The 114,784-nt window shown below is 40.0% G+C and carries 120 protein-coding genes and 1 tRNA gene (2 of these 121 only partly in view); 56 read left to right on the top strand and 65 right to left on the bottom strand.

All coding sequences use genetic code 11. The features are described from left to right. The 20 genes from VB715_RS00275 to nifB form a co-directional block, all read right to left on the bottom strand. A protein-coding gene (locus VB715_RS00275; RefSeq protein WP_323299198.1) for a FeoB small GTPase domain-containing protein crosses the window boundary here: on the bottom strand, positions 1-455 show its 5' portion. Its footprint begins 172 nt before the window's first position; the window shows 455 of its 627 coding nt (coding positions 1-455); its start codon is at positions 453-455; the stop codon falls past the left edge of the window. A gap of 428 nt (positions 456-883) precedes the next feature. Beyond that, complete coding sequence (locus VB715_RS00280) at positions 884-1,249, bottom strand: hypothetical protein (RefSeq protein WP_323299199.1); 366 nt, start codon at positions 1,247-1,249, stop codon at positions 884-886. 141 nt (positions 1,250-1,390) lie between these two features. Then, entirely contained in the window at positions 1,391-1,765 is a 375-nt protein-coding gene (locus VB715_RS00285; protein ID WP_416336895.1) for a 2Fe-2S iron-sulfur cluster-binding protein, read from the bottom strand. A gap of 98 nt (positions 1,766-1,863) precedes the next feature. Beyond that, entirely contained in the window at positions 1,864-2,223 is a 360-nt protein-coding gene (locus VB715_RS00290) for an iron-sulfur cluster assembly accessory protein (RefSeq protein WP_323299200.1), read from the bottom strand. Between the two features lie 87 nt (positions 2,224-2,310). Further along, a complete protein-coding gene (locus VB715_RS00295) occupies positions 2,311-3,135 on the bottom strand; it encodes a HesA/MoeB/ThiF family protein (protein WP_323299201.1) in 825 nt (274 codons plus the stop codon). A gap of 5 nt (positions 3,136-3,140) precedes the next feature. Next, entirely contained in the window at positions 3,141-3,488 is a 348-nt protein-coding gene (gene nifW, locus VB715_RS00300; RefSeq protein ID WP_323299202.1) for a nitrogenase-stabilizing/protective protein NifW, read from the bottom strand. After that, positions 3,485-3,721 carry a CCE_0567 family metalloprotein gene (locus VB715_RS00305; RefSeq protein WP_323299203.1) on the bottom strand — a complete coding sequence of 79 codons (237 nt, stop codon included), beginning with the start codon at positions 3,719-3,721 and terminating at the stop codon, positions 3,485-3,487. Before VB715_RS00305 ends, nifW begins: the two co-directional genes overlap by 4 nt. Positions 3,722-3,745: 24 nt before the next feature. After that, positions 3,746-4,222 (bottom strand): NifX-associated nitrogen fixation protein, encoded by a 477-nt coding sequence (locus VB715_RS00310; RefSeq protein WP_323299204.1) that lies wholly within the window; start codon positions 4,220-4,222, stop codon positions 3,746-3,748. A gap of 94 nt (positions 4,223-4,316) precedes the next feature. Then, positions 4,317-4,718, bottom strand: a complete 402-nt coding sequence (nifX, locus tag VB715_RS00315; RefSeq protein ID WP_323299205.1) for a nitrogen fixation protein NifX — start codon at positions 4,716-4,718, stop codon at positions 4,317-4,319. Positions 4,719-4,778: 60 nt separating this feature from the next. Then, on the bottom strand, positions 4,779-6,143 hold the full coding sequence (nifN, locus tag VB715_RS00320) for a nitrogenase iron-molybdenum cofactor biosynthesis protein NifN (RefSeq protein WP_323299206.1): 1,365 nt from the start codon (positions 6,141-6,143) through the stop codon (positions 4,779-4,781). A gap of 54 nt (positions 6,144-6,197) precedes the next feature. Further along, a complete protein-coding gene (nifE, locus tag VB715_RS00325) occupies positions 6,198-7,610 on the bottom strand; it encodes a nitrogenase iron-molybdenum cofactor biosynthesis protein NifE (protein ID WP_323299207.1) in 1,413 nt (470 codons plus the stop codon). A 112-nt stretch (positions 7,611-7,722) separates the two neighbouring features. Further along, on the bottom strand, positions 7,723-8,025 hold the full coding sequence (locus tag VB715_RS00330) for a Mo-dependent nitrogenase C-terminal domain-containing protein (RefSeq protein WP_323299208.1): 303 nt from the start codon (positions 8,023-8,025) through the stop codon (positions 7,723-7,725). Between the two features lie 195 nt (positions 8,026-8,220). Beyond that, positions 8,221-9,756 (bottom strand): nitrogenase molybdenum-iron protein subunit beta, encoded by a 1,536-nt coding sequence (gene nifK, locus VB715_RS00335; protein ID WP_323299209.1) that lies wholly within the window; start codon positions 9,754-9,756, stop codon positions 8,221-8,223. A gap of 108 nt (positions 9,757-9,864) precedes the next feature. Next, positions 9,865-11,295 (bottom strand): nitrogenase molybdenum-iron protein alpha chain, encoded by a 1,431-nt coding sequence (gene nifD / locus VB715_RS00340; protein ID WP_323299210.1) that lies wholly within the window; start codon positions 11,293-11,295, stop codon positions 9,865-9,867. A gap of 257 nt (positions 11,296-11,552) precedes the next feature. Further along, positions 11,553-12,443 (bottom strand): nitrogenase iron protein, encoded by an 891-nt coding sequence (nifH, locus tag VB715_RS00345; RefSeq protein ID WP_323290391.1) that lies wholly within the window; start codon positions 12,441-12,443, stop codon positions 11,553-11,555. Positions 12,444-12,743: 300 nt separating this feature from the next. Further along, positions 12,744-13,622: a Fe-S cluster assembly protein NifU gene (gene nifU, locus VB715_RS00350; RefSeq protein ID WP_323299211.1), complete on the bottom strand. Its 879-nt coding sequence runs from the start codon at positions 13,620-13,622 to the stop codon at positions 12,744-12,746. 53 nt (positions 13,623-13,675) lie between these two features. Then, positions 13,676-14,878: a cysteine desulfurase NifS gene (gene nifS / locus VB715_RS00355; RefSeq protein WP_323299212.1), complete on the bottom strand. Its 1,203-nt coding sequence runs from the start codon at positions 14,876-14,878 to the stop codon at positions 13,676-13,678. Positions 14,879-14,950: 72 nt separating this feature from the next. After that, complete coding sequence (locus VB715_RS00360) at positions 14,951-15,313, bottom strand: 4Fe-4S binding protein (RefSeq protein WP_323299213.1); 363 nt, start codon at positions 15,311-15,313, stop codon at positions 14,951-14,953. 17 nt (positions 15,314-15,330) lie between these two features. Beyond that, positions 15,331-15,537: a hypothetical protein gene (locus tag VB715_RS00365; protein WP_323299214.1), complete on the bottom strand. Its 207-nt coding sequence runs from the start codon at positions 15,535-15,537 to the stop codon at positions 15,331-15,333. A 6-nt stretch (positions 15,538-15,543) separates the two neighbouring features. After that, positions 15,544-17,019 (bottom strand): nitrogenase cofactor biosynthesis protein NifB, encoded by a 1,476-nt coding sequence (gene nifB, locus VB715_RS00370; RefSeq protein WP_323299215.1) that lies wholly within the window; start codon positions 17,017-17,019, stop codon positions 15,544-15,546. A 958-nt stretch (positions 17,020-17,977) separates the two neighbouring features. On the opposite strand from nifB, the gene cysE reads away from it, so the two are divergent. From cysE to VB715_RS00410, 8 genes are all read left to right on the top strand, one after another. Continuing rightward, positions 17,978-18,688, top strand: a complete 711-nt coding sequence (gene cysE / locus VB715_RS00375; protein ID WP_323299216.1) for a serine O-acetyltransferase — start codon at positions 17,978-17,980, stop codon at positions 18,686-18,688. A gap of 16 nt (positions 18,689-18,704) precedes the next feature. Further along, a complete protein-coding gene (locus tag VB715_RS00380) occupies positions 18,705-18,983 on the top strand; it encodes an Asr1405/Asl0597 family protein (RefSeq protein WP_323299217.1) in 279 nt (92 codons plus the stop codon). 177 nt (positions 18,984-19,160) lie between these two features. Next, positions 19,161-19,373, top strand: a complete 213-nt coding sequence (locus tag VB715_RS00385) for a DUF2949 domain-containing protein (RefSeq protein WP_323290383.1) — start codon at positions 19,161-19,163, stop codon at positions 19,371-19,373. A gap of 27 nt (positions 19,374-19,400) precedes the next feature. Beyond that, positions 19,401-20,534 (top strand): homocitrate synthase, encoded by a 1,134-nt coding sequence (gene nifV, locus VB715_RS00390; RefSeq protein ID WP_323299218.1) that lies wholly within the window; start codon positions 19,401-19,403, stop codon positions 20,532-20,534. Next, positions 20,521-20,859, top strand: a complete 339-nt coding sequence (locus tag VB715_RS00395; protein ID WP_323299219.1) for a nitrogen fixation protein NifZ — start codon at positions 20,521-20,523, stop codon at positions 20,857-20,859. Before nifV ends, VB715_RS00395 begins: the two co-directional genes overlap by 14 nt. Positions 20,860-20,936: 77 nt before the next feature. Then, the gene (gene nifT, locus VB715_RS00400; RefSeq protein WP_323290380.1) at positions 20,937-21,140 is read left to right on the top strand and encodes a putative nitrogen fixation protein NifT; all 204 of its coding nucleotides are present in this window, start codon (positions 20,937-20,939) and stop codon (positions 21,138-21,140) included. A gap of 99 nt (positions 21,141-21,239) precedes the next feature. Beyond that, positions 21,240-21,842, top strand: coding sequence for a (2Fe-2S) ferredoxin domain-containing protein (locus tag VB715_RS00405; protein WP_323299220.1), 603 nt, complete (start codon positions 21,240-21,242; stop codon positions 21,840-21,842). Then, positions 21,835-22,263 carry an ArsC/Spx/MgsR family protein gene (locus VB715_RS00410; protein WP_323299221.1) on the top strand — a complete coding sequence of 143 codons (429 nt, stop codon included), beginning with the start codon at positions 21,835-21,837 and terminating at the stop codon, positions 22,261-22,263. Before VB715_RS00405 ends, VB715_RS00410 begins: the two co-directional genes overlap by 8 nt. A gap of 29 nt (positions 22,264-22,292) precedes the next feature. Here VB715_RS00410 and VB715_RS00415 read toward each other — a convergent pair whose 3' ends face one another. The 10 genes from VB715_RS00415 to VB715_RS00460 all read right to left on the bottom strand — a co-directional run bounded on the left by VB715_RS00415 (position 22,293) and on the right by VB715_RS00460 (position 28,479). Beyond that, positions 22,293-22,439, bottom strand: a complete 147-nt coding sequence (locus VB715_RS00415) for a hypothetical protein (protein WP_323299222.1) — start codon at positions 22,437-22,439, stop codon at positions 22,293-22,295. Next, positions 22,420-23,247 (bottom strand): diguanylate cyclase domain-containing protein, encoded by an 828-nt coding sequence (locus VB715_RS00420; RefSeq protein ID WP_323299223.1) that lies wholly within the window; start codon positions 23,245-23,247, stop codon positions 22,420-22,422. Before VB715_RS00420 ends, VB715_RS00415 begins: the two co-directional genes overlap by 20 nt. Before the next feature lie 14 nt (positions 23,248-23,261). Beyond that, positions 23,262-23,420, bottom strand: a complete 159-nt coding sequence (locus VB715_RS00425; protein WP_323299224.1) for a response regulator — start codon at positions 23,418-23,420, stop codon at positions 23,262-23,264. Between the two features lie 41 nt (positions 23,421-23,461). After that, positions 23,462-23,911: an ATP-binding protein gene (locus VB715_RS00430; RefSeq protein ID WP_323299225.1), complete on the bottom strand. Its 450-nt coding sequence runs from the start codon at positions 23,909-23,911 to the stop codon at positions 23,462-23,464. Beyond that, entirely contained in the window at positions 23,908-24,438 is a 531-nt protein-coding gene (locus tag VB715_RS00435) for a sensor histidine kinase (RefSeq protein WP_323299226.1), read from the bottom strand. The genes VB715_RS00430 and VB715_RS00435 overlap by 4 nt, the downstream gene beginning before the upstream one ends. Beyond that, on the bottom strand, positions 24,417-25,007 hold the full coding sequence (locus tag VB715_RS00440; protein ID WP_323299227.1) for a hypothetical protein: 591 nt from the start codon (positions 25,005-25,007) through the stop codon (positions 24,417-24,419). Before VB715_RS00440 ends, VB715_RS00435 begins: the two co-directional genes overlap by 22 nt. After that, complete coding sequence (locus tag VB715_RS00445) at positions 24,998-25,306, bottom strand: hypothetical protein (RefSeq protein ID WP_323299228.1); 309 nt, start codon at positions 25,304-25,306, stop codon at positions 24,998-25,000. The genes VB715_RS00440 and VB715_RS00445 overlap by 10 nt, the downstream gene beginning before the upstream one ends. 239 nt (positions 25,307-25,545) lie before the next feature. Continuing rightward, entirely contained in the window at positions 25,546-26,154 is a 609-nt protein-coding gene (rpsD, locus tag VB715_RS00450) for a 30S ribosomal protein S4 (RefSeq protein WP_323299229.1), read from the bottom strand. Positions 26,155-26,235: 81 nt separating this feature from the next. Further along, complete coding sequence (locus VB715_RS00455) at positions 26,236-26,415, bottom strand: hypothetical protein (RefSeq protein WP_323299230.1); 180 nt, start codon at positions 26,413-26,415, stop codon at positions 26,236-26,238. 87 nt (positions 26,416-26,502) lie between these two features. Further along, entirely contained in the window at positions 26,503-28,479 is a 1,977-nt protein-coding gene (locus tag VB715_RS00460; protein WP_323299231.1) for an amylo-alpha-1,6-glucosidase, read from the bottom strand. Positions 28,480-28,703: 224 nt separating this feature from the next. Between VB715_RS00460 and VB715_RS00465 the strand changes: the two genes are divergently transcribed. The 3 genes from VB715_RS00465 to VB715_RS00475 all read left to right on the top strand — a co-directional run bounded on the left by VB715_RS00465 (position 28,704) and on the right by VB715_RS00475 (position 32,328). Beyond that, positions 28,704-28,892, top strand: coding sequence for a 2-phospho-L-lactate guanylyltransferase (locus VB715_RS00465; protein WP_323299232.1), 189 nt, complete (start codon positions 28,704-28,706; stop codon positions 28,890-28,892). 303 nt (positions 28,893-29,195) lie between these two features. Further along, the gene (locus tag VB715_RS00470; protein WP_323299233.1) at positions 29,196-30,770 is read left to right on the top strand and encodes a pitrilysin family protein; all 1,575 of its coding nucleotides are present in this window, start codon (positions 29,196-29,198) and stop codon (positions 30,768-30,770) included. 100 nt (positions 30,771-30,870) lie between these two features. Then, positions 30,871-32,328, top strand: coding sequence for a pitrilysin family protein (locus VB715_RS00475; protein ID WP_323299722.1), 1,458 nt, complete (start codon positions 30,871-30,873; stop codon positions 32,326-32,328). A gap of 55 nt (positions 32,329-32,383) precedes the next feature. Here VB715_RS00475 and VB715_RS00480 read toward each other — a convergent pair whose 3' ends face one another. Next, positions 32,384-33,220 carry a DUF3598 family protein gene (locus tag VB715_RS00480; RefSeq protein WP_323299234.1) on the bottom strand — a complete coding sequence of 279 codons (837 nt, stop codon included), beginning with the start codon at positions 33,218-33,220 and terminating at the stop codon, positions 32,384-32,386. Positions 33,221-33,628: 408 nt separating this feature from the next. Here VB715_RS00480 and sufD point away from each other — a divergent pair, with 408 nt between their 5' ends. From sufD to VB715_RS00505, 5 genes are all read left to right on the top strand, one after another. Beyond that, positions 33,629-34,975: a Fe-S cluster assembly protein SufD gene (gene sufD / locus VB715_RS00485; protein ID WP_323299723.1), complete on the top strand. Its 1,347-nt coding sequence runs from the start codon at positions 33,629-33,631 to the stop codon at positions 34,973-34,975. A 58-nt stretch (positions 34,976-35,033) separates the two neighbouring features. Beyond that, positions 35,034-36,296: a SufS family cysteine desulfurase gene (locus tag VB715_RS00490; RefSeq protein ID WP_323299235.1), complete on the top strand. Its 1,263-nt coding sequence runs from the start codon at positions 35,034-35,036 to the stop codon at positions 36,294-36,296. Between the two features lie 96 nt (positions 36,297-36,392). Continuing rightward, complete coding sequence (locus VB715_RS00495; RefSeq protein ID WP_323299236.1) at positions 36,393-36,854, top strand: chemotaxis protein CheW; 462 nt, start codon at positions 36,393-36,395, stop codon at positions 36,852-36,854. 1 nt (position 36,855) lies between these two features. After that, a complete protein-coding gene (locus tag VB715_RS00500) occupies positions 36,856-38,073 on the top strand; it encodes a CheR family methyltransferase (RefSeq protein ID WP_323299237.1) in 1,218 nt (405 codons plus the stop codon). A gap of 28 nt (positions 38,074-38,101) precedes the next feature. Beyond that, positions 38,102-39,781 (top strand): methyl-accepting chemotaxis protein, encoded by a 1,680-nt coding sequence (locus tag VB715_RS00505; RefSeq protein ID WP_323299238.1) that lies wholly within the window; start codon positions 38,102-38,104, stop codon positions 39,779-39,781. Positions 39,782-39,882: 101 nt separating this feature from the next. Here VB715_RS00505 and VB715_RS00510 read toward each other — a convergent pair whose 3' ends face one another. Then, positions 39,883-40,233 (bottom strand): phage holin family protein, encoded by a 351-nt coding sequence (locus tag VB715_RS00510; RefSeq protein WP_323299239.1) that lies wholly within the window; start codon positions 40,231-40,233, stop codon positions 39,883-39,885. Between the two features lie 37 nt (positions 40,234-40,270). Then, complete coding sequence (locus VB715_RS00515; RefSeq protein ID WP_323299240.1) at positions 40,271-41,086, bottom strand: hypothetical protein; 816 nt, start codon at positions 41,084-41,086, stop codon at positions 40,271-40,273. A gap of 117 nt (positions 41,087-41,203) precedes the next feature. Here VB715_RS00515 and VB715_RS00520 point away from each other — a divergent pair, with 117 nt between their 5' ends. Then, positions 41,204-41,596 (top strand): hypothetical protein, encoded by a 393-nt coding sequence (locus VB715_RS00520; protein ID WP_323299241.1) that lies wholly within the window; start codon positions 41,204-41,206, stop codon positions 41,594-41,596. A 247-nt stretch (positions 41,597-41,843) separates the two neighbouring features. Beyond that, positions 41,844-43,016: a transaldolase gene (locus VB715_RS00525; RefSeq protein WP_323299242.1), complete on the top strand. Its 1,173-nt coding sequence runs from the start codon at positions 41,844-41,846 to the stop codon at positions 43,014-43,016. A gap of 54 nt (positions 43,017-43,070) precedes the next feature. Here VB715_RS00525 and VB715_RS00530 read toward each other — a convergent pair whose 3' ends face one another. Next, a complete protein-coding gene (locus VB715_RS00530) occupies positions 43,071-44,051 on the bottom strand; it encodes a succinate dehydrogenase/fumarate reductase iron-sulfur subunit (RefSeq protein ID WP_323299243.1) in 981 nt (326 codons plus the stop codon). A 640-nt stretch (positions 44,052-44,691) separates the two neighbouring features. On the opposite strand from VB715_RS00530, the gene VB715_RS00535 reads away from it, so the two are divergent. Both VB715_RS00535 and VB715_RS00540 read left to right on the top strand, forming a co-directional pair. Continuing rightward, a complete protein-coding gene (locus tag VB715_RS00535; protein WP_323299244.1) occupies positions 44,692-45,090 on the top strand; it encodes an AbrB family transcriptional regulator in 399 nt (132 codons plus the stop codon). A 269-nt stretch (positions 45,091-45,359) separates the two neighbouring features. Next, positions 45,360-46,214 (top strand): type II CAAX prenyl endopeptidase Rce1 family protein, encoded by an 855-nt coding sequence (locus tag VB715_RS00540; RefSeq protein WP_416336900.1) that lies wholly within the window; start codon positions 45,360-45,362, stop codon positions 46,212-46,214. On the opposite strand, the gene VB715_RS00545 is transcribed toward VB715_RS00540, so the two are convergent. Continuing rightward, positions 46,211-47,557, bottom strand: a complete 1,347-nt coding sequence (locus tag VB715_RS00545; RefSeq protein ID WP_323299246.1) for an ATP-binding protein — start codon at positions 47,555-47,557, stop codon at positions 46,211-46,213. The genes VB715_RS00540 and VB715_RS00545 overlap by 4 nt on opposite strands. 242 nt (positions 47,558-47,799) lie before the next feature. Between VB715_RS00545 and VB715_RS00550 the strand changes: the two genes are divergently transcribed. From VB715_RS00550 to VB715_RS00560, 3 genes are all read left to right on the top strand, one after another. Continuing rightward, positions 47,800-47,988, top strand: a complete 189-nt coding sequence (locus tag VB715_RS00550; RefSeq protein WP_323299247.1) for a hypothetical protein — start codon at positions 47,800-47,802, stop codon at positions 47,986-47,988. A gap of 79 nt (positions 47,989-48,067) precedes the next feature. Then, positions 48,068-48,631 (top strand): hypothetical protein, encoded by a 564-nt coding sequence (locus VB715_RS00555; RefSeq protein WP_323299248.1) that lies wholly within the window; start codon positions 48,068-48,070, stop codon positions 48,629-48,631. A gap of 42 nt (positions 48,632-48,673) precedes the next feature. Next, positions 48,674-49,075 (top strand): hypothetical protein, encoded by a 402-nt coding sequence (locus VB715_RS00560; RefSeq protein ID WP_323299249.1) that lies wholly within the window; start codon positions 48,674-48,676, stop codon positions 49,073-49,075. 483 nt (positions 49,076-49,558) lie between these two features. Here VB715_RS00560 and VB715_RS00565 read toward each other — a convergent pair whose 3' ends face one another. The 5 genes from VB715_RS00565 to VB715_RS00585 are packed head-to-tail and all read right to left on the bottom strand — an operon-like array spanning position 49,559 to position 52,435. Then, complete coding sequence (locus VB715_RS00565; RefSeq protein ID WP_323299250.1) at positions 49,559-50,245, bottom strand: lecithin retinol acyltransferase family protein; 687 nt, start codon at positions 50,243-50,245, stop codon at positions 49,559-49,561. Between the two features lie 11 nt (positions 50,246-50,256). Next, entirely contained in the window at positions 50,257-51,240 is a 984-nt protein-coding gene (locus tag VB715_RS00570) for a GntR family transcriptional regulator (protein WP_323299251.1), read from the bottom strand. Positions 51,241-51,282: 42 nt separating this feature from the next. Then, on the bottom strand, positions 51,283-51,966 hold the full coding sequence (locus VB715_RS00575; RefSeq protein ID WP_323299252.1) for a HEAT repeat domain-containing protein: 684 nt from the start codon (positions 51,964-51,966) through the stop codon (positions 51,283-51,285). Between the two features lie 2 nt (positions 51,967-51,968). Beyond that, the gene (locus VB715_RS00580; protein WP_323299253.1) at positions 51,969-52,262 is read right to left on the bottom strand and encodes a type II toxin-antitoxin system RelE/ParE family toxin; all 294 of its coding nucleotides are present in this window, start codon (positions 52,260-52,262) and stop codon (positions 51,969-51,971) included. Then, positions 52,247-52,435 (bottom strand): hypothetical protein, encoded by a 189-nt coding sequence (locus tag VB715_RS00585; protein WP_007311441.1) that lies wholly within the window; start codon positions 52,433-52,435, stop codon positions 52,247-52,249. The genes VB715_RS00580 and VB715_RS00585 overlap by 16 nt, the downstream gene beginning before the upstream one ends. A 197-nt stretch (positions 52,436-52,632) precedes the next feature. Between VB715_RS00585 and trpC the strand changes: the two genes are divergently transcribed. The 3 genes from trpC to VB715_RS00600 all read left to right on the top strand — a co-directional run bounded on the left by trpC (position 52,633) and on the right by VB715_RS00600 (position 55,298). After that, complete coding sequence (trpC, locus tag VB715_RS00590) at positions 52,633-53,514, top strand: indole-3-glycerol phosphate synthase TrpC (RefSeq protein ID WP_323299254.1); 882 nt, start codon at positions 52,633-52,635, stop codon at positions 53,512-53,514. 190 nt (positions 53,515-53,704) lie between these two features. Continuing rightward, a complete protein-coding gene (locus tag VB715_RS00595) occupies positions 53,705-53,992 on the top strand; it encodes a DUF5340 domain-containing protein (RefSeq protein ID WP_323299255.1) in 288 nt (95 codons plus the stop codon). A 154-nt stretch (positions 53,993-54,146) separates the two neighbouring features. After that, entirely contained in the window at positions 54,147-55,298 is a 1,152-nt protein-coding gene (locus VB715_RS00600) for an alanine--glyoxylate aminotransferase family protein (RefSeq protein WP_323299256.1), read from the top strand. Positions 55,299-55,340: 42 nt separating this feature from the next. Here VB715_RS00600 and VB715_RS00605 read toward each other — a convergent pair whose 3' ends face one another. Both VB715_RS00605 and VB715_RS00610 read right to left on the bottom strand, forming a co-directional pair. After that, positions 55,341-55,823 carry an MEKHLA domain-containing protein gene (locus VB715_RS00605; protein ID WP_323299257.1) on the bottom strand — a complete coding sequence of 161 codons (483 nt, stop codon included), beginning with the start codon at positions 55,821-55,823 and terminating at the stop codon, positions 55,341-55,343. A gap of 15 nt (positions 55,824-55,838) precedes the next feature. Continuing rightward, a complete protein-coding gene (locus tag VB715_RS00610) occupies positions 55,839-57,722 on the bottom strand; it encodes a phosphodiester glycosidase family protein (RefSeq protein WP_323299258.1) in 1,884 nt (627 codons plus the stop codon). A 425-nt stretch (positions 57,723-58,147) separates the two neighbouring features. Between VB715_RS00610 and gltB the strand changes: the two genes are divergently transcribed. The 6 genes from gltB to VB715_RS00640 all read left to right on the top strand — a co-directional run bounded on the left by gltB (position 58,148) and on the right by VB715_RS00640 (position 65,632). Next, positions 58,148-62,833, top strand: a complete 4,686-nt coding sequence (gene gltB, locus VB715_RS00615) for a glutamate synthase large subunit (RefSeq protein ID WP_416336896.1) — start codon at positions 58,148-58,150, stop codon at positions 62,831-62,833. A 493-nt stretch (positions 62,834-63,326) separates the two neighbouring features. Next, complete coding sequence (locus VB715_RS00620) at positions 63,327-64,079, top strand: hypothetical protein (RefSeq protein ID WP_323299260.1); 753 nt, start codon at positions 63,327-63,329, stop codon at positions 64,077-64,079. A gap of 214 nt (positions 64,080-64,293) precedes the next feature. Then, complete coding sequence (locus VB715_RS00625) at positions 64,294-64,731, top strand: hypothetical protein (protein WP_323299261.1); 438 nt, start codon at positions 64,294-64,296, stop codon at positions 64,729-64,731. 261 nt (positions 64,732-64,992) lie between these two features. Then, positions 64,993-65,184, top strand: coding sequence for a DUF6888 family protein (locus tag VB715_RS00630; protein ID WP_323299262.1), 192 nt, complete (start codon positions 64,993-64,995; stop codon positions 65,182-65,184). Further along, the gene (locus VB715_RS00635) at positions 65,165-65,368 is read left to right on the top strand and encodes a DUF6887 family protein (protein ID WP_323299263.1); all 204 of its coding nucleotides are present in this window, start codon (positions 65,165-65,167) and stop codon (positions 65,366-65,368) included. Before VB715_RS00630 ends, VB715_RS00635 begins: the two co-directional genes overlap by 20 nt. Positions 65,369-65,482: 114 nt before the next feature. Then, complete coding sequence (locus tag VB715_RS00640; protein ID WP_323299264.1) at positions 65,483-65,632, top strand: hypothetical protein; 150 nt, start codon at positions 65,483-65,485, stop codon at positions 65,630-65,632. Between the two features lie 176 nt (positions 65,633-65,808). Here VB715_RS00640 and VB715_RS00645 read toward each other — a convergent pair. After that, positions 65,809-65,882 (bottom strand) — tRNA-Pro (locus VB715_RS00645). Between the two features lie 83 nt (positions 65,883-65,965). Between VB715_RS00645 and lipA the strand changes: the two genes are divergently transcribed. Further along, complete coding sequence (gene lipA, locus VB715_RS00650; protein ID WP_323299265.1) at positions 65,966-66,838, top strand: lipoyl synthase; 873 nt, start codon at positions 65,966-65,968, stop codon at positions 66,836-66,838. A 110-nt stretch (positions 66,839-66,948) separates the two neighbouring features. Then, entirely contained in the window at positions 66,949-67,125 is a 177-nt protein-coding gene (locus VB715_RS00655) for a hypothetical protein (protein WP_323299266.1), read from the top strand. 39 nt (positions 67,126-67,164) lie between these two features. Here the strand turns inward: VB715_RS00655 and VB715_RS00660 are convergent, their stop codons facing one another. Further along, positions 67,165-68,151, bottom strand: a complete 987-nt coding sequence (locus VB715_RS00660) for a glycosyltransferase family 2 protein (RefSeq protein WP_323299724.1) — start codon at positions 68,149-68,151, stop codon at positions 67,165-67,167. A 103-nt stretch (positions 68,152-68,254) separates the two neighbouring features. Here VB715_RS00660 and purM point away from each other — a divergent pair, with 103 nt between their 5' ends. The 4 genes from purM (at position 68,255) to VB715_RS00680 (ending at position 75,515) form a co-directional block, all read left to right on the top strand. Then, the gene (gene purM, locus VB715_RS00665; RefSeq protein ID WP_323299267.1) at positions 68,255-69,301 is read left to right on the top strand and encodes a phosphoribosylformylglycinamidine cyclo-ligase; all 1,047 of its coding nucleotides are present in this window, start codon (positions 68,255-68,257) and stop codon (positions 69,299-69,301) included. 68 nt (positions 69,302-69,369) lie between these two features. Next, a complete protein-coding gene (locus VB715_RS00670; RefSeq protein ID WP_323299268.1) occupies positions 69,370-70,035 on the top strand; it encodes a response regulator transcription factor in 666 nt (221 codons plus the stop codon). Continuing rightward, a complete protein-coding gene (locus VB715_RS00675) occupies positions 70,032-71,375 on the top strand; it encodes a sensor histidine kinase (RefSeq protein WP_323299269.1) in 1,344 nt (447 codons plus the stop codon). Before VB715_RS00670 ends, VB715_RS00675 begins: the two co-directional genes overlap by 4 nt. Positions 71,376-71,675: 300 nt before the next feature. Then, positions 71,676-75,515, top strand: a complete 3,840-nt coding sequence (locus tag VB715_RS00680; protein WP_323299270.1) for a cadherin-like domain-containing protein — start codon at positions 71,676-71,678, stop codon at positions 75,513-75,515. A gap of 91 nt (positions 75,516-75,606) precedes the next feature. Here the strand turns inward: VB715_RS00680 and VB715_RS00685 are convergent, their stop codons facing one another. The 4 genes from VB715_RS00685 to VB715_RS00700 all read right to left on the bottom strand — a co-directional run bounded on the left by VB715_RS00685 (position 75,607) and on the right by VB715_RS00700 (position 78,160). Beyond that, entirely contained in the window at positions 75,607-76,446 is an 840-nt protein-coding gene (locus VB715_RS00685; RefSeq protein ID WP_323299271.1) for a DUF4388 domain-containing protein, read from the bottom strand. 59 nt (positions 76,447-76,505) lie between these two features. Continuing rightward, entirely contained in the window at positions 76,506-77,045 is a 540-nt protein-coding gene (locus tag VB715_RS00690) for a GTP-binding protein (RefSeq protein ID WP_323299272.1), read from the bottom strand. A 111-nt stretch (positions 77,046-77,156) separates the two neighbouring features. Further along, on the bottom strand, positions 77,157-77,528 hold the full coding sequence (locus tag VB715_RS00695; RefSeq protein ID WP_323299273.1) for a roadblock/LC7 domain-containing protein: 372 nt from the start codon (positions 77,526-77,528) through the stop codon (positions 77,157-77,159). A 68-nt stretch (positions 77,529-77,596) separates the two neighbouring features. After that, complete coding sequence (locus tag VB715_RS00700; RefSeq protein WP_323299274.1) at positions 77,597-78,160, bottom strand: protoglobin domain-containing protein; 564 nt, start codon at positions 78,158-78,160, stop codon at positions 77,597-77,599. A 564-nt stretch (positions 78,161-78,724) separates the two neighbouring features. Here VB715_RS00700 and VB715_RS00705 point away from each other — a divergent pair. Next, positions 78,725-79,315 (top strand): hypothetical protein, encoded by a 591-nt coding sequence (locus tag VB715_RS00705; protein ID WP_323299275.1) that lies wholly within the window; start codon positions 78,725-78,727, stop codon positions 79,313-79,315. Positions 79,316-79,320: 5 nt separating this feature from the next. On the opposite strand, the gene dacB is transcribed toward VB715_RS00705, so the two are convergent. Then, positions 79,321-80,826: a D-alanyl-D-alanine carboxypeptidase/D-alanyl-D-alanine-endopeptidase gene (gene dacB / locus VB715_RS00710; protein WP_323299276.1), complete on the bottom strand. Its 1,506-nt coding sequence runs from the start codon at positions 80,824-80,826 to the stop codon at positions 79,321-79,323. A gap of 154 nt (positions 80,827-80,980) precedes the next feature. Between dacB and gor the strand changes: the two genes are divergently transcribed. After that, the gene (gene gor, locus VB715_RS00715; RefSeq protein ID WP_323299277.1) at positions 80,981-82,333 is read left to right on the top strand and encodes a glutathione-disulfide reductase; all 1,353 of its coding nucleotides are present in this window, start codon (positions 80,981-80,983) and stop codon (positions 82,331-82,333) included. Here gor and VB715_RS00720 read toward each other — a convergent pair. Next, entirely contained in the window at positions 82,330-82,932 is a 603-nt protein-coding gene (locus VB715_RS00720) for an NUDIX hydrolase (RefSeq protein ID WP_323299278.1), read from the bottom strand. The genes gor and VB715_RS00720 overlap by 4 nt on opposite strands. Positions 82,933-83,152: 220 nt before the next feature. On the opposite strand from VB715_RS00720, the gene grpE reads away from it, so the two are divergent. Together grpE and dnaK are read left to right on the top strand one after the other, a co-directional pair. Further along, the gene (grpE, locus tag VB715_RS00725) at positions 83,153-83,872 is read left to right on the top strand and encodes a nucleotide exchange factor GrpE (protein ID WP_323299279.1); all 720 of its coding nucleotides are present in this window, start codon (positions 83,153-83,155) and stop codon (positions 83,870-83,872) included. A 141-nt stretch (positions 83,873-84,013) separates the two neighbouring features. After that, entirely contained in the window at positions 84,014-86,071 is a 2,058-nt protein-coding gene (gene dnaK / locus VB715_RS00730) for a molecular chaperone DnaK (RefSeq protein ID WP_323299280.1), read from the top strand. A gap of 195 nt (positions 86,072-86,266) precedes the next feature. On the opposite strand, the gene VB715_RS00735 is transcribed toward dnaK, so the two are convergent. Then, positions 86,267-87,337, bottom strand: a complete 1,071-nt coding sequence (locus VB715_RS00735; protein WP_323299281.1) for a potassium channel protein — start codon at positions 87,335-87,337, stop codon at positions 86,267-86,269. 413 nt (positions 87,338-87,750) lie between these two features. Between VB715_RS00735 and VB715_RS00740 the strand changes: the two genes are divergently transcribed. Beyond that, positions 87,751-88,182 carry a hypothetical protein gene (locus tag VB715_RS00740; protein WP_323299282.1) on the top strand — a complete coding sequence of 144 codons (432 nt, stop codon included), beginning with the start codon at positions 87,751-87,753 and terminating at the stop codon, positions 88,180-88,182. 103 nt (positions 88,183-88,285) lie between these two features. On the opposite strand, the gene VB715_RS00745 is transcribed toward VB715_RS00740, so the two are convergent. After that, positions 88,286-88,495 carry a glycogen debranching protein gene (locus tag VB715_RS00745; protein ID WP_323299283.1) on the bottom strand — a complete coding sequence of 70 codons (210 nt, stop codon included), beginning with the start codon at positions 88,493-88,495 and terminating at the stop codon, positions 88,286-88,288. 275 nt (positions 88,496-88,770) lie between these two features. Here VB715_RS00745 and VB715_RS00750 point away from each other — a divergent pair, with 275 nt between their 5' ends. After that, the gene (locus VB715_RS00750; RefSeq protein ID WP_323299725.1) at positions 88,771-89,754 is read left to right on the top strand and encodes a glycosyltransferase; all 984 of its coding nucleotides are present in this window, start codon (positions 88,771-88,773) and stop codon (positions 89,752-89,754) included. Between the two features lie 82 nt (positions 89,755-89,836). Here VB715_RS00750 and VB715_RS00755 read toward each other — a convergent pair whose 3' ends face one another. The 3 genes from VB715_RS00755 to queF all read right to left on the bottom strand — a co-directional run bounded on the left by VB715_RS00755 (position 89,837) and on the right by queF (position 92,402). Beyond that, positions 89,837-90,790, bottom strand: coding sequence for an RluA family pseudouridine synthase (locus tag VB715_RS00755; RefSeq protein ID WP_323299284.1), 954 nt, complete (start codon positions 90,788-90,790; stop codon positions 89,837-89,839). Positions 90,791-90,939: 149 nt separating this feature from the next. Next, positions 90,940-91,863 carry a WD40 repeat domain-containing protein gene (locus VB715_RS00760; protein WP_323299285.1) on the bottom strand — a complete coding sequence of 308 codons (924 nt, stop codon included), beginning with the start codon at positions 91,861-91,863 and terminating at the stop codon, positions 90,940-90,942. Positions 91,864-91,994: 131 nt separating this feature from the next. Then, a complete protein-coding gene (queF, locus tag VB715_RS00765) occupies positions 91,995-92,402 on the bottom strand; it encodes a preQ(1) synthase (RefSeq protein WP_323299286.1) in 408 nt (135 codons plus the stop codon). 260 nt (positions 92,403-92,662) lie between these two features. Here queF and VB715_RS00770 point away from each other — a divergent pair, with 260 nt between their 5' ends. Further along, positions 92,663-93,352, top strand: coding sequence for a hypothetical protein (locus VB715_RS00770; protein ID WP_323299287.1), 690 nt, complete (start codon positions 92,663-92,665; stop codon positions 93,350-93,352). A gap of 1 nt (position 93,353) precedes the next feature. On the opposite strand, the gene VB715_RS00775 is transcribed toward VB715_RS00770, so the two are convergent. Beyond that, entirely contained in the window at positions 93,354-94,679 is a 1,326-nt protein-coding gene (locus tag VB715_RS00775; protein ID WP_323299288.1) for a GAF domain-containing sensor histidine kinase, read from the bottom strand. Between the two features lie 235 nt (positions 94,680-94,914). Here VB715_RS00775 and VB715_RS00780 point away from each other — a divergent pair, with 235 nt between their 5' ends. Next, the gene (locus VB715_RS00780) at positions 94,915-95,229 is read left to right on the top strand and encodes a DUF3155 domain-containing protein (protein WP_323299289.1); all 315 of its coding nucleotides are present in this window, start codon (positions 94,915-94,917) and stop codon (positions 95,227-95,229) included. 69 nt (positions 95,230-95,298) lie between these two features. Here VB715_RS00780 and VB715_RS00785 read toward each other — a convergent pair whose 3' ends face one another. Both VB715_RS00785 and VB715_RS00790 read right to left on the bottom strand, forming a co-directional pair. Beyond that, entirely contained in the window at positions 95,299-95,832 is a 534-nt protein-coding gene (locus VB715_RS00785) for a cofactor assembly of complex C subunit B (protein WP_323299290.1), read from the bottom strand. A 50-nt stretch (positions 95,833-95,882) separates the two neighbouring features. Beyond that, a complete protein-coding gene (locus VB715_RS00790; RefSeq protein ID WP_323299291.1) occupies positions 95,883-96,551 on the bottom strand; it encodes a Fe2+-dependent dioxygenase in 669 nt (222 codons plus the stop codon). Between the two features lie 139 nt (positions 96,552-96,690). Between VB715_RS00790 and VB715_RS00795 the strand changes: the two genes are divergently transcribed. Together VB715_RS00795 and VB715_RS00800 are read left to right on the top strand one after the other, a co-directional pair. Further along, positions 96,691-96,861, top strand: coding sequence for a hypothetical protein (locus VB715_RS00795; RefSeq protein ID WP_323299292.1), 171 nt, complete (start codon positions 96,691-96,693; stop codon positions 96,859-96,861). A 60-nt stretch (positions 96,862-96,921) separates the two neighbouring features. Continuing rightward, positions 96,922-97,134: a hypothetical protein gene (locus VB715_RS00800; RefSeq protein WP_323299293.1), complete on the top strand. Its 213-nt coding sequence runs from the start codon at positions 96,922-96,924 to the stop codon at positions 97,132-97,134. A 94-nt stretch (positions 97,135-97,228) separates the two neighbouring features. Here VB715_RS00800 and VB715_RS00805 read toward each other — a convergent pair whose 3' ends face one another. Then, the gene (locus VB715_RS00805; protein WP_323299294.1) at positions 97,229-97,465 is read right to left on the bottom strand and encodes a hypothetical protein; all 237 of its coding nucleotides are present in this window, start codon (positions 97,463-97,465) and stop codon (positions 97,229-97,231) included. A 266-nt stretch (positions 97,466-97,731) separates the two neighbouring features. Next, on the bottom strand, positions 97,732-99,171 hold the full coding sequence (locus VB715_RS00810; protein ID WP_323299295.1) for a TM0106 family RecB-like putative nuclease: 1,440 nt from the start codon (positions 99,169-99,171) through the stop codon (positions 97,732-97,734). Between the two features lie 314 nt (positions 99,172-99,485). Here VB715_RS00810 and VB715_RS00815 point away from each other — a divergent pair, with 314 nt between their 5' ends. Continuing rightward, a complete protein-coding gene (locus tag VB715_RS00815; RefSeq protein WP_323299296.1) occupies positions 99,486-100,679 on the top strand; it encodes an aminotransferase class V-fold PLP-dependent enzyme in 1,194 nt (397 codons plus the stop codon). A 56-nt stretch (positions 100,680-100,735) separates the two neighbouring features. On the opposite strand, the gene VB715_RS00820 is transcribed toward VB715_RS00815, so the two are convergent. Continuing rightward, on the bottom strand, positions 100,736-101,251 hold the full coding sequence (locus VB715_RS00820; RefSeq protein WP_323299297.1) for a pentapeptide repeat-containing protein: 516 nt from the start codon (positions 101,249-101,251) through the stop codon (positions 100,736-100,738). Next, positions 101,251-102,738, bottom strand: coding sequence for an LCP family protein (locus VB715_RS00825; protein WP_323299298.1), 1,488 nt, complete (start codon positions 102,736-102,738; stop codon positions 101,251-101,253). Before VB715_RS00825 ends, VB715_RS00820 begins: the two co-directional genes overlap by 1 nt. Before the next feature lie 321 nt (positions 102,739-103,059). On the opposite strand from VB715_RS00825, the gene VB715_RS00830 reads away from it, so the two are divergent. Both VB715_RS00830 and VB715_RS00835 read left to right on the top strand, forming a co-directional pair. Continuing rightward, positions 103,060-104,133, top strand: coding sequence for an AI-2E family transporter (locus tag VB715_RS00830; protein WP_323299299.1), 1,074 nt, complete (start codon positions 103,060-103,062; stop codon positions 104,131-104,133). A 166-nt stretch (positions 104,134-104,299) separates the two neighbouring features. Then, positions 104,300-107,260, top strand: coding sequence for a calcium-translocating P-type ATPase, PMCA-type (locus VB715_RS00835; RefSeq protein ID WP_323299300.1), 2,961 nt, complete (start codon positions 104,300-104,302; stop codon positions 107,258-107,260). A gap of 51 nt (positions 107,261-107,311) precedes the next feature. Here the strand turns inward: VB715_RS00835 and VB715_RS00840 are convergent, their stop codons facing one another. From VB715_RS00840 to VB715_RS00850, 3 genes are all read right to left on the bottom strand, one after another. Further along, positions 107,312-107,599, bottom strand: coding sequence for a Nif11-like leader peptide family natural product precursor (locus VB715_RS00840; protein WP_323299301.1), 288 nt, complete (start codon positions 107,597-107,599; stop codon positions 107,312-107,314). 135 nt (positions 107,600-107,734) lie between these two features. After that, positions 107,735-108,655, bottom strand: a complete 921-nt coding sequence (locus VB715_RS00845) for a PhzF family phenazine biosynthesis protein (protein ID WP_323299302.1) — start codon at positions 108,653-108,655, stop codon at positions 107,735-107,737. Positions 108,656-108,657: 2 nt separating this feature from the next. Next, entirely contained in the window at positions 108,658-111,225 is a 2,568-nt protein-coding gene (locus VB715_RS00850; protein ID WP_323299303.1) for a M1 family metallopeptidase, read from the bottom strand. Positions 111,226-111,587: 362 nt separating this feature from the next. Here VB715_RS00850 and VB715_RS00855 point away from each other — a divergent pair, with 362 nt between their 5' ends. The 5 genes from VB715_RS00855 to clpB form a co-directional block, all read left to right on the top strand. Further along, on the top strand, positions 111,588-112,262 hold the full coding sequence (locus tag VB715_RS00855; protein WP_323299304.1) for a class I SAM-dependent methyltransferase: 675 nt from the start codon (positions 111,588-111,590) through the stop codon (positions 112,260-112,262). 5 nt (positions 112,263-112,267) lie between these two features. Further along, positions 112,268-113,329: a DUF3326 domain-containing protein gene (locus tag VB715_RS00860; RefSeq protein ID WP_323299305.1), complete on the top strand. Its 1,062-nt coding sequence runs from the start codon at positions 112,268-112,270 to the stop codon at positions 113,327-113,329. Beyond that, positions 113,322-113,915: a CPBP family intramembrane glutamic endopeptidase gene (locus tag VB715_RS00865; RefSeq protein WP_323299306.1), complete on the top strand. Its 594-nt coding sequence runs from the start codon at positions 113,322-113,324 to the stop codon at positions 113,913-113,915. Before VB715_RS00860 ends, VB715_RS00865 begins: the two co-directional genes overlap by 8 nt. An 18-nt stretch (positions 113,916-113,933) precedes the next feature. Continuing rightward, positions 113,934-114,380, top strand: a complete 447-nt coding sequence (locus VB715_RS00870; protein ID WP_323299307.1) for a DUF3531 family protein — start codon at positions 113,934-113,936, stop codon at positions 114,378-114,380. Positions 114,381-114,578: 198 nt separating this feature from the next. Beyond that, positions 114,579-114,784, top strand: the start of a protein-coding gene (gene clpB, locus VB715_RS00875) for an ATP-dependent chaperone ClpB (RefSeq protein WP_323299308.1). It continues 2,413 nt past the right edge of the window; the window shows 206 of its 2,619 coding nt (coding positions 1-206); its start codon is at positions 114,579-114,581; its stop codon lies off the right edge, out of view.

Below are 114,784 nucleotides of genomic sequence, written 5' to 3' on the forward strand. Positions count from 1 at the left end.
TTAACGGCTAATAAAATTGGGATTTGAGTTTCCATCAGTTGAAAGGTAAGGGTTAACATCCGATTGAGATTTTTAGCATCAATAACATGAATGGCTAAATCAAGATGATCTTGAAACAATAATTCCCTAGAAAACCTTTCTTCTTCTGTCATTGGCGTTAAGGAATACATTCCTGGTGTATCAATAATTGTGACTGGTTTTCCCGCAATTATTGTCTGACTTCGAGATACCTCTACTGTCGTTCCAGGATAGTTAGAAACTGTGGTATAAGTCCCTGTTAATACATTAAATAACAGGCTTTTTCCAACATTAGGAGAACCCACCAGCGCAAAGGTTGCTTGAGAGGAAATCATTGGGGATTCCTTTCTGAAATTTGGGGGCAAAAGTTTTTGCCAGGAACTATTTGATTGCGTGGTTGCACTTTGGCAAGTGTCAGGACATTTATTACACTTCATAGGTCAAGAAATTTACCTTAATATTATTGTATTTTTTTTTGTAGTTATAAACAGTAACTAGAGCTACATAATAAAAAAATATTTGATATTTTTAGCAAAAAAAATAAGCCTCATATTGGCTTATCATACTGGAGTATTTTTAACATCATCTAACTGGGTGATATAAATTTTAAGCATTATATAAGTTCAAGCTCCAATACAATTTTTAAGACAACTATCAATAATATAGCAAGTCTCGTCTCATACTTGTGAGGTACAGAGTTCTCTGGTTTTAGGCAACAGGCAACAGGGAATAAACTAGGGTGTACCTCATGAGTCCAAGAAACGCTATATTTAGAGAAAAGTCATTCAATAAAGAACCGAGTTCAGGATAAGAATGACTAATAATACTACGATAGTCTAGGACTAACTTTTCACAAACTACCACCTTAATTCTTACCGTTAAAGTTATAAGATAGATCGGAAAAGAGAGAAGCCTTAATACAATAGTGTTTAATTTTAGTGCATTTCTTGAGAAAAATCCCATGATGGCTAATACAATCTTCAATGGGAGAATTAGAAAATTGTAAAGCGACCTCATCAACCGGACAATTTTCATTGATTTTTGGACAAAATTTAGGCTTAAGACAGGACAGTTTCACCGTCTTATGATTCTTTTTAGATAACTCTATTTCTTGCCCAAAAAGAAACTCACTATAATCAGCCACATTATCCAACCCAAGGATATTAAGAAGAATTTCCCCCATCATCCAAAAAGTTGTTTTGAAGACAAATGTTTTCCACTTTAAATTCATCGGATACCTCAGCCCAATCTCTGGGATTATGTTGTACAATAAAAATCATAAAATCATGTCCTGACACACTTTAATTAGGGACAGGAAGTCGTAGCCATAGCCACGACTTCCCCAGCAGATGGATGAAGGTATTTGGGTAACTTAACCGAGATTGGCTTCTTGGTGGGTTTTAATTGTGCAATCAGAACGAGGATAAGCTACGCAAAGAAGTACCCATCCTTTCTCTATTTGTTCATCATCCAAAAAGCTTTGATCTTCTTGATCAACTTCTCCTTCTACCATTCTACCCAAGCAGCTAGAACAAGACCCTGCTCGACAAGAAGAGGGTAACTCATCAACCCCTTCGGGGTACTCAATTTCGTCGTCGTTAATGGCATCTTCAAACGCCTCAAGGATATACTGATCCTCTGGAACGTCTAAAGTAATATCCATTTCCGTAATCTCTTCTTTCTTTCCCGTCTCTTGATTTTTTCTTTTAATAACTTTCGTGAGACGAACTTTGTAGGTTGTAGTCATATAGTGTTCTCCGTAAGAGTAGGAATGTTTACCAGTGATTATTAATCATTAATGGCTTCAAAAAATGAAGTAAAATGATCAATTAATCAAAGCTTTTTTTAGCTACAGGGTGTAGCTTGACCGCCGCAATTTGCTGTAGAGAAAGATTTGCCGCAGCCACAAGTTTCAGTTGCATTAGGATTCGTAAAGGTGAATCCACTTTGCGTTAAACTGTCAACAAAATCGATGACAATCCCATCTAACAAAGACACACTGTTCGGGTCAACATAGATAGGCACATTATTTTGATCAAATCGTAAATCTTCTGCATTCGGTTGGCTGACCAAATTTAAGGCGTATTCGTGGCCATTACAGCCACCATCTTTAACACCAACACGAATACCCGTGATCTTGCTTGACTCTCCGGTAAAGAAAGTTTGAAGCCGAAAAGCCGCTTTTTCTGTAAGAGTGACAGTCATGGTTTTTTGGGGGTAGTGGGGGTTTTGGGGAGTGTGGGGAGGGGGAGGTGTGGGAGGTGTGGGGAGTTATAAAATTATGAACTCCTTCTACTGTCTACCTTCTACCTTCCGCTTTACCTGCCTGTTGCCTGTTGCCTGTTGCCTGTTTACATAATTAACTAACCGTTGTTGGGTAAAATTGCCACAAACGGAACAGTTAGGATCATGGTAGGGACGGCGTTTGGCGAAGGTTGCAGTTCCTAAGTCCATGGTCAAGAGTTGACCCGTTAAAGGTTCTCCTAGACCCGTCAACAGCTTAATGCCTTCCAAAGCAGCTAAACAGGCTAAACTGCCGGAAACTGCGCCTAAAACTCCAAATCCCCACCGATCCCAATCAGGTTTTTCCGGGAAAATGCAAGATAAACAAGGAGTTTCCCCAGGAATAATGGTGGTTAAGTACGCATCCATGCCACTCATGGCCGCTTCTACCATGGGAACCCCCCAACGAACACAAGCAGCATTCAGGAGATCCCGTTCTTTGAAGTCAAAGGCGCAGTCAAAAGCAATATCAGCCTGTTGTACTAAGGCATCTACATTTTCAGGGGTGACGAAATCATGAACCGCCTCAATTTCAATCTCAGGGTTGATGTTTAAGAGGGTTTCCTTGGCTTTAAAGACCCTAGGTTGACCGACCCAACTATTGGTCATCAAAATCTGACGGTTGAGGTCATCAAGACGTAAATCACCCCCACGAACCAGAATGATTTTACCAACTCCTGCCACGGCTAAGTATAGCGCAACAGTTCCACCGAGGCCACCTACCCCCGTCACGACAGCAGTAGAGTCCTTGAGGCGTTTTTGTCCTTCCTCACCAAAACCGGGAAGTTGTATTTGTCGGGAATAGCGTTCTAATTCAGTAGGGGTGAATTCCATGATAGTTACTTAGTTTCAGCTTCTTTGGCTAAATCTTCCAGTAAGACCACATTTTTTTTGCTGTCTTTGAAGACTTTAAATAGTTTGGTTTCTAGGGGACTAGAGGTTTTAAATAGTTCATAGGCTTCTTCAAAAGCTGCCTTATATTTCTCTAATCTTTCACTTTCACTGAGATCGGGGAAGGCTTCATCAACTGCTTTGATAAGCAAAGAGAACTGCTTAAGGATATGGAGGCGATTAACATTAACAAAAGTAGGGTCATAGCTAATACCAAAAAAGGTTAAAAAGTCTTCAGCATCTTTGAGTTTGGTAAACTCAGCTAAGGTTTTTGGAGTATCAGCATCAATGGTCATTTTAGGGTTTCCTCCCAGATGATAAGTTGTTTTTTCAGTTGATCAAGCTCACGAAAAATATCGTAAGTTCTTTGGGCTGTGTCTAGCAGGGTTTCGTAATCTGTGGGGAGTCCCTCTGCGAGATCATGTAAATCCATTTTCATTTGTCCGGCGGTTGAATTGAGTTTACGAACCTTCTTTTTTAGTTCAGCAACCGCTTCCGGTGTAGGTTGAATTTCAGTTGTTACTGTCATCTTTTTACCTCAATTAAGCTATTTTTAAAGTTTAGCTACTTCAGGGAATTTCTGAACTAATTCAATACCAGCCGTGACTAATTTTTCTCCTTGTTCTTTTAAGGCTTCTAAGGAATCAAAACCGAAGCGATGAGCGTCTCTGAGGGTGCGAGATGTTATTAATAAACGACCACCCCAAACTAAGGCCCAGCCAAACCCTTCATGATTTACGTCAACCACAACTTGACATAATTGTCCGGTTTCTTTTTCTACACAAGCAGCAACGCCTCGATAGAAACACATGATTCTTAATTTTGTGGTTGGATCAACATCGCCTTCTAGGGTAATTTCCCGTCTTTTTTTCTTAGGAATAACGAAGGGAGCAAGCACTAATTCATCTGTCCATAAGCGATACACTCCATAGTGATCGTAGGCGCGTATTTGCTGCACTAATTCTTTTAAGAAGATACTATCTGCAACTAAGATAGGGGTTGTTTCGGAATTACTGGTTGTTGTTGTCATAATAGCAATTACAGATAGAACATTTCAGTAGTCAATGAACAATTTGATATTTTTTTAAGTCAAATTGTTCATTGAATCGAGGGATTAAAAATGATTATTCATCATCTTCAAAATTGGTGGGGTTCGCTTCTTTTTGTAAGACTTTGCGTAACCAAGGAGGAGGATTTCCTTTTAAAGTTTTGACTAATTCTCCAAGAATTTCATCAATTTTATCTTCTTCAGAACGGGCTTTAATCGGGGTGACATTTTTGCGAATTAAACGGGCGGCAGCAGTACCACCGATGGCAGAAACATAGAGTAATGTGCAACCATTTAGGGCAGCTAATTTAGGCTCTAATTTATCTTCGTTACCATCTTCTTTTAAGTCTCCACCAAACTCTAAAGTATTGACAAAATTAAAGCCATCTGGTGAAACATCATAGAGATCAATTTTGCTGGCCCAACCAAAGTGGGCATTGATATGAACATTGTCACTGGTCGTAAATGCAACTTTCATGGTTTTCCTCTCAGATGAATAAAATGAAACAAGGGGAAACTTGTGTGATTTGAACCCGCTTTAATGAAGAGTAGCGGGACTATGTTTGGCTTCTTCTTCCATCAGAATATTGCCTACATCAAATAAAAATTGCATGGTGCCACGATACCCCACTAAACAGCGTTGTCCTAACCCCAATTGATCAAAAATGGGATAACCCATGCGATATAAAGGGGCTTGAAGACGCTTAGAAAGGGCTGTTCCGTGAGAATTCGTAATAATTAAATCCGAACCTGCGGCCAAATCTTCTAAATCTGCTAAGTCACCAATGGTCACATTATCAATCGGTAAACTCTCCAAAATCGGGGATTTTGTGGTGGTAACAGCCGCTTGAATTTTTGCCCCCATTTCCGTTAGTAACCAAGCCGTTTGATAGAGTAAATCTGGTTCTAACGCTAAGGAAACTTTTTTCCCCCCAAAATAAAAATGGGTGTCCAGAATTACATCCTGTAACTGACGGCGTTGACGTTGTAAATTGGCGGGAATATTAGGAACTAGGGGAAAATGATGATCGCAACGGGAGGTTAAAATTTGGGATAACCGCCATAGGAAAGCATCCACCGCATCTAAACCTGCTAAACGGGGGAATACCTCATATTTTGTGCCAAAACGTCCCTCTAAAATTTGGGCAGATTTCCGCATACTTTCCCCGATCGCCAGGGTTAAGCAAGACCGATTTAACTGCTTTAATTGAGTAATGGTGGTTCCCCCCGTCGTCACCGTATGAGGGTTGTCTTCTAAATGACCATCAAGGGAACGGGATAAGTCAGGAATCATCACAGGGGTTAACCCAAAAGCTTCTACAATAGACTTAAGTTCCTCTACATCCCCAGGAGACAGGTGAGAACTGCACAACACCGTGACTTGGGGTTTCATGGACACGGTAGGGGGTTCATCACTGGCAAAGGGGCCATAATCTGTGGCCACAATGCTTTCTATAGCGGCAGTATAACCATCTTGCAATGATCCCTTATAATCGGGAGTTGAGACGGAAATAATCGGTAAAGAAGCTAATTCTGGGTGCTTTTCCCGTACAATTTTGAGGATACGACCCATATCATCCCCTCTCGTCTCCGTTAACCCTGTGGTTAACAAGCCGATGACTTGGGGTTTATATTTGTCAACAATGGTTAAAATTGCTTGTTCAACGTGATCTTCTCCCCCTAAAATGGTGCTAACTTCTGTCATGGCAGTAGTTGACAGGGGGATAGACTCACGGAAATGGCGCACTAACACCACTTTAGCAAAGGCTGTGCAACCTTGCGCCCCATGAAACAGAGGCATCATTCCTTTTAACCCTAAAAACGCTAAGGCCGCGCCTAAAGGTTGACTCATTTTTAGGGGGTTAACTGATAGGGACTTTTGGGGATTTAAAACTGTGGTCATTTCCGTTACTCCTATTTACCTTTTGCATGAATGCCTTTTGCCTTTTGCCTTCCCTTACTCTGCTTCCAAATTCAACAAACTTTCATGTTCTTGTTGCCAAATTTCCCAAGGGGCCGCCTTCCGAACTTGTCGCCAAATGGGACTATGTACCGCTTCATCTAATTCCCTGGCCATCTCCACCATACCCACATATCCAGCATAAGGATGATGACGTTCTTGGTTAATATCTAAGAAAGGAATTCTCGCTTTGAGGGCTGTATATTGATTACGTCCCCCTGCTACTAATAAGTCTGCTTTGGTTTTTTCAATGACTCTTAGTAATTCTTCGGGACTACCTTTTTCTAGCATAATCCCATCTTCACCCAATAATTGTTTGATACGGGCTTTATCTTCTTCGGTGCTTTTTTTAGTGCTAGTCGCAACAACTTCCATGCCTAAATCTTGGGCAGCAGAAACAATTGACCAACTCTTAACACCCCCGGTATATAACACCATGCGCTTACCTTTTAAGCGTTCACGATAAGGGGCTAAAGCAACATCTAATTTAGCAGTTTCTTCGGCAATAATTTCTTCCACTCGTACCATTAAGGCCTCATCTCCAAAGAAGGCAGCAATATTACGAAGGCAACGATTCATATCACCAATACCATAAAAAGATTCCTCAATATAAGGAATGTTGTAGCGTTCTTTCATGGCAGTGGCCATATTAATTAGGGCCTTGGAGCAAATCATCACATTGAGTTTAGCACGATGGGCTGTACAAACTTCCTCATAACGAGCATCTCCGGTAATTTTTGCTAATACCCGAATCCCCGCTTTTTTAAATAAAGGAAGTACGCCCCACATTTCACCAGCAACGTTATATTCTCCGATTAAATTGATATCATAGGCAGTGATGTAAGGCGGTTCTTTTGTGCCAACAACGTGCTGTAATAAAGCTTCTCCTCCTAAACGGTTGCCGAGATTTTTACTGCCCACAAACCCAGGAGCATGTACAGGAATGACAGGAGTTTCATATTTATTAGTTGCTGCCTTACAAACTGCATCTAAATCATCCCCAATGAGGGCAGTGACACAGGTAGAATAGACAAAAATAGCAGCAGGATTATATTTTTTAATAATTTCTGCGATCGCCTTATAAAGCTTTTTTTCACCACCGAAAATAACATCATTTTCTGAGAGATCAGTCGTAAAACCCATTTTATAAACCATGGGGCCACTAGAAAGACTACCCCGACTATTCCAACTATTACCAGAACAGGCGATGGAACCATGAACCAAATGGGCCGCATCAGTAATAGGAACTAAGGCAATAGAAGCACCATCAAAGGCACACCCCCCTTGAGCAGAGCCAGGTTGAGCCTGTTGTGTACAAGATTTGTTCTTAGTCTGTCCCTCTTTATTATGATTATGTTCGCACCCTGGTTGCGTTAGCAATTCGTTGATCTTGCCTTTAGTTAATTTCATGACTGAATTCCCAATATTACCAGTGACAAAACAATTAACAATTGATAATTGATAATTGATAATTGATAATTAGATGATTGTCTGTTGCCTGTTCCCTGTTCCCTGTTCCCTTCTAACAAATATAATGAGTAACATCCTCATTGCAGATATCCGTTAAATAACTCAAAGCTTTCAGTCGTAGCATGACAAATTCATCATACAAAGGATTTAATTTACAAAGAGCAGGAACGTGAAATAAAGTCCGTCCCATGATGGTTATATCCCGTTCAAACGGACAACAACAAGGAATAACTTGACAGATGAGATGGGCAGCTTTTCGACTTGCAACTTCGAGATTATTGATCCAGTTTCTGAGGGGAAATAAGGGATCAATAAAGACTTTTGGTTTCGTTGAATAAGGAGTAGGATGTATCATAACCTTTCCTCATCTTTTCAAAAATAATGGCAGAGAGTGAGAGTTAAGAGTGAGGGGGTGAAGCAGTTAAAAGTAAGAAGTTAAAAGTAAAAAATATTACTTATTACTTGTGACTTATTACTTGCCGAAGAGGAGGGGAGAGGAGGGGGAGGAATAATCTCCCTGGTCTCCCTTTTCTTCCTTGTCTACCTTTGATTAACGAACTAAGTCAAAGGAAATATCGGTCTCCGAAGGGATATTGGTGTTACGGTCAATTTCTTCAAAGAGACTGTTAACAAGCCAATTGAGCAGGTTAATCGCGCCATTGTAACCAATGGTAGAATAACGGTGCATGTGATGGCGATCGAAGATAGGATAACCAATGCGGATTAAGGGGATTCCAGTATCACGCCAGAGGTATTTACCGTAGGAGTTGCCCACTAAGAAGTCAACAGGCTCGGTGAATAGTAAGGAACGTAAGTGCCATAAGTCTTTACCACCCCAAACAGTGGCTTTTTGACCATAAGGACTAGCAGCTAAGAAAGCTTCAGCTTCGGCAATAAATTCCTTAGTAGAGTTGTGAACCAAGACATGGACGGGTTCAACACCCATCTCTAACATGAATTGTAACATTCCCATGACTAAGTCAGGATCACCGTAGATAGCTGCGGTTTTACCATGTAACCAAGCATGACTATCAGTCATGGCATCAACAGCACGTCCCCGTTCTAAGATTAATTCAGGAGGAACAGGATTACCAGTGATTTCAGAAAGTTCGGTTAAGAACGCATCTGTGGCTTGAATACCCCAAGGACGATGGGTAGAAGTGGGTTGCTTCCATTCTTTCTCGATGTATTCCCGTGTTTTTTCGGTGGGATAGGTTTGAAGAGAGATGGTTTTTACTGCATTGATAGCATCAGCACCTTCTTCTAAGGTTGTACCACCTTGGTACATTTTGAATTCACCATCATTAGGAGAATCCAAATAGAGTTCATTGTCACCTAAGATGGTAGCATTAACGCCCATGGCACTAACTAAGTGCTTCAGTTCGCGTAAGTTACCGATATAGGTTTCAAACCCAGGGATGAAGTTAACTTTACCGTTGGTGGTAGCCGCTTTTTTGCCTTCGGTTAAGTTACCGAGGACAGCCTTCATCATGTTGTCATATCCAGTGATATGTGAACCAACGAAAGAAGGAGTATGAGCAAAGGGAACGGGGAAATCTTCGGGAACAGAACCCGCAGCTTTCGCGTTACCAATGAAGGAACCTAAGTCATCCCCAATAACTTCTGCCATACAAGTTGTACAAACAGCAATCATTTTGGGTTTGTAGAGATTGTAAGAGTTCTCTAAACCTTCGATCATGTTTTTCAGTCCACCGAAGACAGCAGCATCTTCAGTCATGGAAGAAGAAACACCACTAAAGGGTTCTTTGAAGTGACGGGTAAAGTGGGTACGGAAGTAAGCCACACAACCTTGTGATCCATGAACGAAGGGAAGGGTTCCTTCAAATCCAACGGCAGCTAAGATAGCACCTAAAGGTTGACAAGCTTTAGCAGGGTTGATGGTTAAAGCTTCACGAGCGAAGTTCTTTTCTCGGTAGTCCCAAGTTTTAGTCCACTCAGCAATTTCAGCTACTTTCTCGTCAGAAGCCATACCTTGCATGGCTTTCTTGTTTTCAAATAACTCTTGGTACTCTGGTTGGTGGAATAACTCAACGTGGTCTTGAATCTTATCAATGTTCTGAGACATTAGTGATACTCCGTTTTCTTCGGTCAAGGATAGTAATGCAATAGGAAAGAAAGATGGGGGAGGGGGGATAGGAGGAAACTCGTCACCTCGTCCCCTAATTCCCTTGTCTTATTTATTCCAAGGAGATTTGATTAATCCCCAAGTAGGATTATTGAGGGCTAAATCCATATCCCGTGCAAAGATAGCGAATCCGTCATAACCGTGGTAAGGACCAGAGTAATCCCAAGAGTGCATTTGACGGAAAGGTAGTCCCATTTTTTGGAAGACATACTTCTCTTTAACACCAGAAGCAACTAAGTCAGGCTTCAGTTCTTGAACGAATTTCTCGAACTCATAAGCGGTTACGTCATCATAGATGAGGGTAGCATCGCCTACATACTCGGTGGTACGTTTATAATCGTCACCGTGAGCAAATTCATAGCCAGTTCCGACCATTTCCATGCCTAAGTCTGTGAAAGCAGGAACGACGTGACGGGGACGTAATCCACCAACCATCATCATGACGGTTTTGCCTTCTAAACGAGGGCGGTATTTAGCTAAGACATCAGCAGTCTGCTTCTCGTACTTAGCAATAACTTGCTCTGCTTTTTCTTGGATGGTTTCATCAAAGAGTGCAGCAATGGCGCGTAAAGATTCAGCAATCTTGGTAGGACCAAAGAAGTTGTACTCAAACCAGGGAATACCGTACTTTTCTTCCATGTGACGACTGATGTAGTTCATGGAACGGTAACAGTGAATCAGGTTGAGTTTCACTTTAGGAGTTTGCATCATTTCGTTGATGGTTCCGTCTCCAGACCATTGAGCAACGACGCGCAAACCAATTTCTTCGAGAAGAATACGGCTAGACCAAGCATCTCCACCGATGTTGTAGTCACCAATGATGGCTACATCATAAGGAGTGGTTTCGATTTCTGGGGCATCATCACGGCTGAATACGTAGTCACGAACCGCATCATTAGCGATGTGGTGTCCTAAAGATTGGGAAACGCCACGGAACCCTTCACAACGGACGGGAACAACGGGTTTGCCAGTGATTTTTGCCGCTTTTTTGGCAACACCTTCGATGTCATCTCCAATTAATCCCACAGGACATTCAGACTGAATAGACAGTCCATTGTTGAGGGGGAATAAGGTTTCGATTTCTTCGGTGATTTTGAGGAGTTTTTTGTCTCCACCAAAAACGATGTCTTTTTCTTGGAAATCAGAGGTAAAGTTCATCGTACCAAAGGTATCAATCCCAGTGGTTCCGATATAGTAGTTACGACGACCAGACCAAGAGTAGTAACCGCAACCAACAGGCCCGTGGGAGATGTGGATCATGTCCTTAATAGGACCCCAAACAACCCCTTTAGAACCAGCGTAGGCACAACCACGAGCGGTCATGACACCAGCGGGGGATTTAACGTTGGATTTTACGCCACAATCATCTTTGCCTTCTTCGTAAACGTTGAGGTGCTTTTTACGTTTCTTGGCTAACTTCTCAGGGTAAGTATCCAGAACGTCTTGAATTAGCTGCTTTCTGTCTTCTACTTTCGACATAGTGTTCCTCTGTGATAGATTGGCGATTAGGATGGAACTTCGCCCTCGTCTGATTGACGAGTGGGGAGTGTGGATGAGGATGCAAGTTGCCTTGCGCTCACAGCATAATCACGAAAGGTAAGGGGTAAGGGGGTTAGTGAAGAACTCTCAAAGGTCGAATTAAGAATTAAGAATATTTAGTTCTGACTTCCGACTTCTGACTTCTTTAACTCCCCCATTTCCCAATTACATGGGCTTAATCAGATTAAGACCCTAGACTACTTAGAACCTCTGGTGAGTTGTTGTGCTGCCACATCAGCTTCCATAACTTTTTTGTACTCTTCTTCGGAACCAAGTAAACCGTAGTTGATCAACAGTTCTTCGAGTTCGTCGTTGTCAATGGGAGTGGGGATGGTGAGTTTGGTGTTGTTAACGATTTTGTCACCTAAATCACGGTATTCTTGAGCTTGAGGATGCTCAGGGGAGTATTGAATAACGGTTTGACGACGTAATTCAGCTTCTTGTACCTGTTTGGAACGGGGTACGAAGTGGATCATTTGGGTGTTTAAGCGTTCAGCTAACTCTTCGATCAATTCGATCTCTTTGTTAACGTTACGGCTGTTACAAATTAAACCACCTAAACGAACACCACCGGTGTGAGCATATTTTAAGATACCACGAGCGATGTTGTTGGCTGCATACATAGCCATCATTTCACCAGAGGTGACGATGTAGATTTCTTGTGCTTTTCCTTCACGGATAGGCATGGCGAAACCACCACAAACAACGTCTCCTAATACGTCATAGGATACGAAGTCTAGGTCTGTATAAGCACCTTCTTCTTCGAGGAAGTTGATGGAGGTGATAATACCACGACCAGCACAACCAACCCCAGGCTCAGGACCACCAGATTCTACACATTTGATGTCTTCAAATCCAGTTAGTAATACATCTTCGAGTTCGAGATCTTCAACTGAACCGCGTTCTGCCGCTAAATGTAATACAGTTACCTGAGCTTTACAGTTAAGGATCAAACGGGTAGAGTCAGCTTTAGGGTCACAACCAACGATCATGATGCGGTTGCCAGCTTGAGCCATTCCGGCTAAGGTGTTTTGCGATGTGGTGGATTTACCGATACCGCCTTTTCCGTAAAATGCAATTTGACGCATAGTTGATTCTCGCTTGTTAGACAGTAAGTGTGTACAATTTTGGAAGGGTTTTGTCCGTCTCTGACGTAAAGATGATTCGTTCATTAATGGTCTTGGGAATTACGTCCCGTCGAACCCTCGATCTCTACGTCAGGCGTGATCTTTCTTCCTAGCAGAAGCCTAAGTCTTGGTTAGGGACGGCTTCAGGGGTGGTGATGTTGATTAACTCAACATCTGGGGGAGAAACGACGCTTATGGTGGCGACCGCTCTCGACTTTTTTTGGTGATTAACATAGGCTTAGTTTGTTTGTTAGTATGGATTTACACAGCAATTACAGTAATCTCAGGGGAGATGCGATCGCGTAATCTGGCTTCGATCATCATCTTCAAAGTCGCGGTACTACTTGAACAGGAACCACAAGCTCCTTTTAGTATCACTTTGACTAAATCTCCTTCGACATCGAACAAGTCCACATCTCCGCCATCTTGTGCTAATGCGGGTCTTACTTCTTCTAGAACTTGTTGAATTAGATTGATTTTTTGTAGGTTAGTTAAGGGTTTTGGTGCAGATTTGGCTTTAACAACTTCCGTGGCAACCGCAACCGCAGTGGCTTTTTCTGTCACAATATCAGCGATCAAATCATCGATATCTGCTAAACAAGAACCACAACCGCCACCTGCTTTCACATAATTAGTAACTTGTTCAGCAGTGGTTAAATCATTCTCTAGAACAATGCGGCGAATTCTCGCATCACTAACCCCAAAGCAACGGCAGATTAAAGCTCCTTCATCATCTTCATGATTATCTAAAGGAATGCCTCTGTAATTAAAGATAGCAGCTTCTAAGGCTTCTTGTCCCATCACAGAACAGTGCATTTTTTCTTCGGGTAAACCCCCTAAGAATTCAGCAATTTGTTTATTAGTCAGACTCAAAGCTTCATCTAATGTTTTGCCTACGAGTAACTCAGTTAAAGCTGAGGAAGAAGCGATCGCAGAAGCACAACCAAAGGTTTGAAACCGAGCATCAAGAATGATTTGTGTGGCTTCATCAATTTTTAGGTGTAATCTGAGAGCATCACCACAAGCAATGCTGCCGACTTCTCCGGTTGTAATTGCCTGTCCTTCTCCTTTTTCCGTAATCGTACCTTGATTACGCGGATTATAGAAGAATTCCATTACTTTGTCTGTATATTCCCACATGATCAGTTACCAGATAGTTAGTTGACAGTTGATAGTTGATAGTTGATAGTTAACTACTTAGCTAACGCTGCTTTTTCTTGCTCCTGTAACCAACTCGCATCATCGCTGTTGAAAGGAGACATAGCACGGAGACGGGCAATCGTATCAGGTAAGACTTCAATAACGCGATCAATCTCGTCTTGGGTAGTGAAACGGGACAGACTAAAGCGAATAGAACCGTGAAGGACACTATAAGGCAGTCCCATTGCCCGCAGTACATGAGAGGGTTCCAAGGAACCAGAGGTACAAGCCGAACCAGAAGATGCACAGATGCCATACTGGTTCATGGAGAGTAAGATGGCTTCTCCTTCGATGTACTTAAAGCCAATATTCATCGTATTGGGCAATCTTTCGATAGGATTACCATTAACTACCGTATCAGGAATTAAGGTAAGGATAGTTTGTTCTAAATAATCCCGTAATTGCCGTTCCTGAGCGATATTAGGAAGATGAGCCTGGGCTAATTCAGCCGCTTTGCCTAATGCAACGATCCCCGCTACATTTTCCGTTCCTGCTCGACGGCCTCTTTCTTGGTGTCCCCCAACCATGGAAGGACGGAAACGGGTTCCTTTACGCACATATAACGCACCGATGCCTTTGGGAGCATGAATTTTATGACCAGATAAGGTCAGCATATCAATGCTGCTGTTACTCATATCGAGAGGAATTTTCCCGACGGCTTGCACTGCATCTACATGAAAGAGTGCGCCGTATTCCTTGGTCATTTGTCCCACTTGTTCAACGGGAAAGACTACACCTGTTTCATTATTAGCATACATGATTGAAACAAGGGCAGTGTTTCCAGTTAAAGAAGCTTGTACTTCATCGAGATCAAGTCTTCCTTGACTATCCACTGAAAGATAGGTAACGGTATATCCTTGTTTTTCTAAATTTTTACAGAGATTAAGCACCGCAGGGTGTTCAACTTCAGTCGTAATAATATGACGTTTATTAGGTTGGGCTGAAAGTGCGGCGCGAATGGCGGCATTATCTCCTTCTGTTCCACAACTGGTAAAGATGATTTCGGAAGCTTCTGCCCCTAATAAGGAGGCGACTTGCTCTCTACCTGTTTTAACCGCTTTTCCGACTTGTCCTCCAAAGCTGTGCATACTGGAGGGGTTTCCATAATAGAGAGTCAGGTAAGGCATCATTGCGCCTAGCACTTCTTCATCTATTTTGGTGGTGGCATTGTTATCTAAATATATACAATCTCTCATCACTTTGTACCAGGAGTTAGGAGCTTCGAGTCAGAAGTCAGAAGTCGGAAGTCAGAAGTTAAATTCGACTTATTAACTACTCACCGTCGTTAAGGTTAAAATTTCTTGGGAGTAAACATCAAACCACTGTTCCCAATAAGGGTTAGTTTGTTTTCCTTTAAGTCTGGCTACCAAGTTGTTATAGTGGTTAAACCAACTGTCCCAATAATCAGCAACTTGGTTTTTGAGTCCCCCAGTGACTTGATAGGTTGGTAAACAACCAGAGTTAGTCGGACAAACAGAGGCACACTGGGGGGTTCCATAGTAGCCTTGGCAATCATTACAGAGAGTAGGGTCAATGAGCAACACATTATTTTGTATTTTGATAGCACCTGTGGGACAAGCCTTGTGACAACGATGACAGGTGATACATTGATCAGTAATGGTATAACTCATGACACTACGCTCCGATGCTATGGGGTGAGATTGCTTAGGTTAGGAAGACAACTGTAGTCTTTGGAAAACCCTGTACAGGGGGGAATAGAATAGTCATCAACACAAGTGTTACAGTTACTTTCTGCCTTGGTATTCGATGAAACCGAGGGGTTGATGAGGGCGGTTTGATAACTGCCTTGGGGGGAAACTTGGGAACCTTTGGGACGATCAAGGGTATAAGTCATAACTTATTAGGCTCCTGCGTTTTGTTTCTGCATATACTGTTCATAGAAGTCGATAGCCACTTTATCGATGACATCGTAAGCTTCAAAGGGTTCGATTCCTGCCTTGCGGAGTTCTTCTTGAGGACAGTTGCCGATTTTAGCAGAGAGAACACCTTGACAATCAGCGATGGATTTAATGATGTTGTCTAGGGTTGCTTCTTCGCCGTAACCGCTTTGGCAATAATGATCGACTTTGCGGTGTGCCACAAATTTAACTTCTGTGCCGTCAACTTCAAAGATTTGGAATTCTTTGGCATGACCGAAGTGTTGGTTAACTAAGCGGTTGCCTTTGGTTGCGACTGCTACTAAGATTTTAGGAGCGTTTTTAACCTGTTTCTCGGCTGCTTGTTTTGCCTTAGCTTCTTTCACTTCGGCGGTGAATTTTTCGATGTTGGCATGAACTTCTTGACGTTGGGCCACATCATATTCAGGAGTCATTTCGAGGAATTTATCTTTGGTGAATTCCTGAGAACGATCTTCTCCTAATAATCCTACCGCATCCGCCCGACATTGGCGACAGTGGCGCATCATTTTCATGTTGCCAGAGCAGCTATCCTGAACCGCTTTTAGTTCTTTGGGGGTGGGGCCTCTTTGTCCCGTTAACCCAAAGTGGGTTCCATGTTCAGGGGCTGAGATCAAGGGCATAATGTTGTGTAGAAATGCACCTTTTGACCGGATGACTTCGTTAACTTCTGCGAGGTGTTCATCATTAACACCAGGAATCATCACAGAGTTAACTTTACATAGCACATCCGCTTCTCTAAGAGCATCCAGGGCATCCATTTGCTTCTCATGGAGGATTTTAACCCCTTCGATGCCTTTGTAGCGTTTGCGATTATAACGTACCCAAGGATAAATCTTCTCCCCAATTTCGGGGTCGATCATATTAATGGTTAAAGTAACGTGATCAATATTCAGTTCTTTGATGCGATCGATATATTCGGTTAACATCAATCCATTACTGGATAAGCACAATTTAATATCGGGTGCTTTATCAGCGACTAATTCAAAGGTGCGGAAGGTTTGTTGGGGGTTGGCTAAGGGATCTCCAGGACCAGCAATTCCCAAAACAGTCATTTGGGGAATTTTACCACCAATTACCAAAGCTTTATGGGCCGCTTCTTCTGGGGTCAGGACTTCGCTAACTACACCAGGACGGCTTTCATTGGCACAGTCATACTTGCGGTTGCAATAGTTGCATTGAATGTTACAAGCAGGGGCAACGGCAACGTGCATCCGTGCATAATGATGGTGAGCATCTTCACTGTAACAAGGGTGTTTAGCAATGCGTTCTTGAATGCTGACATCAATGGTCTGTGAAGTCTCACCCGTTGAAGGGCAAGCACAGTCTCCACTTGATTTGGGAGTAAAGGAAGTTCCCATGGGAGTTGCTTTTTTAGCCGTCGATGCGTCAGCGTTGATTAGACCAGTAGATTGTAACATTGAATTCCGTGGAGTAAGAGGGTGACAAAAGCGTGACTTAAGAGGTTTGGGTCACTTGCTTTAAAGAGCAAAGGGTAAAACAATGAACTGTGTGTCTTCGGCGTTGTAACCTTTATACCATCCCCCTGTTTAGGGCTTCTGCTGTGGTGAGTGGGTTCAGATTCATTGGATTACTTAGTATGTACTCAAATTCTCAATCCTTTAATTAGTGCAGGTTTGAAGTGACTATTTTTTTTATGGGGGGATGGGGTTCAGGTATTTTTGAGGCGGGGTAACAGTATTTTTACTAGGGGAGTCGGGTATTTGTGTACTCAGGGTCTAAGTCTTATCACGTAAGGCTTTGAGTCCATTATTTTCTTGATTTTACTCCCCTCATTTTACACTCAAATTGTCAACGTTGGGCTTAAAAATCCCCTCCTCTTCCTGTTCCCTGTTCCTCATCACATCACACTTCCCTCTAACAAAAGCACCGAGAAAGCATTCCAAACCTTCTCAGTGCTGTCACGGAATTCAATTCTGTATCCAATGTAACATTTTCCTTGAGTGAGATTTGTTATGCCTAATTTTCGTGTTAACTAATGGGGGTGAAAATAGTTACAACCCTTATTTCATGCAGGTTTTCTCCCTGATGTTTCCCTGGAAATTTGAGTCCTGGCATAATGCCCCGAAAAGGGATAGTTAAATTAGCTCAAGTCCTTATCTAATGAGGGCAGACACCTGAGTGCATAAATGCCACTCCCTGCACCGATAAATACTGTCCCCCTCCCCAAAAAATAATCGTCCCCCCACCCAAAAGAAACTTTATTTATCTATGAAACCCCAAGCTGATCAGGGTTTAGCAAAATCTAATTTTGTCTTAATAAGTTTAATAAACTTGACTCACCTCCCAAATCGACTGGGACAGGAAGGGACTTGGTATAAGCATAACAACTAAGTCTATGCGAAAGCACGGAATTTAATGTTTGGATCACTACCTGTCAGAGAGCGTTGTGCAAGTCCAACAGAAACCCTAATTTCTGACTCTCGGACTTCTCAACCCAACCTATTTCAATCTCTGTGGCAAGACTTTCAAATCATCTTTGAAAGAGATCCCGCAGCCCGTCATTGGTTAGAGGTGATCTTTTGCTATCCAGGCTTACACGCCTTAGCAGTCCATCGCATCTCCCACGGGCTATGGCACAAACAAATCCCTTTTGTGCCGCGTTTTCTCTCCCATATCGGACGATTATTCACAGGCATTGAAATTCACCCAGGGGCCACCATTGGCCAAGGGGTGTTTATCGATCATGGTATGGGTGTGGTCATTGGTGAAACCGCCATTGTTGGTGATTATTGCCTAATTTATCAAAATGTCACCCTCGGTGGCACGGGTAAGGAACTGGGAAAACGTCATCCCACCCTTGGCGATCATGTTATTGTCGGGGCCGGGGCCAAAGTTTTGGGCAATCTTGAAATTGGTAATCATGTCCGCATTGGTGCGGGTTCCATTGTTTTACGCAGTGTCCCGAATGATTGCACGGTGGTAGGAGTCCCTGGTCGAATTATCTCCCGCAGCGGCCGCGGTTGTCCGTTAGAACATGGAAAACTGCCGGATGTTGAGGGCCAAATCATTCGGACGTTATTTGACCGAATTGAAGAATTGGAACAAAAGATACAAAAACTACATTGACTCTTACCTTACAATTATGTTGACACCTTCCTATCCTGATGCTTTAATCAGTCAAGTTGAGAAAGTTTCTCGCAGTGAACGCTGGATGGTTCACCAACGCCTTCAAGAATTAATGATTCCCTGTTGGTGTCCTGAGGATGGTTCTCTCTGGGTAGAAATTGAACATGGTATTCATGCAATTTTACTCCGCAGTGCCGTCTATGGAGCGATCGCTTCTCGCCAAGAGTTGGTGGATTGGCTAGAACGATGTTGGGAAACCCTAGATTCTGATTCTATTAAGTCTTACAAATACTGAGAACATTGATGATGACTCACTCTCTGTTGGGTTTTATCTCCCCAAACAGAGCTAATTATTATTGATTAAGTTAGACTTTTTCTCTCCCCCAAGCTTCTTTCGCAATTTCTCAGTTACTGCCTCACCCCTAACCAACATTAGCTTTGGTTTGTTGATAACTGACTTTTCAGTGCTGTCATGGAAAACAATTCAATTTCTACAGAATTCCGTCAATTTTTACAACAAGAACTGGCCCTGTCACGAGATGACCTAGCCGTGGTTCTCAACAATCAACGTCAACCTGGCGACCCCATTCCCATGCTTCTTTGGCAATATGGCTTAATTTCCCTCGGTCAACTCCAACGGATTTGGGATTGGCTGGATGCTCAAATTCAATTCCAGTTGCCTTAATCGGTGAGTGATCTGAGGAGTTAAATCATGAACCCTATCCATATTAACGATACAACCCTACGGGATGGAGAACAAGCCGCCGGAATTGCCTTTAGTGCTGCCGAAAAAATGGCGATCGCGGTTCTTCTGGATGCCATAGGCGTTCCCGAATTAGAAGTCGGTATCCCCGCCATGGGTGGCAGTGAAGCGGAAGCGATCACGACTATCGCCCGTCTAGGACTAAAAACTGCTCTATTAGGCTGGAACCGGGCGGTACGCTCGGATATTGAAGCCTCCATTGCCTGTGGACTAAAACGGGTTCATATCTCGGTTCCCGTTTCTGAAATCCAAATTAAGGCCAAATTTCAAGGTAAAACCCGTCTTGTCTTTGAACGGTTACGAGATAGCCTTAATTTTGCCCTCGATCAAGGTTTATTTGTCTCCGTCGGGGCCGAAGACTCTTCCCGTGCGGAGGAAGGGTTTTTATTAGAAGTGGCGCAATTTGCCCAAGAATTAGGGGCTTCCCGTTTCCGCTTCTGTGATACGGTGGGCATTCTTGATCCCTTGACTACTGGTCAAAAAGTCGGAAAATTGGTCAAATCCTTGTCTATGCCCATTGAAATGCACACCCACAACGATTTTGGCCTAGCCACTGCTAACGCCTTAGCGGGGTTACAGGCCGGGGCCATCTCCGTGAATACCACCGTTAACGGGTTGGGGGAACGAGCGGGCAATGCGGCCCTAGAAGAGATGATCATGACCCTTAAACAACTATACAAAGTTGATTTAGCCATGGATACATCTCGCTTACGGGAGTTATCCCAATTGGTGATCAAAGCGTCTGGGGTGGCCCTTCCCCCCTGGAAAGCGATCGTCGGGGACAATATCTTTGCCCATGAATCAGGCATTCATGCTCATGGGGTGTTACAAAACCCCCAAACTTATGAGCCTTTTTCCCCGGATGAAGTGGGTTGGGAACGCCGCTTAGTGGTGGGTAAGCATTCGGGACGACATTTATTGGCTAATGTCCTGAATCAACATGGGATTAGTTTAAACCGTGACGAATCCCAGGTTGTGTTAGATGCAGTGCGTCATCTATCAGTCCAAATGAAACGGAGTTTAACCGTTGAAGAGTTACTCGATTTAGTACCTAATAGGAGAATGTCTCATGGGATTGTATAATCCAGGCGAAATTGAACTTAATGATCCCCCTGCTTTTGAAATGGAGCAGAAGGTGCGTCTTCGTAAAATGATTCGCAATGATGGCACTTTCCCCGGCAAAGAAATAGGAGAAACTTTAGCGAAGAAGGGTGATGTCGGTTATGTTGTCGGCATTGGCACCTATCTCCAAAGTTATTACATTTATGCCGTCCATTTTTTAGACAATGGTTACATTGTCGGCTGTCGTCGCAAAGAATTATTATCGGCTGACGAAACTGATTTCGATGACTTTGATGATGATGAAAATGAAGTCATTGTCGAGAAGTCGGAAGTGGGAATTATGTAAATTATCAATTCTCAAGGCTTAAGTTGAGAATTCATTGTTTGCCCACAATTAACCATTCACTAATTAGGAGTTTTGCTATGAAGGTTATGTTACGTAACGACGCTCAAGGGAAATTATCGGTTTATGTTCCGAAAAAAGATTTAGAGGAAGATGTGGTTAAACAAACCGTGAGTGGCAATGGCAAAATTTTGACCTTAGCGAATGGCTGGGAATTGGAATTTGCTACTTTAACCGATGAGACTCAATTACCCCAAACATTTGAAGCAAAATTGCTTTCATAGTTAGTAGGGGCTTAACAATGTTAAGCCCATTACCTAGAGTTTTTGTTTACCAATATCTTTCACTTAATCCTCTAACGATATCTCTTAAGGGAGTTAGTCATGAGTTCAGTTCATTCTAGTCAAATTTCTCCTTTCCAACTGGAAGGGCAATTTATCGGATTTATTTATAAGTCAAATGGTCAGTCAAAGTTCTTAAGATTGGCTGTTGGCGAACGAGAATTACGGATCAAATTAGATAAAAGTTTACGCAATTCTCAAGGCTTAGGTTTAATTGCTGGCGATTGGATTTCTATTGCAGGAGAACAAGCATTTAAAGGCAGTTTTACCAGACTAAAATTAAAAGCTTATGAAGTAAATCGTCTGAGTTGTAAGTTAGAATGTAAAACCCAAGATTCTACTACTGCAACCCCAATAATTCAGGGATCAAGTTGTCCCAAAAAAGGCAAAATCTTGTTATGTAATAAGTCAGATTGTGCCAAAAATGGTGGCAGAGAACTCTTTAATACGCTGGAAAAAACCTTGTATAATTTGGGGTTACAAGACCATGTGACTATCGAAAAAACCAGTTGTCAAAATCGCTGCGGTAAAGCTCCTAATCTAATTTTAATGCCTGGAAGAGCCAGACACAGTAAACCCAATCCTAAAACCATTTCAGAATTACTTGAAGACCATTATCTCAATTCTTTGAACAATCATGGCTAAGGTTATTTTTTACGAGAAACCAGGGTGTGGAAATAACACCAAACAAAAAAATCTACTCCTCGCCGCAGGACATGATTTAGATGCACGCAGTCTCTTAACGGAGTCTTGGACACCTGAAACATTACGCCCATTTTTTGGGAAGTTACCTGTTAACTCTTGGTTTAATCCTAGCGCACCTCGTATTAAATCAGGTGAGGTAATTCCCGATAATTTGACAGAGGAAACGGCCTTACAATTAATGATAGCTGATCCTCTCTTAATTCGTCGTCCTTTGATTCAAGTAGGAGATATTTTTCGGGTGGGTTTTGATCTGGAAACTATTGACACTTGGATTGGTTTAAATCCTCAAAATCCGGTGACGGAAGATTTAGAAACCTGTCCCCGTAGTCATGAAACAAACCCCTGTGCAACGGTTCAATAATAGCCAAATATAAGTTTATCTAGTAGGGGTCAACGGCCGTTGACCCCTACGGTAGCTGATAGCTTCTGCAAAGAATTAATCACAACTTGGGCAGCTAAACGCCCCGTTTGGGCTGCCCCATTCGTATAACCATAATACTCCTTAATAATTAGAAGCTTAAATAACTTCCAAAACAAAACGATTCCGTCCTTGATTTTTAGCTTGATAAAGTGCTTTGTCAGCAATATTAATTAAAGTCGAAGGAGAACATCCTTTAATGGGAATCATCGCCGTTATACCCATACTAATTGTCACATAATCACTCACTTGAGAGCGACTATGGGGAATTTTTAATAAGGCAATTTCTTCTTGAATACGTTCTGCTACTTTGATCGCACCCTCTGGGTTAGTATTAGGTAACACAATCACTAATTCTTCCCCTCCAAAACGGGCTAATAAATCGGCAGGTCTTCTTAAGCTTCTTTGAATGGTTTTAGAAACGGCAATTAAACAGTGATCTCCGGCTTGATGTTGATATTCATCATTGTATTGTTTAAAGTAATCTAAATCAGCAAAAATTAAAGCTAAATAACGCCTTTCTCGACATAATCTTTCCCATTCTTTTAGTAAATATTCATTAAAACGACGGCGGTTAGCAATTTGCAATAAGGGGTCTAAAATGGCTAACTGTTCTAATTCTTGATTAGCTTTTTTCAGTTTAGCATTAGCTTTTTCTAGTTTAGCAGTTCGTTCTGCAATGATTTTTGCCTGGTCACGGGTTAAGATTTCTAATTGTTTATTAAGTTCTTCAAGTTGTATCCTTTGTTCTACTAATTTTTGATCTTGAAGATAACTATGTAAGGCTTCAACAACGGTTAATTTTAAATCTTCTGATTGCCAAGGTTTAGGAACATATCGATAGAGTCTGGCGTTTTTAATAGCATTACCCACGGCTTCTAAATTGGCATGACCTGTTAATATTATTTTTAGGGTAGTAGGAGACATTTGATGAATGCGTTTTAAGACTTCATCTCCTTTGATATACAGACTGTATAACCATCCATTTCCGGCATCATTAGATCCAATAAAATCAAATCTGGTGGCAAATTTTGGATCGCAGTTATGGCTAATTTTCCACTAGGAATAGGCCGCACTTGATAACCATTTGCTTTAAACATATCAACTATCAATCGTAAGTTAATCGGAGAGTTATCAACGACTAAAATATCGCCTTTAATGGTGTTAATAATTTAATCATTAATTCCCGGTTACTCCAACGATCATCAACCACTAAAATTCGGTATTTTTGCTGATTTGGTTTTAACCCAATGACTTGTTTTTTTCCCTGCTGTTGTTGCTCAATTTCTGTTCCTTCAACTTCTTCAACCTTAATATTAAAGCGGAAAATTGTTCCTCTTCCTACTTCACTATTAACGGTCATTTCTCCCCCCATTAAATGCACAAATTGGCGGCTAATAGGCAACCCTAACCCTGTCCCTTCATGGCAGTCTTTTCCCGTTTGGGTTTGCACAAATGCTTCAAATAAATTATCTAATTCATTCACAGAAATACCCGGGCCAGTGTCTTCAATTTCCACAATAATCATTCTCTCTGAAGATAAAGTATTATTGTCTATTTCTTGGGTTTTATCTGTGTCAATAAAGGTCAATTTTTCCCCACGAACCCTGAGAGAACCCCCCCTTCTTCGGTGAATTTTAAGGCATTATTCAGTAAGTTAATTAAGACTTGACGTAACTTAACTTGATCTGTCTTAATATATTGGGGAACATCAGGCGATCGCTCAAATAATAATTGTAGTCCTTGTTCTTCTGTTTTAAACTGAAACATATCTTCTAGATCATCTAAGAGACGATAAAAATCGAAGTCTTTTTTGTTAAATGTAATTCGTCCGGCTTCAATTTTAGATAAGTCTAAAACTTGGTTAATAAGGCTCAGTAAATGTTCTCCACTGCGGGTAATAATGCTCAAATTTTCTTGATGATCTGTCTGTAATGTTGGGGAACGCCGCATCACTTGAGCAAACCCTAAAATGGCATTTAAAGGAGTGCGTAATTCATGGCTCATATTGGCTAAAAATTCACTTTTAGCACGGTTTGCTCTTTCTGCTTTATTGGCCGCTTCTTCCATAGCAGTATGGGAAAATTCTAAGGCTGCTAGTAGTAAAGTATCTCGCAATTTTTCGGCGGATTCTTGTTCAAATGGTTGCCAAGGAATTGCTGTTTCTTTGACATTTTCTTTCCAAAGTTTAAAGCATTATTGAGTAAGATTGAAATAGCTAAAATGCCACTCGCTTCTGTTTTTATTTGTCGTCCTTGAGGATAAATTGTACTAAGCTTGTGGGTAGCAAATACATTTTGTCTCTGATGGGTTTCTAACCAAATAATTAAGTCCCTGATCGCTGATTTATGGGGGGTATTTCCTACCAAGATAATGCTATCACCATAACAAAGAACTGCCCCTTGAGCATTGACTAAATTAAGTAAGCTTTGATGTTCAGGATGGACTAATCTGCTGAGCAGATTAATTTCATTATTTAGAGTAGTTTTGAGATAAGTTTGTAGCTGTTTAATTAAATCACCTTGCTGCCAATCTTCGTTTTTTTGAGCCGTTAATAAGTGATCAATGACTGACTCTGCTAAAAATTCACATATCTTCCGAACTTCGTAACTAATATATTTAGATGAATAGTGATGGCAAGCAATAATTCCCCAAAGTTTATTATCTTTAATAAGTCCTAAAGACATTGAGACCGAAAAAGTAATAGTTTAATTGGATTATACCACTCAAGGTTGTCTCGATGGAGGCGATCGCGGATAATATCTAACTCTGACTGACGAAATAATTGAGCAATATTCTGATTAATTAAAGATTCCGCAGATACTCCAAAAAATTGTTCCGTATTGTCACTAACTTGAATTATGGTCAACTCTGGTTCTTGTAGAACAAAAAGCACCCCTTGACCCTGAATAGAGTTAGGAAACTGTAGACAATCCCGACTAATTTCTGCTATAATGTTCTCATTAATAATATGATGAATTGCCATTGTTTCCTCTCCCAATTAATCATCAAAATTGTCTACCGACAACAATCGAATTAGTAGATCTCAGACTTGTTTCTTCCTACAAATAGAAGTTCTTCAGTCTGAACTCTTCCTATCTCGTCCCTAATTATAAAATGGGTGGTTTAAACCATAGATATACTGCAATAATTGTTATTCTGTTTTAATAATTCTTTAGAAACTTACCCAAAAAAGTGGACAACCCTAGGGTTGTCCAATAGCTGTTATACTTTGCGAGAATAATACTCAACCACCAGCAATTCATTGATTTGTAGTGCTATCCATTCCCGTTTGATGATATCGTTCACTTTCCCTGTGAGGGTATTCTTATCAAATTCCAAATGTTCAGGAAGGTTAGCTAACCCTGGATATTCCATATTCGCTTCCACTAAGCGGCGAGAATTATCTTTATTTCTCACAGCGATCACATCTCCAGGACGACATTGATAACTGGCAATGTCCACCACTCTACCATTAACGGTAACATGGCCGTGGTTAACTAGCTGACGGGCCCCTGGAATGGTTCCTGCCATACCCAAGCGAAACACGGTGTTATCTAGGCGCATTTCCAGCAATTCCAGTAACTTTTGCCCAGTGGAACCAGTAGCACGACGGGCTTTCTTAACATAACGAATTAACTGTTTTTCTGTAACCCCATAGTTGAACCGCAATTTTTGCTTTTCTTCCAGTCGAATGGCATATTCTGAGCGTTTACGACGGTTTTGGCCATGTTGACCAGGGGGATAAGCGCGACGGGGGGTTTTTCTGCTTAAACCTGGTAGTTCTCCTAGTCTTCGTACTATTCTTAGGCGTGGCCCTCTATAACGAGACATATAAGCGACTTTCTCCTAATAAACAATATATTCCAAAATTACCATTATACCAGTTTATCGAGTAACAGGAAAGAGAGGGAATTAAACAGCCAAATCTTCTTCCCCTTCGAGGATTGTTTCCGGTAATCGCCGACTAAACAAGGCAATACCAAAGGATAAAGCCCCGATACGACCCGCAAACATGAGAACTATCACCACTAGCTTAGCTCCTGGGGTAAGATTGGGAGTAATGCCCCGAATTTTCAGTAGCAATGAGGACAAAAGAACCGAGAGTCATGTAACCCAGTAACAAATGGGTAGGGGTCAACGGCCGTTGACTCCTACAGAAACCTTCAAGGGAACAGGGAGTTAAGATTCATTAATTTTCGTCCAAACCCGCAGAACTTCCGCCACACTCCAAGCTTGAGCAAAACACCCTCTCGGAGTCATAGGAGCATCTCCATCAAAAATTTCGCTAATATTACCAATACAAGCATCATTAACATGGTTGGCCATCGGTTCTAGGAAACTTTTAGCCAGGTTGCGATCGCCATAAACCCGCCAATGGGCCTGAACAAAATGGCCAATTAACCACCCCCAGACAACGCCTTGATGATAACTGCCATCCCTTGACACTTGATCCCCTCCATAATGACCCTTATATTGATGATGGGTGGGACAAAGCGATCGCAGTCCATAGGAAGTAACCAAAGTTTTCGCCACCGTATCCACCACAGACTTTTGTTGTTCCATTTTTAACAATGGAGGGGCCGCGGGGGAGTCGGGTAAAGAAACCGCAAAAATTTGATTGGGACGCAAGGACTTATCGTGACCTGTCGGGGTATCTAATACATCATGACAGTATTTTAAGGAAGGATGCCAATAGCGTTGAAACCCTTTATGAGTATTTTGGGCCATGCGTTGATATTCCTGGGATGGATGCCCTAAAATCTCAGAAAACTCTACCATAATAATCAGGGCATTGTACCAGAGAGCGTTGACTTCAATGGGTTTGCCTTTACGGGGAGTGACAACCCAGTCCCCAACCTTTGCATCCATCCAAGTTAATTGAGTCTTCTCTTGGCCCGCATAGATAAGATGATCACTATCTAAATGGATATTATAGCGAGTTCCCTGACGATGCCAGTCGATGACTTCTTGCAGCAGGGGATAGAGATGGGTAAGAAGGGCGATATCATTGGTAGAGTCATAATAAGCTCGAATCGCTTCAAAATACCAAAGAATCGCATCTACTGTATTATATTGAGGGGTTTCATTATCATCAGGAAAGACATTGGGTAACATTCCCCCATCCAGATATTTGGCAAAGGTACTCAAAATATGATGGGCAATATCTGGCCGCCCTGTGGTTAAGGTTAACCCTGGTAAAGCGATCATCGTATCTCGTCCCCAGTCAGCAAACCAAGGATATCCCGCAATGATGGTTTTACCTTCAGGGTTATGGCTTAAAGGGCGATCGACAATAAACTGATCGGCGGCCAAAACTAATTGTTGCATCCAAGGAATGGAAAAAGAAGGACAACGGTTTAATAAGGCCGCTTCATAGTCATATCGCTCCTCTAAGGCCTGATGTCCTGTTAAGATGCTTTGAGGGTTAGTTGTTGCGACAATGGTTAAGGAGTCTCCAGGTTGCAAAGTTTGATTAAAAGTTGCAGCATTATAGTGATCATCTCGATCCCATAATCCTCGATATCTTTCCATGGCCAGATCAAAACCCAAATGCCAGTGATAATTCTGGGAAACTTCTGCCCCTTCCGCTAAGATATAGAAGGGGATCGCATCGGGAAAAGCCCTAACACACACCCCTTGGTTGATTTCACTAACAGACATTTTCCATTGGCCAGACTGGGTTGTCCCATGATGATCTCGGTAGTTAATTAAGGCTTTAATGGAAAGATGAAGACATTTGCTGCCCCGTTTAAAGTGATAACGAATATAGGTGGTATTGCTTCCCTGCTGCATCCAAATGCGCTTTTCAATCAACGCGTCCCCACAAGCAAAAGTCCAAACCGGAATTTTCCCCTCTAAGCGAAAACTTTCGATCTGTAAATAGCCATGAGGAGAGACGTTACCATCAAACCAGCGATTGGTAAAACAGGCATAAGTTTGATAATCATATTGAATGGTTTCGTCGAGTTTGGACAGGAGTAGGGTTCGCTTCAGGGGAGGATTTAACGCAGCGACTAACAACCCATGATAACAACGGGTTAATACTCCCGCAACTGTGCCACAACCATAACCCCCAATGCCATTAGTAATCAACCATTCCCGTGATTGGGCTATGTTTAAGTTACCGCAAATCTCTCGTCCATAGTTAAAGGTCATTATTTTTAATGGCTTAAATCTCCTCATCATCAAGATTGTATAAGGGTTTTACCCATGGGGTCTGTTATTTAAGTAAGTTTTATTATTGTTAAAAATTAATTAGATGTTTGGGCCAGGGAAAAAGGGGGGAATACAATGATTTTTGGTTAATATCCAAATTTATTTTTTCTTTTTTTTTGTGATATAATCACTTTACTAATAAGCTTAATATATGGTTGAGTAAAATGAATCAAACAATTGTTTTTGAATTCTCTCAAGAAGAAGATGGCGGATTTGTTGCAGAATGTTTAACGGAGGATATTTTTAGTCAAGGTGATAATTGGGAGCAACTGAAAGCTAATGTGAAAGAAGCAGTTAAAGGGTACTATTTTGATCAAAAAAAAGAATTAGCATTCCGAATCATAATCCTTTGAGGGTAGGAACACTTAATAGTATTTTAAGGGCTATTTATCTTCATAAACAGGTAAGTAAACAAGATATTTTAGATACTTTACAATGGTAATAAAATCAGCGAATTCTGCTGATTTTAGCGGCTTTAGCCCATGCTGCATAGACTCAAGGACAAAGACTAACAATATTTATGATAACTTAAGCCACGTCTCTATAAAATGTGTCTTTTGTCGGGGTAATTCATGAATTACCCCTACTCATTTGTCTACTCATTCCGATATCCTAGAAAAGAGTCAATTAACCTTACCCCATTGCTATCCTAATCTATGGTCATTAAATTTTTCAAGCGATCGCCTTCTATCCGCTACATTATCGCCCTTTTAACCCTTCTCTTACTCCTATGGGGCAATAGTCCCGTTTTGGCTCAAACGACTGCCCCTGAAACCCCTTCCTCATCTATTACCCCCTATTTAAACCGAGCCATTGAACGGGTTACAGAATTTAAGTTAGACAATGGTATGAAGTTCATTGTCATGGAAAATCATGATGCTCCCGTGGTTTCCTTTGTCACCTATGCCGATGTAGGGGGAACAGATGAACCAGATGGCAAAACAGGGGTCGCCCATTTTTTAGAACATTTAGCCTTTAAAGGAACCACAAAAATTGGTACGACAAACTATACTCAAGAAAGGCCTTTATTAGACCGTTTAGATCAATTATTTACCCAAAGGAAAGTAGCTAAGGCAGAGGGCAAAGAAGAATCAGCCCAAAAATTAGCCGAAACTTTTGAAAAAGTCCAAAATGAAGCTTCAGAATATATTGTACAAAATGCCTTTGGTCGCATTGTGGAAACCGCAGGAGGCGTTGGTATTAATGCGGCAACTTCAGCCGAGTCAACGGTTTATTTTTATAGCTTTCCGTCTAACAAATTAGAGTTATGGCTGTCCTTAGAATCAGAACGTTTCTTAGATCCGGTTTTTCGAGAATTTTATAAAGAACAAAATGTCATCTTAGAAGAACGTCGAATGCGGACAGAAAATAGCCCCATTGGACAGATGGTAGAAGCATTTTTAGGAACAGCTTTTACCGAACATCCTTATAAACGTCCAACCATTGGTTATAACAAAGATATTAGTAATCTCAACCGTGAAGATGTACAGCAATTTTTTAATACTTATTACGGCCCTGGTAACATCACAATTGCTATTGTCGGAGACGTAAAACCGGAACAAGTAAAACAGTTAGCAGAGGTTTATTTTGGTCGTTTTCCTGCTAAACCTGCCCCTCCCAAATTAACGAAAGTAGAACCGAAACAAACAAAAACTCGTGAAGTAACCTTAACTCTACCTTCTCAACCTTGGTATTTAGAAGGCTATCATCGTCCCGCTTTAAATCATCCCGATAATGCCATTTATGAAGTCATTGCTACTTTGTTAAGTTCCGGTCGGACTTCCCGTTTATATCAATCTTTAGTGCAAGATAAACAAGTTGCTTTAGTTGCTCAAGGATTTAATGGATTTCCTGGGGATAAATACCCGAATTTAATCTTATTTTATGCTCAAACATCTCCCAAAGCAACCGTTGATCAAGTCGCCGATGCCTTAGCTGTAGAAATTGAAAAATTGAAAACCCAACCCGTTTCTGACCAAGAATTAGAAAGGGTCAAAAATCAATTACGGGCCGGTTTATTGCGGTCACTTGATTCTAATTTAGGCATGGCTCGTGCCTTAACTGAATATGAGGTTAAAACTGGCAGTTGGCGCAATTTGTTTGACCAATTACAAGCCATTGAAGCAGTCAATGCTGCGGATATTCAACGAGTCGCCAAAGAAACATTTACTCCTGAAAATAAAACCATTGGTCGTATTTTATCCCAAACAAAACCCCCCACTGATAAGTAATAGTTAAGCCGCTTCTGTTTAAACTATGAAGATGTATCGAAAATTGACGACTAAACCACAAAAGACAAAGTTACTTAACCTATCCATGATCCAAAACTCACTGACTAAACGTTTTCGCTGGTTAGGCATCATTTTGATGACAACCTTGTTAATTTTACTATTTCGTTCACCAGCCATTGCCCAAACCCCTCGTCATTACAGCGACTTAACCTTTCCTCCTTTAAAGGAAATTTCCATCCCCGAATATGAACGCTATGAACTAGATAACGGAATGGTAGTCTATTTAATGCAAGATCATGAACTACCCTTAATTAAAGGAACCGCGATCATCCGCACTGGATCACGCCTGGAAGCAAATGATCGCGTCGGGTTAGCAGAAATTACGGGAACGGTGATGAGAAGCGGAGGAACAAAACAACATTCCCCGGCTGAATTAAACGAACTCCTAGAACAAAGGGCGGCCGAAGTTGAGACTGGTATCGGCACAACCTCCGGTAATGCAGGATTTAATACCCTCAGCGAAGACATTGATCTGGTTTTTAAACTGTTTAGTCAAGTCCTTCGAGAACCTGCATTTGACCCAACTCAATTACAGTTAGCAAAAAACCAAAAACGGGGAGAAATTGCCCGTCGTAACGATGATCCAGACGATATCGCCGGTCGAGAGTTACGGCAACTCATCTATGGGAAAAATAGTCCCTATGGCCGCATTGAAGAATACGCCACCCTTGATAATATTACCCGTGAAGATGTGATCGGCTTTCATCAAGCCTATGTACGTCCTGATAACATGATTTTGGGCATTGTGGGAGACTTTGACCCCAAAACCATGAAAACCCTGATTCAAGAAACCTTGGGAGACTGGAAACCTGCTACCCCTACCCCTGGGGTAAAGATTCCCTCCGCCACACAAAAATATGATTCAGGGGTCTTTCTCGTCAATCAACCCCAATTAAACCAAAGTAGCGTTTTGTTGGGTCATTTAGGGGGACAGCTTGATAATCCTGACTACCCTGCCTTAAGTCTGGTTAATGGGGTCTTAAATGGTTTTGGCGGTCGTTTATTTAATGATCTGCGATCGCGTCAAGGGTTAGCTTATACCGTGTATGGTTCCTGGAATGCGGCCTATGACTATCCAGGATTATTTGTCGCGGGAGGACAAACCCGTTCTGAAACGACTGTTCAGTTTATTAACTCTTTAATGAAGGAAATTGAACGGTTAAGAAATAGTCCCATTACCCCAGAAGAATTAAGCTATGCCAAAGAATCAATTTTGAATTCTTTTGTCTTTAAATTCGAGAACCCCAGTCAAACTTTATCCCGTTTGATGACCTATGAATATTATGGTTATCCCAAGGATTTTATTTTTAGTTATCAACAGGGAGTCAAAGCAACCACTATTGAAGATATTCAACGGGTTGCCCAAAAATATCTTCAACCGGAGCAAATTATTACCCTAGTTGTCGGGAATGAGGAAACGATTAATCCTCCTCTTTCTCAATTGGGAAAAACGGTTAAAATAGTTGATGTTACGATTCCTGAAGGGAATAAAAGTTAACCTTTTCTGGTTCTTAGGGGTAATTCATGAATTATCCCTACAGATTCCCCTTTAATTATCCAACTTTCTGTTCAATTATATGAGTTGAACTTACCCAAGCCCCAGTAGCATCATAACTACGAATTAATCGCTGACGTTCTGTTTCGTTTAATAACCAACCTACTTCGACTAAAAAAGGTTCTCTTAGTTGATATTTTAAGGGAGCATTACTGGATGTCCCGTCAGGCAAAAATAAAATTTCTCTAGGATTAATACCTTCATTAATTATCAATTTATTTCCTTCTATTTTTGCTTGTGATGTAATTGTTTGATTGCCAAAAGACAAGACAGTTTCTACATAAGTATCATCATTTTTTTTGATTTCCAAACAAGTCGAATAACTCTCATCAGGTCTTAAGTCTCGGTAAACAGTACAGGCGGTTCCTTGCCATTTTCCTAATAATTTTTCTAAGGTTAAAGGAGGACGTTCTTGGGCATTCGTACCGCTACGAAATTCCCGAATTAAGGTAATATTAGATAAGTCTCCTTGACGGTCATAAAGTTGAACGCAACGCAAGCGACGATCTTCATGAACAAAGCCAAATTCTGCCCCAAATTCAGCAAAAGGGGCTAATTGTAAGGAACCTTTAGAAAAAGCTCCTGTATCAAAAAAAATTGCCTGTTTACCGAGGTTACGATATTCTTCGGAATAGTCTTGAGTCGGGGTTTCATCATAACCACCAGGACCAAAACGACGGACTCTAAACTTTACTAATTGGTTATTATCTTGCCCTTCTAAACTAATAATTGAAGGAGTAGAACCCAGTAGATCACCATTGCCTGAAAATTTGGTAAATGATCCTTGCCATTCCCCAAGATTTTTAAGAAAGTTTTCCCACTTGCTGCCTATCATTATCCTATTGTTAATAATATTATAAATTATAAATATCTTAGCACAGTATGAAAGCTTTTTGCCTTGCTAATACGCATTTAAAATGCGTATTAGCTTACTATGCCCTCTACAGTTAGATTTATGATAAAAGATAAGGTGGGCATTGCCCACCCTACTTTTTCGAGCATCATTTTTAATGACAACTGTACTTCTCTTTATATTCCCACACTTCCCTCACTCATGAAAGTAATAAAGATACCGTGAAAAGTGAGGTTTATCTCCAAATAGCAACTTTAACAACAAAAATGTTGCTAAAGTATTGTAAGATGGTTATAGACTCAGGTTCAGTCCCCAGATGGCATCAACGTTTGAGATAGATTAAACCTGCTGACCGAGAGAACGTACTTGCGTATTACTTCAATTAACCGCATGAATAACCCAACCCTCGACAAAACCAGTTCAGAAACTTACCTAAACAACTTATTAAAACAGTGTCAAGCAAAGTCTTCTGTTATTGATGCTGAATATCTGCAAAACCTACAGAAAAATGCTGTTTCTCAAGTTAAAGAATTAAGTCTTCCTACTAAACGGGATGAAGAATGGCGATTTACTGATCTCTCTGAATTATATCAGCTAGAATTTACAGCAGCAAAATCCGCAACAGTTTCTCAAGAAATTGCTGATATCTTTATTTTACCTGAAACCCAAAAAAGCTGCATTGTTTTTGTCAATGGGCAATATGTTTCTGAGTTATCAAATGTTTCTGCTTTATCGACAGATATCTATGTCGGAAATTTAAGTAATCTTTCAGAATTACAAAAAAATAAAATTGTCAAGTATTTAGGAAAACAAGAAGGAGAAAGAGACGCTTTTACGGCATTAAATACGGCAGGAATTAACGATGCGGCGGTTATTTGGGTCAACCCTAATGTTATAGTTGAAAACCCCATTCAATTGTTATTTCTTGCCGTTGCTAATGATACTCCTACCCTCATTCAACCCCGTACCTTAGTAGTAGCAGAAACAGGGTCTAGTGTGTCCTTTGTTGAATATTATGGCAGACTTGAACAATGTTCTGATGTGCAACAAAATCAGCCCTATTTTACTAATTCTGTGACAGAAATTTGGTTAGAAGATAACGCCCAAATTAATCATAGTCGCATTCAGAGAGAATTAGCCGATAGCTTCCATATTGGTAAGAGTGCTATTACTCAAAATCAAGATAGTCGTTATACTTGTAATGAGGTAAATTTAGGCGCGAAATTATCTCGTCATACTCTACAAATTTGGCAAAACGGCAACCAGACAGAAACCCATCTTAACGGGTTAACCATGATTGATAATCAGCAAGTTTCAGATACTCATACTGCAGTTTTGCTCAATCATCCTTATGGTACTACTCATCAATTACATAAATGTATTATAGATGGTAATGGTCACGGTGTTTTTAATGGTAAAATTTTCGTTCCTAAACCTGCCCAAGTCACCAATGCCACCCAATTAAACCGGAACTTATTACTATCATCAAAAGCCCGTATTAATACCAAGCCAGAACTACAAATTACGGCGGATAATGTTAAATGTTCCCATGGGGCAACCATTAGTCAATTAGAAGCAGATGAACTCTTTTACCTACAGAGTCGGGGTTTAAATGAGACTGATGCCCGTCACCTTTTAATTGATGCCTTTGCCGCAGAAATATTAGAAAGAATTCCTCTAAATTCTTTGCGACAAAGACTGACTCAATGTGTTGCTTGTCGTACTGTAGATGCTTAATTAAGTATCGAACAAAACGAAAACTTCTGACTTCAAACTTCTGACTTCAAACTTCATTATGACTGCTATTAAAGAAAAAACCATCGCCGCCCAAGTTCGTGCAGATTTCCCAATTTTACACCAAGAAATTCACGACAAACCCTTGATTTATTTAGACAATGCTGCTACTTCTCAAAAACCTGTAGCGGTACTCGATGCGTTGCGGAATTATTACGAAAAAGACAATGCAAATGTTCATCGTGGGGCCCATACTTTAAGTGTCAGAGCAACAGAATCTTATGAAGGGGCAAGAGATAAGATAGCCAAGTTTATTAATGCGGCTTCTCGACAAGAAATTATCTTTACCAGAAATGCAACTGAAGCTATCAATTTAGTCGCCTATAGTTGGGGGTTAAATAACTTAAAACCAGGGGATGAAATTATCACCTCTGTTATGGAACATCACAGTAATATTGTTCCCTGGCAAATTGTGGCTCAAAAGACAGGGGCCGTCATTAAATATGTTCAATTAACCGACAATGAAGACTTTGATTTAGAATGCTTCAAATCTTTGTTATCTGAGCGAACAAAATTAGTTACAATTGTCCATGTTTCTAACACATTGGGTTGTATTAATCCCGTAGAAGAAGTCATAAACCTATCTCATAAATTTGGGGCAAAAATCTTAATTGATGCTTGTCAAAGTGTTCCCCATACTGCTATTGATGTACAAGAAATGGACTGTGATTGGTTAGTCGCAAGTGGACATAAAATGTGTGGCCCGTCAGGGATCGGTTTCTTATATGGAAAGCAAGCAATTTTAGAAGAAATGCCCCCATTTTTAGGCGGGGGAGAAATGATTAATGAGGTCTTTTTTGATGGGTTTACCTGTGGAGAATTACCCCACAAATTTGAAGCAGGAACCCCCGCCATTGGAGAAGCGATCGCTTTAGGGGCAGCCGTTGATTATTTAACAGAAATTGGCATGGATAATATTCATGCTTATGAGGAAGAATTGACCGCTTATTTGTTTAAAAAACTGGAACAAATTCCTAAGATTAGAATCTATGGGCCAAAACCAACAGAAGAAGGCAAAGGGAGAGCCGCCTTAGCTGCATTTAACATTGAAGGAATACACGGTAGTGACTTATCAACCATCTTAGATCATGAAGGCATTGCTATTCGTTCCGGTCACCATTGTACTCAACCCTTACACCGCTTATTTAATGCCTCTGGAAGTTGCCGAGTAAGTTTATATTTCTATAATACTCGTGAAGAAATTGATGCCTTTATTGTGGCATTACAAGAGACGATTGATTTCTTTATGAATATGATGGAATAACATCAAAATAGTCTAGTTTTTGCGGTGGGTATTACCCACCTTTTTTATTGATATAATAAAAATAAAAAGGAAACATCAACCTGTTCCTAAAACCCTATGCTTTTACTGCTCTTTCACCTTGGGGATGAAAAATACGCCATTGACAGTAAACAGGTGGTAGAAATTATCCCCCAAGTTTTGCTGAGAAAACTATACCAAGCCCCGAAATATGTGGCAGGAGTCTTTAACTATCGTGGTAAAATTGTGCCGGCCATTGATTTATGTCATCTAATTGGGGGTTATCCCTGTCGTCATTGCCTCAGCACTCGGATTATCATGGTAAATTATCCCATGCCTGATGCTACAACGCGCTACGTCGGACTGCTGGCAGAGCGAGTGACGGATACCATGTATAAACCCAAAAATGAGTGGATTCCCACAGAAGTCACTTCTGAGTCCACGACTTATTTAGGTGAAATGATTCCCGAAAAAGACGGGATGATTCAACGACTACGGGTAGAAAAATTACTGTCAGACTCCCAACGGACATGGCTTTTACCTGAAAACCGGTCACAATAACATGAATCAGCACCATCAGATGATCGAAGCGTTACTTAGCCAAAGAATGGGCTGGGAGGTGAGCAAAATTGGGTCACGTCAATTGGCCAAAGCTATTGCCACCCGTCAAAAAGCCTGTGGTTTTAGTGATCTTCCTCGTTATCTTGAACGCTTACAAGCTTCCGCCAAAGAATTTCAGGAATTAATTGAACAACTGGTTGTTAGAGAAAGTTGGTTTTTCCGCCATCGAGAAGCCTTTGTCTTGCTCCGTCACTACATTACCAACCAATGGCTGCCTCATCATCCTCAAGAAACCTTAAGGGTGTTAAGTATTCCTTGTTCCACAGGAGAAGAACCTTATTCCATTGCCATGACTTTACTGAATTCCCCCTTAGCACCTCAACAATTGCAGATTGAAGGGATGGATATCAGTCAAATCGCCCTAAGTTACGCTAAACAAGGGATTTACAGCAAAAATTCCTTTCGTAATCATGATTGGGTAGAGCATCAACAATTTTTTGAAAGCAAAGAAGAAAGCTATCAAATCTCTGAGTCCATTCGCCGTCAAGTGAAGTTTAGCAGCAAAAATCTCTTGGCCCCTTGGTTGCCGAATGATCCTCCCTATCATGTCATTTTTTGTCGTCATTTATTAATTTATTTAGATGAACCGGCCCGCGATCGCGTGATCAAGACCCTTGATCGCTTACTATGCAATCAAGGTCTGTTATTTGTGGGAGCAGTGGAAACCACCTTGATCAAATCACCGAATTTCCGCTTTATGGCCCATCCTTCAGCCTTTGCTTACCAAAAAATCCTCGCCCCATCTTCTCCGAAACCTTCTATTACTGATCCGCCTCTTCAAAGATTAACACCAATCAAAAAAACCCAAACATCTCAGCGCGTCTCCTTACCCCAACCCCCAGTCTCAGAACCTAAACTTTCTTTATTGGAAATGGCACGACAACTCGCTAATCAGGGAAAATTAAAAGAAGCGGCCCAGTCTTGTCATGACTATCTGAAACGCTCTCCTATTGATGCCTCTGCCTACTTATTATTAGGGGAAATTTATCAAGCGCAAGGGAATAATGAACAAGCGCAACGATATCTCCAAAAAGCCCTTTATCTCAAACCTAATTATCGTGAGGCTTTAGCGCATTTGGTCTTACTCAGAGAAAGTCAAGGGGATGTTCAAGGGGCGGCCGTTCTCAAAAATCGTATGCAACGACTAGATAATCTTTAAGGCTGAAATTATGAAGATCTACAAATCAATGTCTATTGAATCAAAATTGCTCGGATTACTGATTTTTTCAGCATTTGTCATGGGCGTGGGAGCCGTTGTCACTTGGGTGGGAATGTCCAAGCTCTATGCAGAAGTCAGGCAAATGGCCGAACAGGATCTTTCTTTGATCCAAAATTTGATTCAAATGCAGGAAAATCAACTGGCTCAAGTGGTGGATTTTGAACAGGCCTTAAGAGCAGGAATTAATACCACCAAAAATCCCAGCGATCAAACGAATTTTAACCAATCAAGGACTAATTTTCTGGATAAACAAAGTCGCGTAGGTAGTGCTATTGAAGCCTCTCAAAGTTTGATTCAAAAGCAAATTAAAGAAACGGATAATCAGTCAGATAGACAAAACTTTGAATCCATTGCTAAAAACTTAAATGAATATCAACAAAGTTATATTTATTATAATAACCAAGCTGAGCAAATGTTTAGTTTAATTATGAGTAATCAAGTGCCATCTGCTAAAATTGCTGCCATTAAAATTCAACCCTTACAAGAAGAACTCAAACAAGAAAATACTGAACTTTTACAACAGGTTGTTGGCCTGTCTCAAGAAGCAGCTAATATTGCCAAACGACACCAACAAAATACGGTGACAATTGTTTCTTTCACTTTCTTGGTTAGTATTATTGCTATTTTAAGTTTAGGTTATTGGATAACTCGTAATATTACCCGTTCATTAGGAACAGCAGTTCAGGTGGCTGAAGCGGTTTCTCTTGGTAATTTAACGGCGGAAGTCGAAGTAACATCTCAAGATGAAATTGGGCAATTATTAGAAGCTTTAAAAACGATGATTGAAAACCTCAATTCTCTCATTTCTAAGGTACAACATTCCGGGATTTCTATTACCAGTTCAACGACGCAAATGGCGGCTTCTCGAAAACAATTAGAAGCAACGTTAACGGAACAAATTGCCTCTACTAATGAAGTGACTACTACGGCCCAAGAAATTGCTAATACGTCAGAAGAATTAGTCAAAACCATGGAGCAAATTACGGAAATGTCCCAAGGTACAGCCCAAGCAGCAAGCCAAGGACAGCATGATTTAGGTAGGATGGAAACGACGATGCGGCAATTAGCCAACGCAACCACATCTATTGCGTCTAAATTGGGTGTTATGAGTGAAAAGGCACACAATATTAATAGTGTGGTTTTAACGATTACGAAGGTGGCTGACCAAACTAATTTACTCTCTCTTAATGCTGCTATTGAAGCAGAAAAAGCGGGAGAATATGGGGCTGGTTTTGCTGTTGTAGCGAGGGAAATTCGACGTTTAGCGGATCAAACTGCGGTGGCAACTTTGGAAATTGAACAGATGGTTAAGGAGATGCAATCTGCGGTTTCTACTGGTGTTATGGAAATGGATAAATTCAATAAGGAAGTGAGTAATAGTGTGGAAGATGTGGGGAGTATTAGTCATCAAATTGCCCAGGTAATTGAACAGGTACAAAGTATTACCCCTCGCTTTGAATTAGTCAGTAAAAGTATGGAAGAACAATCTCGCAGCGCACAACATATTCGGGAAGCAATGGAACAACTTAGTGAGGGTTCTGAACAAACCGCTTATTCTTTACATGATACTCATATTGTTCTCGAACAATTAGATGATGCTGCCCAAGGTTTACAAGCTGAAATTTCTGTATTTAAAGTAAAAAGTTAAGTTATCAAAGAGAGGGCGTATGCCATACGCCCCCGGTCCCAATTTGTCCGCTTGTAGGGGCGCAATGCTTGCTTCCTCTTGCTTGCACCCTCGTGTCTTCTTTAAACTTCTCTAGGTTCTAAAGCTTGACTCAACACACTAGAAACAAAAGAAAGAATTATTGAGCCAAATAAAGCATCCCAAAAGGAATTAATCTCAAATCCAGGAGTAAAATAAGAGACGAGAGAAAAAGAAATTGCATTGATAACAAATAAAAATAAACCCAGAGAAAGAAAGGTTAAAGGAAGGGTAAATAAAATAAGAATAGGGCGAACAACAGCATTAATTAATCCCATGACCAAAGCAGCGATCGCGGCTACCATCAGCCCTTTAATGATAATGCCTGGAACTAGATAAGCAGTAATCAATAATGACAGGGCAGTAATGATCCAAGTTAGTAAAAATTGTGACATAATCTTCGTCTTCGCAGATGTCGTTGTCACTCATAGTTTAACCCACCTCAGAGGGATTACGAGCAAGAGAAGGGGTTTTCTGTAATGTATGGATTTTCCCACTCAGATTAACCCCTTCTTCCGATTGTTCTAAAACTAAGAGGGGTGTGGGTTTCGCTTTTTGATCCCAATTCATATCAACCACATGGCCTTGAATGGCCGGTTGCCAATGCTGATTGTTGGTACTCGGAGACAAAAAAGTCTCAATACATTCGATAATTTGACTAACCGTAGCCGCACTCGCCTGAGTGGGTAACTTAGTTAATTTAATTTGAATACGAAACAAAATCCCTTTATTCCATTTGCCCTCTTGGGTTTCCACTTCGTAGGTGACATCAAAACTTTCATCAATTTGTCTGCCACCGGCCACAACTCCCGCCTGTACTCTGTCTGTATTTGGCCGTAGGGCGGTGCCGATTAACTGAGTGACTTTCATTTTAATTTGATTAACCACTACATAATGAAAAACTTCCTCATCCATTCGCATTCGCAAATAATCGAGATTAAATTCCCTAGCATGGACTAAGTCGGGGTTTTCCTCCATTTTTCTAATGGTAACTAGGGCTAATTTGAGCTTTTTCTTGAGATCTTTACTCTTAAATTGCTCAAAGGTGAGGGCTTTAGCTGTTTGATGCAGTTGCCATTTACCATAACTCACCAAGGCGATGAGTATGATTAACAGTGTCATTGTGCTAATCACCCAAGGTTGTCCACTGAGATAATTCGACTCAGCAGAAGGAGAGACAGAAAAGGATTGAGGACTTTCTGTGGTTTGTGCTAAAAGGGGTTGACCGAAAAACCATTGAGAAGACATAGGGATAGGGATGATAAACAAAGATTGTTTTGATATCTTAAGAATTCCCAAAAGTAGGGTCAGATCCATACATTCTTTAGGAAAATTCTTTTAAGTCTATCTTTTAGGGGAGGTTTGATGAAAAGATTTTTTCTCTGTTGTTGTTTGTTATTCTGTTTGAGTTTCTGGGGTTGTCAATCGGATTCTACTATTCCCCCTGAGCTTTCTCAATCTTCTCCTGAACCCACTACCAATCCAAAACCCATGAATGATCAGACTCAACCCCCCAATACAGTCATTACATCTGTGACTGAACAAATTGCTCAACAAACCGGCCTCAAAACTGATGTTTTACAAATTCAAGAAACTGAAGCAAAAACTTGGTCTGATGGCTGTTTAGGATTGGCTAAACCCGATGAATTCTGCACTCAGGCCTTAGTAGAAGGATGGCGGATTGTGGTGACGGATGGCCAACAAACTTGGGTGTATCGCACCGATCAAACCGGTCGGATTTTACGTCAAGAATCTTAAGGGTTACAGCTTACGGATTCAGATAAATTGGGGATCATCTCTCGTCCCTAAGTATATGTTCAAATTTTGACAATTTTGGCGACAATAACTAGGGGAAAATCTTGTTTCAATGATTAGGAATTCCTGAAATTCTCCCCCTGAGACAGAGGCAACTGATATCGTTAAGAGCGATAGGATTATTAATCTTTAGTTAGCTACATCACTATCTGAAATTTTTGACTTTGACACTCATCTGTAAGGAGTAATTATGGCAACATTATTAGAGCAACTGCGGAAATTTACCATTGTGGTTGCTGATACTGGGGATATTCAAGCTATTGAAACGTTTACACCCCGTGATGCCACCACCAACCCTTCTTTAATCACTGCAGCGGCCCAAATGCCGCAATATCAGTCCATTGTGGATGATACCCTGACAACGGCTAGAGCAGAATTGGGCAAAGAGGCCTCGGCCTCTGATGTGGTGACTTTAGCCTTTGATCGCTTGGCGGTGTCTTTTGGCTTAAAAATCCTCAAAATTATTCCTGGGCGTGTCTCGACAGAAGTCGATGCGAGATTATCCTATGATATGGAAGGAACCCTCGAAAAAGCCCATTATTTGATTTCTGAATATGAAAAAGCTGGGGTATCCCGCGATCGCATTTTGATCAAAATTGCTTCGACTTGGGAAGGGATTAAAGCGGCTGAAATCCTTGAAAAAGAAGGAATTCACTGTAATTTAACTCTCTTATTTGGGATGCACCAAGCGATCGCCTGTGCTGAGGCTAAAGTTACTCTTATTTCTCCCTTTGTGGGCCGCATTCTTGACTGGTATAAAAAGGAAACCGGAAAAGACTATGCCCCGGCAGAAGATCCCGGAGTGGTTTCAGTGACAAGCATCTACAATTATTACAAAAAATTTGGTTACAAAACCGAAGTGATGGGGGCAAGTTTCCGTAATATTGGCGAAATTTGTGAACTAGCAGGGTGTGATTTATTAACGATCTCTCCGAAGTTGTTAGAACAATTACAATCAACGGAAGAAGTATTACCTCGCAAGCTAGATCCAGATAAGGCAGCAACCATGGATCTTGAGAAAATTTCCTTGGATAAGGCCACATTTGATGAGATGCACAAGACAGATCGAATGGCCTATGACAAGCTAGATGAAGGAATTACTGGCTTTAGTAAAGCCTTAGAAAGCCTTGAAGAAATGCTCAAAGAAAGATTGGCCCGTCTTGAAGGAGATGTTACTGTCAATAATGCAGCTGCAGACATTTTCCGAGTCTATGATTTAGATGGAGATGGGTTTATTACCCGTGAAGAATGGGCCGGAACCGATTTAGTCTTTGATGCGATCGATATTAACCACGATGGCAAAATTACTCCCGAAGAAATGGCGGCCGGTTTAGGGGCGGCCATTAGTTTAACGGAAGCTTAAAAAGATAGGGTGGGCTTTTGCCCACCTTCCCTTGTCCGACATTAAGGAATAAGTTTACTGTTGCTGTTCAATCGCTTCAATCAGCGATCGCACTTCTGAGGTTCCTTCCGAAGCTTCAAAGGATGAAGGAAATTTGCCACTGGCGATCATTCGCAAGCCTAAAGGTGCAATACTTAATAACCCTTGTAAGTCTCGAAAATAATTGCCAACCACAAACACCCCAAATTTACGTTCATCAATCCATCCCCCTTGTTTCACTAAGTCGATCAAAACTTTGCGGTGACGGATGGCACGACTTGCCTGAGCATCCTTACGGTCTAAAATTTGTTGTTTGAGACGACTAATTTGATCCATGGGAGCAACTTCCATGGGACAGACTGCATTACAAAAATAACAACGGGTACAACCCCAAACCCCTTGGGTTCCTTGAGTATAATTTTCTAAGCGGGTTTCAATTTCTGTATCACGGGAGTCGGCCACCATCCGTTGTGCTTTGGCTAAGGCGTGGGGCCCCACAAAATCAGGGTTAACCGTTAGGGCATTACATTCCGAATAACAAGCCCCACACATGATACAGTTCCCTGTCTGATCAAGACGCGATCGCTCTTCGGGGGTCTGCAAAAATTCTTTTTCAGGAATTTTGCGTCCTTGGGTACTAACATAAGGATCTACCTTTTCTAGATTATCCCAAAAACCTGACATATCCACCACTAAATCTTTAATTACGGGCATATTGCCCAAAGGAGCGATGGTAATCGTTGGTAAGTCTTGCTGAGGAGAATGGGATAACATTTCTAATTCTTGGCCAACATTCTGCTTACACGCTAAGGCAGAACGACCATTAATTCTCATGCTACAACTACCACAAATGGTATTGCGACAATTTTTACGAAACGCTAAACCACCGTCTTGCTCCCATTTAATTCGATTAAGACATTCTAAAATCGTATTGCCAGGCTGAACCTCTAAGAAATAATTCTGGAACTGAGGCGCATTATTAGGCTGTTGTCGAAGAATTTTAAACAGGACTTGCATGGAAGCAATGAAGATAATTTTATTAGGAGACTTGCTCTTTTATTTTATTGTCTCAGGGAGTGGGACTGAACAGAATAAGTCTTAACTTAATACATTTTACAGATTCGAGGAAAGAAGTTTATTGTCTTCCCCCTCTTCCCACCCTTCCCACCCTTCCCCCTCTTCCCCCTCTTCCCACCCTTCCCTATTCTTGTCAAACAGATTAATGCGTAGTGCTATATTTTTAGACAAGTAGCATCCCCAAAAATCAGCTTTTAGCCTGGTCTGAAAACCATTTGGCCGATGTTTAGGAAATGCCTTGGCACGGATTGATTGGGCACTCAATCTGACCAGTCTGGCCACACTTATAGTGACTAAAAATCAAGCCTAGTCAAGTTTTGAGCATCTTTATCTCCGACTTTCTTGAGCTTCTTTTGAGAGTGAGTAACTAAAATCCTGGGGGATATTTCGGGGCAATTTGTCTGGAGAGGGGTCAGATGCCGTCAATTTCCCCCCCTTGAAGTCTACTCGAATCCAGTTCATAATTCTTGAAATTTTTTTGCTCAACTTAGGAATTTAACGCTATATTTTTGATATGATCAATAAAGATCAAGAAAATAAAGCAACCATCGAGATAAAATCAAGGAACATTGACAAGATCATGACAGACCCAAATCCTACTCCCTTAACAGGAAAGGCTCTACTTCAAAAAGTAAAAGAGTTGTCCCACTTGCCTCGGCGGGAAACAGCCAAGAAATGTGGTTATTACTCAGTGACAAAAGACGGCCAAACTCGCGTTAATTTAACCGACTTTTATGATGCTGTTCTCGGTGCTAAAGGCGTTCCTCTTGAGCCTGGCATGGCTAAAGATGGCCGAGGCCGTGAACCTACCTTCCGTGTCAGCGTTCATAAGAATGGTCAAATTGTCATCGGTTCCACCTATACTGAGCAGATGGGATTGAAACCAGGGGATGAATTTGAAATTAAATTAGGCTACAAGCACATTCACCTCAAACAACTCGATATTGAGGGTGAAGTCATAGATGAGGATGCGGCCTAATTCTCATTCATCTAAGGCTGAATATCAACCTGATGCCATAAAACTACATCGCAAAAGAAGGGTTAGTCTCTAAGCTTATCTTTACGATTGGCACAGGTTAAAAGTTTCAATTCTAATGACAGTGATACCCAAACATTTTGGGGCGGACTCTAGCTAAAAAGATATGTTATCGTCAGATGAGAATTCTTAGCTACTCTGCCCCTATGCTCTTCTTAATCCCTGTCAAAAATGTCTTAGCTCTTACTCCTAATGGGGTCAATTGGGAAGAAATGTTACTTCCCGACTTTGATCATTGGCTTAATAATTTGGAGAGACTTCCTTCTGGGAGTAAAATAGCTCTTTTCCTATTAGCTTGGGTAATTTTTTGGTTGCCCATTGCTTTGCCATTGGGAAAAAAGCTGCATTGGCAACCCTTCCAACCCCTAAGCGTAGCCCAAAAACTCCCTTTGTTAGTTCCTTTGTACCTAATTGTTCCCCTGTTGGCATGGTTTACCGTGATACTTGAAAGAACAACCCTATCTGATTATGGGTTATCCTGGCAACCTCATCTTTGGGTTTCTCTCGGTTTAGGCATTGTGATGGGGGTTGGGGGGTTAGGAATCATTTTTGGCTTAGAAAGTCGTTTGGGGTGGCTAAAATGGCATCCTGAGAACCGAATGAATCTAGGTAAGGTTGCGTTGCCGATTTTGGGTTTAGGATTATGGGTAGGGATCACAGAAGAATTTGTCTTTCGGGGAATTTTTCAAACTATCTTAGAACAAGATTATGAAAAATGGGTTGCTGCTATCATTGCCAGTAGTATTTTTGCCCTAGTCCATTTGTTATGGGAACGCAAAGAAACTGTACCTCAGTTACCTGGACTGTGGATCATGGGAATGGTTTTAGTGTTAGCTAGAATTGTTGATGGCGGTAGTTTAGGATTAGCCTGGGGACTCCATGCGGGTTGGGTGTGGGGGTTAGCATCCTTAGATACGGCGCAAATGATATCTTATCAAGATAAAAGTATTGAGTGGATGATTGGCATTAATAAGCAACCTTTAGCGGGTGTTATGGGAATTTTGTGTTTATTAGGAACAGGTTTAATTTTATGGCAATGGCCAATTATTAGGGACGGTTTAATCTAACAACAATGTCTTACATATTCTCTGAAAACAGGAGACAAATTAAAGAAAATATTCTCTTGATTAATTTGTCTGACTAAATAGCGTTGTTGTAGAGATTGTAAACTGTTCATGAAATCTGTTAAAGATAAATCTAAATTTTGCCTTAAATCTTCTCTAGATACAGGGTTATCAAATTTACTAAACTCTAAAATAAATTGCTGTTCTACGGGAGATAATCGATCAAATAACAGTCGAAAATGATATTGCATATTTTTGGTAATAACTAAACTATTCTCTGACAAAAAGTCAGAAACTTTCCCACTATAAATATCTTTGATTAAAATAGCAATATCTTTTAAATAAACTATATTACCTTCGTATAAATTGATTAATTCTAACCATCTATCCTCATCTTTTAAGGTTTTATTGTTAAGAATATCAACATTTTCTATTCCAAATAACTCCAAGCATTTAATGGGATATAATTCTTCATCTAAACAGTGCATTTCTGAACATTGTTCTGAACTGATTAATATAACATGACTTTGATGTTCAGCTTCTGTGATCATCTTAAATAAGTTTTGATAATTGTAGTATTCAAATTGATATTGTCCAGAAAACTGACTACTTACAAAGATATCTTGAACGTCATCTAGAACAATCAAACACTTTTTATCAATAAGTAAATCTAATAACTGTCTAAATTTATCATCTATGCTATCTTTAGGTTCTTGTTTACAAATATTCAATAAATCATCAAGAAGTAAATCTATATATTTAGGAAACTTTAGGTTTTTCCAGATAATAACTTCAAATTGTTCTAAGTTTAAATCAATAAATCTTTTAACTAAAGTTGTTTTACCAATTCCAGATAATCCTAAGACTGAGATTAGAGGAATATTTTGATTTAATATCCAATTAGATAAGTTTTTTAGTTCAGTTTCTCTATCATAAAAATGAATAATTCTAGGAGCAATGGTTAAATCATGATTAAGTAAGTAAGATTTTGTATCTGTTTTGCTTTTTGGATATTTGATATTGGGGAATTCTTGTGAACCAAAATTAAAGTTATGATTATTATTTTGTATAATAATTGGTGATGATGTTAATTGTAATCTTTCAAGAGTAGAACGAAAATTGCGCTTATTAATATCTTCCTCCAATTGTTCAGATAAAAGTTGCCATAATTTATAACCCACATCTCCCACATGATTTTTAGTGACATGACACTTATCGGCAATACTATCATAAGTTTGTCGTTCCCAAGTTCCCTGGACTACAGACTTTTGAACATGATCTAAATGCTTTCCTGTTTGTTCAAAAACCAACTTATCCACAAATTGTAACACTTCATTTACACTCATAGAAACTATACATCATCAAGATTTCATTCATTATAGCTGAACTTTATCCGATCTTTTCCGTTATTTACTTAAAATTTTGTAATAAAAACTCCAGGTTAAATCAGGTTCTTTCGGGGTTGTCAACTTCTTAAAATCTTTGTCATGATGGAATGTAATTAAGTAAGACAGCCAAAACACCTGTCATATCTTATTAAGTGATATCCAATATTATTAGTTGTGAACAAGTTGAACAGAGGTACAAAATGGCTACATTTGTTTTAAGTGGGACGGAACTTGATTCTAAAAAGTCACAAGCGAAATCAAGGATAGCTAATGCGCTTGGTTCAGGTGTAAAAATTTCAGGAGATACAATAGAAGTAACATATAGCATTGACGCACCCAAAGTTGCCCAAATTTTGAATGAAGAGGGTGTAAGTTATTCGGGGGGATAAATTTTCCAAACAGACTCAACATTTTCTTTTTTATTGTACCACTGATATTCAAAACTACCATGATTAGGAGTTCTAACTTATGAGCATCTACGGAAAACAAGCAATAGTTTTTCAAAAACAATATAGTGATATTGAGGACAAAGTCGTTATGCTTCAAGTTAGTGTTAACAGTATAACAGTTGAAGTGAAAACCGTAAGTCCTCTTGGATTTAAAGGAAACGATTTAAACAATAAAATTAATTATTTGAAAGTGGATGCGGAAAAGTTAAGGCATGAAGTATCAGTAACTAATAATAATGTTAATAAGATTGTTAATGATGGTAGTGCCAGCATCGATGAATCAGAGCGTTCTATGTTTGAAGGATTAAATAAACAAGTTGATGATCTTAACCGGAGTATTTTTAAAATCAGTAATCAATTGGAAGAAACCAAAACTGAATTGATAAATAAAAATATCTGGGCTGCACTTCTTGACATTATTTCAGATGTGATTAATGTTTTTAACAAAGTTGCTCTTATATCAATAAAATATGTTGTAATTCCAGTTTTTAAGAAATTACCACAAGAAATCAAAAAACCTGCTATTGGATTTTTCGGGAATATACAAAAATTATTGACTGGTGGAAAACCTCCGAAAAGATAATCAAATCTTTCTGTAAATTATTTATTGTCTGAGGATACAAATATGTCTATTGAACACACAAATCAAGAAAGGAGAAATCCTTATGACAAAAAACTACGACAGTGGGAAGAAGAAGTTATTCAAATAGAAAATTTTATTGGTGAACTCCCTGACGCTAATATTATCAAGGCTACTTGTTCTTTGTTATATCAATTAATTAATCATAGCTCTGATATTGATCTTGTGGCAGAAAAACAAGAGAAATTGGAAAAGATTAAAGCGGGAGTTCAAAAGATGAAAGACACATTGTCCTATGCTATCTTGGATGATCCTTCTAATAATGATTTTGATAGCTACATAGAAAGACTTGTTAAATTACAGATTAAGATTGATCTTTTAAGTGACCAGCTTTCAGAAAAAGATTTGAAAAAATACATGAGGTATATGTTGAATAACGAATCCTGATCTTGTCGGGTGCATTAACGAAGTATAATGCGCCTCGAATACTAATTTAGTTTATAGTGCGAAAGTTTTATATATGGTTCACTTAATTGTTACATTTGTGAGGTTTTTAATCGCTATTGCAGTAACAGCTTTTTTGTTATTTCTTTTCCCCATCGAGATATTAATTCGCTTAACGTTCACCATCATAACTTCGGTTTTTTCAAGAAGAGGGGCAGAAGAGATTTGGGAAGGTTTTCTAGCATTATTTGCAAGAATTCCTGAATTATGGTACTGGGTATTTAACGATGATTAAGTTAGCTTTTCACAAGGATAACTCCCTTTTACTTATCACACCAAATCCTGTTTTGAAAAACTGATTATTTAAAATCCTTCAACCCTTGTAGAGACGTTGCTTGCAACGTCTCTACCTCTACGTTAATAGTCTAACTAAACCGGATTTGGTATCATACAATCCTGAAGATATAGTATTCCAAAATAGAAATACTAAACAAGTGAGCTATTAAGCTTCTTTAATACATCTTCGGTTAAAATAGCTAATTGCTCTAATTGTTCTTTTAATTGATTAGCTTGTTGTTGATAGTTTAACTTTTTTTGTAATGCAGCACGGGCCAAATCATCGCGGTTACGTCTTACTGCTTCTTGTGCAACTTTTTGCCAGGTTTCTTGTTCTTTTATCGCTTGTTTATATTTAGGTTGAATATCATCCCAAACCGTTTTAAGATCTCCTAATGCACTGTTTAATAAAGCTTGAGCAGTTTGAGAATCAGTATCTTGTAAGGCATTTTTTAAAGGATCATATAAATTACTAACTTTGATTTTTTTGAGAGCAGGAATAAAACTCTCAATTTGTTTACTATAACTCATTCCCGTTTTACACCAGGTTGCAAAATGTTCACAGTTATTAAACAATAAATTATATTTTTTTTCTCCCAAACGACTTTTAGCACGACTAACGACAACATCAGCAATAAAACAAAAACTATCAGGATATTGTCGTAAATAAATGGGGTTTCCTCTCGTAAAGGTTGCTAAAGAAGTGCATTCAACTACTTCACTCGGTTTTCTATAGTGAATAATTGTCCCATCTCCACAGTCAATGCCATGATGTTCATAAACCCCTTCTAGGTTCATTAATTCTCGATAAACATAGAGTTGATCGCCCTGTGCCATAATTAAACCAATTATCCTAATCCTAATTCCCGCTTTAATAAATTAATCGATTTTTCCCCTATATAATTTTCAGAACAGATGACATCAGGGGGACGAATTAAATCATCTCTCACTGCTAGAATAGCCTGTTTAACAATCGGATAACTAGCCGGATCAGTTATAATAGTCTGGGCAGATCTAACTAAAGCCAAAAGTTGATGGCGATCGCTTGCTTGGGCTGCAATTAATAATAAATCATCTCCCCGCAAACTGTGGATCAAAATTTCGGCCACACTAATAATTCCCACACTTAAACTAACAATACCTAAACGGGTATCTGTGGGTAATTCTTTGATCATAGCCAGTTCTTTAACATAATCATAAATATCCAAGGGAATAACGCGAGTTGCATAGGGAGAGGCGATAGACTCTGCTTCTGCGATAAAATAACGGCTAGTAACGACTGTTCCCGACTGGGTTTTAGATAGTATCTGGGCCAACTCTTCCATCGGGACTAATTGTACAGGAATGGCCAATGCCTTCTCTAATTCTTGTAAAATGAGTTCACCAGCCCCTAAATCTCGGTTAGGTACGGTGACTAAAACCTTTGCACTACAGCGTAAACGCCAGTCTATAGCAGTGAGAAACAATTCTTTGACCTGAGTTAAGGTTAACCCTTGCCAAAGGAGTTCATCAAGGCTTTTATGAATGAGTTGACTAGCATGAGGATATTTGCTAAATAAAGGAGAGTCAGGTAAGGATGGGTCTTCGTGGCGTTGTGCTTTGACATAAATACCAGAGCCAGCAATAGATTCAACGAGGCCAGATTCTTCTAATTGTTGATAAACTTTACTGATAGTATTGCGATGGAGTCCCGTAATGGTGGCTAATTGTCGGGTACTGGGTAAACGATGCCCAGGGGGATATTGACGGGAGGCAATGGCAAAGCGAATTTGGTCAAACAGTTGTTTAGAGGCGGGAATATCACTGTCGGACTGTATTTGAAACTGGAGCATAGCAACCACGCCAAGGGAACACTAAAATTATAGGATGCTATTTTAGCCTGAATCGTTCCCTGAAGAACTATTCTGGGTTTTTAGGATTTTAGGGTTTAAATTTTCTAAAGCTAGACGAATACGAGCGCATACCCCTAATTCTGGCTCATTAATTAGCATCTGTTGCAACCGAGGAACTAAAGTATCCATTAGTTTAGGTTGAGTCTGTTTAGTCAACATTCCCAAATTCTGTAAACCCACCACCGCAGCATAGCGCACCACCCATTCTGGATCATGGGAAACCTCAATTAAAGTCTCAAGCACTTGATTTTGAGCCGTATTAACTCTTTCATCGGGTAACTTATGCCAGCAAATATTCCCTAATCCCTTAGCTGCCGAACGACGAACACTCATAGAAAAATCACGTTTAGCCGCTTCTTGGAGGTGAGCGAGGGCAGAAGGATGACCAATACCAGCCAAGGCACGAGTCGCCCAAGCCCTTGCCCCATAATTGTAGCCATCAATTTGGGCCAACAGATAGGAAACCGTCACATCCCCCATCTGAATCAACCCTTCCACGGCGGCCACTGCCGCCCCTGGATTGTTGTACCCTAAAGCTTGAATCAGGGTAGGAATCGCCTTTTCATGGCCGCTGACGGCTAAGGATTGAACCGCTTGGAATAAACCGAAGGAGGAGTCAGCTTGCTCCACCTTTTCAATTAAGATTTGAACCTCTTGTTCTGTCATCACTATTCAGTCAACCCTAATAACCGCTTGGTATGAATAATCGCCAGTACCGTCACCTTCTGTTCATGCACCTGATAAATCACGCGGTAGGTGTAGGCTAATTGATCGCGGATGGTGAGATTGTCACCTTCCGAGATAATCTCACCCGCCAAAGGAAACTCCTCCAATTGACTCGTGGTGTCCAGAATTTGCCGCACCACTGCCGCCGCATAAGAAGGCGAGTCACGGGCGATATAAGTTGCGATTGCTTCAACATCTTCAACCGCTTTAGAAGACCAAATTACTCGATAAGCCATTTACTTAGTAGCCCCTCGACTTCCTCCTGTTGTAATATCGGTTCGCGTTCAGCGACCTGTAATCCTTGACGGATTTTTTCGAGAACATACAAATGATACTGGATATCTTCAATTGAACAATCATCTGGTAATTGATTCAAGATCGATTGAATTTTTTCTTTAATCGTATTCATAAGGGTTATCAGTTTAATTTTTGCTCTAAAGTTAGGGATAATAAGGAATTATATAGAAAATCTTTGTTTTTAGGTTGACTGATTCCAGAGAACAGAGACAACAAGATTACCTCTAGCCCAAGAATAGCAATTATGGATAGAATAACCTAGGTAAGATACCCCTTCAGAAAGTTGCTTAATCCTTCTTAACAAGCCGAATGCAAATCAGAAGACGACCCCCCAACCCTTCCGTAGAAGTCGAAACCCTTCGTTATCAAGTGCCTGATCCCGATGGACAAGCCAGACATATCCTCGAAGAAATCGTCTGGCATAAGGAAAAAGAAGTTGATCGCCTCAGAGAAAGGCTTTCTTTATTAGAACTACGCAAACAAGTCCTAGATGTTCCCCCACCCCAAGACTTTTTAGGAGCGATTTCTCAGGGAAAAACCCAACCGGCCCTGATTGCCGAAGTCAAAAAAGCCTCGCCGAGTAAAGGGGTAATCCGGGCTGACTTTGATCCTGTGGCCATTGCTCAAGCCTATAAAAGAGGGGGCGCGACTTGTCTTTCTGTCCTTACCGATAGTAAATTTTTTCAAGGAAGTTTTGAAAATCTGGCCTTAGTACGTCAAGCTGTCGATATTCCCCTACTGTGTAAAGAATTCATTCTCTACCCTTACCAAATCTATCTCGCACGCCTTAACGGGGCCGATGCCATTTTACTGATTGCGGCCATTCTCCAAGACTCGGATTTGCGTTACCTCATCAAAATTATTCAATCCTTGGGTATGACTCCTCTTGTAGAAGTTCATTCCTTAACAGAATTGGATCGGATTTTGGCCATTGAGGGAGTATCCTTGATCGGGATCAATAACCGTAACTTAGAAACCTTTGAGGTCAATTTAGAGACAACAACCCAACTGTTAGGGGCCCGTCAAAGGCAAATTAAACAATTAGGCATTCAGATTGTCAGTGAATCTGGGTTACATACCCCCCAAGATTTACAAACAGTCAAAGAAGCGGGGGCCAATGCGGTTCTGATTGGGGAATCTCTAGTTAAACAACCCGATCCCGAAAAGGCAATTTTTGCTTTATTTTCTTGAACCGTTAAATCAAGAAATTAGGAACAATTGGACTGATTAAGGGTTCATTTTGCCATAAAGCATCAAGAATTTTTAGGATTGAATCCCCTTCAGTCGTTTACTGTAGGAGTGATAGCTAATGTGATCCTCTACCCCTTTGATCACAATGGATTTATGCACTTTATTGCTCACCCAATCACTGATAACTTCGATGAAATCCCTACCCCTTCCTTCCCTCATTCATTACGAATTACTTTTACAACTGCTAGAGCGTAAAACCTTAGCAATGACCTATGAACAACCAGTTCTACAGGAGCAGGTGGAACGGCTGATAGTCACCCTCCGCAAAGCCAGGGCCCAACAAAAACAACTCGAAGCCATCTGTGAACAAAGTTATATTTCCCTAGAACATCATTGGTCACTCAACAGTATTGATGCCCCTCGTCCCCCCCTAATTGAACCCTTAGCTAATTCAGAAAACCTCAGGGAAACAACCTGAATTAAAGCTTAAAAATCCCCCAAAAACTCAGAGATTTTTTTAGGGTTAGTTAAGGACGGGGTAAACTAAATTTTGGACTCCCTGTGAACAAACCATCCTCTGTGTTTTGGCCAGGGGAATTATTATTTTAAGCGCGAAGCGGGAGAGATTATTCATGCAAGATAAACATATGCTCATGATTCCAGGGCCAACCCCCGTACCCGAAAGTGTACTGTTGGCCATGGCGAAACACCCTATTGGCCACCGTAGTGGTGATTTTAGTAATATTATTGGGGAACTGACTGAAAACCTTAAATGGCTTCATCAAACCCAGAATGATGTCCTGATGTTAACTGTCAGTGGGACAGGGGCCATGGAAGCGGGAATTATTAATTTTCTCAGTCCAGGCGATCGCGTGTTAGTGGGCAACAACGGCAAATTTGGCGAGCGTTGGGCGAAACTTGGCCAAGCTTTTGGTCTACAGGTAGAAGAAATTACAGCAGAGTGGGGCAAACCTCTCAATCCAGAAGACTTTAAGGCCAAACTCACAGCAGACACTGCCAAAACCATCAAAGCGGTCATTATCACCCATTCTGAAACATCCACAGGGGTTCTCAATGATTTAGCCACGATCAACAAATATGTCAAAGATCACGGGGAAGCTCTGATTATTGTCGATGCTGTCACCAGTTTAGGGGCTGTTAATGTTCCTATTGATGAATGGGGCCTCGATGTGGTGGGTTCTGGGTCGCAAAAAGGCTATATGATACCCCCAGGGTTAGGCTTTGTTTCTGTGAGTGCCAAAGCCTGGAAAGCTTACGAAACTGCTACCCTGCCTAAGTTTTATTTGGATTTAAAAGCCTACAAGAAAGCAACGGATAAAAACAGTTCTCCCTTTACTCCTCCTGTTAACCTGATGTACGGGTTACAAGCATCCCTAAAAATGATGAAAGCTGAAGGGTTGGAGAGTATTTTCGCTCGTCATCTCCGGCTAACCCAAGCCACCCGTGCGGCGGTTAAAGCCTTGGGTTTACCCTTGTTTGCCCCGGATGATGCCGCAAGTCCTGCCATTACTGCTGTCATGCCGACAGGGGTCGATGCTGAAGCCATTCGTTCGACCATGAAGAAGCAATTTGATATTGCTTTAGCGGGGGGACAAGACCACCTCAAGGGCAAAATTTTCCGCATTGGCCATCTGGGGTTTGTCAGTGAACGGGATATGTTAACGGCAATCGCTGCTTTGGAAGCAACCTTACAAACCTTGGGTTATGAAGGGGCCAACCCTGGTGCGGGTATGGCGGCTGCAGCTAAAGTTTTATCAGTCTAGAGGCTAAAGTAATACAGAGAAGGCCTACCCTTGTAGGCTTTTTTATAAAAAATAAAAATCTGAATAAACGGCTGCTTGTCCTTGATAGTTTTGTTGCTCATTAATAACATTCCAAACAATCCCGTTATTAATTTTAAAACGTTTTCCTGTGCTAGTAATCCGAATTCCTGAAAAGTAACAAAACCCTTTTTTTGTGGTTTCAGCCAGCAGGTGATCCCGTTCTGCTTGTTCCACTAATTCTGCTGTTTTTCTGGAGGGAATTTGGGTAAATTCTTCCCAGGTTAATTCCCAAATTTCTAAAGCTTTTTGATTACCATAATTAAAAATAGGGTCTATTTCTGTTCCATGAGAAGCCACAGCAAAGGGAACTTCAAATAATTGTTGAGCAATGTCTTGGGGTGAAGTTTGTATCTCTGGTAAACCTTTTTCTTTCCACAAAGAATGACCTAACCAATGTTGAAAGCTACTCAGAATTAATTGAGTTCTTTGGATAACTTTTTCTTGTTGCCAAGGTAAACTATTCATATTAATTAATGATTTTTATGGATTAACAAATACCCCAATACCATTATGAACTCTGGCCGCAGTAACGGGAGAACGATCAATTAATTGACCTCCTAATGCTAAAGAGGTGGAACTTCCTCCATCTAAATTTAAAGCATCAACTGCCCCTAATTGTTGCATAATTTGAGCCATTTCATCTAAAGTCGCACCACTTCCCCCAACACGGGTGTGAACTGCTACTAACATGATTGTACCTTTATTTGTTACTCCAATGGCACTACGGGAGGCTTTTTGTTGTTGAAACCCTTTACTAAATTTTTCCGCTTCCCCATTAACCACAATACGGCGATTACTAATTAATAAAGGCCCTGCACCTACAATCTGGGAAAATTGATTAAACTCATCGGGGATAGTATTACTTTCTATTTTAACAGTTGCTCCTCTGGATAAACTATTAGGAGAAACCGCATTTTTACGAATAGTTAATAGGTAGCCATTAGCAGGAATAGGAAATGTATTATTACCTGATTGTCCTGCTTGTTTTTTCTCAATAATTTGATTATTCTGCACTAAAATAATTGTTTCATTGTCGCTTAAGGTTGTGTAGTTTTGCCCCCATTCAGGGGTATAACGAGCAATACCACCTTGAACATAGCCACTATTTAAAAACAGAATCGGTATCGTTTGTCCCGTGGATGTAATTAAATTTTCTCGTAAACTTAAGCGGTTCATTTTAACCAGTCCCTGTTCATTCCAAGCAACGGCACCACGTCCTAAAATTGGACTCGATAACCACTTATTATCTTGACGAATTGCTCCTAATGGTAATTGATTATTTCGGTTAAAAAATCCCCCATTAATAGCGGCTGAAGCTTGCCAATTTTGGGCAGTTACAACTAAAGGGGAAGTTCCCATTTGTTTGTTAGGATTACTATTAATTGGTTTCAGGGAAATATGGGGCGATCGCTGAGCTATTTCTAACCAATTTACTGGAAAAATATCCTCACTTAATCCATTTTTTATTCTAACAAATTGTTGTCGCCAAATAATGCCTGGAGTCCAAACAATTTCTTTGGGAACTATGACATCAGAACGGACATCAATTACAATACGATTAGGATTGGATAAACTAAAGACATTTAAGCCAGAAGCTGTGGGCAAATTAATCTTAATTTTAGTTAATTTTTCCGTATTTTCTAAGGAAAATAAAGAAGAATTTAATGGTGTAGAATTCGGACTCCCTAAGTCATCCTCATCTATATTATTCAAAGGCTCAGAATTGAAAAGAGGACTATTATTATCAGGAATTGAATTGTTAGAAACCTTACCAGAGATCATAACAACACCTTGATCTTTTGCTTGACTGACTTGCCAAACCGTTGGTCGATCAACATCCAGAACAATTCGTTTACCCCAAGGTTGATTACCTTGACGAATATTGCTAATTTGTGCTAGAGGAAAATTCAATTCTAAGGTATTATTTCTAGCTTGTAATTCTCCCCGTGCTAACTGAATTAATTCCGTTACATCTAAATAGCGATAGGGCGCGATAAATCTTGCTAAAATTGGTAAAGGTTGACCCGAATCTGTACCAAACCAACGAATCGGTTGTAAATTAGGTTCATTCGTGCTAAGCAATTCTAACCCTAGTAAATTCATGGCCCCAATATCACTAATTCCCGTGCGTATTTTATCCCCTTGTTGCCATTGAGTCCAAGGAATATTATATTTATTTCCATTAAGAATAATTTCCTTTCCCTGTTGGATAGAATCAGAAGCTTCCACAGGTAATATTTGAGGAGAAAGGGTTATAGTTTGTATTTTGCTTTGAGGTAAATTACTGATGAATAAATAAATGATTAAGGTTGAAATCAGGGAAATCAAAAAAAGCGTTAGGGGATACCAAGGCAGTTTTCTCACTCAATTCTCCTTCTGTGGTTAAGAAAAGTTGATTTAAACCGATACTTAGCAATCATAACAAAAACGAAAAGTTTGAATCATAACGATCATCCACGGAGAAACCTTAAACAAACCTTAAAAAAATAGAACTAAATGTAATAACTTTCCGAAAATTCAGCTATCATCGAATATCTATGGGATAAATTGTCTTAATAAGAAAATTAGATCATTCACTCTTAGGTTCGATAGCATGGGAAATAAAGGCCCAATGATTCCCCCACAGCATAATACTTATCCTCTTTTCCTAGACTGAGGCTAAACAGATAAGCTTTGCGGAATCGATCGCTTAATTATCTCTTAACGTTATGGTTTGGGAAACTGACCAAACCAGCTTTAGCCACCCCGTAACCCCTAAAATTTGACTTGCTATGGATGAGCGCAGCATAATGAAAATGACCCCTAATACCAACGCCAGCAACCAACCCCCAACAACCTATATGGGGCCACCCTCCCTAGTAGAAGAAAGAGACGCTTGTGGGGTAGGCTTTATTGCAGATGTCAAAGGAAAAGGCAGCCACAAACTGATCGAACAGACCTTAACTGCGTTAAGCTGTATGGAGCATCGGGGCGGTTGTAGCGCAGATAATGATTCGGGAGATGGATCAGGTATAATGACGGCTATTCCCCGCGAATTATTAGCCCCCTGGTTCGCAGAAAAAGGTATTACTATGCCCCCAGTGGAACAATTAGGGGTCGGTATGGTCTTTTTACCCCAAGATAGCAGCAAACGGGCAGCAGAAAGGGATCATGTTGAAGCAGTGGTCAAAGCTGAAAACTTAACCGTGTTAGGATGGCGGGAAGTCCCGGTTAAACCGGAAGTTTTAGGAAGACAAGCAAGAGGAAACCAACCCCATATAGAACAGGTGATGGTGACATCTGCTGATGGGTTGTCAGGGGACGCATTAGATCGGGTTTTGTATATTGCGCGATCGCGTATTGGTAAGCGTTTGGCCGATGATTTTTATATCTGTTCCTTCAGTTGTCGTACCCTAGTATATAAGGGGATGGTACGCAGTGAAGTATTAGGGGAATTTTATCAAGATTTAAAGAACCCTGCCTTTATTAGCCAATTTGCGGTGTATCATCGCCGTTTTAGTACCAATACTATGCCTAAATGGCCCCTAGCTCAACCGATGCGTTTATTGGGTCATAATGGGGAAATTAACACCCTAATTGGTAATATTAACTCGATGGCGGCCAGGGAAGTTAATTTACAAGTACCAGGGTGGAAAGCAGAAGAATTAGACGCATTAACGCCTGTTGTTAATGCTGCCAATAGCGATTCCTATAACTTAGATAGTACCATGGAGTTATTAGTGAGGACTGGTCGCAGTCCCATTGAAGCGGCCATGATCTTAGTGCCGGAAGCTTACCTAAATCAGCCAGATCTCAAAGATTATCCCGAAATTACAGACTTTTATGAGTATTATAGTGGCATCCAAGAACCTTGGGACGGCCCAGCGTTATTGGTGTTTAGTGATGGTAAGATGGTCGGGGCTTGTTTAGATCGTAATGGGTTACGACCAGCAAGATATTGTATTACCAAGGATAATTATGTGGTAGTTGGTTCAGAAACGGGGGTTGTAGATTTACCTGAGTCTGAAATCATTGAAAAAGGAAGATTAGGGCCAGGACAGACTATTTCTGTTGATTTAACCACTCAAGAAATCTTAAAAAATTGGGATATCAAACAACGTATTGCCCAAGCACAACCCTACAAACAATGGTTAGAAACCTACCGTCAAGAAATCACCCCTCAACCTTTTTCTGAAACCCTTTTATTAACCGAAGTACGTCAATTATTGCAGCAACAAACTGCCTTTGGTTATACAGCAGAAGATGTAGAAATGATCGTGGTTCCCATGGCCAGTCAAGGAAAAGAACCCACTTTCTGCATGGGTGATGATATTCCCTTAGCCGTTCTTTCTAATAAACCTCACCTACTTTACGACTACTTTAAACAACGGTTTGCCCAAGTAACGAACCCTCCCATTGATCCCTTGCGGGAAAGTTTAGTTATGTCTCTGACCATGTTGTTAGGAGAAAGAGGCAACTTATTAGATCCTAAAGAAGCCGATGCTAAACGGCTAAAAATAGATACTCCTGTTCTCAATGAAACAGAGTTAAGCCAGATTAAAGCGTCTGATTTCAAGGTGACAGAATTATCTACCTTGTTTGATATTACATCAGGGCCAGAAGGACTAAAAACAGCGTTAGATCGTCTTTGTACCGAAGGAACAGAAGCGGTGAAAAATGGGGCAAAAATCCTCATTTTAAGCGATCGTTTTTCTGTTGTAGAGACGTTTCATGAAACGTCTCTACAAAGTATTAATGAGACAACCAGTTATATTCCCCCCTTATTAGCAGTGGGGACAGTTCATCATCACCTCATTAAAGAAGGGTTACGTCTGCAAACATCTCTAATCGTTGATACGGCCCAATGTTGGAGTACCCATCATTTTGCTTGCTTAGTCGGTTATGGGGCCTCTGCCGTATGTCCTTACCTTACCCTAGAAACCATCCGTCAATGGTGGCATGATGAAAAAACCCAAAAATTGATGGCCAATGGTAAACTCGAAAACGTCAGCCTCGACAAAGCTTTAAACAACTATCGTCATGCAGTAGAAGCAGGACTGTTAAAAATTCTCTCTAAAATGGGAATTTCTTTGTTAGCTTCTTATCATGGGGCCCAGATTTTTGAAGCGATTGGCCTAGGCATGGACTTAGTAGGGAAAGCCTTTGAAGGGACAACCAGTCGGGTTGGTGGGTTAAACATTGCCGAACTGGCCCAGGAAATTATTGCCGTCCATTGTCAAGCCTTCCCCAGTTTAACCGATAAGAAATTAAAGAACTTTGGCTTTATTAATTACCGTCCAGGGGGAGAATATCACATGAATTCTCCCGAAATGGCTAAATCTCTCCATAAAGCCGTGGACGCTTATAAAATCGGGGGAAATGGGGCCAATAAAGAGGCATACAATCATTATGAAATGTATCAAAAATACCTCGAAGAACGACCCATTACGGCCCTACGGGACTTATTAGAATTTAAAGGCGATCGCCCTTCTATTCCCGTTACAGATGTGGAACCTGTAGAAGCTATTGTTAAACGCTTCTGTACTGGGGGAATGTCCTTGGGGGCCCTCTCACGGGAGGCCCACGAAACCCTGGCGATCGCCATGAACCGTTTAGGAGGAAAGTCCAACTCAGGAGAAGGAGGAGAAGACCCCACCCGGTTTATTACCCTCTCAGATGTAGACGAAAATGGCAACTCTGCTACTTTCCCCCATCTGAAAGGACTGCGTAACGGTGACACGGTGAGTTCTGCCATTAAACAGATAGCCTCCGGCCGGTTTGGGGTAACACCTGAATACTTGATGAATGGGAAACAATTAGAAATTAAGATGGCCCAAGGGGCCAAACCAGGAGAAGGGGGCCAGTTACCAGGGCCCAAAGTTAGCCCCTATATTGCCATGTTACGGAAGTCTAAACCGGGTGTAACTTTAATTTCTCCCCCTCCTCATCATGACATCTATTCCATCGAAGACTTGGCCCAGTTAATCTTTGACTTACATCAAATTAACCCAGAAGCCAAGGTTTCCGTGAAATTAGTGGCAGAAATCGGTATCGGAACCATTGCGGCCGGAGTTGCTAAAGCTAACGCTGATATTATTCAAATTTCTGGTCATGATGGTGGTACAGGTGCGTCGCCTCTGAGTTCCATTAAACACGCGGGTTGTCCTTGGGAACTAGGAGTGACGGAAGTACATCGGATGTTGATGGAAAATAAACTGCGTGGCCGGGTTATTTTACGCGCTGATGGTGGCTTAAAAACGGGTTGGGATGTAATGATGGCTGCGTTAATGGGGGCCGAAGAATACGGGTTCGGTTCCATTGCAATGATCGCTGAAGGTTGCATTATGGCCCGCATTTGTCATACTAATAACTGTCCTGTTGGGGTTGCTACTCAACAAGAACGGTTGCGTCAACGGTTTACAGGTGTCCCGGAAAATGTGGTCAACTTCTTCTACTTTATTGCGGAGGAAGTCCGGTCAATTTTAGCCAAATTAGGCTATCGTTCCTTAGATGAGGTCATTGGACGGTCTGATCTGCTGAAAATGCGCTCCCAAGCGAATTTAACCAAGACTCAATCGATCAATTTAGACTGCCTCCTCAACCTTCCTGATGTCAAAACAGACCGTAACTGGTTAAACCATGAGGAAGTTCACAGCAATGGGCCGGTTTTGGATGATGAATTATTGGCTGATACTGCTATTAGTTCTGCGATCGCCACTCATGGAACCGTTAGCAAAGACGTTAAAATCATCAACACCGATCGCACAGTAGGGGCGCGTATTGCGGGAAAGTTAGCCAAAAAATACGGCAATACGGGTTTTTCAGGGGAAATTACCTTTAACTTTACTGGGGCCGCGGGTCAAAGTTTTGCCGCGTTCAACCTCCCTGGAATGATTATGCACCTAGAAGGGGAAGCCAATGATTATGTAGGGAAAGGGATGCACGGTGGCGAAATAGTGATAGTTCCTTACAAAACAGCGACATTTGAGGCAGCAGATAACGTAATTGTCGGGAATACCTGCCTTTATGGGGCAACAGGCGGCGTTTTATATGCCAATGGCCGGGCCGGTGAACGGTTTGGGGTACGGAACTCTATGGGCCAAGCGGTAATAGAAGGGGCCGGGGATCACTGTTGTGAATATATGACTGGCGGTGTGATCGTCGTTCTCGGTTCCGTTGGCCGTAATGTGGGCGCAGGAATGACGGGAGGTTTAGCTTATTTCTTAGATGAAGATAACAGCTTCCCCGAAAAAGTTAACCCTGAAATTGTGGAAATTCAGCGAATTTGTACAGAAGCAGGAGAAGCACAATTAAAAGAATTAATTGAGACTCATGTTACTCGTACAGGCAGTAAAAAAGGACAATTAATATTAGATAATTGGGGTGATTATGTCGGCAAATTCTGGCAAGCAGTCCCCCCATCAGAAGCAAATAGTCCTGAAACAAATCCTAACCCCGTCATGGTAGCGGAGAAAACCTTAACTCCTGCTAAATAGCTGTAGGGTGGGCAATGCCCACCTTTTTTCTTGTTATGAAATAACTTAATATTTGACGAGAAGATTATACAATATTTATCTTAAATATCAGAAATAAACAATAAAATAATTTAGTTTTTATTATTGTTTTGTAAGAGATTGAGTAAAGGTGCATTTTCATAAGAATAAGTAGATATATATTTTGTTGTTCTTTTAGCAGATGTTTTCTTTACCTTACCTATTTCAATAGCTCTTTCTAACCAATCTTGAATTTGAGTAGGACGAATGTTAAAAATTGTAGCAAGTTCTTTTTTACTTTTTTCTGTAATTAATTGTTGTTCAAGACGAGGAAGGACAGTATAGAATAAATCATGCCTGTCTCAACATGAGACGCTCTTTAACCAATTTTTCGGGCTTCCCTATTATGAAAAGCTTAATGTTTGTTTTTGGTCTTACATTATTACAATCATTTTTTGTTTTTCCCATCAACCCATCGCTATCAGAGGAGACGGAGATGGCGATAGAACAGGCGGCGGCGACTCACAAAAATACGAAATACGTTGCGGCTGTTCACTATTGCGAGAAAGAACTAAGAGATGATTTTGGTGATATTCGCTTTAAAAGAAATTGTGGAAAATTTACTTTTATGGCTCGCGAAACTAAAGAGGATGCGCTTGAGCAAGCAATTTATTGGGCAAAAGTACATAGTATGGTAGGAGGTACAGAAAGGGCAGAAATAACCGTACAGTTGGCAATTTCAAGTGACTGTATTCTTTCAAGTTGGAGGTATATTGATCACGAAAGAAAGTGGACGGAGGGAAAACTATTGGCTTTAAAGGCTGGAAAGAGAGAAGATTTAATAAAAGAACTTGATTCTTACAGAAGTAAATATTCTGATTCATGGGGTAATGTTTCTTGCATGGCTCAAGATGTGTTGTCGCGCCCCAATGCCGGTGGAGTAAGTTATTCGCAAATTGGTACTTTTGTCGTCGCTAAGATACTTCGCAAAAAAGAGAAAAGCGTCATCAAACAATATAAACTTCGATCGGGTAGTTTTATAACTAATCAATCACAGAAACAAACTAATCAACAAAATGTTCCAACACCTGGCTCTGGGAATCCTATCAATACTAACAATCAAGGCGAAAACAACTCTACAAATCCACTTAATATATTTGGAAATACGAACAATAGAATTAACCAGACTACGAATGAAATCGATAGAACTCGCCGAACCGTAGAAGGTCTTATCAATATATTCCGTTAATTGTAAGCTCCAAAATAGTTTTCTGCCTTTGTAGAAACTATTACTCGAACGCATCCCCTTCAAAAAAGCAAAAAAGATATCAGGGCAAGAGGAATGGACGTAGAAAAGCCACCATAGTAAATTAAAGCTATGGTTCGATGAGTAAGCCTAACCCTCATACTGGTTAGGCTTTTCTCTACCTTTGCAAACAGATAGTTAGTACGGGAGAAAATCAATGAAATTTGAAAATTTAAAAACAATGAATCCAATGAAATCTTTATCTTATATCCTCATAGGAACTGTATTTAATGTTTTCTCTTTGAGTGTATTGGCACAAAACAATCCGGGTAATTGCAAAACTTTAATAGACAAAGGAACAGTAGTCCCAGAAAATGTTAGCTGTTCTTTTGTCAACCGTGACAAGGTAGCAACAATCACTCAAAGCCAGTCTATTCTAGTCCTTAAAAAAATTGAAGATTTGGCTAATCCTATAAGAGATAGCTTGAAACAAGAAAATCAAATGGGTTTGGTTGAGCCCGGTACTAAAATTAAAATAGTTGGAGAAACTATAACGCCTAATTTTATGTTGAACTATACCAAAATTGATATTTTGCAAGGTAGATTAAAAGGTAAAACTGGATGGGTATCTTCAAACGCAATTATCCTGAGATAACGACGAAGTTGGCGTTGCATCCCTGCGGGATGATTTATAATTAAAGAGGAAATTTTATAACAGCGATCGCTATAAAACAAACGTGCTATCTTATTTCTAGAATTATTGCGATTGCTAATCTTGTAGGGTGAGCATTGCCCACCTTATTTTTTTAGTTTATTTTGGTCTATGGAAATACCATCAGTGCGATCGCTGATCTTGTAGGTTGGGTTGACAACTCCGAAACCCAACACAACAATTATAATTAAAGAAGTCTCTAGAATGCCAACAGCCTTACAATCATCAAAATGTATTATTCTCTGTCAAATACTCTCTAATTGTTACCGACCGATTCAATTACTTCGGTATGATAGTAAAAGAAAAGAGATATTTGTTATAGCTGGAGAACAAGGAACAATTGAAATAACTATTTTTGAAGGAGGAAACTGGAGATATGATGTCACCAAAACCTAATTTTAAAACTATGAGTCTTCAGGAACTAAGAAGTTATGTTTTAACTCATAGAGACGATGAGGAAGCTTGGCAAGAATTCGCTAACCGTCGTCGTCCCAATGCTATCTATTTTGAGGTAGATATGTCTTTATTAGAACAGGAAACTAAACTTAATGAACTCCTTGAGAAAAAACTCAATGACTAACTTAGTAAAATACTAATTTCTGAATTTCTTCTATTTGGAAATAAGCAAGGTTGGAAGAAGAAAAATGAAACAAAATGCCCACCTTACTTCTCTCAGATTAGTTATTGTTTTTTTATGCACATCATTTCTCGTAAAGCATTGCATCAATTCTGGGAGAAATATCCTGATAGTAAAAATGCTTTAACTCGTTGGTTTAAACTCATCAAATCTGCCAATTTTCAAAACTTTGAAGAATTACGTTCTGTTTTTCCGAGTGCTGCCTAAGGCAATTGAGATTTCATCAAACTCTTGTTTGATTTCTGTAATTGTTTTTTGAGCTTTTTCCGGTAAGATTTTCATAGTACCAATATACCCTACATCGATTTATTTGTAAAGTTTATTTATTCTTACTGCCTAATCTGTCACCGATGACAAATAATCTGTCACTGTACAGGTACAAATCGGGATGACAGGATTTGAACCTGCGGCCCCTTCGTCCCGAACGAAGTGCGCTACCAAGCTGCGCTACATCCCGTAAGCGATCGCTCCTTATCTATATTACCACGCTCTTTGAGATACACTAAGTAAAGATAATTCCAGCACAGGAGTATGTACGGCGTGGCGGTTAAACCAGAATGGTTAAGGGTAAAGGCACCACAATGGGAACGGGTGGGCAGTGTTAAAGAGATATTACGGGATTTAGGCTTAAATACGGTCTGTGAGGAGGCATCCTGTCCTAATATTGGGGAATGCTTCAATGCGGGAACGGCCACCTTTTTAATTATGGGGCCTGCTTGTACCCGTGCTTGTCCCTATTGTGACATTGATTTTGAGAAAAAACCCCAAGCTTTAGACCCCCAAGAACCCCTAAACCTCGCTGAAGCAGTCCGCAGACTTAAACTAAATCATGTGGTCATTACCTCGGTTAACCGTGATGATTTGCCAGATGGGGGTGCATCTCAATTTGTGCGCTGTATTGAAGAAATTCGCAAACTTTCGCCAAAAACTACGATTGAGGTCTTAATACCTGATTTATGTGGCAATTGGGAGGCTTTACGCATCATTATAGAAGCAAATCCCGAAGTGTTAAACCATAATACGGAAACCGTTCCCCGTTTATATCGTCGGGTACGTCCCCAAGGAGATTATCAGCGATCGCTTTTATTATTACAAAGATCTAAGGAATTATCTTCTCAAGTTTATACGAAATCTGGCATCATGGTGGGGTTAGGAGAAACGGATGAAGAAGTGCGCCAAGTAATGGAAGATTTACGCCAAGTTGATTGTGATATTTTGACTTTGGGGCAGTATTTACAACCATCTTCTAAACATTTAGCAGTACAAGAATTCGTCACCCCGGCTCAATTTGAAGCTTGGCAAACCTTTGGGGAATCTATCGGTTTTTTACAGGTGGTTTCTTCCCCCTTAACCCGCAGTTCTTATCATGCAGAACAAGTACAGAAACTGATGAAAAAATATCCTCGTAAATAGTTTTAATGTTCACTAGAAAGTTTTAGAACTAGGAGATTTAATTAATTCTTCCAACAAAGATAAATAACAATAAATACTTACTTAAGGTGGGCATTGCCCACCCTACAAATATGATACTAGAGAATTTAATTAATTTAAGAAATATAAAAAATTTAAGAGATTTAGAATATTGGTTATTTAATTGGGAAATTCCTGCTTATATTCATTGGTATGGTGCAAGTCAGTATAATAGTGAATTAGTGATTGCTTTATTAAAATATTGGCATGAAAAATATGGTAGTTTTTGATGTAGGGGTCAACGGCCGTTGACCCCTACTATTTTTCAATCATAAAGAATAATTCCCCTGTTTCATCTGTGTTGGATCAATATTAAACCCATAACGTTCTCGAATTAAATAAAGAGGACGCTGTTTAACTTCTTCATAAATTCGGCCTAAATATTCCCCAAGAATACCCAGCGTAATTAATTGTATTCCTCCAATAAATAACATTGTCACCATTAATGAAGCATATCCAGGTACATCAATACCTAAAATCAAGGTACGCATAATCAGAAAACTACCATAGAAAAAGGCTAATAAAGAAATAATTCCCCCCAGATATGTCCAAACTTTCAAAGGAATTAAACTAAAAGACGTAATCCCATCTAAGGCAAAATTCCACAATTTCCAGTAATTCCATTTGGTAGTTCCTTGATGGCGGTTTGGTCGATCAAATGTAATATAAGTCTGTTTAAACCCAACCCAAGCAAACAAACCCTTCATAAAACGGGTTCTTTCCGGCATTCTTTTTAGCGCGTCCACTACCCGTCTATCTAATAAACGAAAATCCCCCGTATCACGAGGAATGGGAACACTACTAATACGACTAATAATGCGATAAAAGGCATTAGCAGTCAATTGTTTAATAAAACTTTCCCCTTGTCTTGAACGACGTTTCGCATAAACTACATCATAACCCTCACGCCATTTAGCGATCATTTGTTCAATTAGTTCAGGAGGATCTTGTAAATCAGCATCAAGGGGAATCATCGCTTGTCCTTGGGCATTTTCTAACCCTGCTGTTAAAGCAATATCTTTACCAAAATTGCGAGATAAACTAACAACTTTAATGGCCGGATAACGATGATGATAATCAATTAAACGCTGTAATGTCTGATCTTTACTGCCATCATCCACACAAACTACTTCATAGGTGACGTTAAGAGTATCTAAAACCCCTAGCAGTCTCTCAAACAGTAGATCAATACCTTCCTCTTCATTGTAACAAGGGAGAATAATAGAGATTTCAACTTGGTTTAGGTTAAATGACATCATAATGAGTAACTTTCTTGAGAGATTTTTATATTTTTTTATGAGATAAAAAGACTATATCGGTTACTATGACTGAGGGCAAGTCATCAAGGTTTCTGTATTTATGGATTATCAAGACGCAGGGGTTAATATTGAAGCAGGTCGGTCTTTTGTGGAAAAAATCCGCAGGGGGGTTGAAAGTACCTATCGTCCTGGGGTTTTAGGGGGAATAGGAGGGTTTGGAGGCTATTTTGAATTACCTACAGGGTATCATAACCCCGTTTTGGTGTCTGGCACGGATGGAGTCGGTACAAAGCTAAAAATTGCCCAAGGGTTAAATTCTCATCAAACCATAGGCATTGATTTAGTTGCCATGTGTGTCAATGATATTTTAACCTCTGGGGCTGAACCTTTATTCTTTTTAGATTATTTAGCAACAGGTAAATTAAACCCTCAACAATTAAGCGATGTGGTAACAGGAATTGTTGAAGGATGTCGCCTGAGTGGTTGTGCATTATTAGGGGGAGAAACGGCGGAAATGCCTGGTTTTTATGGGGCGGGAGAATATGATGTGGCTGGTTTTTGTGTGGGAATTGTTGAGAAGAATCAACTTTTAAATGGTTCTCAGGTAAATATTGGTGATGTTGCTATTGGTTTAGCCAGTAGCGGTGTTCATAGTAATGGCTTTAGTTTAGTTCGTAAAATTGTTGAAGTTAATGGCTTAAATTGGGATGATCGCTTTGATATTTTAGGGGAAAAATCTTTAGGAGAAGTGTTATTAACGCCTACTCAAATCTATGTTAAACCTATCCTTGAAATTTTAAAATCTGACATCAATATTCATGGGATGGCCCATATTACGGGGGGCGGTTTACCGGAAAATTTACCCCGTTGTTTAAATCAAGGACAATCAATTCAAATTGATCCTAATAGTTGGGAGATATTACCTATTTTTAATTGGATAGCTGATCTGGGAAAAGTAGAAAAATCTGCTATGTTTGAGACTTTTAATATGGGGATTGGATTTGTCGTAATTGTTCCATCAACTCAAGCAGAATTAACCTTAAATTGGTTTAAAAATAAAGAAATTTATGCTTGTCAAATTGGGGAAGTAATTGAAGGAAAAGGGGAGTTACTGGGATTAGGTATAAACGACTTGACACAACCTTAGCATCATTTTAATTCTTTAAAACAATTGGCTAAAATTGTCGAAGGGACACAAGGGGAAACAAGTAATTTATGCGGTTACTCTTAATTGAAGATGATCCGGATTTATCAAACTCAATAAAAGCGGAATTGAAACGTGCAGGTTATGCTGTAGATGTTGCTTTTGATGGAGAGCAAGGAGAATTTTTAGGCATGACTGAAAGCTATGATGTTGTTATTCTAGACCTGGGTTTGCCAAAAATATCTGGTTTAGAAGTATTAAGACTTTGGCGTGAAGCAGACAACAATGTACCTGTAATTATATTAACGGCACGAGATTCCTGGCATGAAAAAGTCGATGGTTTTAAAGCTGGTGCTGATGATTATCTCGGCAAACCTTTTCATTTTGAGGAACTTTTAGCCCGTATTCAGGCAATTCTTAAACGGGTTCAACATCGTCCCCAAGAAAAACTTAGCGCGTTTGGTATTGAACTTGATGAAGAGCAACAAACTGTATTAATTAATGGTCAAGAGCAGGTTATATTAACAGCTTTAGAATTTCGCTTGTTACGTTATTTAATGACCCATCCCAACAAGGTTTTAAGCAAAAACCAGCTAATGGAACATATTTATGAATATGATGGTGATCCAGGAAGTAATGTTATAGAAGTTTATATTAACCGATTGCGGCATATTGTGGGTAAAGATTTAATTGTTAACCGTCGTGGTCAAGGTTATATATTCGGTGAAAATATATGATGTCTTTACAACAACGATTAAATCGTGGTTTGATATTAATCCTCTGTGTTGTGTTGTTTCTTCAATGGTTAGCCTCTGATCTGGTGATTAGTGCTGTTGTAGAAAAACAAATGACTACTCGCTTGACTCATGACGGTGATTCTCTAATAGACACCCTGATCCCTAATAGTAAAAATCAATTGCTTTTTAATAGTTTTCATGTCGGTTCAGTCTACGAGCAAGCATTTTCAGGACACTATTATGTAATAGTCATTGACAAGAATTTATATTACTCAAAATCTTTACAAAATATACCTTTGAAGGTTAAACATTTAGATGCTGGAGAAAAAAATCTTTATCATCTTAAGGATGGACCAAAACATCAACCATTGCTTGTTCTGGGACGTAATTTTAATCGATTAGGACATCAAGTTAGTATCAGTATTGCTGAAGATTTAACCAATATACATCATGATATTTCTGATATTCGCCTTGCTTATTTGGGTTTATGTTTAATAATTCTGTTGTTATCAATTGTTTTGCAAACCATCAATGTTAAACAATCTTTACAACCACTTAAGATTATCCAAAAACAATTGATAGATGTTACTAACGGTAAAGAACAACAAATTACGGTGAAGAAAGTACCAAAAGAAATTAAGCCGTTAGTAATTGAAATTAACCGTCTGTTATTGTTAGTGGTTCGCCGTTTGCAACAATCACGCACAGCTATCGGAAATCTGGCCCATGCCTTAAAAACACCACTTGCAATGTTATTTAGAATTGCAGAAAACCCCATTTTTATCGAGCATCCTGAATTACAAGAACAACTGCTAACACAGACATCAGCTATTCATCGTTATATTGAACGTGAACTGAAACGCGCCCGTATTTCTGGTGGTCAGCAAACAATTACCGTATTTAATCCTCATCAAGAATTGACGGCACTAATACATTTATTAAAAAAAATTTATGCAGAAAAAAATTTACAAATTGAACTCAAATCACCTAATGAGTTAGTTAATTTTGACAGAGAAGATTTACTCGAACTGATCGGTAATTTGCTAGACAATGCCTTTAAGTGGGCCCAACAACGTATATTAGTTGAAATCAGTTTTACAGATAATTTAGTCGTTGCGATCGCGGATGATGGTCCGGGATGCAAGGAGGCTGATATATCATTACTTCCCCAACGTGGATTACGATTAGATGAATTAATTAAGGGACATGGCTTAGGCTTAACAATTGTTCATGATATTGTTGAATTCTATGGCGGTTCATTGGATTTTAGCCGCAGTCCGCAATTAGGTGGCTTTCTGGTCACGGTGATTTTACCCTTAGCCCAAAAAAATTGGACATAGTTGACCTTTTTAAGTTTCAATTTAACTACGCTTGCTAGGTTGGTCTAGAAACAGAGATTAGAATCACTCACCTGACGGGGTTATACCAATTTCCTAAATGTAAGCTACACATCTTTGTACTGTAGGGGTCAACGGCCGTTGACCCCTACACCAGACACATCTGTAGTCGGATTTTGAAGAATTGGTATTAAAGGCAACGGGCAAAGGGTGCAGGCCTTGCATGGGGATTTAAAAGAATAATTTTGAATTTCCCGCAGGGGTTGACTCTAATCTTCCCTAACCAGAAAAGCGAATACTGTTATGACAAGCCCTTTTTCAACTTTCACTAGCTCTGACACATCTACACTTACTGGAGCTCTTTTAGCTGCTAATTCAGGAATCACGATCAATAATAGTTCAATAGTTTTAGACGCATCGGCACAAGAAGCAGTCAATTTTTATGATGGTTCCCTTTCCCCATTAGGCATTGGTGCAGGATTATTGCTTACTTCCGGGACTATGCCTGGCACGACAAACACCGTCGGCTGGTTTGGTACTGATAACAGTGCTAGTAGTGGCTTTAACAATGGTGATGCGGACATCAATGCAGTAGTAAATACGGTCTTCCAAACCCAATCTTTTGATGCCACAAGCTTATCATTTGATTTTAGCGTCGCTGATCCGAATGCCACATCAATCAGCTTTGATATTGTGTTTGGTTCTGATGAATATCCCGAATGGGTTGATGCTTTTGTTGATTCAGCCGTTGTCATAGTTAATGGTGTCAACTATGCACTATTTAACCACGATCCTAACCATCCTTTAAGTGTTGTCAGTTCAAATTTGGCCGCTGGTTATTTCCAAGATAATGCCAACAACGTTTTACCAATTGAATATGATGGTGTTAGCCATGTATTAAAAATCGTTGCGCCAATTAATGTAGGTGGTGCAAACAACCATATTAAAATCGGCATTGCTGATACAGGCGACCATATTTACGATAGTGGTATATTTATTTCTAATTTATCAGCAGGTAATATTCCCGGCTCAGGTGTGGTGATAACGCCCCCTAGTTCCGGCACTGACAACAGCGACAACCTGACTGGAACATCGAAAGATGAGTATTTTGACTTAAAAGCGGGTGATGACATCTGTTACGCTGGTTCAGGCGATGACATTATCGTAGCGGGTGCGGGTAACGACACCATTTATGGCGGTAGTGGCAATGATGAAATCAAAGGCGATGCAGGTGACGATGTTTTAGATGGTGGTGATGGCCTCTCAGATACTGCCGTCTATGCTGGAAATAGCAGTGATTATAGCCTTACATTTAACGCGGATGGTAGTTATACCATCTCTGACAATAAAACAGGCACAGCATCCGAAGGCAAGGACACTTTGCTAGGTGTGGAACTCGTGAAGTTTAGCAATGGACTATTTGCATTAACGCCAGATGGTCTGAGTTCAGTTACCAATCCTAACCAACCGCCTACAAATACCCCTGGATCAGTCATTATCAGTGGCATTGGTTCAGCAGGAAGCGTCCTAACTGCGACGGTGAGCGATCCTGATGGGGTTTCGGGTGCTATCGGCTATGAGTGGCAAATTTCAGCCGATAATGGTGCAAGCTGGAACACTGTAAGCAATGACAGTAATACTTACACAGTTACTGCGGCTGATGTCGGCATGATGGTTCAAGTTGTGGCCAGTTACACCGATAATGGGTCTATACTCGAAACTCCTGTTAGTGCATCCAAAGAAATACTGGAAACGAATAATGGTGATTTGGTTGTCACATTGATGCAGCTTAAAGCACCTTTGGGTACTAGCACGATCAATCCATTAACAACCTTAATTCAAGATGCCATTGATTTAGGTTTATCCCCTAACCTTGCCGCGTTGAGTGTTAAGAATGTATTAGCTATTCCAGACACTATAAACCTTCAAACTTATGATGCTTACGCAGCTTTACAGGTAAATCCAAGCGACCCAACCGCCCTTCAAGTCGAAAAAGTTGCCGTGCAAGTTGCGATTTTGACATCACTTTCTGATGATGATACTGGCGTAAATCTGACTTCGGCTATTGTTAATGCGGCCACCAATAATAAGGTACTAGATCTTGCCAACGCCAATGACCTAGCGGGTATTCTTGGGCTTGATATTACAGGTTTAACCAAAGAAAATTATCCCCAACCCCTCAAAGAAATTTTCGACCGTAATAAGAGTATGTCCGATGCTATTGCTGACGGTGGCGATGTCAGTGTCATCGAGACAGAATGGCAGGATTTGCTCAGCATCCAGGATGGCATCAATTCAAAGTCGATCTCCGATCTTAGCATCCACGTTAACCAGGCACCGATTGGAACCGCAACAGCCGTCTTAGCTGAAGGCACGGAAGGTTTGGCTTATACCCTTAACGGTGCCGATTTACTGCTCGGTTTCAGTGACTCAGACGGTGGCGTTTTATCAGTAACGGATCTTTCTGCTGCCGTTTCCGGTAGCTTTACCGATAATGCGGATGGTACTTGGACATTCACCCCAGATGCCAATTACAATGGCCCGGTAGAACTCACCTATACGGTCATTGATGGGCAAGGTGGCAGCGCATCTGCCAGCCAACTGTTTGTTATCGCACCGAATACAGTAACTCCGGTCAATAATGATCCCACAGGTTCAGCCATAGCAACTCTAGCTAATGGCACTGAAGACACAAACTATATTATTAGTGCAAATAAGCTACTAGAGGGTTTTAGTGATGTTGATGGCGATATCTTATCAATTTCTGGATTAACTGCCAACAACGGTGGATTAATTGACAACCAAGACGGTACTTGGACATTTACCCCTAATACAAACGACAACGGACCCGTTAACTTAAGCTACAGCGTCATCGACGGTAACGGCGGCAATGTTGCGGCTGACCAAAGTTTCAGTCTAGAGGCGGTAAATGATGCTCCCATCGGCACAGGCACTGCGATCTTGGTTTCTGGCACTGAAGACACCGCTTACACCATTAACAACAGTGATCTGCTACAAGGTTTTAGTGATGTTGATGGCGATATCTTGTCAATTTCTGGATTAACTGCCAACAACGGTGGATTAGTTGACAATCAAGACGGTACTTGGACATTTGCCCCGAATACAAATTACAACGGGCCCGTTAACTTAAGCTACAGCGTCATCGACGGTAACGGCGGCAGTGTTGCTGCTGACCAAAGCTTTCAAGTGCTTGCCGATGTTTTGGGTTCCCCTCCAGTAGCTAATGATGACACAATAGCCACATTGCAGGAAAAACGGGTAACAGTGAACGTACTGGCTAACGACACTGATCTAAATAACGATGGGTTGGCTATTTCTGCTTTCGATTCAACCAGTGTCAATGGCGGGAAAATTGCCCTCAACGCGAATGGCACATTGACCTACTCTCCATTGGATCATTTTACTGGTGTAGATAGCTTTACTTACAAAGCAACTGATGGGCAAAATCAATCAAATACTGCAACCGTCAATATTTTCGTCTTGAATCAAGAGAAAGTTGAATCAAAGGTATCAACCACATTATCGGATACTCAACTCAATTTAAAGTTAGAGGGCAAAGCTAATATCAATGGTACTGGCAATCAATGGGATAACAAGTTGATTGGTAATGAAGGAAGTAACGTTCTTGATGGTAAAAGCGGTAATGACTATCTTGACGGTAAAGCAGGTAATGACACCCTTCTTGGTGATATCGGTAATGATGTCTTAAATGGCGGCGATGGAGCGGATATCTTACTTGGTGGCGACGGTGATGATCTGTTAGTCGGTGGCGCAGGTAAGGATATCCTGACAGGTGACGATGGAGCGGATATTTTCTGGTTTAATACTACCCCCAATACTTTGTTTAATGTTGACACTATTACTGATTTTGTCTCCGGTACTGATAAATTAGTTTTCAGCCGTATCAATCTTGGTGCTTCTGGTCAATTCCACATCGATGATCCCCGATTCTTATCCAATAGCACGGGCATGGCTACAACTACTAACCAACGCTTGATCTATAATCAGTCTAGCGGTCAGCTTTACTACGATAGTAATGGCAGTGCCGCTGGTCACTCGGTTTTGGTTGCCATCTTGCCAACCTCCTCGGCATTAACAGCGTCAGACATTTTGGTAGTTTAACTTGCCCGTTGTTAACTTAGACTGAGGGGTTAGATACTGAGCTAAGCCCCTCATGTTCTCTGTCGGAAAAATTCGGCAATTGCTTATAGTTTTATGAGGCTTTTACTTGCAAAAATCCCATTAAATTTTGCAGGAATTCTTGACTTAAACCATTAGCATTGGTTCCCAGGCTTTCATTCTCCATAACATCAGACTCAGAAGCAAAATTAGCCGTAACCATTGGCAATTCTTCTACTAAATTAACCACCATTAAACGAAAGGCAATCTGTTGTACTTTTTCGATAGGTAATCGTAATTGTTCAGCAACAGCTTTCAAGGAATAATGATCATCGGTAAATTCCCAGACTTGCCATTCTAATTGATTAAGATGTAAATGGGGTTTATTTTTAACGATACTGGTTAAAGAAGAGGAAGAATCAGGTAATTTATCCCTTAAGGCCGACCAATCTTTTAAGGCCCGTAAACCAGCCAAACTTACCTCGGCTCCTGGACTACTTAAGCCAGTGGTTTCTATCATGGGTAAAATACCATGAGAATCAAATTCAAATTGAGCATCAGCAAGAGCAAATAAAGCACAAATTTGCTGCATTACCTGGACATAAAATAAGAGTTTTAGTTGCTCTGCTTGGATTAAATTGTGGGACTTTAAAAATAATCCTAATGGGTTTCCTTGTAGATGACTTTCTGTTAGTTTAGTCGCTGCTTGAGCATTCATCCAACCCCGTTGCACAATTAAGGATAATAACCCTTGATTATCTAAACGGTTACTCGCTGCAATAATTCGCCCTTGACGTAACCAAATATAGTAGGTTTTCTGGGAAGTATTGGAAGATAAGGGGCGTAACGTCAATCTTCCGGTTTTTTGTCCCTGTTCTAAAAATTGAAAAATTTCTGGGAGAGAAAATTCTGATAAATATCCAGTAATTGCCATGGTGACTTCTCTTTTAATCTGCTATCTGTGAATAATATTAAGATTCTGCGGGATAACTCTTAAACCAGACATTTCTGCATTAATTCTTTCACTAAAACCATAACTGCTTGAGCCACAGAACTCTGTTCATTGGCATTAACATTAATTATAATAGGACAGTCATTTTTATCAGGATATCCTAATGCAATGGCAACATTTTCAGGAAACCAAGCCCCAGGACAATCTGTATGAGTTAAGCCAATAATCATGGGGATTTTTGCCCGTTGATTCATAAAGTTAATAATCCGTCTGGCATAACGAAATTCACTGGGACGATGAGCCGCGACTAAAATCATATAGGCATGGGCTTTACAGATTAAAATATCCCACATAAAATCAAAGCGCGATTGTCCTGGTGTTCCATAAAGATGTAAGGCCATTTGAGGACTAAATTGTAAACGCCCAAAATCAAAAGCAACGGTTGTTTTTTGCTTGATTAATTGGGTTTCATCAGTGGCAATTCGATCCGTATCAACTGGTGTTATTTCACTCACAGAGCGAATAAATGTTGACTTGCCCGCCCCTACAGGGCCAGTTACCACCAAACGCATAACTTCCATCAGTTTTTTATCTCCCCGTTATTCTAAAAAAATGGGTTAATTAGGAAGAGAAAGCAGTCATCAGTAAAAGGCTTAATGATTGTCCCTGATGACTGTTCATTCAATGTTTATTTAAGTCATCACTAATTTTAGTTCACTGAGAGCAGTCTTAATTTCTAGAAACAGGATGCCTTGTTTAACGGCTTTACTGGCTAAGACCAAAAATACAGCATCAGAACCACAGCTACTTAAGACTCCATAACCATCATTGCCTTCAACATAAATTCGGTCAATACTACCTCTTGATAATTCTCCACCAATTCTTTCTCCTAAAGAAAGCATCGCTGCAGACATAGCAGATACCCGTTCTTCATCCATATTTACAGGTAAGGTTGAAGCGAGAGATAAACCATCAGGGGTAACTAAAGCTGCTCCTTGAACATCATTTGTCGCAGAAACAAAGTTTTGTAGAATGTGGTTAAGTTTATCAACATTAATGGCCATAATTTTTGTCCTTTTTAGATTGAATTAATGAGTAATTAAAGACAGAAGGGAGAAAGAAAATTACTTTTTTATGCTGTGGCGTGTTGCCCTGCACCCGTAGAAATTAAGCGACGGAATAAGCCCTCCGTCCAACCTGTTTCTTTGAGAACAGCACTGGAAGAAACTTCAACATAAGCTTGCTCAATAAAGGCTAAATCAATCATACAAATTTTGCCTAAAGCATTTCTTAAATCATCATTTTTTCCTTCTGCTTGTAGCTTGTCACCTACGGCTCGCACAACGGTAGCCATCGCAGGAACAACGTGCTGTGGCCCGATGCCAATTTGCACATGAACTAGACCAATTCGCCAGCGACGATCTGCATAAGAATTACCCCATTCATCAATACCTGTAAACATTTCTAGAAACCACTGAACAAAGGTTTCCCGTAAGCGATGTATACGCCCTTCTTTTGCATTAATAATGGCATTCATTTCTGGATCACGTCCGAGATAATTATAGAAGTGATCGGCCATTTCTTCCGCGACTTTTTTGCCCCAGTCTTCTCCTGCTTTCAGTATAGCTTTATCTTCATTACTGAAAACCATTCTGGCTTCCATCTTTGCCATGAATTCTTGTGGATTTAAGGACATATCGGTGATCTCCTGCTAATATTGTTAAGCATTTATTACCTCTGTTTACCAACAGATTGTCTTAGTAATTGACTTTCGTTTAGTTAGGGATTGAGGTTAGGAATTGAGGTGTTTTTCAACATGATTTAATTATGGCAAAATTAGTCCAAAAAACATAACCGAGGCATTACTTATCTTTTATAAACTAATATAAACAGTTTGTTTCAAGACAGACTCAAAAAAGTTTATATTCTCAAATTGTTACCTTTATTAATGAATAATCTTGAAGTTTTAGAATTGGACTTAACAATTAAAATCCTTTATTAATCATGGTTTTCGGGTTTTTGAGACTTAATTAATTAAGGTAATTGAGACAAAAAATATAAAGATTGTTTGTTGATAAAAATTTACGAACAGATTTATGTTTACAATTTGTTCTTGCTTGCCGTAGGGGCGAACGGCTGTTCGCCCCTACGAGAATTGTGCCAGACTACTTATTGAAGGGATAAAAGTATAAAAAGGGTCAGTGTTCCTCAGAAATCGGTTCTACAATAGGTGAAGATACATAACCTTATCCTAAGTGCTATGCTCTCACAAATTGTGCGCCCCCTTGTTCAAACACAAGTTCGCTTGTTGGCCAACTCCCATACCACTCAGACAACCCTGGTTGATACCATTGCCCGTTGGTTGGGTTATATTGGGGTTAGTGCAAAAGTGACTCAATTAGCCCCCGACTGCGATCGCATCAAGGTTTCTTTGACCGTAGGTAAACCAGATTCCTGCGATACTGAAGATTGGCAGCGTATTTTAGAGAATTTGCGATCGCCCCATCATCTTGAGGTGTCTTCTCAGGAAGCCTATTATAAGATGAATGGGTCACAGCAAGTACAAATTGCCCGTCTCTTAGCTTATTTAATTCAAATTAGTGATCCTAAGCAGCAAATCACTTGGCAAGATGTAGAAACTCAATTAACCCCAATGAATCTTGATCCCTTGATTTTAGAGGGAATAAAATCTGCCATGAAAGTCCCTCAATCTCAGGATTTATTGGAAAAAATCGATCCAGATGTCGCAGCAAGTGCTTTTCCTATTGCGGTTAAAATTGCTTGGTTAGATCAAGAAATTAATCCCCATGAAAATCATGCCCTTTCTGCTTTATTGGGAGCGATGAAATAGGAAAATTAACAGCGTTTAAGCTCCCCTAATGTTAAAACAATCTGATCGATCACTTCTCGTAATTGCGAGGGTGATAGGTTTGATTGATTGACCAAAATACTAAATACTAGGGGGGAATAGTTTGGGGGATCAAGATAACCTGATAAAGCTGAAATACCGGAAAGGGTTCCTGTTTTTGCTGCCATTCTCCCCTCAATTATGGTATCTTGAAAACGCTTCTTTAGGGTTCCGCTTTTTCCGGCCACAGGTAAAGAATTACGGTAGATATCCCCTTCTGATGTTTTAAGTATCAAGGATAAAAGGGTGACAAATGCTTCTGGAGTTGCTAAGTTATGACGAGATAATCCCGATCCGTCTTTGAGTTGATAAAGCTCCGGCTCTAATCCTAGGGTTTTTAAGGTTTCTTGGAGGTTTTCTATCGGGGTTATTTCTGAGGTATTAGAGGCAAAAAGATTGAGTAAACTTTCTGCATACAAATTGTTACTATTTTCATTGGCTTTTGTGATGATAGTGGCTAATGATGGAGATTTAATTGTTGTTAATTTCCTTGATTTTTCCTCTGTATCAGTTTGAGTGATTATTGATGATTTAGTGATGATAATTTCTTCTGTTTCTAAGGCATTTTGTAGAGAATCTAAAAAATAATCTGCCGGATCAACAACCGCTAAACCGAAGGTATCGGGTTGAGAATTAATTGCTAATTTTCCTGTAATTGTTAATAAGGGTTGAGCAAAATTTCTCTGAATTGTAATCGAATAAGGGGTGTTTTGAGAAGCGGTTAAAGTTTGATTATTTATTTGCCATTGTTGTCCCGCAATTAAATCTGACCATTCTAATTGTAAAGGTTCATCAATTTCTTGAGGTGTTAAAGTTAAAGTAACTGTATTTTCATTCAGGATTAAACGGTTAACTGCTGTGGCATAATAGAATTGAATATCTTCCCATTCCCAAGTTAAATTAATGGGGGTAATATTGCGCTGATTATCTTCCACAATTAATTGCTCAATTCGCCTAATTCCTTGCTTTTTTAAGGTAGTTGCTAACTGCTTTAATTGTTCCGTTTGTAAAGTCGGATCACCGTTTCCAACTAATTTTAAAACCCTTAAATTAGGGGCAGTTCCTTGGGCATAAATTGGTGTGTTAATCTGAAAGTCAGGGCCAAACTTCACTAAAGCTGCTGCAGTGGTGAAAAGCTTTATATTAGAAGCAGGAATAAAAAACTTTTGCGAATTTATCTCATATAATGTTTCATTATTGTCTAAAGTTTTGACAAGAATTCCCCAAGGCGATCGCTTGACGATTTCCTCTTCAATAAGCTGATCAATTCTTGTTTTTAAATGAGCTTTACAAAATTTTTCAGAGGACTTTTGAGGAATTAATTTTGAGGCTGAATTATTGTTTTCAAAAGCCAGAGAGATTTGAGAAAACTGAGCCGTTAATAAGATCAATAAAAGACTCCATAAAGAGCAAAATTGTCGAAAAAAAATTAACTGAAAAAACAAAGAATTCATGAGTAAATTACATTTAAGTTGTAAGAGAAATTAACCGCTTAATCAGCAAAAATCATTTTATCATTAACAAGTGTCCCCATAAGAGATAAAATACAAAACGAGAGACAGCCAACAAGTTCAATAAATTGACTAAACTACAGGAGAATTATCTACTATGACTTATGATTATGACCTATTTGTGATTGGTGGGGGTTCAGGGGGAATTGCTACCGCCAGACGCGCCGCAGAATATGGGGCTAAAGTAGGATTAGCAGAAGTTGATCGCTTAGGGGGAACTTGTGTTAACAAAGGCTGTATTCCCAAAAAATTAATGGTCTATACTTCTCATTTTCCTTCTCTTTTTCAAGAGGCTCAAGGTTACGGTTGGAGTCCAGTCAAAAGTACCTTAGATTGGGATAAAATGGTAACATCTGTTAATCAAGAAGTAGAACGTCTTAATGGAATTTATCAGCGAATGTTAGATAATTCCAAAGTAGAACTTTATCGGGACTATGGAAAGTTACTTGATCCCCATACCATTGTAGTAGGCGAGAAACAAATTACGGCTGACAAAATTTTAATTGCTGTTGGGGGTCATCCCGTAAGACCAAATATTCCAGGGATCGAACATACAATTATTTCCGATCAAATGTTTACCCTTCCCGAACAACCAAAACGGATTGTAATTTGGGGAGGGGGATATATTGGAGTAGAATTTGCCTGCATTATGCACGGGTTAGGTTCAGATGTGATTCAAGTGATCCGCCGCGATAAAATTTTAAGAGGATTTGATGAAGATCTGCAAGCCACCATCCAAGAATCAATGGAACAACATGGTATTCATATTCTCAAAAACTGTGAAATTACATCCATTGAACAAACATCTCAAGGCTTAAAAATTGCCTTACAAGGGGAACAAAATACGGAGATGGTGTTAGCAGATACCATTGGTTTAGCCGCAACCGGAAGAAAACCTAATATAGAGAATTTGGGCTTAGAAAAGGCGGGGGTTGAAGTCAAAAATGGAGCGATCGCCGTTGACAAATATAGCTGCACCAGTCAACCGAATATTTATGCCGTGGGAGACTGTACCGATCGCATTAATTTGACCCCTGTGGCCATCAATGAAGGGCGGGCCTTTGCCGATACCGAATTTGGCGGAAAACCCCGTTTAATGAGTCATGAAAACGTTCCTTCCGCCGTGTTTAGTTACCCCGAAGCGGCCACCGTTGGCTTGACAGAAGCAGAAGCTAAAGAACAATATGGGGAAAATGCCATCAAAGTGTATCGCAGTAAATTCCGTCCCATGTACTATGTGTTACCAGATAAGCAAGAAAAAACCTTAATGAAACTGGTGGTACATCAAGAAAGCGATCAGGTTTTAGGGGCCCACATGGTAGGAGATCATGCCGCAGAAATTATTCAAGGAGTGGCGATCGCCGTGAAAATGGGGGCGAAAAAAGCCGATTTTGATGCTACCGTTGGCATTCATCCTAGTTCTGCCGAAGAATTCGTAACCATGCGTTAGAAATTCGGCTCCGGGGGCGGGTTTTTTCTCGTGGTGAGATAAACCCCCCGATTCTTAGAAAGGCGATGGCCGAACCATTCCCATAACAAAGCGCGACATTGAAGGCAAGTTAGAGCCTTCAATAGCTGAGTGACCCCTTCTGAGGTGGTTGGATAAGTCCCTGTCAAGCGATCGCCATTAATAACGGTATGGGGCGAAATTTCTGCAACAAAACCATAAAGTTTTTGATTAGAAAAAGAACTATTAATGGCCCAACCCGTTTGATTAAGGGGCGTTAAGTCGATAATATCTGAGTTAAGTATTCCCAGTTCTCGGTAGAGAATTTCTGGTACAGCAGCAGTGGGAGTAGAAGAAGAAGGGACTCTTCCCCCAGGAAAATCAAGAGTTGCCTGTTTAACACCAGGACGATAGGAGGGAGTGGGTAAGAGAAACTGGGCATTTTGAATCGTAACAATGACGACGGAATCAGCCTTTTCGACTCGCCAATAATCTAACACTTGTTGCCGTTCATCTTGCAATTTTTCACCGATTAAAGTTAGCCAAGGCGTATTAATTTCGATAAAACGTTCTAGGACGTGCCAATGGGGCTGATTATTCATCGGTCAATGCAGGTTGAGTTTGTCTTCGATCATAATGGAGATCAAAAGATAGTCACTATTCTAAACTTCCGAGGCCTGACTTCCATCTAGTGGCATTAGGGGTTTATCATTAAATACGGAGTATTATGTGATTCCAACATCAGCTAAACCATAACCTAAAGCATCAGCACAAGAGATTATCCAATCACGAAGATCGCTGAAAAGTATAGAGAAACTCACTATGACGGACGAGCAACAACAACTAGAAACCCCCATAGAAACCCCCCTAGAAGAGTCAGTGAAGGGGACAGAGTCCAGAGAGGAAGCTGAAACCCCAACGGAGACAGCCCTTGAGGTAGAAGTGGAAACAGTCACGGCAGAAGGGACTCAAGAAGAAACTAAACCGGAGCAAGTAATTGTCGCCCTAACCGAACAAATTGAGGCCCTTCAGCAAAAACTCAAAGAACAGGCCGAACAATTTGAGGTACTTAAAAGCAGTCATATTCGGTTAACCGCCGAATTTGATAATTACCGCAAACGCACCGCCAAAGAAAAGCAAGAATTAGAAACCCAAGTCAAATGTAAAACCATTGGGGAACTCTTATCCGTTGTCGATAACTTTGAACGGGCCCGTAACCAAATTACCCCGGCCAACGATGGAGAAGCAACCATTCACAAAAGTTATCAAAGCGTTTACAAAAATCTTGTCGATAGTCTCAAACGGTTAGGGGTTGGCCCGATGCGTCCCGAAGGTCAACTTTTTGATCCCCTCTATCATGAGGCTATGTTACGGGAATACACCAATGAGTACCCAGAAGGAACCATTATCGAAGAATTGGTGCGAGGTTATCTGCTAGGAGAACAGGTGTTGCGCCATGCTATGGTGAAAGTTGCTGCTCCGAAACCGGTTGAAGAAGAAGAAACTTCCCCAAGTCTTACTGAACCAGAATCAGGGGATTAATTTAGGCAATTGCGCCTAAACCATGACGGAGATTAATGGGTAAGATAAATACTAGGAGAAGCCTTTGCCAGAATTACTGAAAGGCCTGGATCACTTCTCCGAACTTTTTTTATTAAGAGATATCATCACTGTGAGAATGCTATGGGAAAAGTCATTGGCATCGACCTAGGGACGACCAATAGTTGTGTGTCCGTCTTGGAAGGCGGAAAACCCATAGTCATCCCTAACTCAGAGGGGGGACGTACTACCCCTAGTATTGTGGGATTTGGCAAAGGAAATCAACGTCTCGTCGGTCAGTTGGCCAAGCGGCAAGCTGTCACCAATGCTGAAAATACCATTTACAGCATTAAGCGATTTATTGGGCGACGCTGGGAAGAAACCCAAGAAGAGCGATCGCGGGTTCCCTATCAATGTGTCAAGGGGCGCGATGATATGGTGAGCGTAGACATTCGGGGGAGTCACTTTACGACCCAAGAAATTTCAGCAATGATACTGCAAAAGCTGAAAACCGATGCGGAAAATTATTTGGGAGAACCCGTCACAGAAGCGATCATTACCGTTCCTGCCTATTTTACTGATGCTCAGCGACAAGCGACGAAGGATGCGGGAACCATTGCGGGTTTAGATGTCTTGCGGATCGTTAATGAACCGACGGCCGCGGCCTTGGCCTATGGTTTAGATAAACAAGATGAAGAACAATATATTTTGGTGTTTGATTTAGGTGGGGGAACCTTCGACGTATCGATCTTACAACTGGGTAATGGGGTTTTTGAAGTTAAAGCAACGGCCGGTAATAACCATTTAGGGGGAGATGATTTTGATAATGTTATTGTTCGCTGGATGGCAGAAAACTTTAAGACGAAGGAAAATATCGACCTCAGTGGCGATAAAATGGCTCTACAACGGCTACGAGAGGCCGCGGAAAAAGCCAAAATTGAATTATCGAGTATGTTGAATACCTCGATCAATCTCCCGTTTATTACCGCCGATGAAACTGGCCCGAAACACCTGGAAACTGAACTGAGTCGATCTCAGTTTGAAGAATTAACCAAACACTTATCTCACGCTACCTTAGAACCGCTTAATCAAGCCCTACATGATTGTGAACTCAACGCGCAAGAACTAGAAAGGGTGATTTTAGTTGGGGGTTCCACAAGAATGCCCGCAATTCATCGTGTGATTCAACAGGTATTCCCCAATAGTCAAATGGACCGTTCGATTAATCCTGATGAGGCCGTTGCTTTGGGGGCCGCCATTCAAGGGGGAGTTTTAGGGGGTGAGGTCAAGGATGTACTGTTATTGGATGTCACACCTCTCTCTTTGGGCATTGAAACCCTAGGGGAAGTCTTTACGAAAATTATTGAACGCAATACCACTATTCCTACCAGTAAGTCTCAAGTTTTCTCTACCGCAACCGATGGTCAAACCTCAGTGGAAATTCATGTTCTCCAAGGGGAACGGGCCATGGCTAAGGATAATCGTAGTTTGGGGAAGTGTCTTCTGGCAGGCATTCCCCCCGCCCCCAGAGGAGTCCCCCAAATTGAAGTAAGTTTTGATATTGATGTCAACGGGATTTTAAAAGTGGCGGCCCAAGATCAAGGGACGGGTAAAGAACAGACGATTATTATTAGTCATACAGGAGGGTTGAAATCTGGCGAAATTGAGCGAATGCAGCAAGAAGCTCAACAATTTGCTGAACAAGATCGTCGTCGGATGCAGATGATTGAAGTCCGAAATCAGGCGGATAGTTTATTCCATACCTATGAAACGACTCTGAATGAAAATGCTGAATTGATCCGTGATGAGTTGAAATTCCAGAGTAAACAAAAGAAAGAACAACTAGAGGCCGCTTTAAAGAATTCTGGCATGAGTCTAGAAAAAATAAAAGCCTATGTTGATGAGTTTCGGCAAATTATTCTGGCTATTGGTACGGAAGTCTATCAGCAAGCAAGTCCCAATAAAGGGTTCCAAGAGACATTTAATACCATGGGGGAACCTTTGACCACTCAAATTACGCCCCAACCCCAAACCCAGTCATCCTTTGGTACGACTATGCCCTATCAAACCACTGCTTCTATTGATCTTGACTCCCTCCCTGATCTTAATGATCTTGATGATATGGACTCAGAAGATTTAGAGGTGACCTTTAGTTTTGATGAGGATGAAACTATTGCTAATGATTATGAAGCCGTTGATTAAAGAAGGTATAGCACTACGTGCTAGGGAACAAGCAACAGTAAGCTGTCACTGCATTTCAGGAGGTAGGAATGTCAAACACCTTAATGGGTAGTGCTATAACTATAGCGTTTCCTAGACTCATGAGGTACACATCAATTTTTTGACTATTGCCTGTTCCCTGTTCCCTGTTCCCTGTTGCCTTTAAACCCTCACCCCTTACTTTTGTCTCGGTGGACGGGCAGTTGAAGAAGAGCGAATTGGCCCTAAAATCTGGTTAAGTTGCCTTAGCTGTTCAGGGGTTCCCATACAAATTAATAAGTCCCCGGCCATTAATTCTGTCTCTCCCGTGGGGCCCCCAATTAAAGTCCCATCAGACCGACGAATGGCTAAAACTAAGGACCCTGATTGAAGTCTCAGTCTTGCTTCACTCAAGCTTTGCCCCACACAAGGACAAGACTTGGGATCAAGCAGAAATTCTTCCATGTAGAAGGTGCGATCGGTTCCTGTTAAAATTCCATCCACAAAGTCCATCACTTGTGGCCGCAACGCCGCCGCCGCCAACCGTCTGCCCCCAGTAATATAGGGAGAGACAACCGCATCAGCCCCCGCTCTTTGTAATTTTAAGACGGCTTCCTCCGTACTCGCACGGGCGATCGCCCGAATTTTGGGGTTTAAAGTTTTGGCCGATAAAACCGTGTAGAGGTTTTCCGCATCGGAAGTTAAGGCAGAGACTAAACAAACGGCTTGATCGATTCTGGCATTGATCAAACATTCATCACGGGTAGCATCTCCTTGTATGACGATATAACCTAATTGTCCAGCTTCTTCGACTTGCTCAGGACGGGAATCTATAATAACAAAGGGGACTTCTTCGGCTGTGAATTCAACGGCCACTTGACGGGCCGTACGTCCAAACCCGCAAACGATACAATGGTTTTCTAAGGTGTCTATCAAGCGTCTCTCCTGTCGTTGTCGAATTCCTTCTTGAAAATAACCTTGAATTAAGGCTTCGGTTAATCGATTAACAATATAACCAATGGTAATCACTCCCATTAAAATTAAAGCAATGGTGAACAATCGAGATTTATCATCCAGGGGATGAACTTCCAAAAATCCTACCGTTGAGAGGGTGATCGTGGTCATATAAGCGGCTTCGATGATTGACCATTTTTCGATCAACCAATACCATAAGGTTCCCAGGCAAAAAACACCCCCTAGGGCGATCGCCCCACCGAATAATTCTTGTCGTAAACGTCGGTATTTTTCTTCAAAAGAATATAAGGTCATAGTGAAGTTAAATAATTTTCATGGCAAGATTTTTAGAAAATTTATTGATGGTTTTCCTCAATATTATATGTTCTTATAAATAAAGCAAAAATTTTGATGTTTTGCCCTCGAAAAAATCAGGTCAAATGATTTTGTAGACAGAGGCTAAACTGGCAATTTTAAGACTAACTTGCTTAAGATTAAGACGTGGTATTATTAGAATAATTTATCAGACCTATATTAGCGGTAAATACCTAAACAACTTAACAAACACAGTGCCATTCTATTTTTCAAGATTTTTGTCCCTAAGACTAGGCTAAAGGAGTCTGGGGGTTTATTATTAACACAGCAAGTATGCTATGTCGCAGATCACAGACGTTCCTAGTGTCCTTCATCCCCTAAGCTATGATAATAACATTCAGGAGATAAATAACATGACAGCGGAAAAGCTTGAAGCCAACGGTACTCAAACCCAAGAGACTGAAAAAGCAACCACCACCAGCAAAACGGCGACCCGCAGTACCCGTAGCCAAGAAAAACAACAAACCAGTGCCTTATCCGTCAAGGAAAAGACGAGCCAAACTGTCCAAGGTATCCAATTAATTATGGAACCTGGTCATCTTCCTGGAAACCGTCCTATTGAAGCGAGTCACCTCGACATCGTGAGTACCTATAAAGCCGTCGGTGGGAATCGTCCTGTGGTTGCTAGCAATATGGAAGTCGCCGGAACCTTGACCATTTCTGGGCAACGTCCCATTATGGCGAGTCATTTACACGTTAGTGAAACCTATACTGTAATGGGCAACCGTCCTGTTGCTTCTAATGACATTGATGATCCTGCTTTATTAATGGGATATCTTGATTAGTTAGATTGTTAGATTAATCTTATCAATACTTACTAAAAAGCCCCAGGTATCTTGCTAATATCTGGGGCTTTTGAAGATCATTTATTGATAACCATAAACCATTCTAAACACTCAATTTAAGTGCATTGACTGGTACATCATCCCATGATTCTACTGTTCTTAAACAAGCTATCCAACCTTCTTTTTTTTGGTCTTCTGTCAGGTTATTTAACCAAGTTTGATGACAGTCTTTTGCCGCTTTTTCATCATAGCAAGCAAGACAAGAATAGACAATTCCACAGGGATCGATTTGTTCATTTACCCAAATTATCATAATTGTTTATTTTCTGTTTTTAAATTATGATAACATGGACTCACACCTTGAAAAAAAGCTAAATCAACATCTACATATAGACTGAAGCCTGATATTATAGAAACCAAGTCTCCCAAGGGAGACTAAATTAAACCCGCGTAGGCGGGTTTTGTCTGTATAGCTTAACTCTTAAGAGTTTGAGCCTATATTTTTTAATAGTTTTACATCGTTGGTTCGGTGGAGTCAAACCAGCTATGGTTTACCAAGAAGCCTTTAGTAAAGGAACAATTAATTCGATGAGAAAACTTTATTTTTTAGTACCAGGAACAGGAAAAAAATTTGCTTGTGGAGGACTTTTTGCTGAATTAAAAGCGTTTAATTTAGCTCAACAAGTTTGTTCCTCAGCTATTGTTACCTATCGTCAACGAGAAACCGACAATCTTTTTTTAGACGATGTTCTTAAAACACAGGATTTAGATGATGTTATTTTTGTGATTAGTTGGGGTTTTGATGTTCCTAAATTGGCGGCTAAGTTAAAGCATTACAATGTGATTTATCACGCTCATAGTGCGGGTTATGGATTTAATTTACCTTCTAGTGTCCCGATTATAACTGTTAGTAGAAATACGATGGGTTATTGGGGACAAAAATCTCCTAATACTTTAATTTATTATTTACCGAATCAAATTTCTGATGAGTTTACCAACTTAAATTTACAGCGAGATATTGATGTTTTAATTCAAGCCAGAAAATCCTCTGAATATTTATTAAAACAGTTAATTCCTCGTTTACAAAAACACTGTAATGTTGTGGTAATTGATTCTTTTGTGGAAGATTTAGCCAAGATTTTTAATCAGTCTAAAGTCTATCTTTACGACTCAGCAGAATATTGGGCGCAACAGCGAGTTAGTGAAGGGTTTGGACTGCAACCGATGGAAGCTTTAGCCTGTGGTTGTCAAGTTTTTTCGAGTATTAATGGGGGACTTTCCGATTATTTAGATCCTGGATTTAATTGCCATAAAATTGCGGGTTATTCAACAGAATATGATGTACAACGTATTTTAAAAGCAGTACATTCATCAGAAAAATTAACCTTGTCACCCCAGGTTTTAGATGAATATCGCGGTGATAATATTATCAAACGATTAGAAATAATTCTAGATGATATTAATTTCTTTTTTGACCATAAATCTCAACATTTAGGGGATATTAAGGCTTTAACTCCCTTTAAAATACTTCAATTATTGTTAGGAAAAGCATGGAGAAAAATAATTAAATAGGAAGAATAGGAAAGTAAATATTCTCGATTTTTCAACGTTGATCGCCTATTAAATAAACATCTAAATGATTAATTATCCTGATTTAAGTAGACTTAATTTTGTGTCGCAAACTTGCTAAAAGTTTATTAAATTCACCGGGTAATGGGGCGATCGCTTCAATCTTTTCCTCCGTCACAGGATGGACTAAACTAAGTTTATAAGCGTGCAATGCTTGTCCTGATAAATTAACCCCAATAGAATGATTAGAACTATACAAAGGATCACCAACAATGGGATGACCAATATGACTACTATGTACCCTTATTTGATGAGTTCTTCCGGTTTCTAAGCGAAACTCTATTAATGTATAATTCCCTAATCTTTCTAAAGTTTTCCAATGGGTAACTGCTTCTCTTCCTCCTTTTTCTATGGGAACAACTGCCATTTTTTTCCGATCTACGGGATGACGGCCAATAGGTAAATTAATGATTCCGTTGTCGATTTTTTGCCCATCTTCCTGCTTATTAATTGGCACACCATAAACTACTCCTAAATACTCTCTTAGTGCCGTTTTCTGCTTAATTTGTGATTGTAAATGTTGATGAGAAAAATCTGTTTTTGCTACGACGATTGCCCCCGTGGTATCTTTGTCTAAACGGTGAACAATTCCAGGCCGTTTTACCCCTCCAATTCCTGCTAAATTAGAACAATGATATAATAGGGCATGAACGAGGGTTCCTGTCTCATGACCAGGGGCAGGATGTACCACTAACCCCGCAGGTTTATTAATAATAATTAGTTCATCATCTTCATATAAAATATCTAAGGGAATTGCTTCTGGTTCCAATGCTAAAGGTTGGGGAGAAGGAATAAAAATTTGTAGTATATCTCCTAATCTTACCTTGATTTTCTTGTTAGTACAAACTTCATTATTTAGGGTTATATTTCCCTGTTCAATCAGTTTTTGAAGATGGGAACGAGAGAGATCACAAAGATGTTGTGATAACCAAAGATCTAAGCGATCGCCTGGATCTTCTACAATTAATTTAATAGTCATGATAACTGAAAAATATATGCAGACAAAATCTGCCTACAAAGGTTTAATTTAGCCTCCGAAGGGAGGCTTTGTTTCCATAGTATCAGACTTCAGTCTATCTGTCGGTTTTGATTTAGCATGGCCAAGTTAGTACAAGCATCATAATTAACTTATTTAACGACCTCATGTAGATCGAAAATCCTGATTTTTTTGTCACCACAACCCGTTGCTATTCTCTGACAATTGGAATCAAAAGAAACGGAATAAACCTTATCAGTATGAGTAATTGTTGTAATTAATTCTCCTGTTTTAAAATCCCAAATTTTGAGGGTTTTATCTTTACTTCCACTGAATAACCATTGACCTTGAGAATCGATTGCTAATGAAGTAACTGAATCAGAATGTGCTATAATTGTTTTTAATTCTTGTTGAGTATCTACCTGCCAAATCTTAATAGTTTTATCTTTACTGCCACTCACTAATAATTTACCATCAGGACTAAAAACTAAACAATTAATTGCTGAAAACCATCCTGAATGTCCCGATAAAGTTCTTACTTCTTTTTCTAATAAATTCCATAGTTTAATAATTTTATCATTACCATCTCCAGAACTCGCTAAAGTTTGACCATCAGGACTAAAAACCACAGATAAAACACCATCATTATGACCTTGAAATGTATAAAGATGTTGATTTTCCGTGATCGACCACAACTTAACTGTTTTATCTTCCCCACCACTTGCTAATAGTTTACCATCAGGACTAAACGCCAGGGAATAAACTTTTTCGTCATTATTCATAAATTTCTTAACTTCTTTTCCCGTCTCTAATGACCATAATCTAATCGTTTTATCATCACTTGCACTTCCTAACAATTTGTAAGGGGAATTAAAAGCCACTGAATTAATATTAGCAAACCATTCAGAGTCTCCATGACCAGTCAACGTAATTTGTTTATTTTTTCCTAAATACCATAACTTAATGGTTTTGTCCTTACTGCCACTTGCTAAGACTTGACCATCAGCACTAAAAGCAACGGTTTTTACAGATTTAGTATGTCCTTCTAAAATCTTAGCACCAATTAAATTACCCATGATTAATAATCTCCTATAATATCTTGATCCTGTCTTAAGATACCCAGATTGTTGTTAAATACATCATTTATTACAAAAAAAAAGACATACTTTTAATATGCCTCTCAAATACAATTTAAAGACTAAATCAGTTAATTAACCGTTTTTTGATGACGAACTTCAATCACAGTATGAACATTGCCTCTAGGGTTAAAATCACCCTTTAGGGTTGCTTCTAAAGGTTCACAAGCTGCCACAAAATCATCAAGAATTTGATTAATCGACTCCTCATGGGAAATGTAGCGATCGCGGTAACTATTAATATACAATTTTAACGCCTTTAACTCCACCACTTTTTGATCTGGTACATAAGTCAGATAGAGAGTCGCAAAATCAGGATAACCAGAAAAAGGACATTTACAAGTAAATTCAGGTAAAGTCACCTGAATATCATAACGTCGGCCCACCCGTGGGTTAGGAAAGGTGATCATTTGCCCTTCTGCAATGTGACGTTCCCCATATTTCGTTGTAGAGGGATCAGACTGAGAGACTTGACTCATAACTAAGGTGTTCCTGGTGACAGTTTTCGTTAACTATTATGTCAAAAAATAAAAACAAAATAATTTTTTTCAAGGGAACCGATTACAGTTTTAATTAATAACAAAGCCCCAAACTCCGGATTGAGCAAAGATTGTAATAAGTTTAATCTCGCCAGTTTCCGTAAAAAACCGGATGGAGCATTGGGTAGGATTGGGTAGCATTAAGTAGAAGAAAGTTTACTGCCATTGAATCAATGGGACGTTTGAGACGCAGGATGTTTATGAATTGTTATACAAAGCGAATTTCAGCACTCTCCCTGGGTCTGGCTTTAACCCTTGTCACTACGGTTAAAGCCCAAGCATTAGACATCATTTTAGATCTAGGTTATAGCCTCACGGATACAACGGGAACAGAAAATGACCCGAATAGTGTTTTCACCTTCGGCATTGAGTTTACACCATCAGAAAATTTATTAATAGGCGGTTTAGGTGTATACGTTAAAGGAGGCGGCAGCAGTTTTCCCCAGGATGATGTTGATGTGGCCCGTTCCGTTGGGTTATGGCAAGTTAGTTCAGGCACTCTATTAGGGCAAGTTACCGTCAACCCAGGAAAAGATATTTGTCAAGATGATTTCTGCTTTGCCCGTCTCAATACCCCGATTAATATAATCAAAGATTTTGACTATCGAGTGGGAGTCTTTTATGAAGATAGTCAAATTGGAGATAAGTTATTGGGTTTCACTCCAAGTCAAATCAGTTTCGATTCTCGACTCACTTTAAATACAACAAGCACCTTTTACAATGATGCTACAACCTTAGCTTATCCTGAATTTGAAGATGATACATCATTTAGGGCCAGTGCCAATGTTGTCATTGGCCAAATCCCCCTACCGACAGAAATACCTGAACCTCAGTCCATAGCAGCGTTATTTTTGTTAGGGTTCGGTGCTTTACTCTCGAAGAAACTATAACTTAACATTCTTCGGCCAAAGGCAGCCAAATAATAAAGGTTGTTCCTCGGTTTCTTACTTGATTTGTCGGACTTAATAATTCAATTATTCCCCCCATCAGAGCCATTAATTCTTGAACAATGGCAAGTCCTAACCCCGTTCCTGGTATCTCCCCCTCAGCTTGTATCCCTCGATAATGTCGCTCAAAAATATGAGCTTGATCTTTTAAAGGAATGCCATAACCTGTATCTTCAATGGCAATGCCTTGATATATTTTTTCCCCTTCAACCCTCGATAATCCCAGCTTAATCTTCACTTGGCCAGGTTTTGGGGTATATTTAATCCCATTATCGATTAAGTTACTCAAAACTTCCCGTAGGGCCGAATCATTGCCCCAAACAGGGTGTAACTTCCCCACAATTTCTGATTGCACCTTAATTCCCTTCTCTTGAGCAATTGATTGGGCAGAAATAAGAATCGGTTCTAATATCTCCTGCAGCTTGATCTTTTTTAAGTTCATCCCTGTACTGGGTAAGGAAAGGGGCTGAGTATCAACAGAAGGGATACAATCTGTATTCAGGGTAATGAGATCCCTCTTGGTTGCGATCACTGCTTGATTTGTCTCAAATTCTTGGATTAATTCTTCTAAATGTTCGCTCTCTCTCACCATGTTCTCTATAATGGCGCGATTTTTGTCATTAGAGGTAAACCGCTTTAACAGTAGCTTCCCAAAAATCCGTAAGGCAGTAATGGGGTTACGAATCTGATGAAACAAATCATCGAGGCGATCATGTTCTTGTCGTTGCTGAATCTGTTGTTGTGTTAATTGTTGTTGATACCATCCTTGACGTTGATCTAAAAGACGTGCAATAGCCAAAGTTCTGGTTATTTTCTCGATTTGAGTCAACTCTTGTGGTTTCCAAGGCTTATTTTTCCGTCGAGTTACTAGCAAACCCACCATCATCTCTTGATGAATTAAGGGTAACACCAGTTGATAAGCCTCTGGACTATAGGGATTTTCAGCCCATTTCTTGGGTTTGCTCTCTCGGTTAGGAGGCAATGATTGGGAAATCTGAGAAAATTTAACTATTGGTAACGAAATCGAAGGAACAGACCCTGGCCAGTTCTCTGGTAAAGTAATTGAGGGAGTCTCCTCTGTTTGAATGGTGTCCGTTGGTGGATAAACCACAATGGGAATGAGATCCATTTGTTGACCCTCTTGCTCCGCCGTCAAATACACCGCACTCCAGTCTGCTTCTAGAGTTTGGTGCAACAAAGTGACCTGGGATTGACACAAGGTGATAAAGTCTTGACTAGGGGAAGGAACGCTCGCTGTCGAAGAAAACATAAGAATTGAACATCTTTTTATTGACTTTTGTTAAGAAAATAAAACTTTTGTAACAGTAAAATTACCTATAGATTTTGCCGATTTGCCAAAAATGCGGTTATAGCGGGAGTTCTCAAGATTATGAAAATTCACAACTTGGGGAGAGACACTTGATTTTTTGATATGAACCGGATATAATTGGCTCGGCTTTTGTAACTATGATTACAGTGTGTAGCCGAAATAGGAGGTAAAAGGGTTGGCCAGAAAACGCAAGCGTAAGAGTCGTCGTCGCCAAGAAGGGCGCAAAATTCTCGAACTTGTACCCCAGTATAATATTGAAAGCGGCGAGGATAAACCCGTAACCGCCGCCAGAAAATACATTCATGAAATAGGGATACAGCCCCCGGCTTTGTTAATTGTAAAACGAAACGAACACACCACCGACAGATATTTTTGGGCAGAAAAGGGTTTGTTCGGCGCCCAATATGTTGAAGAGAATCATTTCCTCTTCCCAAGTTTGAGAGAATTTCAGCCCCCAGTTCCGAGCAAAATTCCTGCCGTAGCTGGTTGATGACTACTCTAACAAGTTGCAGTCCCCCCAATTCCACGTTGGGGGGTTTCTGCGTTTAATGATTATACCTCAACTGATGGGTCTTAAAGCAAGTGCTTGTTGTAGTTGAATTAATTCATCGCGGTGGGCGATAACTGTGACGACACTACATTCCCCTAAAGCTGAGTCTGGAGTATTTTCCAGGGTTAGACAGATCTTTTCCCGTCGGCCAGCCTTTTTCCAATAAAAAACGCCAGCTAGGGGCGACAATAGCCCGATACCCAAAAATAAAGGGGTCAAGGGAGGATAAATAAAACATAAAACGAATCCCAAGCAGAGGAGTCCCACCGCCGCTAGGATACTCAAAAAAATGGCTAAAAACCAACTGGGACGCACAAACCCTTCAAATGTCATGGTTTCCTCTTGAGGATCTACGGCAGTCAAGTCATAGGCCCGTTGGGTAAAATAGGTTTGTAACTGCTCCAAAAGAGAGATTTTAGGCAATTGTGCCATTAATTTAACTTGTTGAGTCCGATCTTTGACAGAGGCGCGAATAAAGAAAAATAAGCCAACCATCAATAAAAGTGTCAAAAAAAACGTTGAGCTAAGAATAGGAGCATTCACAGGGGTTTTCTTTAGGGCTGTTAAACTTGAATATTGTAGCTTTTATTAACTTATTCTGCCCATTGACGTAACAAATTAGCATGGGTTTTAGCCAGTAAATCAAATTCCATTGTCTTTCCCTCTTTCGCAAAAATAGCACGACGTACCGTATCAATATCAAACAAAATTTCTCGTTTGATCGGATCTCGGATTAAACTCTGAATCCATCCTACTACAACTAATCTGCTGCCTGTGATCACAGGTTCAACCCGATGTAAAAACGAGGCAGGATAGAGCAGAATTGAGCCTGGGGCTAGTTTATAACTCAGATCTCCTTCCGGTTTTTCAATGACTAATTCTCCCCCCTCATAGCGATCGGGAGAACTAAGAAATAAGGTAAAAGAAACATCAGAACGAAAAAATTGTTGACCCCCCATCAAAGCATTGTCTGTATGACTGCCATAGGCCATTCCCACTTCATAACGGCTAAATCGTAGGGAGTGGATGTATTTAGGGTTAATAGCCAGTTTAAACAACAAATGACGGCTCAGGGCATTGATCACTAAATTTTGTAACTCAGCCGCTTGAGGTGCCGTTTTCTCAAGTTGGGTATTCTGTTTCACTAATTGAGCGTGCCATCCCGCCGTGGTTTTACCATCCACAAAATTCCCTTGGGATAACCCGTCAATCAACCTTTGGAGTTCTTTGGGAGTGAGAATGGCATCAATGGTCAAAATCATCTCAAATTGTAGTGTTTAGGGTTTATCATTACCTATTATCCCAAAGAGTAGGGGATTTCATAAGATAAATTTATTGGTAATTTTAGGAACTTCTATTTAGAATGTAGGCTTTAGGCAAGATTACTTGAGGAAAATGGTAATGAACTTCAAAGCTGTTCAATTGTTGATTGCTCTTGGTTTAATGACAACCCTAGGTGCTTGTGGCGGTGGTGGCGAAAAACCTGCTGATTCAGGTACAACAGGAGAAACGACTGAACAAGCGGCTCCTGATGGTGCTGCTTCCCCTGAAGCCCCTGCTTCCCCTAATTAAATGATTAAAACGTCTGCTTAAAACTTAAGCATTAAACAAGATTAGTTGAGGAAAACGAGAATGAATTCTAAATCTGTTCAATTATTGCTGGCTCTTGGTTTAGTGACAACCCTAGGTGCTTGTGGCGGTGGCGGCGGTGATACCCCTGCTGATTCAGGTACAACGGGAGAAACGACTGAACAAGCGGCTCCTGATGGTGCTGCTTCCCCTGAAGCCCCTGCTTCCCCTGATGGTGCTGCTTCCCCCGAAGGTGGCGAAGGTGGCGAAGGTTAATAAGATCCTAACCTAACCAAAAGCTGTTGGCTCGTTTCAGATCAAGTTTCTGAGATACCAACAGCTTTCACATTATTTAATTGTCACAAAAAATCTACTTGCTACCGACCTTAACTTGAATGGCACTAAAGAGGGGAGTTCTGAATTTGACTAGGAGAATCAAACTTAGGATATGAATTAACCAATGGGAAATCACTAGCCCCCAGATGAGACAGGCCAAGGCACTGGCCACCGCTAGAACCCCAAAAATATCATTTTCTGTGCGTTGATACCAGAGAACACTCCCAAGGGCAGTGATCAAAAATAAGAGGGGGAAAATGGGGAGCATCATAGCGATTACCTTTTAGTCTTTGGGGTGGGCAAGGAGTTTAAGGAATGGCTGGTTGAGGTTCATTCCTGGACTTGTGTTTTTTTTACGATAACATTCCCCTCCTCAAAAAATGGGTAATATAAATTACTTAGCCGCGATATTGTAAAAAATCTTTGCATAACTTAAACATCGCCCCGATCAAACCCTCCAAATGAGTCCATTTTTGTTAACAAGTGTTGAGGGGATCAGTCAGTTTTAGGCATTTATCTCTAGGGTGAAGATTTAATTTATCTCAAGAACTCAACCAACCAATTTTTGAGGTGAAGGGTTGCCAGACAATCATCCTCATTGTAACGCAAAATAGAAGCCAAGAAAGTGCGATTGCCTGTCTTTAACCACTGGTCATACCAGCAAACGCATTGATCCCCGCCCATACCAGGGTCACGCCAATGAAATCCTAACCAGTTAGCTAAGGACTTTAGGGAATAACTTTCTACTGGGAAAATTACGCAGGTAATTACACAGCGATGAAGGTCAATAAAACGGGAGATTAAACCTTCTATTTGCTTAGGGGGAGTTTGATATAAGTTTCCTAAGCGTTTTATGGTTTCAACTTCGTATTCTGAGAAGTGAAAAATTGGGGCATTTTCATAAGTATTAACCAGGTGAAGAAATTGCTGCCAAACTTTTTCTTCATCTTCGGGGGTTTCCGCTAAAAATGGGTAAAATGTCTGCTCTTGGGTCAAACGGTTAACCACCACTACCCCTAATAAATAGTCCAAATTGCGTTCGGGTTCTGCTTCTATGTCAAAATAGAGTTCAACGGGGTGGTTAAACAGAATTTCGGGACGATGACGCGGTATTAGGGTGCGATGGATAGCCCGATTTTCTACAATGGCCTGGGCTTGCTGTTGCAATTGAGTCCCTATCTCTTTTCCCATCACTTCTCCCATACTGCTTGGAGAAGCTTCGGCCAACAATTCTACTGTAATTAAACCCATCTGTTGAAGGGAGTGATAGCGACTTGGAGTAACTCCTGGAACTAAGGATAAATGTTGTTGAGATTGGGCGATCGCGTAACAATGATCATACCAATTACATAAATTACAGCGTTGACGAGAGATAAAGACTTCAGGCTCCTGGCCGTTACCAAGCATTATGACACATTGTTCTAAAGTAGACTGTAACCTAGGCAACCATTGGATTAAATCAACTTCATAATGTTTTTGGGGACGCAAAACCATGACAGGGTTAGGGGGTAGGGTATCTTGAAGAATTCCTAACAGATAAGCATAAAAAGTAGCAACAATTTTGTATTCTGGTTTGGGACGACGGCCTAAATGAATACTAATAGGATAATATGACCAATCTCCGAATTTTGATTGACCGGGTTGTTTAATTAATAAATGGGGTTTCCCTAGATAATCATAAGGGGAATCTTTTTCTGATAGCAATAATATCCCCTGATAGATACAATTAACTCCTTGCTGCATTAATGTTTCTGTTGCCTCTGCTTTTTCTCTCCAAGAGGGGCCAGTGGGGTTGGGTTTTTGGTAATGGGGATAAAATGTTTCTAATACGGAGGCAACATGAAGCTGATTTTCGTGGCGTAGTTTTAAGAGAAAATCTCGCTCAGGGTTACGTTGTGTAATATCACCATGTACATTAAGAAAGGAACGACGGGAACATCTTTTATAATCGAGTAGCAGGACATCAGTAATTAGCATTCTGGGGTTAAATATACAGTGGGATGGTTATTAGGGTATCGATGGATTGGTTAAAATTATATCTTTATATTAATATGAGATTGAATAATCTCTTTTAAAGCAACTTTTAAAACCTCTTGACTTTGGAGATTATGGTTTAAAATGATTGTTCCTTTACTTAAATTTTTATCTTCATCATTTTTTAAGTCAAGACTAGCCAAGATAATATATGTTATGACAGTTTCTAAGACCTTCTTGTATCAGATAAAGAAATAATGTTATTATAATGATAACTCGTCCCCTAAAATTTCTCAACATTTCCGACTCATTAAAGAATGATTGATACTCAAGCGTTTCCGTCCCAAGTCGAAGAGCAAAGACAAGAGTTCCCTGGACTCATGAGCAAAGTTTACTTTAATTTTGGGGGACAAGGAACCTTGCCCCGTTCAGGTTTAGAAGCGATTATTGATGCTCATAAATTGTTACAACAACAAGGGCCATTTTCTCTGAAAGTGAATGCTTGGATTACCCAAAAAGTTGAAATACTGAGACAAGATATTGCCAATGAATTCAGTGTTTCTGCTGCTACAATTACCTTAACTGAAAATGTTACATCTGGCTGTAATATTGTTTTGTGGGGAATCGATTGGCAAGAAGGTGATCGCCTTTTAATGACTGATTGTGAACATCCTGGAGTCATTGCTATTGTTCAAGAAATTTCTCGTCGCTTTGGGGTAGAAATTGATATTTGTCCCATTTTAAATACTCTCAATGAAGGTGATCCCGTAGCCGTTATTGAACAGCATTTAACCCCCAAAACAAGATTAGTATTATTAAGTAATTTACTGTGGAATACGGGACAGGTTTTACCCTTAACAGAAATCGTCAATCTTTGTCATAATTATCCTCATAGCGATCGCCCGATTTCTGTATTAGTAGATGCGGCCCAATCTGCGGGATCTTTAGGGTTAAACTTAGCAGAAACTGGGGTAGATTTTTATGCTTTTACCGGTCATAAATGGTTCTGTGGCCCCGCAGGAGTTGGGGGACTTTATATCCGTCCCGAAAGTTTTGAATCATTGCATCCTACCTTTATTGGTTGGCGTGGGATTGATCAGGACGAAAAAGGGCAACCCATAGGGTGGAAAGCAGATGGGAGAAGGTTTGAAGTCGCTACTTCTGCTTATCCTCAATATGAAGGATTAAGGGCCGCGATCGCTGTCCATCAAGACTGGGGAAACCCAAAAAGACGTTATCTACAAATTTGCGAATTAAGTGAATATTTATGGCAAAATTTAGCTAAGATTGAAGGAGTAAACTGTTTAAAAAGTTCTCCCCCAGAAGCGGGATTAGTGTCTTTTCAAGTTGATAAAAATATCAGTCATGGAGCTATTGTTCAACAATTAGAAAATCAAGGCTTTTTATTGAGAACAATTCGTGATCCTGACTGTATTCGTGCCTGTGTTCATTATTTCACCCTTCCGGCAGAAATTGAGCAGTTAGTTGGGGCTATTCAAGGAATTATTTAGGTAGGAATCAGGCAAAAGGCCATGGTAGGGGCGAACGGCCGTTCGCCCCTAGGAATTTATCGACAACCTAAACTATCTCTAGTTGATACTCCCGTGACGGGGTTAACTCCTGCAGCTTTTTCACACATCAAAGCAACTTGATAACGATCAATCACTGCATTGCTAAAATCTGCCCCGGTAATAATGGCATCATAAAATCGAGTCCGAGTGGCGATCGCATCAACAAAAATGGCATTAGTTAAATCAGCAAAATCAAATGTCACCCGATCCACCAAAGATCCCGTGAGATTAGCATCTTTAAGATTTGCCTTTAACATGACCCCTTCCGTCAAAATAGAATAGGAAAGGTTTGACCCCTCAAAAGTTGTTTCCCGCATATTAGCAGAGGCAAAAACGCCCCCTTCCAAATCTTTGTGGGAGAAATCTTGTTGTTGTAACTCTGCGTAGGTATAGTTAACGGTTTTTTCTTGGGCGATCGCCGGATGAGCATCGAGTAAAATCCAGAAGGTGGCCAATAAAAGTAAGCTAATTATGGTTAAAAACCGCCACCCTAATGCTTTAAGCTGTTTCATTAATTCGTATCTAAATCTTGAGGTTGTTTAAGGAAACTGTCTCCTAATACTAAATCCTTAGCATCTAAACCAATGCGTAGGGTTAGCTGAGAATCGATGTCTCCGGTAGATGATGCTTCTACTCTACCTGTCCCCAAAGCGGTTTGCAAGTAATTAGCGGCTTCTAAGTCTCCCTGTTGTACCACAATTTCCGTTTCCCGTAATAATTGGGGGGCATCGGAAATGGTATAAACGTTACGAAAATTCTGCTGAATGAGATATTCTTTAACTTGGTTAACTAACCCTGGATCATCTGTTGCATTTTGGATGGCAATTCTCACACGGTTAGGAGAAAGACGACGGGTAGACTGCCATTGGGGGGCAATACCGAAATATTCTTGCATAACTTTATCCCGTCCCGTTTCCGATAATACCCAATAGCTACGGTTATCAAATTCCTCTGCTTGACTAAACCTTCCTGGTAACATCACCATTTGTACCTTTTCTCGGTCTAATTGTCGCCCAAAATTGACTAAAGCCAGCATTTCTTCCCAAGTCAAATTAGTATCAATATGTTTCTCTAGCAGTCCCAAAGCTTGGGGAATATGAGGTAAAATAGTGGGGCTAGTTACCCTTTCTCTTAGGGCTTGGAGTAAAACTTGTTGTCGTTGGACTCGGCCAATATCTCCATAACCATCTTTACGAAATCGGGCAAATTGTTCTGCTTGTTCTCCACTCAGAATTTGTTTTCCTGGGGCTAAGTCTATCTTTAAATTCTGAGTCTTGTCTTCATATTGCATCTCCTGGGGAACAAAGACTTCCACTCCCCCCACTAAATCAACTAATTCTTTAAACGCATCTGTTGTCACACGAACATAGCGATCAACAGGAATATCATTCAGGGTTTTGCTAAGAACTCTAGCGGTTAAGGCAGGGCCACCATGGACATTGGCATCATTAATTTTAGTGTAACCTACCCCTGGAATATCAACCCGACTATCCCTAGGAACAGAAAGCATTTTAACGGAATTATCGGTAGGATCAAACCTTAGCAATAAAATGGTATCACTACGCCCTCTAAACCCCTCTAAACTGCCAGGAGGGGCATCTAATACCCGATCAATACCTAACACTAACAGATTAACAGGGCGAGAGAGACGATATTGAAACAGGGAGTTACTACCAACTGACACAGGGTTAGTCTGGGACTCAGTATCATCCCCAGCAGTTTGCCAAGGCATTTTGACTTGTTCCATTAAGGGTAAAAGAGTCTCTGAGAGGGGACTAAACAGGGTAATGGTTGCCCCAACGGTAGCAGAAAGGGCCGCAGTACAACTAAAGGTCATTCCCCATAACAGTCCTCGAAAAAAGGGGGATAGTCCTTTCTTTTTAGCTTGTTTGTTCGCAATTGCTTTTCTGGGAAGCGTCGATGAAGATTTCTGTTGTCCAGAGGCTGATTTTCCTGAAAAACCCGAACCCGTAGACACCCTTTCCACACTATTTGCCATGTTTAACCTCAACCACCACAAACCGCCCTAATACCATTACAATTACCCACGGTATCGCACTAGCTCCTTTAGAAGTTGAATTCGGTTAAAAAGTTCCGATAACTTTTGCTTAACTGGGTTAAATTTAGACTCTGTAGGGGCAATGTCCCCCTGCTTGCCCTAAAACTGTTTATTAAACGGAGATTTAAGATACTATTAATTTCGTATAAGTTTGTAGTAAGGTCTTGAGCATCAAAAGGGTTTACTACAAACCGAAAAGGGCGTAAACCTTGCACCCCTACCAGACTTTTAGCTGAACATTTTATTGATAAACAGTTTCTAATGTTTGAATCTTGGCATAAACTTCCCCATTGGTTACGATTAAGTATTAGTTTTCCTCTCTTGTTCCTCAATGGTTGGTTACTGGTTATTTTAATTAGTTATCTCGAACCTCTGGGAACTATTTTGACAACGGCAACTCTCTTGGCTTTTTTGGTGGATTTTCCTATTCGTCTTTTAGAAAAGCGAGGGGTTAGACGAGGACTGGCAACAGCTTTTGTTTTGTTTATGGTATTGATTATTATTGGTCTAATTTCTTTTATTTTTATTCCAATTATTATTGAACAATTAAGTCAACTTTTAAAGAGTTTTCCTCAATGGCTTGAGTCTGGCAATCAGCAGTTAGAATCGATGAAACAATGGGCGATCGCTAAAAGAGTACCGATTGATTTTCAGGAAATTATTGGTCAGTTAGCTGAAAGGTTATCCAACCTTATAAAATCTTTAGGAGATCAAGTTTTAGGGTTCGTTGGGGGAACAATTGGCACGGTTATTAATCTGTTATTTATTTTCGTGTTAACGGTGTTTTTAGTGTTAATGGGAGAACAAGTTTGGGCGGGTTTATTTAGTTGGCTTCCTCAACCTTGGGATCTGCAAATTCGGGACTCTTTAAGAACAACCTTTGAAAAATATTTTGCCACTCAAGCCATTTTAGCAGGAATTGTCAGTGTGGCCCAAACCATTGTATTTTTAATTTTACAGGTTCCCTATGCTTTATTATTTGGCTTTGCCATTGGTATTGCAACTTTAATTCCTTATACCAGTGGTTTTGTTATTTTGCTTATTAGTTGTTTATTGATGTTTCAAGATTTAAAATTAGGACTAACTGCCTTGATTTTAACCCTGATTGTGGGTCAAATTAATGATAATATACTTTCGCCAAAATTAATGGGAGGAATGACGGGTTTAAATCCAGTTTGGATTATTATTTCTTTATTTATTGGGGGAAGATTTGCCGGAATCTTAGGATTATTAGTTGCAGTTCCTTTAGCTAGTGTCATTAAAACGACTATCGAGACATTACGTTATCCTCCTGATGTTTATGAGGAAGAAAATATATCCAAACTTGGTCAATGATCAAAAGCAATAAGAACAAAAGAACTAAATAAATAAATCCCACCGTGGGGTCGTTGATTGAGTTAACATAGAATCAACTGATAACCCATGGGGTTATTATCCCGATGGATTCTCTATTCTTGCAAAAACCCACTACAGGGAAATAAAGAGCCAGGAGAGGAATAATATGGTGTCTCCTGATACTAGCGATCGCCCCTTGATTGATCGGGGATTAACTGCTGAACAAGTTCGCTTGAGTCGTCACCGTTATGGTAGTAATAGTTTAACGCCTCCTCAACGAAAACCCTGGTGGCATCTTTACCTAGAAAAGTTTGCCGATCCGGTGATTCGTATTTTAATGATTGCGGCAATTATTGCTTTGGGAATTGGTATTTTTCAGAATGAATATGCTGAAGCGTTGGGAATTTTAATGGCGATTTTTTTGTCCACAACCTTAGCTTTTTTCAATGAATATAAAGCAAATCAAGCCTTTGAATTATTAAATCATGTTTACGATCAGACTCCTATTAAGGTAATTCGTGATGGTAAGTTTGCTCAAATTCCGCGTCAAGATTTAGTGGTTGGGGATATTGTTTTTGCTGAACAAGGGGATGAAGTTCCGGCGGATGGTGAATTGTTAGAAGCAGTCGCTTTATTGGTGGATCAGTCAAAAATTACAGGGGAATCTAACCCAATTAAAAAGTTAGCAAAAACCTCTGGAAATTTTGATCTTTCTCATAATGGAACTTATCCGCCTTTTTATGTTCATCGTAGCACCATTGTGGCTCAAGGTCATGGTGTTTTTCAAGTTACTGCTGTGGGTGATCGCAGTGAAATTGGGCAACTCGCACAGGCGGTTATTTCTATTGAGGATGGTCAATTAACGCCCTTAAATCTTCAATTAGAAAAGCTAAGTCAGTTAATTGGTATTGTTGGCTTATTGATTGCGAGTTTAACTTTTTTTAGTTTGTTGTTAAGGGGTTTCTGGACACAAGAGATAAATCTTATTTCCTCTCAGGTTTATTTACTATTTTTATTGATTTTTAGTGCAATTATGGCGTTAATTCCTGTCTGGTTGCCGATTCTAGAAGATGGGGTAAATGCTCTTAATATCTCTTTAAATTTTTCTCGATTTCTTCCCAATAATTCCCTTATTCAATGGCTGATAAGTTTAGGACTAGGGAGTTTATTATTGATGGGAGGTATTGCTGTTAGTTATTTGGGGGAATGGAACATCCCTTTAGGAACAGTTTGGCTTCCCAAGGAAGTTGGGATAAGTCTTCTTAATTATTTCATGGTTGCTGTGACAATTATTGTGGTTGCTGTCCCTGAAGGATTAGCCATGAGCGTCACTTTATCTTTAGCTTATAGTATGAAGAAGATGGCAGCAACCAATAATTTAGTCAGACGAATGCACGCTTGTGAAACTATTGGGGCAGCTACGGTTATTTGTTCTGATAAAACAGGCACATTAACTCAAAATAAAATGCAAGTTGAATCAGTTAATTTTCCTTGCCTTAATTATTATGATATTGAAGAAAAAAAAGTATATCAGAATCTAATTTTTGAGTCTATTTGTGCTAACAGTACCGTAGACTTAGAAAGAAAGGCAGATCATATTGTTAACCCGATTGGAAATGTTACTGAGGGGGCTTTATTATTGTGGTTAGAGGATCAAGATATTGATTATCTCACCTATCGTCAAAATTTTAAGTTACAGTCAAGAATTCCCTTTTTAGCCGAGAATAAATATATGGCAACGGCAGGTAAATCGGCAATTATTGACAAGAATATTATCTATGTAAAAGGTGCGCCTGAAATCATTTTATCTCGATGTTCTCATCAACTCACTGAAGAAGGAATAAGGAAATTAGATTGTATAAATTCCTGTTTAGAAACTATCCATGAATATCAAAAACGAGGCATGAGAGTTTTAGGATTTGCTTATCATTCTTTAGAGACTGAACCGACTGAAGAAATAATTAATAATTTAGATCATGATTTAACTTGGTTAGGATTTGTTGCTATTACCGATCCCTTACGTCTTGATGTTAAAGCAGCGATTCAACGTTGCTTAAGCTCAGGCATTGAAATCAAAATTGTGACAGGAGATAGTCAAAAAACAGCAGAAGAAATTGCCAGACAAATTAATTTATATTCCTTCGAAGAAAAAGAAAATAATCCTCAGCTTCATTTAACAGGTTATGAATTTAATCAACTGAATGATCAAGAAGCAAAAGAAGTAATTAAAACCTTAAAAGTGCTATCAAGGGCAACCCCATTAGATAAACTAAGATTGGTGAAACTCCTGCAAGAAAATGGGGAAGTTGTGGCAGTAACTGGTGATGGAACGAATGATGCAGCCGCTTTAAAACAGGCTCAAGTAGGGTTATCAATGGGTAGTGGAACAGCTATTGCCAAAGAAGCTAGTGATATGATTTTATTAGATGATTCTTTTAGTAGTATTGTCACGGCTGTGATGTGGGGACGCTCTTTATACGAAAATATTCAACGGTTTTTAGTATTTCAATTAACCATTAATATTGTGGCTTTAGGAATTGCGTTTTTGGGGCCATTTATTGGGATTAATTTACCCTTAACAGTGACACAAATGTTATGGATTAATTTAATCATGGATACGTTTGCTGCTTTAGCATTAGCAACGGAACCCCCCCATCAAAGTGTTATGAATAAGCCTCCTCGTCATCCCCAAGATTTTATTATTTCGTCGAGAATGTTCAAAATTATTGTGGGTACAGGTCTAATATTTTTGCTCTTTTTAATGGGATTTTTGGCTTATTTACAAGGGGATGGAATGGTTAATGCTTATGAATTATCTGTCTTTTTTGCAGTATTTGTCTTTTTACAACTATGGAATTTATTTAACACCCGTTGCTTCGGTTTAAAGCAATGGTTTGGGTCAGGAATAGGCAAAAATAAAGCTTTTTTAGGGATTGTTGCTGTGATTTTTCTCGGCCAAATTGCTATTATTCAATGGGGTGGTAAAGTATTTAGAACTGTCCCCCTTTCTTTACAAGATTGGCTCTGGGTTATTATGGGGACTTCTGTTGTATTATGGATAGGTGAGTTATGGCGTTTTCAACTTAGGATGAAAGATTTAATCGATGATGAAACCCTGAAGGGTTAAGGTATAAAAATAAAGTCCGCCTTCGCGGACTAATTTTAAAGATCAAGATAATTATTTGCTAGAATCGCCACTATAGGGTTGTACACCAATAGCAGGAGGAGCATTGTCATGATCGGGGCTAAATGCTTCAGCGATCGCCTCCGCTAATTTACTAAAAAAACCTGGTTTTTGCTTTAACTCATCTAAGGCTTCATCCACGTTTTTTGAGGAAAATTTAAAGCCCTCTTTTTGAGCTAATGTGGTTAACTCATCGGGATTTTTAACAGTTTGTAACTTATCTTTGAGGTCTTGATTTTGGGCGGCCTCATTCAGAAATTCAAGAACTTTCTCTTTAGCCATAATAATCACTGATGGGGTAACAATCCTAACGAATCTTCTGTTAAGTATTGAGCCAAAGATCCGCTTTGCACTTCCATTATAGCTTGCATTTTATTCTCTCAATCTTCTGCAAAGCAAAACTTAACCGACAAATTATCATGAATTAGGAATCGTCATTATTCCTTCACTGACTAAAACTGATGCCCCTCCGACGCGAATTTTAGTAATTTCCCCTTGTTTTTTCTCAGTAAACACTTCTAAAATGCTAGGTCTGCCCATTTCAAAACCCTGTTCAACCCGCCAATGTAGGGTTCCCTCGGTTAAGGGTTCACGAATGCCTAAATAGCCCCCTAATGCGGTTGCTGCTGCCCCCGTTGCGGGATCTTCTAAAATACCCATTGCAGGGGCAAACATCCGCGATCGCAAGTCAGATCCTTCTCCTTCAGGATCGCAACAAAAAACATAGACAGATGGGGCCCAAGTTTGGGATAAAATCTTTTGCCAGTAGTCGTGGTTAAATTTAATTTTAGCTAATATTTCTCGGTTTTTGAGGGGAACAAAGAGAAAGGGAACCCCACAGGAAACAGCTTGGGGTGAATAGTCATCATTTCTCAAGTCTTGGGGGTCTAACCCTAAGATTAAGCTAAGTTCAGAAATTGATGGGGTTGATGACTGAAATTCTGGCAATTGTGCGGCGGTTAATTCAGTATAGACTGGCTTTCCTGCTACAGTTTTAATATTAACAGGAACTAAACCCACTCCTTCCTCAAAAATAATACTAAAGTCTTCTGCTGCGGCAGAAATTTCCCCAATAGCAGTTAAAATATAGGCAGTTCCTACAGTGGGATGACCCGCAAAAGGTAATTCAGTTCCAGGGGTAAAAATCCGTAATTTTCTGGTTCCGGTTGGGGTTTCTGGGGGCAAGACAAAGACGGTTTCTGAGTAGTTAAATTCAGCCGCAATTTTTTGCATTTGTTGAGAGTTTAATCCGGTTGCTTGAGGCAATATGGCTAATTGGTTGCCCCCGAAAATCTCATCGGTAAAAACATCTGCTGTGTAAAATTTATATTGATTCATAATCACTTTTTGGCTTCTAAATTAGCAAGACGACTTTGCAATTCTTGATTTTCTTGTTTGAGTTTTTCAACTTCATCTCGTAAGGACTTAAGACCTTTATCTGATCCTAATTTTTTCTGGACTTTCTTGATAGCTTCTTCGGCTTTTCTTTTCACTCGTCCATCAGGGGTTCTATCAGCTAAACCCTGTAAAATACTGATAGCTTTTGGGGTTTCCATTTGTCCTAATGCGGTGGTTACGGAAACTTGCGTTAAGAAGAAAGTTTCTTGAGAAATAGCTTCTAATTGTTCGAGAATTTCTTCGACTTTATTGGGGGTTTGTCCAGTAGAAACTGTTCCTAAGGCACGAATAGCTGCTAACCTTAAAGCTTGGGGAATTCCTAATTTGGTATAGTCAGCAATAATATCAACAGCAACGGGATCGATTTTTAGGTTACTTAATCCACTAATTGCCCCTGATCTTACCACTTCATTCCAACCGGAACGGGTTTCTAAAACTTGTTTTAATAAGTTAATAACCTCGGTTGTTTTGTCTTTTAAGGTTCCCGATAAAATTGACCCTAAACTACTGGCTGTTGCTGCTTCACAATAATAACTTTTGTCTTCTGTTTCTAAGCAAGATTTTAGGGTTTCATAGCAATGGTTATTTTTGATATTACTTAAGCTTTCAATCACCGCACGACGGACTTTTAAGTTATTATCAGATAGTCCTTTAATTAATGCTTCTCCTGCTTGATCTAAGGAGATTTTTCCTAACTGTTTAGCTGCTTCAAATCTTACTCCCCAAAAGTGATCTGTAGTTAGGGCTTCTTCTAGTGCTTTAATAGCTTCTAGGTTGCCTTTTTTCCCTAATGCAATGGCTGCATAAATGCGAGAAACAGGATCATTATCATATTTTAGTTGTGCCTTTAATTCGGCAATAGGATAATCTAATTCTACGGTTTTTAAGAAGTAATTACCCACATCAAAACTAATAAATTCTGGTTTTCTTTCTAAGGGAATATAAAAAGTTTGTTGCTTCTCATGAAGACGCAAAGTAAAGGTTTTCATGGTGGTATTGCTGTAACCAAAACCAATGGGTATTCTCAGATCAAAAATGTCTTTACTGTTGCCGTTTTCTGTGTCTTTTACTTGAGTTTGGACAATAGTTATTTTTCCCAAATTATTATCATTATCCCAACTATAAGAAATCTTATAATCAGGATGTCCCCCCCGAAAGACATATTGATCAAACAAGAATAATAAATTATAGCCTGTCGATTTTTCAATTGCCCTTAATAAGTCAATGGTTTCGACTGTTTTGTGGGCGTTTTCATTGACAAAAGTATGAATGGCTTTATCAAATAATTCTTCTCCTAAAATGCCGCGAATCATGTGATAAATACAAGCTCCTTTTTCATACAAATGGCGGTCATATAATTCGATGGCTTCTCGATAAATATTGGTGACAATAGGGCGACGATAACGGGATGAATCTTCATCTAAATAACTTCTGGCTTCTTTTAATAAATAATAAGCTGCGTCATCTTTTCCGTATTCATTCTCTGTCCATAATACCTCAGAATAAGAAGCCATTCCTTCTTTGATCCAAGCGTGTGACCAATGTTTAATAACCACTAAATCACCAAACCATTGATGGGCTAATTCATGGGCGACTAAACTTTCTGTCCAAACGTTATCAAGGGCAGCTTTTTCATCTAATAAACAACGATCTGTTAATAAGGTAGTTGAGGTATTTTCCATCCCCCCAAAAATGAAATCATCGACACAAACTTGGGCATATTTAGGATAGGGATAAGGATAACCAAATTTATGAGAGAAATACTCAATCATGCGGGGAGTTTTTCCCATGCTTATTTTGCCTTGTTCTTCCCTTCCTTTTTCTACATAATAGCTGACAGGAATACCCTGCCATTCGTCTTTAATTTCTGTAAATTCTCCCACTGCTAAAGTCATTAAGTAAGTAGGATGAATTTCTTCCTGTGACCAATGATAAATAGTCTCATTTTCAACAGTTTTTTGATTAATTAATTTTCCATTAGAAATGGCTATAAACTTGTTAGGAACTTTAACTTTAATTTCGGAGGTTGCCAGTTGTCCAGGATAGTCAAAACAGGGAAACCAGAAGCGGGAATCTTCATCTTCTCCTTGTGTCCAAACCTGGGTTGGTTTCTGAGGATAATGTTCATCTGGCCCCACAAAATAAAGTCCCCTTTGCGGTTGTTCAACTTGGTAATTAATGGCAATATTAATCGGTTCTTCTTGGGTAGGTTGCAGCAGATGAATTGTTAACTGTTCTCGGTTATAATCAAAGGGTTGACTAACTTGATTGATTAAAACAGCTTGAATGTTTAAATCAACAGCATCAAGAATTAATTGATTAATTCCAGAGCGTACAGGGGTTAAAGTAATGGTACAAGTTCCCCCAAATTTTTTCTGAGGAATATCTAAGGATAGGTCAAGAAAAATATGATTAACTTGTCCGCAACGATCTGGGTTATAATGAGGCTTCGCACCCGGCAATTCAAATTTACGGTTATTATCTTCACTATCAAACTTTTTAATACTCATAACCCTGATTCTTTCCTTGGATTTTTGGGGAATTTATTTGATGTATGTCTTTATATTATAACCTGGTAATGTTTTAAATGTGTTATCAAATAAAATGAATGTCCACTTAACATATTTTGCGTCACAAAGCGGCTCTACTGAACCTAGGATGTAAAACGATTAAAAATTACAGGCTTAAACCCGATCGGGTTAAGCTATAGGAACTAAGCCTGGCTACCCAGACTTAAAATTAGGCTATGTAGACAGCTTTTGTGCTTATAAAATAAGGCTTTAGCCTGTATTCATTTATTAATTTTACTCCTCTTAACTCTAAAGTTTCCCAAGCTATAATAAAATAGTTAAATGACCATTAAGTTAACCTAATGAATGACCAAGATTTAAGCCAATTACGTCAAAAAGTTCAAGATTTATCTCTAGAATATCAACAAAAAGATGATTTTACAGGGTGGTTTGATGTTATTTATCAAGATTCTTCGGGGAATACGGATCAGATTCCTTGGGCAAAAATGAGTCCTCATCCTACCTTAGAAAACTGGTTAAAATCCCATGATATTACCAATAAAAAAGCCTTAGTTATTGGTTGTGGATTAGGCGATGATGCAGAAATATTAGCCAATCAATCCGCAATTGTAACCGCTTTTGATATTGCGCCTACTGCGATTGAATGGTGTAAAAAACGCTTTCCTAATTCTTCCGTTAACTATTTAGTGGCTGATTTATTAGCTTTAGATTCGAGTTGGCAAAACAGCTTTGATCTGATCTTTGAATCAAAAACCATTCAAGCCTTACCCTTAACCATTAGAAACCAAGTAATAGCAGCGATCGCATTTTTAATCAAACCAGGCGGCACCCTATTAATTATGACAAGAATTAGAGCAACAGAAGATATCCCAGAAGGGCCACCTTGGCCAGTTTCAGCCTTAGAATTATCCCAATTTCATCAATTAGGCTATGAAGAAATTTCTCGAACCCCTTACCATGATCTTAATAATCCATCCGTTGAACAAGTTTTGATTGAGTATAAACGAATTAGTTAATAGTTATGAATAATCGCCCTTATACCGTTGTTTTACTCGTTCCGACAGGCATTGGGGCAGCTATTGGGGGCTATGCAGGAGATGCTTTACCCGTTGCGCGGGCCATCTCCCAAGTCTGCGATCGCTTGATCACCCATCCCAATGTTCTCAATGGGGCCCAACTTTATTGGCCCCTCCCTAACACTTATTATGTCGAAGGCTATGGACTTGATCGCTTTGCCCAAGGACAATGGGGACTGCAAAGCGTACATCAAAACCGCGTTGGCCTTATTTTAGACCAAGCGATCGAACCCGACTTAAGAACCCGTCATCTTCAAGCCGCCGAAGCCACCAGAGCCACCCTAGGACTCGATTTAACCGACTATATCGTCACCGATGCCCCTTTAAACGTCGAATTACGCACCGCCTCCTCTGGGGCAAGTTGGGGAACCATTGGCAACCCCGACAGCTTATTGAGGGCAGCAGAAACCCTGATCACCAAAGCAGGGGCAACGGCGATCGCAGTGGTGGCCAGGTTTCCTGATGAAGTCGAAAGTCTCGCCTTAGAAAATTATCGTCATGGTCAAGGGGTTGACCCCTTAGCGGGTGCAGAGGCTGTTATTTCTCACCTGATTGTCCGTGAATTTCGCCTTCCTGCCGCCCATGCCCCCGCCTTACTACCGCTACCTCTCGATCCCACCATTTCACCCCGTGCGGCGGCTGAAGAATTGGGCTATACATTTTTACCCTGTGTCTTGGTGGGGTTGAGTCGCGCTCCCCAGTTTTGTACCGAACGTTCGGTAGGGGCGATTTGGACAGACGCTGTGGATGCGGTGGTGATTCCTGAGACAGCTTGTGGGGGAAGTGCTATGCTGAATTTTAGTCAACACAATGCCCGCATTATTGCCGTTACGGACAATCAGACCCAACTCCATGTTACCCCTGAGTCCCTAGGAATTGAAGCAATTAAGGTACACTCGTATTTAGAGGCGTTAGGTGTTTTAGTGGCTCATCGGGCTGGCATTAGTGTCGATGCTTTGCGTCCTCAAGTATCCTCTTTAGCGTGTTTGTCTCAAACCTGTGAGTAATCAGAATTCATCCGATATCGAACCCTTAACCCGTACTCAAATTTTAGTGGTGATGGGAGTCACTGCCATCATTTTATTAATCATTGCCAAGGTTTGGCAACGGTTAGGATCAATTGCTTTATTAGACGTAGAATTAACGGGTCAAGCCTTATTATTTGGGGTAGGATTATCTGGGGGAATTATTGTGGCCAGTAGTTTAATTTATCGACTTTGGCCAGCTTATCGTCAAAGTGCTGATTCCTATTTAGAATTAGTGATTAAACCCTTGGTTTGGCCGGATTTAATTTGGTTGGGTTTATTACCTGGGTTAAGTGAAGAATTGTTATTTCGTGGGGTGATGTTACCCGCTTTGGGGTTTGATTTATTAGCCGTTATTTTATCAAGTATTGTCTTTGGGGTACTGCATTTAAGTGGGGTTCAACAATGGCCTTATGTTGTGTGGGCGACTATTGTTGGTTTTGCTTTAGGTTATAGTGCTTTAGTCACAGGTAATTTAGCGGTTCCCATTGTGGCCCATATTATTACTAATTGGGTATCCAGTAGCTTGTGGAAACTGGGAAAAGCCAAGAGTGATGTTGTTTCTTAATTGGTGAATTTTTGTTTTATGGAAGTACAATTTCGAGAGTTTAATCCCTTTGATTTATGGATTTGGTTAGAGTTTGAAACCACCCCTTCTCCTATGGAGCAACAATATGTAGAGGAGGTGTTTAATTCTTGGTTTTATTTAGGAAAATTAGGGGCATTTAACGCAGAAAATCTGCAAGTACAAGACATGGGGGTTGATATTAGTTATATGGACTATAATGTAGAGATGTCTGATCATATTATGATGGCCCCCATGCACAATATGGCAGAATTTCAGTATGAAGGAACTTGGGGACGTTGTTGGTTTGATTTAGGAACCAGTGATTTAATTTCTCTGGACATTTTAATTAATTCTCTCCATCAATTAAGTAAAGAGTATGTGAATATTAATAAGTTAATTATTGGGGGAGAAAATGAAGATTGGAAGGTTGATGCTAGACAAGATGCGATGTTTGCTGATAATTAATTTTAGTTAAAAGTTATTAAAATTAAATCAAAATCCGTTCTAATTCACTGGGATCAGTTCAATAAACTTAAAATTAAAACCATCTCAAGTTAATTAATTCCAGGAAAACCCAACCTTAAAAAGTAGGGAAAACCGCCTTAACCTTTAAATTAAACCAGATTACAATAGCAATATAACGAACTATAGATATTTCTAACAATGCAACCCACTAACCCCAATCAATTTACCGAAAAAGCTTGGGAAGCGATAGTCCGAACCCCCGATATTGCCAAGCAAAATAGTCACCAACAAATTGAAACTGAACACTTAATGAAATCTCTCTTAGAACAAGAGGGACTTGCTATCAGTATTTTTAATAAAGCTAACATTAGCGTTCAAAAATTACGGGATAGAACCGATGATTT

Origin of the sequence: Crocosphaera sp. UHCC 0190 (genome assembly GCF_034932065.1) — a bacterium.
Taxonomy (GTDB): Bacteria; Cyanobacteriota; Cyanobacteriia; order Cyanobacteriales; family Microcystaceae; genus UHCC-0190.

What these genes read in the sequence shown, in the direction of transcription:
- VB715_RS00280 (WP_323299199.1), bottom strand. Translation starts at nt 1,249, where the DNA reads ATGAATTTAAAGTGGAAAACATTTGTCTTCAAAACAACTTTTTGGATG.
- VB715_RS00285 (WP_416336895.1), bottom strand. Translation starts at nt 1,765, where the DNA reads ATGACTACAACCTACAAAGTTCGTCTCACGAAAGTTATTAAAAGAAAA.
- VB715_RS00290 (WP_323299200.1), bottom strand. Translation starts at nt 2,223, where the DNA reads ATGACTGTCACTCTTACAGAAAAAGCGGCTTTTCGGCTTCAAACTTTC.
- VB715_RS00295 (WP_323299201.1), bottom strand. Translation starts at nt 3,135, where the DNA reads ATGGAATTCACCCCTACTGAATTAGAACGCTATTCCCGACAAATACAA.
- nifW (WP_323299202.1), bottom strand. Translation starts at nt 3,488, where the DNA reads ATGACCATTGATGCTGATACTCCAAAAACCTTAGCTGAGTTTACCAAA.
- VB715_RS00305 (WP_323299203.1), bottom strand. Translation starts at nt 3,721, where the DNA reads ATGACAGTAACAACTGAAATTCAACCTACACCGGAAGCGGTTGCTGAA.
- VB715_RS00310 (WP_323299204.1), bottom strand. Translation starts at nt 4,222, where the DNA reads ATGACAACAACAACCAGTAATTCCGAAACAACCCCTATCTTAGTTGCA.
- nifX (WP_323299205.1), bottom strand. Translation starts at nt 4,718, where the DNA reads ATGAAAGTTGCATTTACGACCAGTGACAATGTTCATATCAATGCCCAC.
- nifN (WP_323299206.1), bottom strand. Translation starts at nt 6,143, where the DNA reads ATGACCACAGTTTTAAATCCCCAAAAGTCCCTATCAGTTAACCCCCTA.
- nifE (WP_323299207.1), bottom strand. Translation starts at nt 7,610, where the DNA reads ATGAAATTAACTAAAGGCAAGATCAACGAATTGCTAACGCAACCAGGG.
- VB715_RS00330 (WP_323299208.1), bottom strand. Translation starts at nt 8,025, where the DNA reads ATGATACATCCTACTCCTTATTCAACGAAACCAAAAGTCTTTATTGAT.
- nifK (WP_323299209.1), bottom strand. Translation starts at nt 9,756, where the DNA reads ATGTCTCAGAACATTGATAAGATTCAAGACCACGTTGAGTTATTCCAC.
- nifD (WP_323299210.1), bottom strand. Translation starts at nt 11,295, where the DNA reads ATGTCGAAAGTAGAAGACAGAAAGCAGCTAATTCAAGACGTTCTGGAT.
- nifH (WP_323290391.1), bottom strand. Translation starts at nt 12,443, where the DNA reads ATGCGTCAAATTGCATTTTACGGAAAAGGCGGTATCGGTAAATCCACC.
- nifU (WP_323299211.1), bottom strand. Translation starts at nt 13,622, where the DNA reads ATGTGGGAATATACAGACAAAGTAATGGAATTCTTCTATAATCCGCGT.
- nifS (WP_323299212.1), bottom strand. Translation starts at nt 14,878, where the DNA reads ATGAGAGATTGTATATATTTAGATAACAATGCCACCACCAAAATAGAT.
- VB715_RS00360 (WP_323299213.1), bottom strand. Translation starts at nt 15,313, where the DNA reads ATGAGTTATACCATTACTGATCAATGTATCACCTGTCATCGTTGTCAC.
- VB715_RS00365 (WP_323299214.1), bottom strand. Translation starts at nt 15,537, where the DNA reads ATGACTTATACCCTTGATCGTCCCAAAGGTTCCCAAGTTTCCCCCCAA.
- nifB (WP_323299215.1), bottom strand. Translation starts at nt 17,019, where the DNA reads ATGTTACAATCTACTGGTCTAATCAACGCTGACGCATCGACGGCTAAA.
- cysE (WP_323299216.1), top strand. Translation starts at nt 17,978, where the DNA reads ATGTTTGGATCACTACCTGTCAGAGAGCGTTGTGCAAGTCCAACAGAA.
- VB715_RS00380 (WP_323299217.1), top strand. Translation starts at nt 18,705, where the DNA reads ATGTTGACACCTTCCTATCCTGATGCTTTAATCAGTCAAGTTGAGAAA.
- VB715_RS00385 (WP_323290383.1), top strand. Translation starts at nt 19,161, where the DNA reads ATGGAAAACAATTCAATTTCTACAGAATTCCGTCAATTTTTACAACAA.
- nifV (WP_323299218.1), top strand. Translation starts at nt 19,401, where the DNA reads ATGAACCCTATCCATATTAACGATACAACCCTACGGGATGGAGAACAA.
- VB715_RS00395 (WP_323299219.1), top strand. Translation starts at nt 20,521, where the DNA reads ATGGGATTGTATAATCCAGGCGAAATTGAACTTAATGATCCCCCTGCT.
- nifT (WP_323290380.1), top strand. Translation starts at nt 20,937, where the DNA reads ATGAAGGTTATGTTACGTAACGACGCTCAAGGGAAATTATCGGTTTAT.
- VB715_RS00405 (WP_323299220.1), top strand. Translation starts at nt 21,240, where the DNA reads ATGAGTTCAGTTCATTCTAGTCAAATTTCTCCTTTCCAACTGGAAGGG.
- VB715_RS00410 (WP_323299221.1), top strand. Translation starts at nt 21,835, where the DNA reads ATGGCTAAGGTTATTTTTTACGAGAAACCAGGGTGTGGAAATAACACC.
- VB715_RS00420 (WP_323299223.1), bottom strand. Translation starts at nt 23,247, where the DNA reads ATGTCTCCTACTACCCTAAAAATAATATTAACAGGTCATGCCAATTTA.
- VB715_RS00425 (WP_323299224.1), bottom strand. Translation starts at nt 23,420, where the DNA reads ATGTTTAAAGCAAATGGTTATCAAGTGCGGCCTATTCCTAGTGGAAAA.
- VB715_RS00440 (WP_323299227.1), bottom strand. Translation starts at nt 25,007, where the DNA reads ATGTCTTTAGGACTTATTAAAGATAATAAACTTTGGGGAATTATTGCT.
- VB715_RS00445 (WP_323299228.1), bottom strand. Translation starts at nt 25,306, where the DNA reads ATGGCAATTCATCATATTATTAATGAGAACATTATAGCAGAAATTAGT.
- rpsD (WP_323299229.1), bottom strand. Translation starts at nt 26,154, where the DNA reads ATGTCTCGTTATAGAGGGCCACGCCTAAGAATAGTACGAAGACTAGGA.
- VB715_RS00460 (WP_323299231.1), bottom strand. Translation starts at nt 28,479, where the DNA reads ATGACCTTTAACTATGGACGAGAGATTTGCGGTAACTTAAACATAGCC.
- VB715_RS00465 (WP_323299232.1), top strand. Translation starts at nt 28,704, where the DNA reads ATGAATCAAACAATTGTTTTTGAATTCTCTCAAGAAGAAGATGGCGGA.
- VB715_RS00470 (WP_323299233.1), top strand. Translation starts at nt 29,196, where the DNA reads ATGGTCATTAAATTTTTCAAGCGATCGCCTTCTATCCGCTACATTATC.
- VB715_RS00480 (WP_323299234.1), bottom strand. Translation starts at nt 33,220, where the DNA reads ATGATAGGCAGCAAGTGGGAAAACTTTCTTAAAAATCTTGGGGAATGG.
- sufD (WP_323299723.1), top strand. Translation starts at nt 33,629, where the DNA reads ATGAATAACCCAACCCTCGACAAAACCAGTTCAGAAACTTACCTAAAC.
- VB715_RS00490 (WP_323299235.1), top strand. Translation starts at nt 35,034, where the DNA reads ATGACTGCTATTAAAGAAAAAACCATCGCCGCCCAAGTTCGTGCAGAT.
- VB715_RS00495 (WP_323299236.1), top strand. Translation starts at nt 36,393, where the DNA reads ATGCTTTTACTGCTCTTTCACCTTGGGGATGAAAAATACGCCATTGAC.
- VB715_RS00500 (WP_323299237.1), top strand. Translation starts at nt 36,856, where the DNA reads ATGAATCAGCACCATCAGATGATCGAAGCGTTACTTAGCCAAAGAATG.
- VB715_RS00505 (WP_323299238.1), top strand. Translation starts at nt 38,102, where the DNA reads ATGTCTATTGAATCAAAATTGCTCGGATTACTGATTTTTTCAGCATTT.
- VB715_RS00510 (WP_323299239.1), bottom strand. Translation starts at nt 40,233, where the DNA reads ATGTCACAATTTTTACTAACTTGGATCATTACTGCCCTGTCATTATTG.
- VB715_RS00515 (WP_323299240.1), bottom strand. Translation starts at nt 41,086, where the DNA reads ATGTCTTCTCAATGGTTTTTCGGTCAACCCCTTTTAGCACAAACCACA.
- VB715_RS00520 (WP_323299241.1), top strand. Translation starts at nt 41,204, where the DNA reads ATGAAAAGATTTTTTCTCTGTTGTTGTTTGTTATTCTGTTTGAGTTTC.
- VB715_RS00525 (WP_323299242.1), top strand. Translation starts at nt 41,844, where the DNA reads ATGGCAACATTATTAGAGCAACTGCGGAAATTTACCATTGTGGTTGCT.
- VB715_RS00530 (WP_323299243.1), bottom strand. Translation starts at nt 44,051, where the DNA reads ATGCAAGTCCTGTTTAAAATTCTTCGACAACAGCCTAATAATGCGCCT.
- VB715_RS00535 (WP_323299244.1), top strand. Translation starts at nt 44,692, where the DNA reads ATGACAGACCCAAATCCTACTCCCTTAACAGGAAAGGCTCTACTTCAA.
- VB715_RS00540 (WP_416336900.1), top strand. Translation starts at nt 45,360, where the DNA reads ATGTTACTTCCCGACTTTGATCATTGGCTTAATAATTTGGAGAGACTT.
- VB715_RS00545 (WP_323299246.1), bottom strand. Translation starts at nt 47,557, where the DNA reads ATGAGTGTAAATGAAGTGTTACAATTTGTGGATAAGTTGGTTTTTGAA.
- VB715_RS00550 (WP_323299247.1), top strand. Translation starts at nt 47,800, where the DNA reads ATGGCTACATTTGTTTTAAGTGGGACGGAACTTGATTCTAAAAAGTCA.
- VB715_RS00555 (WP_323299248.1), top strand. Translation starts at nt 48,068, where the DNA reads ATGAGCATCTACGGAAAACAAGCAATAGTTTTTCAAAAACAATATAGT.
- VB715_RS00560 (WP_323299249.1), top strand. Translation starts at nt 48,674, where the DNA reads ATGTCTATTGAACACACAAATCAAGAAAGGAGAAATCCTTATGACAAA.
- VB715_RS00565 (WP_323299250.1), bottom strand. Translation starts at nt 50,245, where the DNA reads ATGGCACAGGGCGATCAACTCTATGTTTATCGAGAATTAATGAACCTA.
- VB715_RS00570 (WP_323299251.1), bottom strand. Translation starts at nt 51,240, where the DNA reads ATGCTCCAGTTTCAAATACAGTCCGACAGTGATATTCCCGCCTCTAAA.
- VB715_RS00575 (WP_323299252.1), bottom strand. Translation starts at nt 51,966, where the DNA reads ATGACAGAACAAGAGGTTCAAATCTTAATTGAAAAGGTGGAGCAAGCT.
- VB715_RS00580 (WP_323299253.1), bottom strand. Translation starts at nt 52,262, where the DNA reads ATGGCTTATCGAGTAATTTGGTCTTCTAAAGCGGTTGAAGATGTTGAA.
- VB715_RS00585 (WP_007311441.1), bottom strand. Translation starts at nt 52,435, where the DNA reads ATGAATACGATTAAAGAAAAAATTCAATCGATCTTGAATCAATTACCA.
- trpC (WP_323299254.1), top strand. Translation starts at nt 52,633, where the DNA reads ATGCAAATCAGAAGACGACCCCCCAACCCTTCCGTAGAAGTCGAAACC.
- VB715_RS00595 (WP_323299255.1), top strand. Translation starts at nt 53,705, where the DNA reads ATGAAATCCCTACCCCTTCCTTCCCTCATTCATTACGAATTACTTTTA.
- VB715_RS00600 (WP_323299256.1), top strand. Translation starts at nt 54,147, where the DNA reads ATGCAAGATAAACATATGCTCATGATTCCAGGGCCAACCCCCGTACCC.
- VB715_RS00605 (WP_323299257.1), bottom strand. Translation starts at nt 55,823, where the DNA reads ATGAATAGTTTACCTTGGCAACAAGAAAAAGTTATCCAAAGAACTCAA.
- gltB (WP_416336896.1), top strand. Translation starts at nt 58,148, where the DNA reads ATGAAAATGACCCCTAATACCAACGCCAGCAACCAACCCCCAACAACC.
- VB715_RS00620 (WP_323299260.1), top strand. Translation starts at nt 63,327, where the DNA reads ATGGCGATAGAACAGGCGGCGGCGACTCACAAAAATACGAAATACGTT.
- VB715_RS00625 (WP_323299261.1), top strand. Translation starts at nt 64,294, where the DNA reads ATGAAATTTGAAAATTTAAAAACAATGAATCCAATGAAATCTTTATCT.
- VB715_RS00630 (WP_323299262.1), top strand. Translation starts at nt 64,993, where the DNA reads ATGCCAACAGCCTTACAATCATCAAAATGTATTATTCTCTGTCAAATA.
- VB715_RS00635 (WP_323299263.1), top strand. Translation starts at nt 65,165, where the DNA reads ATGATGTCACCAAAACCTAATTTTAAAACTATGAGTCTTCAGGAACTA.
- VB715_RS00640 (WP_323299264.1), top strand. Translation starts at nt 65,483, where the DNA reads ATGCACATCATTTCTCGTAAAGCATTGCATCAATTCTGGGAGAAATAT.
- VB715_RS00655 (WP_323299266.1), top strand. Translation starts at nt 66,949, where the DNA reads ATGATACTAGAGAATTTAATTAATTTAAGAAATATAAAAAATTTAAGA.
- VB715_RS00660 (WP_323299724.1), bottom strand. Translation starts at nt 68,151, where the DNA reads ATGTCATTTAACCTAAACCAAGTTGAAATCTCTATTATTCTCCCTTGT.
- purM (WP_323299267.1), top strand. Translation starts at nt 68,255, where the DNA reads ATGGATTATCAAGACGCAGGGGTTAATATTGAAGCAGGTCGGTCTTTT.
- VB715_RS00670 (WP_323299268.1), top strand. Translation starts at nt 69,370, where the DNA reads ATGCGGTTACTCTTAATTGAAGATGATCCGGATTTATCAAACTCAATA.
- VB715_RS00675 (WP_323299269.1), top strand. Translation starts at nt 70,032, where the DNA reads ATGATGTCTTTACAACAACGATTAAATCGTGGTTTGATATTAATCCTC.
- VB715_RS00680 (WP_323299270.1), top strand. Translation starts at nt 71,676, where the DNA reads ATGACAAGCCCTTTTTCAACTTTCACTAGCTCTGACACATCTACACTT.
- VB715_RS00685 (WP_323299271.1), bottom strand. Translation starts at nt 76,446, where the DNA reads ATGGCAATTACTGGATATTTATCAGAATTTTCTCTCCCAGAAATTTTT.
- VB715_RS00690 (WP_323299272.1), bottom strand. Translation starts at nt 77,045, where the DNA reads ATGGAAGTTATGCGTTTGGTGGTAACTGGCCCTGTAGGGGCGGGCAAG.
- VB715_RS00695 (WP_323299273.1), bottom strand. Translation starts at nt 77,528, where the DNA reads ATGGCCATTAATGTTGATAAACTTAACCACATTCTACAAAACTTTGTT.
- VB715_RS00700 (WP_323299274.1), bottom strand. Translation starts at nt 78,160, where the DNA reads ATGTCCTTAAATCCACAAGAATTCATGGCAAAGATGGAAGCCAGAATG.
- VB715_RS00705 (WP_323299275.1), top strand. Translation starts at nt 78,725, where the DNA reads ATGCTCTCACAAATTGTGCGCCCCCTTGTTCAAACACAAGTTCGCTTG.
- dacB (WP_323299276.1), bottom strand. Translation starts at nt 80,826, where the DNA reads ATGAATTCTTTGTTTTTTCAGTTAATTTTTTTTCGACAATTTTGCTCT.
- gor (WP_323299277.1), top strand. Translation starts at nt 80,981, where the DNA reads ATGACTTATGATTATGACCTATTTGTGATTGGTGGGGGTTCAGGGGGA.
- VB715_RS00720 (WP_323299278.1), bottom strand. Translation starts at nt 82,932, where the DNA reads ATGAATAATCAGCCCCATTGGCACGTCCTAGAACGTTTTATCGAAATT.
- grpE (WP_323299279.1), top strand. Translation starts at nt 83,153, where the DNA reads ATGACGGACGAGCAACAACAACTAGAAACCCCCATAGAAACCCCCCTA.
- dnaK (WP_323299280.1), top strand. Translation starts at nt 84,014, where the DNA reads ATGGGAAAAGTCATTGGCATCGACCTAGGGACGACCAATAGTTGTGTG.
- VB715_RS00735 (WP_323299281.1), bottom strand. Translation starts at nt 87,337, where the DNA reads ATGACCTTATATTCTTTTGAAGAAAAATACCGACGTTTACGACAAGAA.
- VB715_RS00740 (WP_323299282.1), top strand. Translation starts at nt 87,751, where the DNA reads ATGACAGCGGAAAAGCTTGAAGCCAACGGTACTCAAACCCAAGAGACT.
- VB715_RS00745 (WP_323299283.1), bottom strand. Translation starts at nt 88,495, where the DNA reads ATGATAATTTGGGTAAATGAACAAATCGATCCCTGTGGAATTGTCTAT.
- VB715_RS00750 (WP_323299725.1), top strand. Translation starts at nt 88,771, where the DNA reads ATGAGAAAACTTTATTTTTTAGTACCAGGAACAGGAAAAAAATTTGCT.
- VB715_RS00755 (WP_323299284.1), bottom strand. Translation starts at nt 90,790, where the DNA reads ATGACTATTAAATTAATTGTAGAAGATCCAGGCGATCGCTTAGATCTT.
- VB715_RS00760 (WP_323299285.1), bottom strand. Translation starts at nt 91,863, where the DNA reads ATGGGTAATTTAATTGGTGCTAAGATTTTAGAAGGACATACTAAATCT.
- queF (WP_323299286.1), bottom strand. Translation starts at nt 92,402, where the DNA reads ATGAGTCAAGTCTCTCAGTCTGATCCCTCTACAACGAAATATGGGGAA.
- VB715_RS00770 (WP_323299287.1), top strand. Translation starts at nt 92,663, where the DNA reads ATGAATTGTTATACAAAGCGAATTTCAGCACTCTCCCTGGGTCTGGCT.
- VB715_RS00775 (WP_323299288.1), bottom strand. Translation starts at nt 94,679, where the DNA reads ATGTTTTCTTCGACAGCGAGCGTTCCTTCCCCTAGTCAAGACTTTATC.
- VB715_RS00790 (WP_323299291.1), bottom strand. Translation starts at nt 96,551, where the DNA reads ATGATTTTGACCATTGATGCCATTCTCACTCCCAAAGAACTCCAAAGG.
- VB715_RS00795 (WP_323299292.1), top strand. Translation starts at nt 96,691, where the DNA reads ATGAACTTCAAAGCTGTTCAATTGTTGATTGCTCTTGGTTTAATGACA.
- VB715_RS00800 (WP_323299293.1), top strand. Translation starts at nt 96,922, where the DNA reads ATGAATTCTAAATCTGTTCAATTATTGCTGGCTCTTGGTTTAGTGACA.
- VB715_RS00805 (WP_323299294.1), bottom strand. Translation starts at nt 97,465, where the DNA reads ATGATGCTCCCCATTTTCCCCCTCTTATTTTTGATCACTGCCCTTGGG.
- VB715_RS00810 (WP_323299295.1), bottom strand. Translation starts at nt 99,171, where the DNA reads ATGCTAATTACTGATGTCCTGCTACTCGATTATAAAAGATGTTCCCGT.
- VB715_RS00815 (WP_323299296.1), top strand. Translation starts at nt 99,486, where the DNA reads ATGATTGATACTCAAGCGTTTCCGTCCCAAGTCGAAGAGCAAAGACAA.
- VB715_RS00820 (WP_323299297.1), bottom strand. Translation starts at nt 101,251, where the DNA reads ATGAAACAGCTTAAAGCATTAGGGTGGCGGTTTTTAACCATAATTAGC.
- VB715_RS00825 (WP_323299298.1), bottom strand. Translation starts at nt 102,738, where the DNA reads ATGGCAAATAGTGTGGAAAGGGTGTCTACGGGTTCGGGTTTTTCAGGA.
- VB715_RS00830 (WP_323299299.1), top strand. Translation starts at nt 103,060, where the DNA reads ATGTTTGAATCTTGGCATAAACTTCCCCATTGGTTACGATTAAGTATT.
- VB715_RS00835 (WP_323299300.1), top strand. Translation starts at nt 104,300, where the DNA reads ATGGTGTCTCCTGATACTAGCGATCGCCCCTTGATTGATCGGGGATTA.
- VB715_RS00840 (WP_323299301.1), bottom strand. Translation starts at nt 107,599, where the DNA reads ATGGCTAAAGAGAAAGTTCTTGAATTTCTGAATGAGGCCGCCCAAAAT.
- VB715_RS00845 (WP_323299302.1), bottom strand. Translation starts at nt 108,655, where the DNA reads ATGAATCAATATAAATTTTACACAGCAGATGTTTTTACCGATGAGATT.
- VB715_RS00850 (WP_323299303.1), bottom strand. Translation starts at nt 111,225, where the DNA reads ATGAGTATTAAAAAGTTTGATAGTGAAGATAATAACCGTAAATTTGAA.
- VB715_RS00855 (WP_323299304.1), top strand. Translation starts at nt 111,588, where the DNA reads ATGAATGACCAAGATTTAAGCCAATTACGTCAAAAAGTTCAAGATTTA.
- VB715_RS00860 (WP_323299305.1), top strand. Translation starts at nt 112,268, where the DNA reads ATGAATAATCGCCCTTATACCGTTGTTTTACTCGTTCCGACAGGCATT.
- VB715_RS00870 (WP_323299307.1), top strand. Translation starts at nt 113,934, where the DNA reads ATGGAAGTACAATTTCGAGAGTTTAATCCCTTTGATTTATGGATTTGG.